This window comes from Variovorax sp. YR216 (assembly GCF_900107745.1).
In the GTDB taxonomy this organism is placed as follows: Bacteria; Pseudomonadota; Gammaproteobacteria; order Burkholderiales; family Burkholderiaceae_C; genus Variovorax.
Window position 1 is genome coordinate 1 of record NZ_FNRO01000022.1, and the last position, 90,613, is coordinate 90,613.

General features: G+C 65.8%; 78 protein-coding genes, 5 pseudogenes and 1 riboswitch. Of the genes and pseudogenes, 42 read left to right on the forward strand and 41 right to left on the reverse strand.

The genetic code is table 11. From position 1 onward, the window contains the following. Positions 1-35 precede the first annotated feature (35 nt). Entirely contained in the window at positions 36-431 is a 396-nt protein-coding gene (locus tag BLW05_RS36935) for a DDE-type integrase/transposase/recombinase (protein ID WP_177142885.1), read from the reverse strand. On the opposite strand from BLW05_RS36935, the gene BLW05_RS36185 reads away from it, so the two are divergent. Both BLW05_RS36185 and BLW05_RS31235 read left to right on the forward strand, forming a co-directional pair. Beyond that, on the forward strand, positions 417-701 hold the full coding sequence (locus BLW05_RS36185; protein ID WP_177142886.1) for a hypothetical protein: 285 nt from the start codon (positions 417-419) through the stop codon (positions 699-701). The two genes, BLW05_RS36935 and BLW05_RS36185, sit on opposite strands and share 15 nt — an antisense overlap. A gap of 249 nt (positions 702-950) precedes the next feature. Then, a complete protein-coding gene (locus BLW05_RS31235; RefSeq protein ID WP_093168033.1) occupies positions 951-1,862 on the forward strand; it encodes a hypothetical protein in 912 nt (303 codons plus the stop codon). 256 nt (positions 1,863-2,118) lie between these two features. On the opposite strand, the gene ampC is transcribed toward BLW05_RS31235, so the two are convergent. From ampC to BLW05_RS35700, 3 genes are all read right to left on the reverse strand, one after another. Next, the gene (ampC, locus tag BLW05_RS31240) at positions 2,119-3,264 is read right to left on the reverse strand and encodes a class C beta-lactamase (protein ID WP_371126997.1); all 1,146 of its coding nucleotides are present in this window, start codon (positions 3,262-3,264) and stop codon (positions 2,119-2,121) included. A 212-nt stretch (positions 3,265-3,476) separates the two neighbouring features. After that, entirely contained in the window at positions 3,477-3,758 is a 282-nt protein-coding gene (locus BLW05_RS36940; protein WP_093168035.1) for a CPCC family cysteine-rich protein, read from the reverse strand. A gap of 179 nt (positions 3,759-3,937) precedes the next feature. Further along, complete coding sequence (locus BLW05_RS35700; RefSeq protein WP_143044978.1) at positions 3,938-5,041, reverse strand: NHL repeat-containing protein; 1,104 nt, start codon at positions 5,039-5,041, stop codon at positions 3,938-3,940. Between the two features lie 401 nt (positions 5,042-5,442). On the opposite strand from BLW05_RS35700, the gene BLW05_RS31250 reads away from it, so the two are divergent. From BLW05_RS31250 to BLW05_RS31270, 5 genes and pseudogenes are all read left to right on the forward strand, one after another. Continuing rightward, positions 5,443-6,063, forward strand: a complete 621-nt coding sequence (locus BLW05_RS31250; protein ID WP_093168037.1) for a tyrosine-type recombinase/integrase — start codon at positions 5,443-5,445, stop codon at positions 6,061-6,063. A gap of 284 nt (positions 6,064-6,347) precedes the next feature. Next, complete coding sequence (locus BLW05_RS31255) at positions 6,348-6,899, forward strand: glycine zipper 2TM domain-containing protein (protein ID WP_093168039.1); 552 nt, start codon at positions 6,348-6,350, stop codon at positions 6,897-6,899. 140 nt (positions 6,900-7,039) lie between these two features. Beyond that, a pseudogene (locus BLW05_RS36945) lies at positions 7,040-7,240 on the forward strand (2'-5' RNA ligase family protein); the annotation flags it as partial. 294 nt (positions 7,241-7,534) lie between these two features. Beyond that, positions 7,535-7,819 (forward strand): annotated as a pseudogene (locus tag BLW05_RS31265) (hypothetical protein); the annotation flags it as partial. Next, complete coding sequence (locus tag BLW05_RS31270; protein WP_093168044.1) at positions 7,820-8,515, forward strand: phosphatase PAP2 family protein; 696 nt, start codon at positions 7,820-7,822, stop codon at positions 8,513-8,515. A gap of 927 nt (positions 8,516-9,442) precedes the next feature. On the opposite strand, the gene mntP is transcribed toward BLW05_RS31270, so the two are convergent. After that, entirely contained in the window at positions 9,443-10,018 is a 576-nt protein-coding gene (gene mntP, locus BLW05_RS31280; protein WP_093168050.1) for a manganese efflux pump MntP, read from the reverse strand. 54 nt (positions 10,019-10,072) lie between these two features. After that, a riboswitch (yybP-ykoY riboswitch) is annotated at positions 10,073-10,202 on the reverse strand. Between the two features lie 386 nt (positions 10,203-10,588). Between mntP and BLW05_RS31285 the strand changes: the two genes are divergently transcribed. Next, positions 10,589-12,514 (forward strand): cytochrome c/FTR1 family iron permease, encoded by a 1,926-nt coding sequence (locus tag BLW05_RS31285; protein ID WP_093168052.1) that lies wholly within the window; start codon positions 10,589-10,591, stop codon positions 12,512-12,514. A 490-nt stretch (positions 12,515-13,004) separates the two neighbouring features. Here BLW05_RS31285 and alr read toward each other — a convergent pair whose 3' ends face one another. From alr to BLW05_RS31300, 3 genes are all read right to left on the reverse strand, one after another. Continuing rightward, complete coding sequence (alr, locus tag BLW05_RS31290) at positions 13,005-14,108, reverse strand: alanine racemase (RefSeq protein WP_093168053.1); 1,104 nt, start codon at positions 14,106-14,108, stop codon at positions 13,005-13,007. 62 nt (positions 14,109-14,170) lie between these two features. Next, positions 14,171-15,601 (reverse strand): amino acid permease, encoded by a 1,431-nt coding sequence (locus tag BLW05_RS31295; RefSeq protein ID WP_093168055.1) that lies wholly within the window; start codon positions 15,599-15,601, stop codon positions 14,171-14,173. A 150-nt stretch (positions 15,602-15,751) separates the two neighbouring features. Then, positions 15,752-17,074: a D-amino acid dehydrogenase gene (locus tag BLW05_RS31300; RefSeq protein WP_093168057.1), complete on the reverse strand. Its 1,323-nt coding sequence runs from the start codon at positions 17,072-17,074 to the stop codon at positions 15,752-15,754. Between the two features lie 259 nt (positions 17,075-17,333). Between BLW05_RS31300 and BLW05_RS31305 the strand changes: the two genes are divergently transcribed. The 3 genes from BLW05_RS31305 to mgtA all read left to right on the forward strand — a co-directional run bounded on the left by BLW05_RS31305 (position 17,334) and on the right by mgtA (position 22,891). Further along, positions 17,334-18,869, forward strand: coding sequence for a sigma 54-interacting transcriptional regulator (locus BLW05_RS31305; RefSeq protein WP_093168059.1), 1,536 nt, complete (start codon positions 17,334-17,336; stop codon positions 18,867-18,869). Between the two features lie 924 nt (positions 18,870-19,793). Beyond that, on the forward strand, positions 19,794-20,048 hold the full coding sequence (locus tag BLW05_RS31310) for a hypothetical protein (RefSeq protein ID WP_093168061.1): 255 nt from the start codon (positions 19,794-19,796) through the stop codon (positions 20,046-20,048). Beyond that, positions 20,045-22,891 (forward strand): magnesium-translocating P-type ATPase, encoded by a 2,847-nt coding sequence (gene mgtA / locus BLW05_RS31315; protein ID WP_093168063.1) that lies wholly within the window; start codon positions 20,045-20,047, stop codon positions 22,889-22,891. Before BLW05_RS31310 ends, mgtA begins: the two co-directional genes overlap by 4 nt. A gap of 62 nt (positions 22,892-22,953) precedes the next feature. Here mgtA and BLW05_RS31320 read toward each other — a convergent pair whose 3' ends face one another. The 3 genes from BLW05_RS31320 to BLW05_RS31335 form a co-directional block, all read right to left on the reverse strand. Further along, the gene (locus BLW05_RS31320) at positions 22,954-24,822 is read right to left on the reverse strand and encodes a potassium transporter Kup (protein ID WP_093168065.1); all 1,869 of its coding nucleotides are present in this window, start codon (positions 24,820-24,822) and stop codon (positions 22,954-22,956) included. Between the two features lie 400 nt (positions 24,823-25,222). Beyond that, positions 25,223-25,612: a 4Fe-4S dicluster domain-containing protein gene (locus BLW05_RS36950; protein ID WP_371126995.1), complete on the reverse strand. Its 390-nt coding sequence runs from the start codon at positions 25,610-25,612 to the stop codon at positions 25,223-25,225. Between the two features lie 263 nt (positions 25,613-25,875). Continuing rightward, the gene (locus BLW05_RS31335) at positions 25,876-27,048 is read right to left on the reverse strand and encodes an ATP-binding protein (protein WP_256330576.1); all 1,173 of its coding nucleotides are present in this window, start codon (positions 27,046-27,048) and stop codon (positions 25,876-25,878) included. 567 nt (positions 27,049-27,615) lie between these two features. Here BLW05_RS31335 and BLW05_RS31340 point away from each other — a divergent pair. Next, entirely contained in the window at positions 27,616-28,602 is a 987-nt protein-coding gene (locus tag BLW05_RS31340; RefSeq protein WP_218135258.1) for a serine hydrolase domain-containing protein, read from the forward strand. 130 nt (positions 28,603-28,732) lie between these two features. Here BLW05_RS31340 and BLW05_RS31345 read toward each other — a convergent pair whose 3' ends face one another. Continuing rightward, positions 28,733-29,383, reverse strand: coding sequence for a Bug family tripartite tricarboxylate transporter substrate binding protein (locus BLW05_RS31345; RefSeq protein WP_177142888.1), 651 nt, complete (start codon positions 29,381-29,383; stop codon positions 28,733-28,735). A 91-nt stretch (positions 29,384-29,474) separates the two neighbouring features. On the opposite strand from BLW05_RS31345, the pseudogene BLW05_RS36955 reads away from it, so the two are divergent. Next, positions 29,475-29,624, forward strand: a pseudogene (locus tag BLW05_RS36955) (MarR family transcriptional regulator); the annotation flags it as partial. A gap of 50 nt (positions 29,625-29,674) precedes the next feature. Here BLW05_RS36955 and BLW05_RS36645 read toward each other — a convergent pair. Together BLW05_RS36645 and BLW05_RS36650 are read right to left on the reverse strand one after the other, a co-directional pair. Then, entirely contained in the window at positions 29,675-29,974 is a 300-nt protein-coding gene (locus BLW05_RS36645) for a transglutaminase-like domain-containing protein (protein WP_256330581.1), read from the reverse strand. Continuing rightward, positions 29,948-30,172, reverse strand: a pseudogene (locus BLW05_RS36650) (IS5/IS1182 family transposase); the annotation flags it as partial. The pseudogene BLW05_RS36650 and the gene BLW05_RS36645, both read right to left, overlap by 27 nt. A 261-nt stretch (positions 30,173-30,433) precedes the next feature. Between BLW05_RS36650 and BLW05_RS31365 the strand changes: the two are divergent. Continuing rightward, positions 30,434-31,414: an ABC transporter substrate-binding protein gene (locus BLW05_RS31365; RefSeq protein ID WP_177142890.1), complete on the forward strand. Its 981-nt coding sequence runs from the start codon at positions 30,434-30,436 to the stop codon at positions 31,412-31,414. A 221-nt stretch (positions 31,415-31,635) separates the two neighbouring features. Here BLW05_RS31365 and BLW05_RS31370 read toward each other — a convergent pair whose 3' ends face one another. From BLW05_RS31370 to BLW05_RS31415, 10 genes are all read right to left on the reverse strand, one after another. Further along, positions 31,636-32,352 (reverse strand): hypothetical protein, encoded by a 717-nt coding sequence (locus BLW05_RS31370; protein ID WP_143044979.1) that lies wholly within the window; start codon positions 32,350-32,352, stop codon positions 31,636-31,638. Between the two features lie 779 nt (positions 32,353-33,131). Beyond that, a complete protein-coding gene (locus BLW05_RS31375; RefSeq protein WP_093168082.1) occupies positions 33,132-34,469 on the reverse strand; it encodes a 3-hydroxyacyl-CoA dehydrogenase in 1,338 nt (445 codons plus the stop codon). A gap of 4 nt (positions 34,470-34,473) precedes the next feature. After that, positions 34,474-35,262: a crotonase/enoyl-CoA hydratase family protein gene (locus tag BLW05_RS31380; protein WP_093168084.1), complete on the reverse strand. Its 789-nt coding sequence runs from the start codon at positions 35,260-35,262 to the stop codon at positions 34,474-34,476. A 33-nt stretch (positions 35,263-35,295) separates the two neighbouring features. Then, entirely contained in the window at positions 35,296-36,267 is a 972-nt protein-coding gene (locus BLW05_RS31385) for a PDR/VanB family oxidoreductase (protein ID WP_093168086.1), read from the reverse strand. A 26-nt stretch (positions 36,268-36,293) separates the two neighbouring features. After that, a complete protein-coding gene (locus BLW05_RS31390; RefSeq protein WP_093168088.1) occupies positions 36,294-37,586 on the reverse strand; it encodes an aromatic ring-hydroxylating oxygenase subunit alpha in 1,293 nt (430 codons plus the stop codon). A gap of 19 nt (positions 37,587-37,605) precedes the next feature. Beyond that, on the reverse strand, positions 37,606-38,580 hold the full coding sequence (locus tag BLW05_RS31395; protein ID WP_093168090.1) for a tripartite tricarboxylate transporter substrate-binding protein: 975 nt from the start codon (positions 38,578-38,580) through the stop codon (positions 37,606-37,608). Between the two features lie 82 nt (positions 38,581-38,662). Beyond that, the gene (locus BLW05_RS31400; RefSeq protein ID WP_093168092.1) at positions 38,663-39,898 is read right to left on the reverse strand and encodes an aromatic ring-hydroxylating dioxygenase subunit alpha; all 1,236 of its coding nucleotides are present in this window, start codon (positions 39,896-39,898) and stop codon (positions 38,663-38,665) included. A gap of 43 nt (positions 39,899-39,941) precedes the next feature. Then, positions 39,942-40,946, reverse strand: a complete 1,005-nt coding sequence (locus tag BLW05_RS31405) for an amidohydrolase family protein (RefSeq protein ID WP_093168094.1) — start codon at positions 40,944-40,946, stop codon at positions 39,942-39,944. A gap of 30 nt (positions 40,947-40,976) precedes the next feature. Then, a complete protein-coding gene (locus BLW05_RS31410) occupies positions 40,977-41,363 on the reverse strand; it encodes a RidA family protein (RefSeq protein ID WP_093168096.1) in 387 nt (128 codons plus the stop codon). Between the two features lie 41 nt (positions 41,364-41,404). Further along, a complete protein-coding gene (locus BLW05_RS31415; RefSeq protein ID WP_256330577.1) occupies positions 41,405-42,157 on the reverse strand; it encodes a GntR family transcriptional regulator in 753 nt (250 codons plus the stop codon). Between the two features lie 224 nt (positions 42,158-42,381). Between BLW05_RS31415 and BLW05_RS31420 the strand changes: the two genes are divergently transcribed. The 15 genes from BLW05_RS31420 to BLW05_RS31490 all read left to right on the forward strand — a co-directional run bounded on the left by BLW05_RS31420 (position 42,382) and on the right by BLW05_RS31490 (position 56,695). Then, on the forward strand, positions 42,382-44,508 hold the full coding sequence (locus BLW05_RS31420; RefSeq protein ID WP_256330578.1) for an acetate--CoA ligase family protein: 2,127 nt from the start codon (positions 42,382-42,384) through the stop codon (positions 44,506-44,508). Between the two features lie 10 nt (positions 44,509-44,518). After that, a complete protein-coding gene (locus BLW05_RS31425) occupies positions 44,519-45,712 on the forward strand; it encodes an acyl-CoA dehydrogenase family protein (protein WP_093168177.1) in 1,194 nt (397 codons plus the stop codon). Between the two features lie 18 nt (positions 45,713-45,730). Continuing rightward, positions 45,731-46,849 carry an acyl-CoA dehydrogenase family protein gene (locus tag BLW05_RS31430; protein WP_093168100.1) on the forward strand — a complete coding sequence of 373 codons (1,119 nt, stop codon included), beginning with the start codon at positions 45,731-45,733 and terminating at the stop codon, positions 46,847-46,849. A gap of 40 nt (positions 46,850-46,889) precedes the next feature. Next, positions 46,890-47,867 (forward strand): Bug family tripartite tricarboxylate transporter substrate binding protein, encoded by a 978-nt coding sequence (locus tag BLW05_RS31435; protein WP_256330579.1) that lies wholly within the window; start codon positions 46,890-46,892, stop codon positions 47,865-47,867. Between the two features lie 24 nt (positions 47,868-47,891). Next, entirely contained in the window at positions 47,892-49,094 is a 1,203-nt protein-coding gene (locus tag BLW05_RS31440) for a thiolase domain-containing protein (RefSeq protein ID WP_093168102.1), read from the forward strand. Positions 49,095-49,099: 5 nt separating this feature from the next. Then, positions 49,100-49,510: a Zn-ribbon domain-containing OB-fold protein gene (locus tag BLW05_RS31445; RefSeq protein ID WP_093168104.1), complete on the forward strand. Its 411-nt coding sequence runs from the start codon at positions 49,100-49,102 to the stop codon at positions 49,508-49,510. An 11-nt stretch (positions 49,511-49,521) separates the two neighbouring features. Next, positions 49,522-50,748: a CaiB/BaiF CoA transferase family protein gene (locus tag BLW05_RS31450; RefSeq protein WP_093168106.1), complete on the forward strand. Its 1,227-nt coding sequence runs from the start codon at positions 49,522-49,524 to the stop codon at positions 50,746-50,748. Between the two features lie 30 nt (positions 50,749-50,778). Further along, positions 50,779-51,780, forward strand: coding sequence for a DODA-type extradiol aromatic ring-opening family dioxygenase (locus tag BLW05_RS31455; protein WP_093168108.1), 1,002 nt, complete (start codon positions 50,779-50,781; stop codon positions 51,778-51,780). A gap of 20 nt (positions 51,781-51,800) precedes the next feature. Beyond that, the gene (locus tag BLW05_RS31460; RefSeq protein WP_093168110.1) at positions 51,801-52,472 is read left to right on the forward strand and encodes an RraA family protein; all 672 of its coding nucleotides are present in this window, start codon (positions 51,801-51,803) and stop codon (positions 52,470-52,472) included. Positions 52,473-52,477: 5 nt separating this feature from the next. After that, positions 52,478-53,152 carry an RraA family protein gene (locus BLW05_RS31465; RefSeq protein WP_093168181.1) on the forward strand — a complete coding sequence of 225 codons (675 nt, stop codon included), beginning with the start codon at positions 52,478-52,480 and terminating at the stop codon, positions 53,150-53,152. A 5-nt stretch (positions 53,153-53,157) separates the two neighbouring features. After that, entirely contained in the window at positions 53,158-53,820 is a 663-nt protein-coding gene (locus BLW05_RS31470; protein WP_093168112.1) for a 4-carboxy-4-hydroxy-2-oxoadipate aldolase/oxaloacetate decarboxylase, read from the forward strand. Between the two features lie 11 nt (positions 53,821-53,831). Beyond that, positions 53,832-54,629: an enoyl-CoA hydratase/isomerase family protein gene (locus BLW05_RS31475; RefSeq protein ID WP_093168114.1), complete on the forward strand. Its 798-nt coding sequence runs from the start codon at positions 53,832-53,834 to the stop codon at positions 54,627-54,629. Between the two features lie 21 nt (positions 54,630-54,650). Further along, the gene (locus BLW05_RS31480) at positions 54,651-55,430 is read left to right on the forward strand and encodes an SDR family oxidoreductase (RefSeq protein ID WP_093168116.1); all 780 of its coding nucleotides are present in this window, start codon (positions 54,651-54,653) and stop codon (positions 55,428-55,430) included. Between the two features lie 433 nt (positions 55,431-55,863). Beyond that, positions 55,864-56,241 carry an ArsR/SmtB family transcription factor gene (locus tag BLW05_RS31485; protein ID WP_093168118.1) on the forward strand — a complete coding sequence of 126 codons (378 nt, stop codon included), beginning with the start codon at positions 55,864-55,866 and terminating at the stop codon, positions 56,239-56,241. Continuing rightward, positions 56,210-56,695, forward strand: a complete 486-nt coding sequence (locus BLW05_RS31490) for an SRPBCC family protein (protein ID WP_093168120.1) — start codon at positions 56,210-56,212, stop codon at positions 56,693-56,695. The genes BLW05_RS31485 and BLW05_RS31490 overlap by 32 nt, the downstream gene beginning before the upstream one ends. 41 nt (positions 56,696-56,736) lie before the next feature. On the opposite strand, the gene BLW05_RS31495 is transcribed toward BLW05_RS31490, so the two are convergent. Further along, positions 56,737-57,639 (reverse strand): LysR family transcriptional regulator, encoded by a 903-nt coding sequence (locus BLW05_RS31495; RefSeq protein ID WP_093168183.1) that lies wholly within the window; start codon positions 57,637-57,639, stop codon positions 56,737-56,739. Between the two features lie 188 nt (positions 57,640-57,827). Between BLW05_RS31495 and BLW05_RS31500 the strand changes: the two genes are divergently transcribed. The 3 genes from BLW05_RS31500 (at position 57,828) to BLW05_RS31510 (ending at position 62,594) form a co-directional block, all read left to right on the forward strand. Then, positions 57,828-59,138 carry a gallate dioxygenase gene (locus BLW05_RS31500; RefSeq protein ID WP_093168122.1) on the forward strand — a complete coding sequence of 437 codons (1,311 nt, stop codon included), beginning with the start codon at positions 57,828-57,830 and terminating at the stop codon, positions 59,136-59,138. 39 nt (positions 59,139-59,177) lie between these two features. Further along, positions 59,178-60,521 (forward strand): MFS transporter, encoded by a 1,344-nt coding sequence (locus BLW05_RS31505; RefSeq protein ID WP_093168124.1) that lies wholly within the window; start codon positions 59,178-59,180, stop codon positions 60,519-60,521. Between the two features lie 123 nt (positions 60,522-60,644). Continuing rightward, complete coding sequence (locus BLW05_RS31510) at positions 60,645-62,594, forward strand: subtype B tannase (protein ID WP_177142891.1); 1,950 nt, start codon at positions 60,645-60,647, stop codon at positions 62,592-62,594. 59 nt (positions 62,595-62,653) lie between these two features. On the opposite strand, the gene BLW05_RS31515 is transcribed toward BLW05_RS31510, so the two are convergent. Genes BLW05_RS31515 through BLW05_RS31525 form a run of 3 tightly spaced genes read right to left on the reverse strand, consistent with a single transcriptional unit; the run spans position 62,654 to position 65,661 of the window. Continuing rightward, positions 62,654-63,409: a fumarylacetoacetate hydrolase family protein gene (locus BLW05_RS31515; RefSeq protein WP_093168126.1), complete on the reverse strand. Its 756-nt coding sequence runs from the start codon at positions 63,407-63,409 to the stop codon at positions 62,654-62,656. After that, positions 63,406-64,383, reverse strand: a complete 978-nt coding sequence (locus BLW05_RS31520) for a Bug family tripartite tricarboxylate transporter substrate binding protein (protein WP_093168128.1) — start codon at positions 64,381-64,383, stop codon at positions 63,406-63,408. Before BLW05_RS31520 ends, BLW05_RS31515 begins: the two co-directional genes overlap by 4 nt. Positions 64,384-64,419: 36 nt before the next feature. After that, entirely contained in the window at positions 64,420-65,661 is a 1,242-nt protein-coding gene (locus tag BLW05_RS31525; RefSeq protein ID WP_093168130.1) for a pyridoxal-phosphate-dependent aminotransferase family protein, read from the reverse strand. Between the two features lie 125 nt (positions 65,662-65,786). Between BLW05_RS31525 and BLW05_RS31530 the strand changes: the two genes are divergently transcribed. Together BLW05_RS31530 and BLW05_RS31535 are read left to right on the forward strand one after the other, a co-directional pair. After that, positions 65,787-66,482 (forward strand): GntR family transcriptional regulator, encoded by a 696-nt coding sequence (locus BLW05_RS31530; protein WP_093168132.1) that lies wholly within the window; start codon positions 65,787-65,789, stop codon positions 66,480-66,482. Between the two features lie 11 nt (positions 66,483-66,493). After that, positions 66,494-69,535, forward strand: coding sequence for an FAD-binding and (Fe-S)-binding domain-containing protein (locus tag BLW05_RS31535; RefSeq protein WP_093168134.1), 3,042 nt, complete (start codon positions 66,494-66,496; stop codon positions 69,533-69,535). Here the strand turns inward: BLW05_RS31535 and BLW05_RS31540 are convergent. Next, entirely contained in the window at positions 69,532-70,119 is a 588-nt protein-coding gene (locus BLW05_RS31540; protein ID WP_093168136.1) for a DUF3237 domain-containing protein, read from the reverse strand. The two genes, BLW05_RS31535 and BLW05_RS31540, sit on opposite strands and share 4 nt — an antisense overlap. A gap of 317 nt (positions 70,120-70,436) precedes the next feature. Between BLW05_RS31540 and BLW05_RS31545 the strand changes: the two genes are divergently transcribed. Further along, positions 70,437-71,798, forward strand: a complete 1,362-nt coding sequence (locus BLW05_RS31545) for a homoserine dehydrogenase (RefSeq protein WP_093168138.1) — start codon at positions 70,437-70,439, stop codon at positions 71,796-71,798. On the opposite strand, the gene BLW05_RS31550 is transcribed toward BLW05_RS31545, so the two are convergent. From BLW05_RS31550 to BLW05_RS31565, 4 genes are all read right to left on the reverse strand, one after another. After that, positions 71,799-72,197 (reverse strand): RidA family protein, encoded by a 399-nt coding sequence (locus BLW05_RS31550; RefSeq protein WP_093168140.1) that lies wholly within the window; start codon positions 72,195-72,197, stop codon positions 71,799-71,801. Further along, the gene (locus BLW05_RS31555; RefSeq protein WP_093168142.1) at positions 72,197-73,195 is read right to left on the reverse strand and encodes a Bug family tripartite tricarboxylate transporter substrate binding protein; all 999 of its coding nucleotides are present in this window, start codon (positions 73,193-73,195) and stop codon (positions 72,197-72,199) included. Before BLW05_RS31555 ends, BLW05_RS31550 begins: the two co-directional genes overlap by 1 nt. 85 nt (positions 73,196-73,280) lie before the next feature. After that, entirely contained in the window at positions 73,281-75,290 is a 2,010-nt protein-coding gene (locus BLW05_RS31560; protein WP_093168144.1) for a hydantoinase B/oxoprolinase family protein, read from the reverse strand. Between the two features lie 5 nt (positions 75,291-75,295). Next, complete coding sequence (locus BLW05_RS31565) at positions 75,296-76,531, reverse strand: NAD(P)/FAD-dependent oxidoreductase (RefSeq protein ID WP_093168146.1); 1,236 nt, start codon at positions 76,529-76,531, stop codon at positions 75,296-75,298. 108 nt (positions 76,532-76,639) lie between these two features. On the opposite strand from BLW05_RS31565, the gene BLW05_RS31570 reads away from it, so the two are divergent. The 5 genes from BLW05_RS31570 to BLW05_RS31590 are packed head-to-tail and all read left to right on the forward strand — an operon-like array spanning position 76,640 to position 81,172. Continuing rightward, positions 76,640-77,554, forward strand: coding sequence for a LysR family transcriptional regulator (locus BLW05_RS31570; protein WP_093168185.1), 915 nt, complete (start codon positions 76,640-76,642; stop codon positions 77,552-77,554). Positions 77,555-77,571: 17 nt separating this feature from the next. After that, positions 77,572-78,042, forward strand: a complete 471-nt coding sequence (locus tag BLW05_RS31575) for a gamma-glutamylcyclotransferase family protein (protein WP_093168148.1) — start codon at positions 77,572-77,574, stop codon at positions 78,040-78,042. Between the two features lie 52 nt (positions 78,043-78,094). Next, entirely contained in the window at positions 78,095-78,946 is an 852-nt protein-coding gene (locus tag BLW05_RS31580) for a shikimate dehydrogenase family protein (protein ID WP_093168187.1), read from the forward strand. Between the two features lie 49 nt (positions 78,947-78,995). Next, the gene (locus BLW05_RS31585) at positions 78,996-80,141 is read left to right on the forward strand and encodes an ABC transporter substrate-binding protein (RefSeq protein ID WP_093168150.1); all 1,146 of its coding nucleotides are present in this window, start codon (positions 78,996-78,998) and stop codon (positions 80,139-80,141) included. Between the two features lie 29 nt (positions 80,142-80,170). Further along, the gene (locus BLW05_RS31590) at positions 80,171-81,172 is read left to right on the forward strand and encodes an ABC transporter substrate-binding protein (RefSeq protein WP_177142892.1); all 1,002 of its coding nucleotides are present in this window, start codon (positions 80,171-80,173) and stop codon (positions 81,170-81,172) included. On the opposite strand, the gene BLW05_RS31595 is transcribed toward BLW05_RS31590, so the two are convergent. Continuing rightward, complete coding sequence (locus BLW05_RS31595) at positions 81,169-82,095, reverse strand: LysR family transcriptional regulator (protein ID WP_371126996.1); 927 nt, start codon at positions 82,093-82,095, stop codon at positions 81,169-81,171. The genes BLW05_RS31590 and BLW05_RS31595 overlap by 4 nt on opposite strands. Positions 82,096-82,195: 100 nt before the next feature. On the opposite strand from BLW05_RS31595, the gene BLW05_RS31600 reads away from it, so the two are divergent. Continuing rightward, positions 82,196-83,176: a Bug family tripartite tricarboxylate transporter substrate binding protein gene (locus tag BLW05_RS31600; RefSeq protein ID WP_093168156.1), complete on the forward strand. Its 981-nt coding sequence runs from the start codon at positions 82,196-82,198 to the stop codon at positions 83,174-83,176. 3 nt (positions 83,177-83,179) lie between these two features. On the opposite strand, the gene hisC is transcribed toward BLW05_RS31600, so the two are convergent. Beyond that, a complete protein-coding gene (gene hisC / locus BLW05_RS31605; protein ID WP_093168189.1) occupies positions 83,180-84,262 on the reverse strand; it encodes a histidinol-phosphate transaminase in 1,083 nt (360 codons plus the stop codon). Positions 84,263-84,359: 97 nt separating this feature from the next. Between hisC and BLW05_RS31610 the strand changes: the two genes are divergently transcribed. After that, positions 84,360-85,298, forward strand: a complete 939-nt coding sequence (locus BLW05_RS31610) for a LysR family transcriptional regulator (RefSeq protein ID WP_093168158.1) — start codon at positions 84,360-84,362, stop codon at positions 85,296-85,298. On the opposite strand, the gene BLW05_RS31615 is transcribed toward BLW05_RS31610, so the two are convergent. The 6 genes and pseudogenes from BLW05_RS31615 to BLW05_RS31640 form a co-directional block, all read right to left on the reverse strand. Then, a complete protein-coding gene (locus BLW05_RS31615) occupies positions 85,285-86,259 on the reverse strand; it encodes a Bug family tripartite tricarboxylate transporter substrate binding protein (RefSeq protein WP_177142893.1) in 975 nt (324 codons plus the stop codon). The genes BLW05_RS31610 and BLW05_RS31615 overlap by 14 nt on opposite strands. A gap of 117 nt (positions 86,260-86,376) precedes the next feature. After that, the gene (locus BLW05_RS31620; protein ID WP_093168162.1) at positions 86,377-87,345 is read right to left on the reverse strand and encodes a Bug family tripartite tricarboxylate transporter substrate binding protein; all 969 of its coding nucleotides are present in this window, start codon (positions 87,343-87,345) and stop codon (positions 86,377-86,379) included. Positions 87,346-87,382: 37 nt separating this feature from the next. After that, complete coding sequence (locus BLW05_RS31625) at positions 87,383-88,102, reverse strand: class II aldolase/adducin family protein (protein WP_093168164.1); 720 nt, start codon at positions 88,100-88,102, stop codon at positions 87,383-87,385. Positions 88,103-88,120: 18 nt separating this feature from the next. Continuing rightward, positions 88,121-89,581 carry an NAD-dependent succinate-semialdehyde dehydrogenase gene (locus BLW05_RS31630; protein WP_093168166.1) on the reverse strand — a complete coding sequence of 487 codons (1,461 nt, stop codon included), beginning with the start codon at positions 89,579-89,581 and terminating at the stop codon, positions 88,121-88,123. Positions 89,582-89,593: 12 nt separating this feature from the next. Further along, positions 89,594-90,397: a 2-oxo-hept-4-ene-1,7-dioate hydratase gene (gene hpaH / locus BLW05_RS31635; protein ID WP_093168168.1), complete on the reverse strand. Its 804-nt coding sequence runs from the start codon at positions 90,395-90,397 to the stop codon at positions 89,594-89,596. 18 nt (positions 90,398-90,415) lie between these two features. Continuing rightward, positions 90,416-90,613: pseudogene (locus BLW05_RS31640) on the reverse strand (3,4-dihydroxyphenylacetate 2,3-dioxygenase); the annotation flags it as partial.

Consider the following 90,613-nt stretch of genomic DNA (forward strand, 5'->3'; position numbering starts at 1 on the left):
GATAGTGCGGGTTCCCGTGTGAAAGTAGGTCATCGTCAGGCTCTTACAGCCCCAAAAAGCCCAGCCCCACAAGGCTGGGCTTTTTGCTTTTTGCGCGATTGCGTTGGCTCAAAGAGTAAATCGCGGTCGCCTATCTGGACTGGGCGCTCGGGCGAGTTTTGCTCGCAAGCGGGCCATAACGCACAGAATTTCGAACTGGTGCTCCACGCCCATTCATGGAGCGCCTTGGAGGTGAACTCCGTGCCGTTGTCCACCGTAATCGCCTTGGGCCACCCACGCTCGATGGCAGCCTGGTCGAGGGCCTTCCCAACGCATCGCCCCGTGAGCCGGAAGTTGGCCTCTAGAGACACACTCTCGCGGCTCCACTGATCGATCACCGTGAGCACACGGAATGCCCGGTCATCGAGCATCTGGTCGTGTACGAAGTCCATGCTCCAGTGCTGGTTCGGCCCAGTGGCCGGCGCTGGTCGGCCGCGCTGGTGGGCGAGCGTCGCAAGGTGCAGGATCGGGAGATCCGCTGTTTGCGAGTGCTGTGCGAGCCGCGGCAAGGCTATCCGGATGAATCCGTGATGGTCGGGCCGGTGCTGTACGACGTGAGAATCGGTGACGTGATGCTCAGCGCGGACGGGCTCGAGCTGATCGGCTTTGAGGTGGTGGACGGTGCGATCCACCTGCAGGAGTGGGATGTGTTCTTGCTCTGAGACGTCGGACCGAGGGCGACGTACTCGACGCCGCCGCGGTGGGGCGCACGGATCGTGGCTCCGCGAGGCAGCGGACCGGCCTGACATGCATTGGCAATGACGCAGGCATCGACGATTTCTGGTCTGGGCCTCCTATTCAGCGTCGCCTAAGGATCGGCGCGGAGACTGCGCGGGACGGTCCATGGGCCCCGCTCGCGACCGAATGATGTCGAGCGAGCCCGCGGAGCAACTTCCAGAAGGGAATTCTTGATGTCAAAGTCACTTGCCACCGCACTCGCGCTGACGTTCGCGCTGGCCGCCCCGACACTTGCGTTCGCAGATGCCGAATCGAGCGCTGCCCACAGCCAGGGCGCCGGCGATCCTTCCATCCACCAGATCTACGAAGCCGCAAGCGCGGGCAGGCTGTCCGACGCTGACGCGATGATCGCGAAGGTGCTCCAGGATCACCCATCCAGCGCCAAGGCGCACTTCGTTCATGCCGAACTGCTGGCCAAGGAAGGAAAGCGGTCCGCTGCCGTGAGCGAGCTCGACAGGGCCCGGGAATTGGCGCCCGACCTCTCGTTCGCGAAGCCCGAAGCGGTTGCGGGCCTGATGCGTTCGTTGGAGGAGCCTGCCGTGCAGAGGCCTTCGAGCCGGGCGTTCGATTACAGCCAAGCGGCGCCCGCTTCGACGGCACCGAGCATCCTCCCGAAGGTGCTGCTTCTCTTGGTGTTCATGGGCGCGGGCGCCTTCCTGTTGCGCCATCTGATGCGTCGCAACATGTCGGCGGCCCCGGCCTGGAACAGTGGCGGCCCCATTGCACCGTCCTACGGTGGTGGGTATGCAGGCGGATACGGCAATGCGCAACCGATGCCGCCGCAACCCGCGCCGGCCGGCGGCATGGGCATCGGCGGCGCCTTGGCGACGGGCGCCGCGATGGGCCTCGGTGCGATGGCCGTGGAAGAAGCGGTGCGCCACTTTTCTCATCGCGACGAGATCAGCGACGGCTTCCGGAGCGCCGGTCGGGATGACAGCGATGACCGCCGCGGCCATTCACCCGCGTTTGCCAACGACCTGGGACCCGACCTGGACCCGAATATGGGCGGCAACGACTTTGGGATCTCGGACTCGTCTTCCTGGGACAGCGGCGGCAGCGATTCGAGCGGTGGGGACGACTGGTAAGGAGGCTCGACCACCGTCAGCCAAAGCGGAGCATAGGACGCGTGAGCATCGATGCCAACGTCGAACGATCCTGCCGGACAACGACCTGGGCTCCGCGTGGGTAAACCCACGAATGCTGAAAGTCGCGTCAAGACTGAACTCGGACCTTCGGCTTGATCGCCCGGAAGGCGGTTCAGGGCCCGAAGTCGCCATTCAACTCGGCGGATAGCAGCCGTTTCCGAAGGGTGACAGGAAGAGACCTTGTAGCCGATGTCTCCTAGCGAGATAGCGCCTCGAAGATTCTGTGGGCAATCTCCACGCGCTCCTCGTTCGGGTAATTTTTGTTGGCCAGCACGACGATGCCAAAGCGCTTGGCGGGCACGAAAGCGACGTAAGCACCAAAACCGTTGGTTGAGCCGGTTTTGTTCACCCAGACATTAGGCCTCGGGGCCGCAGGCGGAACCTGGGGAACGACGGGGGTGGGGTTGTAAATCAACGCGCTGGAGTTGCCTTTTTGCAGGGCTTGCAAATCGACGGGCAGAGCGTACTCCTCCCAAATCAGGTCTTGCGTCATATCGCCGACCTTGAAGTAGCCTTTGCGGGTGTTGTCCAGGGCAGTCTGCAGCGGGCTGCCAAGTTGGAGCATGCCCATATTCGCCTTCAGAAACCGGGTGAGGTCTCGGGCGGTGGTCTTTACACCGTATGCCTCATTTGAAAGCATGCCCGGATTCACTCGCACGGGCGCTTTGTCTTTCGTGTAGCCAAACGCGTAGCTGCTCATCTTCTCGGGAGGGACGCTGAGGTAGGTGCTCTTCATGCCAAGGGGCTGGAAGATTTCATGGCTCATGGCGGCGCTGAAATCCTGGCTCATGCTCTTCGCCGTAATCATGCCCAGGGCGCCGATGCTCGGGTTGGCATAGGTGCGCACCGCGCCATTCTTGTATGGCGGCTTCCAAGCCCGAAAGTAGCTCAGTAGTTGCGCCTCGTTCCGGACTTCGTCCGGTACTTGCAAGGGCAGTCCGCCGCTGGTGTGCGTACCGAGATGGTAGAGCTGCAGCCGTCCGAAGTCCGTGTCTGCGAGTTCGGGCAGGTAGCTCGCCACCGTGTCGGAAAGCTGCAGCTGTCCACGAGTCTCTGCGTAGGTGGCCAGGGTGGCGGTAAAGGTTTTGCTGACAGAGCCAATCTCGAAAATCGTGGCATCGGTGACACGGTGCTGACCTTTAGTGGATGCCATTCCGTAGTTAAAAACGTAGGTTTGGCCTTGGAAAACCAGTCCGACAGCCATGCCTGGAATTTGATTCTTCTCCATCACGGGCTGAACGGCTGAGGACGTTACTCGCAGCGCTTCAGCGTGGGAAATATCTGAGGCGTGGCATAAAGATATGAGGCAAAGCACCAACGAAGAAAAGGCCCCAGTCAACAATCTTTTTTTCAATATTTTCAAGCATTTAAAACGAGAGAAAAAGTTCCTCTCTTGAGCAGATTTTACCCGTCGGTCTGTCCGACCCGCGAGCCCTCAACTCGGAGGCCGTCTTCCCTGAGGTCGGCTTCAATAGACCTCGGGAGTGCCTAAGAAATCGGATTGACGCCGCGATTCTGAGATGAACGCGAATGTCTGGTAGTGGCCGCGCGCCGTCAGGGCAACTCGTGCGCATATGGGCGCCGTACATGCTGGCGGGCCCGAAGGTCACTGGCCCCAAGGGCTCGGTAGTTCGCCCGCCACTGTGACAGGCTCATGTTGCCGTTGGGGCCTCCTCGAACAACAGCGGCATCCTCCTCATCTTGCCCATCGTCTTCCCAGAAACAGACAGGGCATATCTCGAAGCCTCCCCGCTCCGAAAAGGTAAGGTGGTGGCAGCAGGGACAGGGCTGACCAGATTTGGTCTCCGAACTGACGTGGTTAGCCATTCTCTGCATCTGATTGGAGCGTCTCGGTGAACATCTGCTTGCGGCCGACTCAAGCCGATCGCTCGGTTGATGCGCGCGTTTCCTCGACCAGGCGAATCCTGAGGCCTCCAGTGGCGCGAAGCGACAACACAACCTCCTCAAGATTGTCGCCTTCTTGGCCTTGCCGTTTAGAAGATCGTAAACACGTTCTAAGGAGCAGGTACCAGTTTCACCACAACGTGATTCGCGCCATCCATCACGTAGACATTTCCGTTGGCGCCGACGGCAACAGCACTAGAGGCTCCGAAACTTCCCAATTGGGAAATGGTGCCATCCGGAGCGATTTTCTTCACGGTATTGGTTATGTCCGCCACAAAAACATTGCCGCTCGCATCGACTGCGACGCCCATAGCGTTGATAAGCCCAAATGTCGTGATGGTGCCATTCGGAGCGATTCTTATCACATTGAAGCTATTTGTTGCATACACGTTGCCGTTACTATCCACTGCCGTTCCCCAAGGGTGCCCAAATCCACTGCCTATTTGTGTCCCTGTGGCACTGCCGGATGGGAATTTCATGACGGTGCCCATATTGTTATCCGTCACAAAAACATTGCCCCCGCTATCGACTGCAATGCCGGTAAGGGCAACCGGTGTGGTGATGATTTGGGTCCCTGTGGCACTTCCAGAAGGAAATTTCACCACGTTACTGTCATCCGCCACATAGATATTGCCGCTGGCATCCACTGCGGTTGCGTGCGGATCAGTCAACCCACTGATGACTTGCGTCCCAGTGGTGCTGCCGGGAGGAAATCTCACCACGGCCTTGGCAGAGTTATCGACCACCAAGACATTGCCATTGCTATCCACCGCAATTGGGCTTGTTGGTGTGTAGCTGAAGCTGGTAGTGGCTGTGACGTTCGTGATCGCGGAACAAGTCACGCTCACCGTGACATTGGCCGATACGGTGCCACTGCCATTGGTCAAGGCACACGACGTCCAGTACGGGTCTTGGGTTGTGACGGCATAGGTATCTCCTGCTGCCGCTTGCGTCGGGAAACTGAATGAGCCATCCCCAGTCAACGTGACGCTATCGCCGCCATTCTTGAGAATCAGGCTCAGGCCGTGCAACCCGGTGACCGTGCCGCCGACAGAGTAGGTCGCATCGGGCGTCGGTGTGCTCGGCGTAGGCGTGCTTTGCGTGCTCTGGGTGCTCGTCGTGCTTGGCGTCCATGTACCGCCACCTCCCCCGCAACCGGACAGCAGCATGGCGGAAAGGATCGCGAGCGATGTCAAACGTCGAAAGTGCTTCATTTCTATCAAGTCTTCGGGTATTGCCCGGTGTTGTCAGGTCGCACCCCTCCGAGAACGACGACCGGCGCTTCGTGTCCGCGAACATCTCTGGAGCGTTGGCGACATACGCCATACGCCCGGTGTATCGGCACAAAGCGCTGAAACTTTAGGGGCGACAGGACGGCTCGGTCCATAGACGGCCGAGGCCGAGCGCAAGAGGTCGACGGGGTGTTATTGGCCGGTTGCCGAGATTCAGGCCCGCTTGTCGAACGACGGCCAACGCTGCCATGCCGCACAGGCGCACAGGCGCGCGCTCCCGCGTTCTACGATTGAGGATAGTCAAGGCTCCAACGTGCAGCCGTGGGTGGCCGCGGCCATGACGGAGGGACGGCCAACGCCGTCCGCCAAGGAAGGAGCGCATCATGGAAGCGCACGTCACTTCAATCCATTGCCCGTGGAACAAGGGAAGGCTGGTTGGGCAGAAGGCCCCGTTGAAAGCTAAGGAGATCTGGGCCATTCGAACTCATCTGCAAATGAGCAAGCGTGTGCGCGACCTAGCGCTGTTCAATCTGGGATTCGATAGCAGGCTGCGGGGATGCAACCTGGTAGGACTGCGAGTCCGGGACATCTGCCACGGTGACCGGGTTTCAAGTCGCGCTATGGTCACGCAGAGCAAGACGCAGCGTCCCGTGCGGTTCGAGATCACGCAGACGACTCGTGAAAGCGTCGAAGCCTGGATTCAGCGCAAGCATCTACGCTCCGACGACTTCCTCTTCCCAAGTCGGGTCACGGGGGCGGCACATCTCGGCACACGTCAGTACGCCAGGATCCTCCACGGGTGGGTGGAGGACATCGGATTGGATACTGTGGAGTACGGGACGCACTCCATGCGGCGCTCCAAAGCGTCGCTCATCTACAAGAAGACGAAGAATCTACGGGCGGTCCAGATTCTGCTGGGCCACAGCAAGTTGGAAAGCACCGTCAGATACCTCGGAATTGAGGTAGACGACGCCCTGGAAATTGCAGAGCAGATCGACGTCTGAGGCATTCTGGCGAGCAGGCGGCGTACGAAGCGCCGCTTGCGGGCGCTGACCAACCGCTCGGTCTGACTTGCAGCACACTCGGTTTTAGCTGCAAGCGGGGCAGGGCGGTGGTTGGCTGAGGTGTTGTAGACCTTCACCTGCGATGTCGGGTCTCGGCGACAGACTTGACACGCCTCGGACTTCGTTACATCTGGGTTGTCGTCCGCGTCACCCGGCAGATTGCGCCGCGCGTTGTAAGCGGCAGGTCGGCAACCCCGCAGACCACCAGGTGCCTCAAAATAGAAATGACACAACCCGCAAATCGCATTCACCCTTTGATGGCAGGCGCGGCCATCTCCGTCATCCTTGTGAGCCTGCTAGGCGCTGCCGCTTTGACCGGCGTCCTGCCGAACGTGCATGCCTCCGCGACGCCCGCGGCACCGGTTGCCGCGCAGGCGCCGGTGGTTGCGCCGCCACCCGCATCCGCACAGCAGGTCACGCCCCCGGTTGTGGTGGCTCCGCAAGACCACAGCGAAAACGCCGTGCACAGAACGGTCGTACGTCACTATCCGACCACGCACGCACAACCGCCATCGGTCTCCCCGTCGTACGCCCAGGCATCCACATATCCGCAGCAGCCGCCGACAACGCAGCCCGCATATTCGCAGGTCCCGCCAGCAGCCCCGCAGTCTGCGCCGGCGACGCAATACAGCCCCGTCGGCATCGGCGTCGGCGCAGTGGTCGGAGGGTTGCTGGGGAACCAGGTCGGCAACGGCAATGGCAAGACCCTGGCGACCATCGCCGGGGCCCTGGGTGGTGGCTATCTTGGAAACGAAATTGCCAAGCGAACGCCCTGAGTGGCGCCTTGAGTCTCCGGTGGTACGGCCCTCGGAGGTACGGATAGGTCAGGCAATAGTGCGCAGTCGATTCTTGAAGGTGTCTTAGGTCGCGTGAAGCCTTTTCGTTCGAGCTACGCTCGGTTGGCAGATTCCCGACGACAACCTACCTGGTGCCTGAACCTTCGGCGCCGTTCGTCGCGATGACGCGAGCGATGGCCGAAGCCTCCCCTGCCTCTCAGCCGAATGCAGGCGAACATCAGGGCGTCGTTCCACATCTCACCGTCGCGCATGGAAGTGCCGCAGAAGCCGACGAGGCAGCCAAGACACAATGGCAGCGCAATGCAGTTCTATCGCCCTGATTGAGAACTCATCTGGCCGACGGAGAGAGCTGCACGTGTTCCATCTGCCGCTGAGCGCTTCTGCGACGAAACACGCGCCGGCATGTTGACACCGCACGCGGCCAACAGCGGCCCTCCGGTGCCGAGGGGGCCTTTTTGAGGCCCCGGGGCGACGGCTACAGTCAGGCCAGAGCGAGTGTTCTGTCCAATGGCAAGGGTTTGGCCAAACCGACCTTGCCCGACACCTCTAACTCTGGGCGCAGCCATGAAAGAGCAAGTGTGGAACGAAATCGCATAGGCGCTCGACAGTCGAGCACCGGAGCCGACGCCGCAATGGAAAGTCCGGGCGCAACGCTGCTGGACGGCGACCTCATGGGAATCGTCAAGGCGCGCCAATTGTCGCAGGCGACGATGCGCAACATCCGCCTGAACCTCGCCTTCGGCCACAACATGCTCGGCGTCCCGGTTGCAGCGGGCGCGCTTTGTCCGTTCTTCGAAATCCTGCTCTCGCCGGTCGTGGCCGCAGCCGCAATGGAGGTGTCTTCGGTGAGCGTCATCGCCAACTCCCTGCGATTGCGCGCGAGCAAGCTGGAGGGCTGAATGAAACCTGCACGCAGCCACGACGTCGCGCCGGCCGCTCGTTCGCCCCGTGACGGATATCGGTCCTTGCTCAAGCCGCTGCTGGCGGGGCTTGTGGCGGTCCTACTCGCCTTCGCGTTCGCCAAGCTCGGAGGCGAGGTCGTCGAAGGCGACACCCGCAGCTTCGACTTGTACTTCTTGCATGGCGCGCAAGCTTTGCGGGCAGGCCATCCGTGGGTGGCCAGTGTCATGCGGGACCTGAGCGGTTTGGGCAGCACGACTGTTTTGACGCTCTTCACGGTCATCTGCATCGGCTACCTGATGCTGGTTTCTGACAGGACCGCGGCCTTTCTGGTCGCAGCCGCCGTTATCACGGGCTCGACTTCCGTCAGCATCTTCAAGACGGTATTCGGTCGTTTGCGTCCCGCCCCTGAATTCGCTGAACTTGTGGCTCCAGGCCTGAGTTTTCCAAGTGGTCACGCGAGCAATTCGGCCATCGTGTTCCTGACGCTCGGCGCACTCGTTGCGAGTTCGCGCGGCCCAATGCCAGAGCGCCTCTATATCCTGGCGACCGCGGCACTCATGACGGCGCTCGTCGGCGTGAGCCGCGTCGCCCTCGGTGTTCACTGGGCGACCGATGTCCTGGGAGGCTGGGCTTTTGGTGCTGCGTGGGCATTGGCTTGGCTGCTCGTGGCGCGCCGAGTGAGGGGCCGCTGAGCGCGAGTCTTCAAATCCCCAGCGCGCGAGCTCGATGTAGGTGACGGTCGCCTTTCACCATTTCGGCATCGAAGCGTACCTTGACTGCGTTCCTTGTCGACCCTCTCCACCATCCCCCTGGGCAGCACCATTGGCGAGGGCACGCCGAGCTTCCAACTTCTCTGGGGTGAAAAGTCAGAGCCGCCGGTTGACTGGGCGTGCGCCGCGGTCCCGCCGATGGCCGAAGAGGCCAGCAGAACACCGATGCGCCTCATCTGGAACAGCAGCCGCAGGTCGGGTTCTTGTAGACCTGCACTTGTTACAGGGCGTCAGACAGGTGCACCCCCTGGCATGTGAGGCGTTGATTGAAAGAACGGCATCTCGCCACCTCTTGGAAAGGCAACTGTGAGCCTCAATCGTTCTGCATTCAAATGGGCTGCGACTGCTGCCTTGGTCGCCGGCTCGTTCTTGGCTGCTGCTTCGGCCAACGCCGAGGTAAATTGGTCCATCGGCATCGGCGCGCCGCTGTATTACGAAGCACCGGCACCCGTCTACACGGCACCTCCGCCGGTCTACTACGAACCGCCCCCTCGCGTGTACTACGGTCCACCGCCGCCGGTGTATTACCGCCCCGCACCTGCGTACTACGGACCTCCACCGGTCTACTACGGACCAGAATACAGGGGCGGCTATCGCCATCGGCATCACGAGCATCGGGATTGGGACCGCCGCGACGACTGAGACTGACGCTCCTCATCCCGTCGCCCCGAACACGGATGACGATGGGTCAGCCCATGCCGGTGCGCATGAGTATCGCCGGTAGCAGTCTTTGGCTGACCGAGCGACGACGCCGAAGGTCAGCTACCAGGGACGTCCGCGAACTGGTGCTCGCAGCCAACAGCGGAAGTTCGCCGCAGCCTCGCAGTTGAACTCGCAGCGCAGTGGGCTCTATACAAGGGCCGCCGTGAGGTGTTCGTAGAGAATGGCCGTGCCGATGCCAATGAGCAGGATGCCGCCCATACCTTCAGCCCAGCGACCGACGACGCTTCCGAGCACTCGCCCGACCATGACGCCGATTGCGACCATGGCGAATGTGGTGAATCCAATCGCGGCTGCCACAGGCAGGATGTTCACATTCAAAAAGGCAAGCCCAACGCCGACAGCCATCGCATCGATGCTGGTCGCAAAGCCGGTGACCGCCAGCAGCCAGAAGCTATGACGACGAGGCTTTTCGACTTCGGCCTCCTCAGGCTTCAGCGCTGCAGCCCAAATCATTCGACCACCGAGCACGAAAAGCAAGGTGAAGGCAATCCAGTGGTCCCACGTCTTGACGTAGTCGGCTGCGGCAAAGCCGAGCGCCCAACCGACAACGGGGGTAATTGCTTCGATGACACCGAAGATGGCGCCGGTGCGAAGCGCTTCGGACCAGCGGGGTTTCTGAAGCGCCGTGCCCTTGCCAACGGCCGCGGCAAATGCATCGGTCGACATGGCCAAGGCCAGCAACGCAGTAGAAGCGAAATTCATGAGGGGTTCGTTCAACGGGTCGGGCGAGAGCGCAACGGCACGTCACCGCTACCCGACCGTCGTCGCGGAGACATGCCGATGGTCTCGCCAACCGCGTAAACGGTTGCCAGCGCCACAGCATGCAAGATGCCGAGTATGTTGACGCGGGCGCTTCCAAGAGCGGAAGCCGGCTACTCCCCAAGGGAGCGCTGATTGTAAATGGTCATGCGAATGTCTGGCTTCGCGAGAGATTCGTGTTTGCACTTCCATTGCTCGCCTCCGATGAGCGCCACCACACGGAGCCCGCCGGGGACTTCGACCAGCCGGTGATTTCCGAGTCGGTAGAGCACGCCGTTCATGCGCGGCGCGCTTGAATCCTTGAGGCAGACTACGGGGGGAGATCCGCCCGCTCCGAGACGACATGTCAAAGGCGCACGCCTGAGGCGCCCGTGGGACGCACATTTCAGAATTCGAAACCCTCTAGCCGCTGGAGGGTCACCCAGCGAATGTGAGTAGCCCTTCAGCCGACTCGGCAGGCCCCATGACCGAAACTCGCAACTAGAATCATTGCTATTTGCATTGTGATTGGTGATGCTCGGCTTCTCACAACTGCTCCCTCGAGCTGCCGTATGTGCCGCGCTGCTCCTGCTTGCGACAGTCGCGAGCGCCGCCGAATCTGATGTCCGACGCATCTGGCAAATCCTTGACTACTTGGCCGTGGACTATCGCGGAGCGGTCAAGGACGGTGCTGTGCTCAACGCTTCCGAGTTCGCGGAGATGCGCGAGTTTGCAAAGGCCAGCCAAACGAAGCTTGCTGCTCTAGACCCTCATCCTGAACAGCCTGCCTTGGTCACGGAAGCGGGAGCCCTTGCGGCTGCTATCGATGCACGGGAAGACCCAGCGCGGGTTGCAATGCTCGCCAAGTCCTTGGGCAATCACCTTCTCGCCGTCTATCCGGTCTCATCCTCACCGAGCGCTCCGCCGAACGTGGCTGCCGCAGCCGCTATCTACCAAGCCCAATGTGCGGCGTGTCATGGTGCCACCGGCAATGGAGACGGACCGCTCGGGGTTCGTCTGGAGCCGCGGCCGGTCGCCTTCACCGACCAAGCTCGCGCCCGTGAGCGCAGCGTTTTCGCCCTGTACCAGGTCATCAGCCAAGGCATCGAGGGCACGCCCATGGTGAGCTTTGCCTCCCTTCCCGAGGCGGACCGCTGGGCCCTGGCCTTCTACATTGGGCAGTTCGCTCACAAGCAAGAAGATGTCGCGGCCGGCGAAACGGCCTGGAAGGACAACGCAGCCGTACGGGCACAGCTCACGAACCTGGATGGTTTGGCCCGGACGACTGAGGCCGACCTCGCGAAGGAGGTTGGGCCTGGGCCTGCCGCTGTCGCGATGGCCTATCTTCATGCGCATCCTGAGGCCGTTGTTCAGAAGCGTCCCCTGACCTTCGACATTGCCCGCCAGCGGCTCGCTCAGAGCGAAGAGGCGTACGACAAGAATGATTTCAAGCGCGCAGCGGACCTGGCGCTCTCGGCATACCTGGATGGTGTGGAGCCGCTCGAACCCACGCTCGCCACGCGCGACAAGGCCTTGCTTGGCCGCATTGAAACTGCAATGAGCCAATTTCGCTCGCTTCTTGCGAGCAGGGCATCCTCGCAGGACGTCAAAGCGCAAACGCTGCGGATTGACGCCTTGTTCAAGGAGGCGGACAGCGTCTTGTCGACGGCCGCCGACGACTCCACTGCCGCGTTCTTGGGAAGCTTCACGATTCTTCTACGCGAAGGCCTTGAGGCGCTCCTGGTCGTGGTGGCAATGGTGGCGTTTCTTCGCAAGGCGGAGCGACCCGACATGCTGCAGTACGTGCATGCGGGCTGGGTGGGAGCATTGGCTCTTGGCGCTGTTACCTGGGCCGTCGCGACGTACATCGTCAACGTGAGCGGCGCGAGCCGTGAAGTCACCGAAGGCCTGTCGTCGCTTTTCGCGGCGGCCGTGCTCCTGAGCGTTGGCATGTGGATGCATCAAAAGAGCATGGCAGGCAAATGGCAGCATTACATCCACGAGAAGCTGTCAGCGGCGCTCAATCGCAAGTCGGCTTTCTTCATGTTCAGCCTTTCCTTCATCGCGGTGTACCGGGAAGTTTTCGAGACCATCCTCTTCTATGCGGCGCTTTGGGAGCAAGGTAACCACGCGGCCGTGCTGGGCGGTTTGGCAGCCGGCCTGGTGGTACTCGTTGCAGTGGCGTTCGCGCTCCTGAAATTCAGCGCTCGCCTTCCTATTGGCAAGTTCTTCTCTTGGAGTTCCATGCTGGTCGCTGTGCTGGCGGTCGTGCTGACCGGCAAGGGCGTCGCCGCGCTCCAAGAGGCAGGATGGATTGGTGCACTCGCCATCAACACGCCGCGCATCGATATCCTGGGCATCTTCCCGTCCGCGCAGTCTCTGGGCGCGCAGCTTGGGGTCGCCGCCCTCATCATTCTGGGCTTCGCCATGAACGCTCGGGCCGCCAGAGGAACTTCCTAGCACGTGCTGCCCGGGAGAGGTGCCGACGGCCGCCGCCATATGAGACCTACGGTCGGTGGCCGGGAGGTCCAGACATGGCCCGACATTGACTCTCATCAATTCCCGACGAAGGTTGCGGCGTATCTGTACACGACCCAGACGGCCAGTTGCCCCGCGACAACAAATCTTGGGGTCCACCAAAGGCGTGATCTCAAGTCGGGGTCGATTTGATTTCGGTGCAAAAAGTGACGCATCCACCGGAGAGCGGCTCAACTGGTGGGGTCATGCGCCGGGAAACCCGGATACCAACGGGCGAAGTCATCACGCAGCAGCCAGACGCAGGTCTGGCGGATTCTGGGCAGCCTGGGCTTCAGTGGCTGGCGTCTCACTGTCCGGCGACGCGTGATCGGGGGCGGGCCGGAGGTGCGGCACTTCCTCGGGCGGCCTGCTGTTGTGTCAGTCAGCGCACTGACCGCGCACCAGATCGCCGCGTGGCATCGGATTGCCCGCATCAATCGACGTAGGACCGCGCGTATCGGCCGCCCAGGCTCGTGAGGATCTCGTAGCCGATCGTGTCGCAGCGCGCGGCGACTGCGTCCACACCCTGGCGTTCGCCGATCAGTTCGACCATGCTGCCGGGTACCAGTGCGTGCTCGGGCAAGGCACTGGCGTCGAGCGTGATCGTGTCCATGGAGACCCGCCCGACCAGCGGCAGTTCGGTCCCGCCGAACCATGCCGAGGCTCGGTTGCCCATGCCGCGCAGCCAGCCGTCGGCGTAGCCGACCGACACCGTTGCGATGCGCGCCGGCCGGCCGCATTGCCACGCATGGCCGTAGCCGACCGGGGTGCCGGCCGCGATCTCGCGCGTCTGGATCACACGGCCCTCGAGCCGGACCACCGGGCGCATCGGGTTCGGCGCGCCAGTGACCGGCGCGACGCCGTACAGTGCGGCGCCCGGCCGCACCAGGTCGAAGTGGTGGTCCGGTCCGAGAAAGATGCCCGATGAGTTCGCGAGGGTCGCGGGTGCCATGGGCAGCATCCGTCGCGCTGCGATGAAGCGCTCGCGCTGCGCTGCGTTGGCCGAATGGCCCTGGTTCTCGGCGCAGGCCAGGTGGCTCATGACGTACGCGACGCGTACGCCGAGCAGCGACTGCCGATCGGCCGCGACGGCGCGCAGTTCATGCGCATCGAGGCCGAGTCGCGCCATGCCGCTGTCGACCTGCACGATCGCCGCGAGCGCCCGATCCAGTACGTGCGCCAGCCGGCGCCACGCGTCGATCTGGGGCCGGCTGTTCAGCACCGGCAGCACACCATGGGCAACGAACTCGGCTTCGCTGCCGGGCGTCGGTCCGTGCAGGACGAAGACCGACGCGTCGGCCGGAAGGTGGCGCTTCAGCGCGACGGCCTCCTCCAGGTGGGCCACGAAGAAGTGCCGGCATCCGGCGGCGGCGAGCGCCGGCCCGACGCGGGCTGCGCCGAGCCCGTAGGCGTCGGCCTTGACGACCGCCGCGCAATCGGCGCGGCCGACGCGCGCCTTCAGCAGCCGCCAGTTGCTGACGATCGCCGCGAGGTCGATCGTCAACACCGCGCTGGCGGTATCGGGGCGCCGGCTCACTGGAGCAACCTCCGCGCTCCGCACTGCGGTGCGAGCCCCCTGCGGAGCGGCCGAGCGGGGGCTCACGCCCCCTCCGGCACGGCGACGGGCGCCACGCTCTGAAGCGTGCCGCGGGCACGGGAGATGCGGTATCCGATGCCCAGCAGCGCGAACCAGATCGGCGCGACATATAGGGCGACCCGCGTCTCAGGGTCGAAGGCCAGGAGGCCCGACACGACCAGCATGAACGCGACGACCAACCAGTTGGCCACTGGCGCGCAGGGCATGCGGAACGCCACCGCCCTGGCCCGGCCCGCCGCCACGGCCTTGCGGTAACCCAGGTGCGCCACCATGATGATCGACCAGGTCCAGAGCGCGCTGACGAGCGAGATGCTGGTCACCCAGACGAAGGCATGTTCGGGTACGAAGTAGTTCAGCACGACGCCGATGCCCATCAGCGCGGCCGAGAAGGTGATCGCGGTGGACGGCACATGGCCTTTGTTGACACGGCCGAAGGCGCGCGGCGCCTGGCGGTACTGCGCCAGCGTGTACAGCATGCGGCCGGTGCTGAAGATGCCGCTGTTGCACGACGATGCGGCGGCCGTGATGACGACGAAGTTGACGAGGCTGGCGGCACCCGGAATGCCGATGCGCTCGAACAGGAACACGAAGGGGCTGACGCCGGGCTTGAGTTCGCTCCAGGGCACCAGCGCCATCATCACGACGAGGGCGCCGATGTAGAAGAGCAGGATGCGCCATACAACGCTGTTGGTCGCATGCGGCAGCACGCGTTCGGGGTTCTCCGCCTCGCCTGCGGTGACACCGATCAGCTCGACGCCCTGGAACGCGAACATCACGATCTGCAGCGTCATCGCGACGCCGAGAAATCCGAATGGCATGAAGCCCTGGCCGCTCCAGAGGTTGGTGAGACTTGCCGTGGCGCCGAGTGGTGTGATGCCGAAGGCGAGCACCGCGATGCCGATGCCGATCATCGCCAGGATCATCACCACCTTGACCAGCGCGAACCAGAATTCGAGTTCGCCGAACACGCTGACCGCGATGCGGTTGCTGAGGTAAAGCACCGTCAGCGTCACTAGCGCCGGCAGCCAGCGTGGCAAGTCGGGGAGCCAGTAGTGCACGTAGATCGAGACGGCCGTGATCTCGGCCATGCCGATCGTGACCCACATGAACCAGTAGGACCAGCCGGTCACGAAGCCCGCGAAGGGGCCGACGAATTCCTCGGCATACGACGCGAACGAGCCGGCGACGGGCCGGTAGGTCAGCAGTTCGCCGAGCGCCCGCATGATGAAGAAGACCGCGATACCGCCGATCGCGTAGCTGAGGATCAGGCTCGGGCCGGCCAGGCTGATCGCCCGGCCGGCGCCCAGGAAGAGGCCGACGCCGATCGCGCCGCCGAGGGCGATCATCTGGATGTGCCGGTCCTTCAGGCCGCGCTGCAGCCCCTGGGGTTCGGGTGTGCGCTGGCTGGCGCGCCCCGTCGTCATGCTTGACATAAGTGTTGTCTCCTTTTTGTGCGAACGCTCATGGTGGTCGCCGTTGTCGATGGACGAAGAAGCGGCTCCGGTACGGCGGATGGACCGGTGCCGTGGATTTGCGCCGGCCCCGCTCGGCGGCCGGCCGGAATTGGGGGCGCAGCCCTCTGCTCAGGCGCGCTGGGCGATCGCCTCGGTTCGTGCTCCCTGCATCGAGAAGGCGGTGGGGGCGCCGCGCCGGCGGCCATAGCGCGCCAGCGTCAGTCCGTCTAGGTCGATCTCGGGCGCGCGGTCCGAGAGGAGGTCGGCCATCAACCGGCCGGTGCCCGCGGCCATCGTCCAGCCGAGCGTGCCGTGGCCGGTGGACAGCGACAGGTTGTGAAAGGGCGTGCCGCCGACGATCGGCGTGCCGTCTGGCGTCATCGGCCGCAGGCCGGTCCAGAACTCGGCGCGCGAGACGTCACCGCCGCGCGGGAACAGGTCCGTCACGACGTGCTCGAGCGTGCGCCGGCGAGCGTCGGACAGGCTCAGGTCGAAGCCCGACAACTGCGCGGTGCCGCCGACGCGGATGCGGTCACCCAGGCGCGTCACCGCGACCTTGTGCGTCTCGTCCATGATGGTCGACTCGGGTGCCATCGACGGGTCGGAGATCGGCAGCGTGATCGAGAAGCCCTTGACCGGGTAGACTGGGATGTGGATGCCCAGCGGCGCGAGCATGGCCGTCGAGTGGCTGCCGAGCGCGAGCACGTAGTGGTCGGCCGACAGCAGGCCGGTGTCGGTGCACACGCCGGCGATGCGGTCGCCGTTGCGCTCCAGGCCCCGGATGCCGACGTCGAAGAGGAATCGCGCGCCCAGCGCCTGGGTCATCCGCGCCAGCTCCTGCGTGAACTTGAAGCAGTCGCCGGTCTCGTCGCCGGGCAGGCGCAACGCGCCGACAAACTTGTGCTTCGTCGCCTCGAGGCCCGGCTCGACCTTGACGAAGCCCTCCCGGTCGAGCAGCTCGAACGGCACGCCCGACTGCTTCAGGATCTCGATGTCCTTGGCGGCGCCTTCGAGCTGCTTGTGAGTCCGGAACAGTTGAAGCGTGCCCTGGCTGCGCTCGTCGTAGCGGATGCCGGTCTCGGCACGCAGTTCGCGCAGGCAGTCCCGGCTGTACTCGGCCAGCCGCACCATGCGGCTCTTGTTGACGCGATAGGCCTTCTCGGTACAGTTGGCCAGCATCTTCAGGCACCACCGCCACATTGCGGGATCGAGCGCCGGCTGGATCACCAGCGGGCGGTGCTGCATCAGCAGCCATTTGAGCGCTTTCAGCGGCACCCCGGGGCCGGCCCATGGCGCCGAATAGCCGGGCGAGACTTCGCCGGCGTTGGCGTAACTGGTTTCCAGTGCCGGACCGGACTGCCGGTCAATCACCGTCACTTCATGGCCGGAACGGGCGAGGTAATACGCCACCGAAGTTCCGATCACACCGCTGCCCAGCACCATCACACGCATGTCGACTCCATTCCCTGCAGTAAGCGCGCCGTGGCGCGGGATGAGTCCGCTATTGCAGACACCGTGCCAAGGTCAAGAACTTCAATGAAATCAATAACTTATGGCGCGATCTGCGAATTTGTAGATATTGTTTGTACTGATTTCAATACATCCTGTGCTGGAAATATTCGATGTACAAGCAAGAAAGTCCTTCAAGAACAATGGCTTAGACACATCGTAATGAATTCAATACACTGTCCATAAATCAATACATCCTCGCATGCGCATCGATGTCAGCATCGCCGACCGGGTCGGCATCGCACAGGAAATCCTGGCCACGCTGGCCCGGCGCTCGCTCAACGTGTCGGCGGTCGAGGTCGAGCCACCCCATGTCTACATCGAGGCACCGACACTCGACGGGGCCGGGCTCGACCAACTGCGCAGCGAGCTGCTGCAGTTGGCCGGCGTGCAGTCGGTCGACGTGCTCGGGATGCTGCCTGGTGCGCGAAGGCGCCTGTATCTCGATGCACTGCTCGCGTCCCAGGAAGACCCGGTGCTCGCGGTCGATGCCGACGGCGCGGTGGTCGTGGCCAACGCGGCCGCGGTCGCCGCCAGCCGGTTGCCCGAGGCGCAGCTGATCGGCGCGTCACTGCTGGCCCTGGTCGGCGACGCAGAACTGGTGGAGGCGCTGATCGGCCGCGGCGATCGACAACCGGCGCGCGAGGTCCAGATCGGCGGCGAGTCCTTTCTGTGCGAGGGTGTCGCGCTGCACGAGCCAGGGGGCGGCGTCGCCGGTGCGGTGCTCACGCTGCACGCGCCGCACCGCATCGGCGAACGCTTGAGCGCGCTTCAGAACTACAACGCCGGGGGCTTCGAGTCGATCCTCGGCGATTCGGCGCCGATGCGGCAACTCAAGCAGCGCGCCGCGCGCATGGCGCAGGTCGATGCACCGCTGCTGATCCGCGGCGAGACGGGCACCGGCAAGGAACTCGTCGCGCATGCCTGCCATGCCGGCAGCCGGCGGCGCGCGCAACCGTTCTTCACGCTGAATTGCGCGGCGCTGCCCGAGAACCTGGCCGAGAGCGAACTGTTCGGGTACGCACCCGGCGCCTTCACGGGGGCACTGCGCGGTGGCAAGCCGGGATTGCTCGAGCTGGCCGACGGCGGCACGGTGTTCCTCGACGAGGTCGGCGAGTTGTCGCCGTACCTGCAGGCCAAGCTGCTTCGTTTCCTGAACGACGGCAGCTTCCGGCGCGTCGGCGGCGATCGCGAGCTGAAGGCCGACGTGCGCGTCGTCAGTGCCACCCATCGTGCGCTCGAGCAGATGGTCACGGTCGGCGCGTTCCGGCAGGACCTGCTGTTCCGCCTCGACGTGCTGCAGCTCCAGGTGCCACCGCTGCGCGAACGCACGCACGACATCGTGCCGCTCGCCGAGTTCTTTCTCGTGCGCGCCTGTGCGCAGACCGGCCGGCAGAGGGCGCGCCTGTCGCAAGCAGCGCGTGCTGCACTGCTCGCGAACCCATGGGTCGGCAATGTTCGCCAGCTGCAAAACGTGATCTTTCGCGCCGCGACGATGAGCGATTCCGCCGTCATCGACGTCGACGACCTTGAACTCGCCGGCGCCGCGGCCGGCCCCGACCAGCTGTCGGCCGAGCACGTGGGCACGTTGGAGGAAGCCGTCGCGGCCTGCGAGAAGTCACTGCTGCAGCAGCTCTATCCGCAGTTCCCGTCGACACGCAAGCTCGCCGAACGCCTCGGTGCGTCGCATTCGGCGATCGCCCAGCGGCTGCGCAAGTACGGCATCGGCCCGGTCTGACGCCGTCTCGAGCGTGAATCGGCCGCCGCCTTCCAACAAACGCAAGAGTGATGCAGCGGCGGCCACGAGTCGGTGGTGAGCGTGGCCATCCGTGCGGGCCTACCGCGACGCCATCCCGGCGCAGCGCGGCTTCTTCTGGGACTCCGCGCTCGGACAACCGGCCCTGTTCGCGAGTCTGGGCATCGGCGCCAACGCGGCTCGGGACGGGCCTCATTCACAGGCAGGCTTTTGGTTGACGCAACGCTTGCTGCGCTGCGACAATCGCGGCATCTCAATTTCGGAGCCCGCTGCGTGGACAGTGCCCCTAGTCATAGCGACAAGAATCGCGCCCTGATCGGCGCGGTGCACCTGTTCTCGTAACGCGCCTCCTGCGCTGCGAGCCAAGTGCGCCGCAGCCGCAAAGCTCGCTGAAGCAGCGAGACCTATCAGCGCCGTTTTCGGTCGCCCCTCTTGCCCCTTTCGTCGCACCGGCCCTGCACCGGTTCGCCGTTCGGGAAAATGCCTGCACTGTGTTCCGGCGGGACTCCCTTACCTGAAGGAGAGTTCGATGATGTATCCCTCGAGCATGCGGGAGCCTGTCAAACAGGCTTCTCGTTCCACAACATTGCCTGGAGCCGCGCAAGCTACGTCTCAGGAGGCGCCCGCGGCGCGCGAATTGACTGAGTTGGCGACGACTTGGGGCCTTTGGTCCAGCCGCCGTATTCGTGCCGTCGTTCTAGCTCAGCAAGCGGCAAGGTCGCAACCTCGTTGAGCATCGCGGCTTCATCACACAACCTGGAGATTGCATGGACCCCGGCCCTAGTCCGCGCTTCGGCGCAACCGACTCTGCTCCCAAAACCATCGACCCGGCAGCACTCTGGAGGCCTCACATCGCGTGACTCGCCGAGGAGCCTGGCGCCGGGTGCAACTCACGCGAGGCTTCTCATGAATCAAAAGCATCTTTCCACCTGCCTGCGCTCGGCACTTGCCGAGCGCCGCCCCGCCGCCGTTCGCGAACTCCTGGATCACCACGGCCTGGTTCCCTTCGCATCGGCACTCGCAGCCTGGTCGCCGCGCGTCGTGGCTGACGCGCTGTCCCTGCTGCCCCCGGTGCGACGATCCGCCGTGCTGCGGCATCTGCCCTCCGCGCTGCGCGAAGACCGCCTCTGCGTCCAACCGGGAACGGGAGTGCGGGCATGAATTTCATCGACAACATCCTCAAGAACTGGTTCGGCGGATTTCTCTCGCGCCGCCACGCCACCCAGCTCTTCGCACGCCGGGCGCTGCTCGAAACAGTGGGCGGGCACGGCGCGGCCCAGGCGGCGCCCGAGCACGTCGCCCGCGACATGCTGAAGGCCGCCATCGACGACCTGCCGGGTGCGCTGGTCCGGGTGTCCTCGCACGAAGATGGACTGAGCGCGCCCGAGGCCGCCGAGCGGCTGGTCCGCTCCGGCCCCAACGAGGTCCAGCACGAAAAGCCGCTGGCCTGGTGGGTGCACCTGTGGCATTGCTACAAGAACCCGTTCAATCTGCTGTTGACCGTGCTTGCGGGGGTGTCCTTCCTGACCGAGGACCTCAAGGCCACGATCGTGATCGGCACGATGGTGGTGCTCAGCACATTGATCCGGTTCGTCCAGGAGGGCCGGTCCAATCGCGCGGCCGAGCGTCTGAAGGCGATGGTGACAAACACCGCGACCGTGATCCGGCGCGATGTCGGGACCGAAGCCGCCGAGGTGGCAGAGAAGTACTTCGGGGCTCACCTCCACACGCGGCGGCCGCCGGCGCGCGCCGAAGTGCCGATCCGGGACCTGGTGCCCGGCGACCACGTGCTGCTGTCTGCGGGGGACATGATCCCTGCGGACTGCCGGCTGATGTCGACCAAGGACCTGTTCGTCGCGCAGGCCGCGATGACGGGGGAATCGCTGCCGGTCGAGAAGTTCGCCGACGCACGCGGCCCGTTCAGTTCGATCCTGGAAGCCGGCAACCTCGTCTTCATGGGGACCAACGTCGTCTCGGGCTCCGCCCTCGCGCTGGTGGTCGCCACCGGCAACCGGACCTACTTCGGCACGCTCGCCACGCGCGTCACCGCCACCGACCGCGCGCCCACCGCCTTCCAGGCGGGCGTCAACAGCGTGAGCTGGCTGCTGATCCGCTTCGCCCTCGTCATGGTGCCGATCGTGCTGCTCGTCAACGGCTTCACCAAGGGCGACTGGACGGAGTCCTTCCTGTTTGCACTCGCGGTCGCCGTGGGGCTGACGCCCGAGATGCTGCCGATGATCGTGACTTCGACCCTCGCCAAGGGCGCAGTGCTGCTCTCGCGCAAGAAGGTGATCGTCAAGCGGCTGGATGCCATCCAGAACTTCGGCGCGATGGACGTGCTGTGCACCGACAAGACCGGCACGCTCACGCAGGACAAGATCGCCCTGGAGCGCCACACGGATGTGTTCGGCCACCCCTCGGACGAGGTGCTGAAGTTCGCCTTCCTCAACAGCTACTACCAGACTGGGCTGAAGAACCTGCTCGACCGGGCGGTGCTCGAGCACGTCGAACTGAAGACGGAGCTGAAGCTGGAGCAGGACTACCGCAAGGTCGACGAGATTCCCTTTGATTTCGAGCGCCGGCGAATGTCCGTCGTGGTGTCGGAACGCGATGACCACCACGAACTGATCTGCAAGGGCGCGGTCGAGGAAATGCTGGCGGTGTGCAGCCGTGTGCGGCTCGAGAACGGCCAGGGCCCGCGCGACGTGCCGCTCGACGGGGACATGCTCGCACGCGTCCAGGAAGTCACCCGAGAGTTCAACGAAGACGGACTGCGCGTCGTGGCGGTGGCGATGAGGGAGATGCCCTCCACCCAGACCGCCTACTCGCTCACCGACGAAGCGGGGCTCACGCTGGTCGGCTATGTCGCCTTTCTCGACCCGCCCAAGGAATCGGCGGCGCCCGCGCTGAAGGCGCTCGCGGACAACGGCGTGCAGGTCAAGGTGCTGACTGGCGACAACGAACTGGTCACCGCGCGCGTGTGCGGCCAGGTGGGCCTGTCCTCGGACGACGTGCTGCTCGGACCACAGATCGAGCACATGAGTGACCGGGCACTGGCGCATGCGGCGGAATCGCATCAGGTGTTTGCCAAGCTCACGCCGCTGCACAAGGAGCGCCTGGTCCGGGCGCTGCGCGCCAACGGCCATGTCGTCGGATTCATGGGCGACGGGATCAACGACGCACCGGCGCTGCGCGCGGCGGACATCGGCATCTCCGTCGATTCCGCGGTGGACATCGCCAAGGAGGCTGCCGACATCATCCTGCTCGAAAAGAGCCTGATGGTGCTGGAGGAAGGCGTGATCGAAGGCCGCAAGACCTTCTGCAACATGCTCAAGTACATCCGCATGACGGCCAGCTCCAATTTCGGCAACGTGTTCTCGGTGCTCGTGGCCAGCGCCTTCCTGCCATTCCTGCCGATGCTGCCGCTGCAACTGCTCGTGCAGAACCTGCTGTACGACGTCTCCCAGATCGCCATTCCGTTCGACAACGTCGACAAGGAACTGGTGGACAAGCCGTTGCGCTGGAATCCCGGCGACATCGGCCGCTTCATGATGTTCTTCGGCCCGATCAGCTCGGTCTTCGACATCGGCACCTTTGCCGTGATGTGGTGGGTCTTCGGTGCGAAGACGCCTGAGCAGCAAACGCTCTTCCAGTCGGGTTGGTTCGTGGTGGGCCTGCTCACGCAGACGCTGATCGTGCATATGATCCGCACGCCACGGCTGCCCTTCATCGAGAGCCGCGCCGCGCCGGCCTTGTTGGCGACGACCGTGGTGATCATGGCGATCGGCATCTTCCTTCCGATGGGACCACTGGCCGAGTACTTCAAGCTGCAGCCCTTGCCGCCGGCGTTCTTCCCCTGGCTGGTTGCCATCCTGGCCGGCTACGCCGGCCTCACCTCGGTCATGAAACGCTTCTACATTCGGCACTTCGGCTGGCAAGAAGCGCCGCAACGACGACTGAATGCATGGACTTTCTCGGCAAAGTGGATGTGGCTTCGCTCGTAAGGGCCGCGAGAAGAGCCTAGTCAAACGGTGGCATTCGCCCTAAATACGCCGTGCGCCAGGATTCAGATCTCGACCTTCGACCCGAGTTCGACGACCGAATTGTTGGGCAGGTAGAGGTACTCGGCGGCAGCGCTTGCGCTGCGATGCATGGTGGCAAAGATCTTCTCGCGCCAGTCGGCCATGCCGTCACCCACGGTCGGCACGACGATTTCGCGAGAAAGGAAATAGCTCGTAGTCATGGGGTCGAACGGAAGGCTGCCGCGCATGACATCAGCGAGCGCCTGGGGCACGTCGGGGCTTTGCATGAAGCCGAAGTCCAGCACCACGCGCCAGCAGTCCTGGCAGATCGGGGTCATCTCCCCCCGCTGGTCGGGCGGCAGCACCGGGATCTCGTGTGTGTGCACGGTCACGAACAGGTTGCGTTCGTGCAGGACCTTGTTGTGCTTCAGGTTGTGCAGCATTGCATTGGGGACGATGTCCGGTTGCGCCGTGAGGAATACCGCGGTGCCCGGAACGCGCGTGGGCGGATCGCTGGTGACGTTCTCGAGGAAAGGCTTCAGTTCCAGCGCCTCGGCACTTCGCTTGCCGGCAAGAATGGCCTGGCCATCGCTCCAGGTCGCAAGAATGACGAACAGCGCGGCGGCCATCAGCAGCGGGAACCAGCCGCCTTCGGCGATCTTGAGCAGATTCGATGCGAAGAAGACGGTGTCCACCACCATGAAGAATCCGGTGGCTGCGATGCACAGCGGCAATGGATAACCCCAGCCATAGCGGATCACGAAAAACGTCATGGCGGTAGTGATCACCATCACCAGGCTGACCGAGATGCCATAGGCCGCCGCGAGCGCCGACGAGGAATGGAACATCCCCACCGCCAGGGTCACCCCGACCAGCAGCGCCAGATTCACCGCAGGCACGTAGATCTGCCCCTTGTCATGCTCCGACGTGTGCAGGATCGTCATGCGCGGCAGATAGCCGAGCTGGATGGTCTGCTTGGTGGCCGAGAACGCACCCGAGATCAGCGCCTGCGAGGCGATGACTGTGGCGGCGGTGGCAAGACCGACCATCCCGATCAACGCCCAGGTCGGGGTCATGAGGAAGAATGGGTTCTCGATGGCCTTCGGATCGGCCAGTACCAAGGCCCCCTGGCCAAAGTAGTTCAGCACCAGCGCTGGCATCACCAGCCCGAACCAGGCCCACTGGATCGGCGCCTTGCCGAAGTGCCCCATGTCCGCGTAGAGAGCCTCGGCACCGGTGACGCACAGGAAGACCGCGCCCAGCAGCACGAATGCGAGCGGCAGGTTTGCAAGTCCGAATCGCAGGGCGTGGTGGGGAGACAGCGCCCACAGCACGGATGGATTGCGCAGCACGGGCATGAGGCCACACAGCGCGATGGCCAGAAACCAGAGCACCATGATCGGGCCGAAGTAGCGCCCGATCTGCGCGGTGCCATGCTTTTGGACGAGGAACAACGCGATCAGCACGGCAAACGAGATCGGCAGCACATAAGGCTTTGCCGCCGGCGTCACGATCTCCAGGCCTTCCACGGCTGAAAGCACCGAGATGGCTGGCGTGATCACCCCATCGCCGAAGAACAGGGCGAGCCCGAAGATGCCGCAGACCATCAGCACCTGCCGAACCCGCGGCCGGTCGCGGACCGAGTGGGACGCCAGCGCGAGCAGCGCCATCAGGCCCCCTTCGCCGTGGTTGTCCGCGCGCATGATCAGGCCGACATACTTGACCGAGACGACGACCGTCAGCGTCCAGAAGAACAGCGACAGGATGCCGAGAATGTTGTCGTGGGTGACTGGCACGCGCCCGCTGGCGAACACCTCCTTGAATGCGTAGAGCGGCGATGTTCCGATGTCGCCATACACCACACCGATGGCACCCAGACTGAGCGCAGCAAGGGAAGGGCGAGATCTATTCATCGCTGCACGCCTCAATCTCGCTAGGCTTGTTCACGATGCTTTCGCTCATCGCTGAACTCTTCCTGACTGGTCAATCATTGCGAACACCTCAAATCGGCCCCACGGAATATGAGCGTAGTCGCGTAAAAAAAGTATAAAAAGATCGGATGAATGGCGCGGTATGCAAAGCGCGTCAGCATGGGACATGACGGCGTGGCGCGGATCAGAGGCAGACCACGGCGTCGGCCGAACGCGACGTTCACCGTGCAGCTCACCGCGCTTATCGGTCACCAGCGTCGGATCGAATCGGCTTAGCGCGCCAGCACGCGATGCGCGAAGTCCACCGCATCAAGACGATGCCGGCATTGGCCGCGCGAGTGGCTGTAGTGTTCGCAGCCTCGGGGGCCGCCCGTGAACACCTTCAATCCACCCTCCGCATCCTGATCACGCGAAACGGGCATGTGACAGCGCAATCGCTGCAACCTGTGCAGCGACCCGGCTCGTGCAGCACTGAGGTCTTGCGCCACTTCACGACTTCAAGGCTGAGCAGATGGAGATCGCATGCGGCAACACACCATCCGCAACCTGTGCAGCGCGCAGTGTTGACCTCGGGTATCCAACCCGGGCGATGAGGCCGGGTTTGTTGACCGCTCATGGAGCGATACCTTCGGGCTTCAGCGAAGGCTCGCTGACTACCAAAACCGCCACCATGGCCGGCGGCGCATCCGCAGTTCCAGCGGCCGGAGGTCGAGTTGATCGAAAAGGCCGGCGGCTGCACCGAATCGGCTCGCTGGCGCGGCGCTGGATACATCGGGAGGATTGAGCTGTCTGTCGGTCGATTGGATGTAGACGGCACGCTCCTGGGCCGCGCCGCGAGGGTCCGAGGGATGCAGCCCGGCGAAGTCTGTCATGCGCTCCATTCTGGGGATATCGTATTTCCCCAGCAGTTTGACACGGTACGGGACGTCTCAGCCTGACAAGCAATCGCGAGCGACCAGTGGCAATTGCTGGAGCGGCTTCCCACGCGCCGCAGAGCCGCGCTGGGGCTGGGCTACATGCTCCAAGGCCGCCGCATCACCGCGCCGGCGGATGCTGCAGTCGTTGCCAGCCGATCACCGGCCAGTCGCTTCGTGCCTGGTCAACGTCGCCACCATAGACGACGCTACCGCCTTCCAGCGCATCAGGGAAGGCGCCAGAGAAACTGCGAAGGCCGCGAAAGTAGTCGGTGTTGACTGTGGCGCCAGCCTTGATCTCCACGGCACGGAGCTTGCGTCCTGAGGGAATCAGCAGATCGACTTCGTTGCCTGTCGCATCGCGGAAGAAGTACATCTCACCCGACTCGCCCTGGTTGAATCGGGTCTTGAGGGCTTCCATGATCACCAGGTTCTCGAACAAGCTGCCGAAGAGCGGGTCGCGCGCCACCTGATCGGCGCTGCGCAAGCCCAGCAGCCAGCAGGCCAGCCCTACGTCGTAAAAGTACATCTTGGGGCTTTTCACCAGCCGCTTCGACGTGTTGGTGAACCAGGGAGGCAGCACGTGCACGATGTAGCTCGTCTGGAGCAGGTCGAGCCACGCGCGGGCGGTAGCGTGCGAAACGCCGGCATCATTGCCCAGGCTCGAGAGGTTCACGAGCTGACCGACACGCCCGGCACACAGTCGCACGAAGCGTTCGAATCGCTGCAGGTCATGAACGGCGGCGAGTTGGCGCAGGTCACGCTCCACGTATGTCGCGAAATAGTCGCCGAGCGCCTGAGAGGGGTCGAGGCCTCGGTCGTGAATGCGCGGGTAAAAGCCGGTGAGCAGTGTTTGCGCCAGTGGCGGCACCGGATGCAGCCGGGCGACCTCGGCGAGGGAAAACGGCAGCAGTCGCAACACAGCAGTTCGGCCGGCCAACGACTGACTCACTTGGGACATGAGTTCGAACTGCTGGCTGCCCGTCAGGATGAAGCGCCCCGGGGCCGGATCGGCGTCGACCATCGCCTGAAGGTAAGAGGGGATCTGCGGCGCACGTTGGATCTCGTCGATGATGGCACCGCCTTCGATTCCCTTCAGGAAGCCGCGCGGATCTTCATCGGCGAAACGCCGCGTGTCCGGATCTTCCAGCGTGACATAGGGCTTGTCGGGAAAGAGGCTGCGGCACAGAGTCGTCTTGCCACTTTGGCGCGGTCCGGTCAGTGTCAGGACCGGATACTGGCGCGCCAATTCGGCGGCGAGCGGCGCGACGTCACGAGGAATCATGGCGGTCATTCTACGCACTTCGTGCAAATTGAAGATTTATTCTTGCATTTGCCAAAACGCGCATGGGCAGTGGACCCGGACCTCTCTCGACACCGTCTCGCGCCGCCGCAGCCGCGGTGCGGACTATCCGTACCGCCGAACTCTGCCCGGCAGCACGGCGTCGGCCCTTGCTGGCCGCCAGGCGCAGCGGTGCAAGAACCCGGTCGATGGTGGCTGGACTGACCGCGGCCAGTTGTGCATGCAAGTTCGGATCGTTGCTGATCCGGCCATGCCGAATCATGGCCGGCAGCAATACGCCACAATGCGGCCAGTAGCGGTCCTTCGTTGCTCCGGCAGACCACGTGTCGCTAGTGACCCTACGCTGCCCGCGTCGGCTTCACCTGGGCCAAAGGACGGAATATGAGACGTCGCCAGTTCTCTTCACTTGTTGGCGGGGCGGCGCTGGCATCGCTCCATGGGTTGCCCGCGTTCGCGGAGCCGTCCGATGGTTGCGGTCTCCCAAGTGCGCGAGACGATTGGTGGGCGCTATCAAACAGCAATGATGACAAGCTCATTGATGTTGGGGCGCTTTGTAGGATGGCCGATCAACTCGCGACCTCATCGAACATACATTCCGTGCTGGTCGCTCGTAGTGGCAACGTAGTCTTCGAGCGGTACTTCAGCGGTCCTGACGAGGTACCCGGCCTGTTTTTTGGCAGTCGGGTGAAGAATGTCGTCTTCAATGCCGACACCCTGCACGCAGTGAAGTCGGTTTCGAAAAGCGTTGCGTCGCTTGCCGTCGGGATCGCAATCGATCGGGGACTTATCCGTAGCGTCAACGAACCGATCTTCAATTTCTTCCCCGAGTGCGCGGACTTGCGTTCGCCTGAGAAGGATCGCCTCCAACTGGTGCATGCGCTCACCATGACACTGGGGCTGGAGTGGGTGGAGGCAACGCCAGCCACTGGTGAGAACAACGACGAGTCGCGCATGTACAGGGCGGGCGATCCGATTCGCTACGTTCTCGGCCTGACGTCGACTGGGCCGCCGGGCCAAGCCTTCTTCTACAACACCGGCGCGCTGGCCCTTGTGTCCGCCATCGTCCGCAAGGCGACCGGACGCCCCCTCGACGCATTTGCACGAGAAGTGCTGTTCGAGCCCCTGGGCATCACAGACGTGCAGTGGCGCCGAGTCAGAGGGGATACGGATGCCGGAGGCGGATTGCGCTTGCGGCCGCGCGACATGGCGAAGATCGGCCAGCTCGTCCTCGCGGGCGGTCGCTGGAACGACCGCCAAATCGTTTCCAGAGACTGGATCGAGACCTCGACGATGCCAAAGATCAAGGCGACGGACGACCAGCTTTATGGCTATCTCTGGTGGCTCGGTCGCGCCCGAACCAACGCGGGTGTGGTTAACTGGATTGGCGCGCTGGGACGAGGCGGTCAGTCAATTCGCATCGTCCCCGAGCGCAATCTCGTTGTCGCGGTGACGGCAGGTTACTACCAAGACTACAGCCCGCAAGCGTTCAAACTGCAGTTTGGCGTTTTCAGGGACGTTCTGCGTGCGATCCCGCCCCCAGGCTAGACGCAGACGAATTGACTTCTCGCCAACCAGGCCAAGGTTTCCCATTGAAGGCACTGCGCAAAGACATCGTCGCATCTTCTCAGGGCGCCGGCCGTCGGCCGCCGGCTGACGGTGTTCGCGGCAGACCAGCCTATTCCGGCACGATCCCTGCGTTTTTCACCAACTCGGCAAAGCGCCCGTACTCCCGCTGGTAAAACGTGCGCAGTTCCTCCGGCGTGCCGCCGATCACGTCGTACCCCAAGCTATCTAGTTTCGAGGCGATGGCGGGCTCTTGCAGCGTCTCGCGGAAAGTCGCGGCGATCTTGGCAATCACAGGCTTGGGTGTAGAAGCCGGCACGTATGCGGCGATCCAGCCAGCCAGACCGAAGTGCTTGTAGCCCTGTTCCTCGAATGTCGGCACATTGGGGAGCGCCTTCGTGCGTTCGGTACCCGACATGGCCAGCACCTTCAGCCGGCCGCCCGCGGACTGCGTCTTGGCATTGCCTTGCGAGATCAGCGTGAGGTCCAGCACGCCGCCCATGATGTCGTTCACCGCACCCAGTTCGCCACCCTTGTAGGGAACGTGGGTCATGTCGATGCCGGCCTGCTTGCGCAGGGCCTCGCCGTACAGGTGGGCGCTGGTACCCAGGCCGGGCGTGCCGTAGGTCAGGGGCTTGCCGCTTCTCTTGGCATAGTCCACCAATTCCTTCAGGTTGCTGTAGGGTGCGTTACCTGCGGCCACCAGGCCGACGTTGCCGGCCACCAGCAGCGAGACCGGCTCGAAGTCCGACTGTCGCTGCAAGACTTTCCCACCTTCCTGTTCGTGCGCCTGGCGGGCGCCATGCAACGGGAAGTGACGGCGAGCTACCCTCGCGGACTTTGACCTCAACGCGCCGCAATGGCGCGCGCTGGCGGCGCTGGCGGACTACGCGCCGATTCCGTTTAGTGAATTGGTGAAGCTCTCCATGTCCGACAAGGCCCTCGTCAGCCGATCGTTGCAGACGCTGGCCGAACGCGGACTGGCGCAGGTCGATGCGGATCCGGAACATGGCAAACGCCTGGTCTGCAAGATCACACCGAAGGGCCGGCGGCTCTACGTCAAGGTTCTCCCCCGGGCGAAGGCCGCACAAGCCGAGATCCTAGCCTTGCTGGATCCGGACGAACGAGTTGCGTTGTACAGCGCGTTGGGAAAACTCAAGAACTTCTTTGACAAGAAGTTGTTGGCTTGAGGAATGAACCGCCGCAGGCATGCCGTTGTGCAGAGGCAGCGGCATAGGGTGATCGCCAGGTGCGCATAGTCACGGCACACGCCTTGCCCTTCCTTGAAGGCGTCAAGTGCCGAACGGGTGCGCTGGGCGTGCTGGTAGCCCGTGGCGTAGCCGTAGATCAGCACCTTGACCATCATGGCCGGGTGGAATGACTGGTTGCGCGGACCGTCCTTGTCGTAGCGGGCATGAAAGGCACCCAAGTCCAGCAAGTCCACCGCGTCGCTGATGAAGTGCGCCAGATGCCCTTCGGGCAACCAGTCCTGCATCGCTCCGGGCAGCAGCAGCATGTGCTGCGGGTCGTAGGGCAAGTAGTTCGCGGCCATCGCTCATGAACGCGCCTCGCCCTTCGGGCGAGGACACGAAACCGGCTTCTGCCGCCCAGCCTCCTAGGCGGTGACTTCGAGCCGACGCCCGCGCCAGGCGCGCCGCTCGTGAGTTGGGCCGCGGCGCCGCGAGAAGATGGCCAGTGTTGTTCCATTTTTCCGCGGCTGGCTTTGGGCGTGAGACACTCTTCCCTACCGTGGTCGTCCGAAGCGTAGGCTGTCATGCCAAGCACAGCGGCCGTTGGAAGGCCGCAGATGTTCGTGAACCGTCGCATCGTCGTCTCGCTCGCTATGGCGCACATAGCCAGCCGCGCTTCGGCTTTCCGTGCGCAGCCTGCCGCAGTAGCCATGCCGCGGATCGGCGTGCTGTCTTTCCGCTCTCCGCCGTCGGGAGGGGACCCGGATCCTATCGCCGGGTTCCGCCGGGGCATGCGCGATCTCGGCTATATGGATGGCCGCAACATCGTGCTCGACTATCGCTACGCTGACGGGCGGCCCGACCTGCTGGCGACGTTGGTCGCCGAACTCGTCCAGTCGAAGGTTGACGTGATTCTTGCCGCCGGGCCGGTACCTTTGCAATTCGCACGCAAGGCGACTAGCACGATACCAATCGTGGCGATCAGCGGGAGTGATCCAGTCCGAGAAGGCTGGGCGCAGTCACTCGCCCGACCCGGCGGCAACGTCACTGGAGTTCAGGTGACTTTCCTCGAACTTGCAGCGAAGCAACTCGAAATCCTTAAGACCGCCGTGCCGGAGCTGGAACGAGTGGCCGTCTTGCTGGCGCCGGCGGAACTCAACGATCCTAGTGTGGAGGCCGGCGCGCGCGCGCTCGGGCTCCAATTGATTATGTTGGAGGTCAGAGGACCAGACGACTTCGAGCGGGCATTCAAGCATGCAGCATCGAGTCGCGCGCAAGGACTCTACGCCATTGCCACCAATACCATCGTTGCCCACCGGACGAAATTGGCAGAGCTCGCTGTCACATATCGACTGCCATCGATCAGCGAGTTGACACTGCTTGCCAACGCCGGATTCCTACTGAGCTATGGCGCCGATCTCGACGCCTTGGGTCTGCGCGCTGCTACCTACGTCGACAAGGTTCTCAAGGGTGAACGGCCTAGCGACATGGCGATTGAGCTGCCGGCGGTATTCGAACTTGTCGTCAACCGCAAGACTGCCAGAGCGCTCGGCATGACGATGCCTCAATCTATATTGATGCGCGTCACCCGGGTGATCGAATGACAGCCATTCGTTCGGGCCATGGCCTCTGCCTGAACGACGGCTTTGCGGCCGCAAGATCGGCTAGTTGGAAGTCTGCAGAGGGCCCCACGCGACTTCTGGCGGTGACAACGAAGCGGGGCGCTGCAACGTCCGCAGAGCGCCTGCGGAGCAACAAGCCGACCGAGCCGACGTCGAGATCGCAGTTCTATCCAAGGATCTGTCTGATGCTTCCGGCGATCCGCCTACGAGCGCTTGGCATGGCCAAGCAAGCCCTTTGCGGCTTCTATCCGCAAAGCCATAGGCACCGATTCGTCGTTCATGACGCGTCTCAGGAAGCGCTCCGCGTCGGCGCCCCCCTGTTCGGGGCTGGGCACTTCGGGCAAGCCGGACAGCTTCAAGTCAGCTGGCACTTCCTCTACGACGCCAAGTTGGCTTAACGCGGCTTCGAGGGCCACTTGCCGGATGGGCTCGAGCGCGTGCAGAAGCGATGCCTGGCCTTCGGCGTTGGGAGGAAGGTCCAGCCACGGCGTATCGGCAAACACCGAAGCCAGGTCAGGAGCGACGAACGCCGACCAGCGATCGGGGCTGGTCTCCAAGGGCGGCACGGACGGGAGTTGCGCCGCGTCGGCGATCAGACGTACGTGGGTCGATCCCACGTCCGGCAGATACCGCGCACGCAGGCCCTGCAGGAAAAGCTCGCCAGCACGCGGCGAAGTCGGCGATGCAAGGGAGAACCACAGCTGCAGTGCGTCGACGCCTGAGACCGCGATGGCCGGGGGAGGAAAGCCGAGGTCCACTTGGACGCCCGTCCAGACCGAGGAAAGCTGGGCCCACCCCGCGGGTGGCCTCAGCTCCAGCACCAAGGCTCGAACGCCTTGGGCGGCCGCTGGGGCAGCGCAGTCCGCGGGGTTCGCACCCAGTCCGTACAGGCGATCGAGTTCGAACTGCAATGGGTTCATGCTGACATGCTAGTCGACCAGCCTCGCCCGATGTTCGGGAGTGCCGGCTTCCTGACGTGCTGCGGAATACTTCACACCTGATTGAGGCTACGTAAAGTCGATGGGCTGCGGCACCGCGGTCATCAAGCACAGTGGTTGCCCATGCAAGATCGAAAGTTCAATGCCGCATGGTTGAACGAATCCCGCGCGACGACCTGGGAAGATGTGCTTCGCCGCCCCGCGGTCGACCAGGCGGGCGCTGTGGCCTCTGGTTGCCATAGCAGTTGCCTCGGCAACCTCTGACCGCTTTCCAGCAAGACCGCATCAGGGAGCAACGCCAACGAATTCGAGACCACCAGTTTCGCCTGAGATGCAGTTGACGCTGGGGAACGTCACCGACACCCTAAGACAGCACGTCCAAAGCTCGCCTGGAACACCGGGTCACACGGGGGTAGTAGCGGCCCAGAATTTGACACTCTATTCGCGCGCACCACACGGTGGCGGCGCGAAACAGAGTACCGAAGTTGGTGGAGCCGCGTTCCCTAACGTGGAAGCCTGATTCAGTGCTCGCCCTGAGGTGACGTCAGAGTATCGAAACGACCGATGGTCGCCAAACTTGTGCAGCCTGCGTGAGAAATAGAGTGAGAGTGCGCGAATTCCCCCGGCGTTCACGCGCGCTTGTAGCGGCCGCATTTACCGCCGCGCGATGCTTGAGGGTGGTCTATTTAGCGCTTTCTCGCCGACGCCACGGTCGCGGCGCACGCTCTAGTAGGTGTCTTGCCCAGCGGCTGGAAGTCCGCTCAGAGATCTGCGAAGCGCCTGTTTTCCTCAACGAGCCGCTCCAGCAGCGGCGCGGGTCTCCACCAGAAACCGTCGCGCGCGTTGTAGCGCTGGATGTCGGCCAGCACACTCGCAAGGCCGATGCGATCGGCGAGATACATGGGTCCGCCATGATGCGCAGGGAAGCCGTAGCCCGTGAGATAGACAATGTCGATGTCGCTGGGTCGGAGCGCGACGCGCTGTTCGAGCAGTTTGGCGCCCTCGTTGATCATTCCGTAGAGGCAGCGCTTGACGATTTCGTGTTCGCTTATCTGCTGACGCTGGATGCCCATGCGGCCGGATTCCTCTATGACGAACTGCTCGAGCTCGGGGTCGCGTTTGGGCGTGCGGTCGCCTTCCTCGTAGCGATACCACCCCTTTCCGCTCTTCTGCCCGAGGCGCCCTTGGTCGCACAGCTTGAGGATCAGGTCGTTCCACCGCCTGTCGTTGGGCCGCGTAGCCATTTGCGCCTTCCGCGTCTGGTAGCCGACGTCGTTGCCGGCCATGTCGTGCACTGCGAAGATGCCCATCGCATAGCCGAACTTCTTGAGTGCGGCATCGACCTCGTGCGGCAGCGCGCCGTCTTCCACCAGGAAGTGCGCCTCGCGCGTGTAGTTGCGGAACAGTGCATTGCCGATGAAGCCCGGGTAGATGCGCGCAAGCACGGCGATCTTGCCCATGCGGCGGCCCAAGTCCATCAGGGTGGCGATGACGTCGGGCGCGGTGACTGCGGCTCGAACCACCTCGAGCAGCTTCATCACGTGTGCGGGGCTGAAGAAATGGGCGCCGACCACGTCCTGCGGACGTGAAGTGACCGAGGCGATCTCGTCGACGTCGAGGCCCGAGGTGTTGGTGGCCAGAATGGCGCCCGGTTTCGCCAGCCGGTCGAGCTGCCGGAAGATGTCCTGCTTGAGGCCGATGTCCTCGAACACTGCCTCGATCACGAGGTCGGCGTCCTTCACGTCGGCCATCTGCAGCGAGCCGGTGATGAGCGCCAGCCGCCGGTCGCGTTCCGCGGCCTCGAGCTTTCCGCGCGAGACGCTGCCGTCGTAGTTGTCCCGTACGCGCTGGAGCCCGCGCTCCAGCCCCTGCGGGTTCGCATCGATCAGGGTGACGGGAATGCCGATGTTGGCCAGCGACATCGCGATGCCTCCGCCCATCGTGCCGGCGCCGATCACGGCCACACGGTGAACAGGCCGCAGCGCAGTTCCCTCGGGAATGTCGGGGACCCGGCCTGCTTCGGTGGCTGCGGATTTGGCGTGCAGGGCGGCGCGCTCGCGCTCGGTCTCGCTGACGGCGAAGAGGTCGGTGGTACTCATGAGGTCAGCCTTGGTTGTCCTGGATCTTCCGCGCCTTGCCGTCCACGAATTCGCGCAGGCGCTGCTCGGCTTCGGGCGGACGTGCGCGGGCCGAGTTGAGCTGCTCCATGAACAAGCCGTCGTCGTGCGACAGGTCCTGCACACGCGGCAGCACGTTGATGATCATCCAGTTGGTCTCGACGCTGTTCTTCGCGACGCGTGCGGCCAGTTCCCTGGCTTTTCCAAGCGCCTCGCCGGGCGGCGTGACATACCGGACGACGTGCTCCTGCAGCCCTTCCGAAGGCGAGAGCAACCGACCCGTGAGCATCATGTCCATCATCACCGTGGTGCCGACGACGCGCTGGATGCGCACTGTGCCGCCGCCGCCAACGAAGATGCCGCGCTGGCCTTCCGGCAATCCGAAGAGCGCCGATTCGTCGCACACGCGCAAATGGGTGGCCATCGCGAGTTCGAGTCCGCCGCCGACGACGGCGCCATGCAGAGCGGCCACGAACGGGATGGGACCGCGCGCGATCAGATCGAACACTTCGTGCCAGTTGTGGCGGCGGCGCTTGCGCAGCGGCTTGATCTGGCCCGTGGCGCGTGCCAGCGCTTCGGCCAGGTCGAGGCCCGCGCAGAAGTTGCTGCCGTGGCCGAAGAGGACAGCGACATCGGCTTCTTCGTGCGCGCGCAACACGGCGACCCGCAGTTCGTCGATCAGCGGGTCGTTGATCGCGTTGCGCTTGTCCGGGCGGTTCAGGCCGATCAGCGCGACGTTGCCGTCGAGCTCGTAGGTGATGAGTGGTTCGCTCATGGGTGGTCTTGGTTGAGGTGGTGGTGCGTCGAATCAGAGGTCCAGAACCAGCTTCGCCGTCTTGCAGCCCGAGCAACAGATCATCATTCGGTCGTTGGCGGCCTTCTCGGCATTGCTGAGGACCAGGTCGCGGTGGTCGGGGGTGCCTTCGAGCACCCGGACTTCGCAGGTGCCGCAGATCCCCTCTTGGCAGGAGAAGGGCGGCTCGATGCCGATGGCGAGAAGACTGTCGAGGATGGTCTGACCCGCGCGGACTTCCAGCTGTTTGCCGGAACGCGCCAGTTCGACGATGAAGCCGCCGTCCGTCGCGGCGGCTTCCTTCGCCGCGAAGTACTCCATGTGCACGCGATCGGGAGGCAGCCCGGCGGTTGCCTGTTCATACGCAGCCAGCATGGGCAGCGGGCCGCAGCAGTAGACGTGCGCGCCGGCGGGGAGTGACTGCACGATCGCCGAGAGGTCGAGCATCTGGCCTCCGGCTTCCTGATCGAAGTTCAAGCGCAGTTCGGCATTGGGCTGGTTGTGAAAGCCCTGCAGTACGTCGAGAAAGGCCGCGTTGCGGCGCGTGCGCGCCGCATAGTGAAGCCGCCACGGCGTGCCCAGCGCCTGGCTGCGCGCGATCATGCTCATCATCGGTGTGATGCCGATGCCGCCCGCGATGAAGACGTTCATCGGGGATGTTTCATCGAGCGGGAAGTTGTTGCGCGGCGCACCGATGGTGAGGGTCTCGCCGGAGCGCAGCACTTCGTGCATGTACCGCGAACCGCCCCGGCTCTTGGCATCCTTGTTGACGCCGATGAGGTAGCGGTGGCGCTCGCTGGGTGCGTTGAGCAGCGAGTAGCTGCGCAGCAGGCCATTGGGTAGATGCAGGTCGATGTGCGCACCCGCCGTGAAGGCAGGCAGTTCCTTTAGCGGGGGCATCGGTACGAGTTCGAACCCGAGGATTCCATCGGCTTCATAGGTCACAGCCCGCACGCGGACCTGCATCAGTGTTTCCTGGGTGCTCATGAGGGGTCTCCTGGATGCGACAAGGATCAGAGATCGAGGGCGGTCATCGGCTCGATCTCGACGCCCATCGCGGTGGCATGCTCGTGCTGGACCCACTCGGGCTGCCCTGCGTGAAAGATGAAGTGGGTGAGCAGACGGTTCCACTTTGGATGGCGCCGGTACTCCGCCAGCGGCAGTCCTGTCAGGAAGAAGTCGCGCGAATCGCTGGGTAGTAACAGCGGTTGGTTCGATGTTGAGCGCAGCACGCCCTTCGGGTCGCGGCCCGACTGCACTGCTTCGATGTCCTCGAAGAGCTGGCGCCGCAGCATCGCGATACCGCGGTCGCTTGCGCCGAGGTTTTCTCGCGTTCGGTCCGCGACCCGGCCCTGACCGACCCACGCGACGATGTCCTGGTTGATGATGTGGCTCGTGATCCAGCGTCCGGTGTCGGGCTCGCGAATGGGGCTGTACCAGGTGGGAATGGTCTTCTGCACGAAGGGCTCGGACTCGTGCGGCACGCGGATGAACGACCAGGTGACGTTGAGCGTGTTCCCGTCATCGATGGGCACGCGCCATTCGAAGTGGTCGCCGAGGAAGAAGCCGTTGGGCCAGAGGCAGACGCGGCCGATGGTCCAGAGCGGATGGTTCGCATCGGTGTCCTCGGTGATGCGCTTGTAGATCAGGCCGTGCTCGAAATCCTCGAACGCCAGTTGCACATGCGCGGGCGCATAGCCGCTCTCGTCCCCGGCGGGCGCGCCGCGAAGGCGGCGGCTCCAGTTGGCGTGCATCCATTCGAAGTGCACCGGGTCGATGGAGTTTTCCTGTGTCTGCAACCAGTTGCAGGGCACTTCGGAGAACACCGCTTGCACGAAGCCATTGGACCAGTGGAAGGGTTCCCAGTCGGGCAAATGCGGCGCAGGCAGCGGTCCCATGTAGGCCCACAACAGGCCGGCCATGGGCCGCACTTCGTAGGCCTTCAGGCGCACTTTGCAACGCATGCGCGCGTAAGGATCCACGTGCTCCTCGAACGGTTGCGCTACGCATGTGCCCTGCGCATCGAACTGCCAGCCGTGGTAGTTGCAGCGAATGCCATCCTGCTCGACGTAGCCGTAGGAGAGGTCGGCGCGTCGGTGCGCGCAGTGCCGGTCCACCAGCCCGTACCGGCCGCCGAGGTCCTTGAACAGCACAAGGTCTTCGCCCATCAGGCGCACCGGCTTGACCGGCTCGCGGTCGAGATCGTCGATGCCGGCAATGGGGTGCCAGTGGCGGCGCAGCACCTCGCCCATCGGCGTGCCTGGTCCGACTTCGGTGAGCTGGCGGTTCTTTTCTGCAGTCAGCATGAGACGAACGTCCTTCCGCTCATTCCGGCTTGAAGCCGGATTCCTTGATGATGGGTGCCCAGTGCGCGAGCTCGGCGCGCTGCAGCGCATCCATCTCGGCGCCCGGTCGGAAGTCCGGCTGCACCCACAGCCGTTGCGTGAGCAACTCCTTGACTTCCGATGATTGAAGCGCCAGCTGCAGGGCCTTCTGCATGCGCTGGACTTCCGCTGCAGGTGTGCCGGCGCGTGCCCACATGCCGGTCCATCCTTCGCCCGAAGTCACGTCGACGCCTTGTTCGGCGAAGGTCGGAATCTCGGGGATGAGCGGCGATCGTTCCTTGGTGAAGATGCCGATCACGCGGATGCGGCCGGAGCGGTGGTGCGGCATCATGCTGTCGATCAGGCTGATGGCCGAGGACAGGTGCCCGCCGACGAGGTCGGTCACCATGGGCGGCGTGCCCTTGTAGGGTGTCACCGGCAGATCGATGCCCGCCGTCTTCGCGAGCTGCACGCCGAGGAAGGCGTTCTGCCCACCCAGTCCAGGGGCGCCGAAGCTGGCCTTGCCGGGATTGCGGCGCACCCACTCGATGAACTCGCGCACGTTCGTCGCACCGGTGTTGAGCGCAACGCCCATGCCCAGCGGATACGACGCGAGCGTTGCCACGGGCGCGAAGTCCTTCAGGATGTTCCAGCGCAGTTCGTGGGCGAACACCAGCATCTGGAAGGTGGGCGTCGCATTCGGGGCCACCATGTAGGTGAGCCCATCCGCCGGAGCCGCAAGCACCGCGTCGGCGGCGATGCGCCCGCCCACGCCGGGCTTGTTATCGATGATCACCGGCTGTCCGAGCAGCGCAGGCAAGCGGTCGGCGACCGCGCGGATGATCGCGTCGGTGGCACCGCCGGGCGGAAAGCCCACGACGATGCGGATCACCGGCTTGCTCTGCGCATGAATGGCCCGAGGCACGGCAAGCATGGCCGCGCCATACGTCAGAAGGTCGCGACGGCTGAGTTTCATCGTTGTCTCCGAATGGTTGAGCTTTCGAGCTCGAGGCCGCGGGCGTCTTCTGCGCCCTGCGTGGCGTCGAATGGCTTTGGCGCTAGGCGTCGGCGAGGGCGCGCCAGTCGCTCGGGCTGGAGATGACCCCTCCGACCGAACGGATCTTTTGATAGTCGAGTTCCGGGTGATGCGCCATCGTCGGCTGCTTGCCCTCCATGAACTCGCGCGCCGCCTTCAGCAGCATCTGGCGAACGCGTAGCACAGCGCCGTCCGCGGAGCACAACTGCTCGTCGGTGCGGTCGACGATGGGGCCTTGGCTGAGGAACATCGCGAAGTCCTCGGTGCCCAGGTGCTGCGGAAAGCCCGTCTTGTGGCCACGCTTCATGAGGTCCCGGTTCTGTCCCCAGTTCTCATTGGGCCCGCCGGGGGGCAGCGGGGGAAAGTTCCACACGTCCGGCGAGGCCGACATCACCGTCATGCCGAGCGGCCGGTTCGGATTGAAGTGCACGAACCACGCGCGATGTGTCACGTCGTCCACCGGTGTCGAGAAGAACACGGTGGTGGGTCCGTTGGCGTCGGGCGGGCAGATGATCCCGTACCACGGCATCACGAAGTTGTTGACCCGTGCGTAGACTTTGCCATCTGGCAGCGTGCGCAACGCGGCATAGCGGTAGCCGTAGGGGCGTTCCTCGAACTCGAGCTTGGGTGCGAGCGCCTTGGTCATCAGCATGCGTTCGTTGCCACCGCCAGCGGTGATCTGCGTGGTGGATTCGTGCAGCACGCCGACGTGCGACGAATCCATCGATGCTTCCACACCCTGCACCCAATTGGTCGGCACCTCGGCGCTGGTCACCGAGCGCTGGCTCGCCGGCAGGTCGATGAAGGGCAGGTCGGGGAAGGGCGGCGGCGTGTCGCCTTTACCCAGCCAGACCCAGACGATGCCGCCGCGATCCGCAGCGCTGTAGCGGTTCACCCGCACATGCTTGCAGAACTGCGCCTGGTCGCCCGTGTGGTTGGGGGCTTCGACGACTTCGCCTTTGACGTTGAACTTCCAGCCGTGATAGATGCAGCGCAGGCCGTTGTCCTCGTTGCGCGCCAGCGCGAGCGACGCCTTGCGGTGCGGGCACTGCTCGTCGAGCACGCCGACCGAACCATCGGTGGCGCGGAACGCCACGTAGTTCTTGCCCAGCAGGCGGATGCGTATGGGCGCGCCGTCGGCTTCGAGCTTGATCGAGGGCACGGCGGGCAGCCAGTAGTGCTGGCGGATCATCTCCCCCATGGGGGCGCCGTTTTCGACGCGCGTCAGCAGCTCGTTGTCTTCCTTGCTCATTGGCATGAGAGGGTCTCCAGATGTTGTTCAGGCTTGCGCGTGCGCGCGGTCAGCGGCAGTCCTCGTCCTTGCGGAAGGCCCGCGGATAGACGCGGCGGCAGTTGCACTCGAAGATGTCGGTGCGCTGCTTGTCCGTGAGCCATTCGATGCTTTCGATGACGGGTTTCATGTCGTCGTAGTCGCGTCCGCTGATGGGGTCGCGCGAACTACCGGTGCCGGGCTTCTCGGTGCCGAAGAGCACGTTGTCGGTGCCCGCCACCTTCAGCAGCAGTTCGATGGCTTCCTTGCTGTAGTTGCAGGTGTCGAAGTAGAGCTTGCGCAGTTGCTCGTCGAAGGTTTCCTTCTCGCCCTTGCGCACGTTCCACGAGCGAAAGCGCCCCATCTGGTAGGGGATCGCGCCGCCGCCATGGGCCACCACGATCTTGAGATCGGGAAAAGTGTCGAAGGTCTTCGCGCCGAGCAGCGAGACGACCGCGATGCTTTCCTCGTTGATGAACTTCAGCGTGTACGACTCGCGCGCGCTGCAGCTTCCGGCGGAGTGGATCAGCCCGGGAACATCGAGCTCGGTCATCGCCTTGTACAGCGGATGCCAGAAGGGGTCGCCCAGCCCTGGCGGATCGCCCAACCCTTCGGTCGGGTCGGGGTTGATCAGGCAGCCGACGAACCCGAGTTGCGTCACGCAGCGGCGCAGCTCGGGGATGGCACGCAGTTCGAGAGCCTCGTCCATGTATTGCGGCAGGCCGGCGACGCCACGGAAGCGGTCGGGGAACATCTCGACGAAGCGCGCGATGAGATCGTTGCAATGCGTGGTCCACAGCTCCGTCACGCGGCCGGGCTTGACGGAGTGCATCTGCAGGTAGGGGCGCGGGGAGATGAACTGGATGTCGGTGCCCACGTTGTCCATGCTCTTCACCAGCTCCTCGGCCACCTTGCGCACGGAGGCGTCCGGGATCTTGGGCAGCGTATTGGGATTGGCGCGGCCGCCAACCAGCTCCGCCATGAAGCGGAAGCTTTCGGGCGGCATGACGATGTGGGCGTGGGAATCGATGATCATGAAAGAAGCGCTTTCCAGTGGCTTTCGGGTTTATCGGATGACGGCCATCACTTCGAGCTGCAGCCACATGCCGTGCTGCAGCGGAACGACTGTGATGTGGCGTGCCGGGCGGTCGTGCGGATCGGGAAATGCGGTCAGCCATTCGGCGTTGATCGCGTCGCGCACCGCGTTGTCGCGGATGGTGACGCAGAGCTTGACCACGTCGGACAGCGTGGCGCCGCCCGCTTCGAGCAGCGCGCGCAGGTTGGCGAAGGCATGGCGGACTTGCCTCGCCATGTCTTCGGGCAGTTGCCCCGTGACGGGGTCCTTGCCGGCGATGGCTGAAGAGCAAAGGATGTTGCCGACGCGCGCCCCGGCGGGGATCGGCGCGTTGTGCGAAGCGCCGGGCAAGTCGATGGAGCGACCGGAAGAAGTCATGCGGGTGTCCTGCGAAGTGGCGAAGGAGGAGCGTTGGCGGGTCAGTGATCCGCGCTGTCGCTCTCGAAGAAGCTCATCGGCATGCGGGCCAGGAATTCGGAGAAGCCGGTGGAGCCCGAGGGCACGTGCAGCAGCATGGCCTGGGCCGCGAGTGCTTCGTCGCCTTCCTGGATGGCCCGGGCCACGCGCAGGTGGTCCTGCAGCGACTTGCTGATCTGCGCCTTGGTCTGGAAGTCCTTCAAGCGATAGCGCTGGATCTGCCGGCGCGCGTTGCGAATGAGTTCGGCCAGGTAGGGATTGCGCGCGCCGTCGTACACGGTTTCATGGAAGAAGGTGTTGGCGATCGCGTATTCGGCGGCGCCGCCTTGCACGGCCGCGTCCTGACAGCGTTGGACGGCCTCGTCCAGCGTCTTGCGCAAGGGATCGTCCACGCGGCGCGCCGCGAGCTTGGCGGCCAGGGCTTCCAGCTCGCCGATGCTTTCCATGATTGCCCGCACCTGGTTGATGGACAGGCGCGCCACGGTCACGCCCTGGCGCGGCGCGATGCGCACGAGGTCGCGCGCGGCGAGTTGCTGCAAGGCCTCACGCACCGGTGTGCGTGACACCTGGAAGCGCGCGGCCAATGCGCGCTCGTCGAGCGGCGCGCCCGGCGGAAGGCTGCCGCTCTCGATTTCCTCCTGCAGCGCCGTGCGGATCTCGTTCGCGCGGCCACCGCGTCGACGTGATTCGTCGCCGGAAGTGTCTTCGTCGGAAAGGAGGGAGGGGTCGTGATCGGTATCCATGAGCTGGAACATACCACTCATATGAACTGGTATGCAATAGATATTTCTATGAATGCCAATGACAACGCTGGATGGACGATCTGGCTAACGCCGTCCTTCACTTGGATGGACGGGATTCTCTGGGGATTCCCCTAGTGATTTTGAGCGCCTGTCTTAGTCAGAAAAGCTTGATCAGTTCTGAGAAGTTTATTTATTGGTATGTTGACAAGCATTTTATGTATGCCAGAATCGCCAACATGAATGCCAACCACCTCAATCTACAGCGCGTGATGACGCCGCGCTCCATCGCCATCGTTGGCGCCTCGGCCGACTCGCGTTCCTTCGGTGGTTTCGTCCAAGGCAATCTGGAGCGCTTTGGCTACGACGGCGCGCTGCACCTCGTGAGCCGTGGCAGCGTGGAAATCAACGGGCGCGCCTGCGTGAAGTCGGTCGACGAACTGCCCGAGGGCATCGACCTGGCGGTGCTCGCCATACCCGAAGCCGGTGTGCTGGAAGCCGTGGAGGCCCTCGCCGCGCGCGGCTGCCACGCGGCGGTGCTGTTCGCATCGGGGTACGCCGAGGCCGGGGAAGAGGGGCAGGCGAAGCAGGAGGCGCTGGCGAGCGCCGCGCGAGCGGCCGGCATCTTGCTCGTCGGTCCGAACTGCATGGGGTTCACCAACCTGGCGGCCGGCGTGCCCGTCACCTTCGAGCCGCTGGCGGCACGCGAGCGCGAACAGCGCGCCGGCGTCGGCGTGGTGGCGCAAAGCGGCTTCATGGCCGCGACCTTGCGCGATGCATTCCTGGGCAACGGTGTACCCGTGACATCGGTGTTTTCGACGGGCAACGAGGTATCGGTGAGCGCCGAAGACGTGGTGGCGCACTACCTTGGCGATGCACAGACCCGCGTCATCACCGTGTACGCGGAACAGATCCGCCGTCCGCGCCTCTTCCTGCAACTGGCCGCCGAAGCGCGCGCCAAGGGCAAGCCGGTGGTGTTGCTGATGCCGGGGCGCAGCGACCGTGCGCGCGAGGCCGCGCAATCGCACACCGGCGCACTGGCCGGCGATCACGCGACCGCCACCGCGTTGCTGCGTCGCGAGGCCGTGGTGGTGGTCGAGTCGCTCGACGAACTGCTGGACACCACCGCCATCCTGCTGCGCTATCCGCAGCCGCCGGTGGGCGGTGCGGCCTTCATGACCGGCTCCGGTGCCATGAAGAACCTCGCACTCGATTTCGCGGACGACCTCGGCCTGGATCTGCCGGAACTGGAGGACACCACCGTCGACAAGCTCCGCGCCATGCTGCCCGCGTACGCGGTGGCGGAGAACCCGCTGGACTACACCACCATCGGCGTGCGCCAGCCGGGCCTGATCGGCGAGTTGCTCTTGACCATGCTGGACGACGCGCGCATCGGCAGCATCGTGCTGGCGATCCCGGTAGGCCCGGTGGTGGCGCAGAAGGACAAGGCCGAGCACATCGTTCCCGCCATCGCGAAGGCGCGCAAGCCCGCGGTGCTGGTGCTGACGGGCGATGCGAGTCCGATCGAGCCGTTCTTTACCGAGGCCATCCGCGCGAGCGGCGTGCCGCTGTTTCGCTCGGCCGATCGTGCGCTGCGTGCATTGCGCCGTGTTGCCGCTTATGGCGAGGCGCTGCAGCGTGCTGCTCGTGCCGCGCAAGCCCAGCCTCGTGCGCTGCCGCTTCCGGCCGCAGTACCCGCGAACGGTATCTTTCCCGAATACCAGGGCAAGGCCTGGCTCGCCCGCGCCGGCCTGACAGTGCCGCGGGGCGCGCTGGCGCGCAGCGCCGACGAGGCGGTGCGCATCGCCACGGACATCGGCTATCCGGTGGTGCTCAAGGCGCAGGCCAGCGAGCTACCCCACAAGAGCGACGTCGGCGGCGTGCTGGTCGGCCTGGCCGACGAGGCCTCGCTGCGGGAAGGCTGGCGGCGGCTTCACGACAACGTCGGCCGTCACCGTCCGGAATTGCAGCTCGACGGCGCGCTGGTCGAAGCTACGGGCCCACGCGGACTCGAACTGGTGGTGGGCGCGAAGCGCGATCCCGAATGGGGCCCTGTCGTGCTGGTGGGGCTCGGCGGGATCTGGATCGAGGCACTGAAGGACGTGCGGCTGATTCCGGCCGACATGGCGGAAGAAGACATCTTGGTGGAGCTCGGTCGCCTGAAGGCTGTGGCGGTGCTGCGCGGCACGCGTGGCGAGGCCGGGGTGGACCTGAAAGCGATCGCCCGTGTGGTCGCGCAGGTCGGCGAGCAGATGCGCGCCAACCCGCAGATCACCGAGATCGACATCAACCCGCTCGTCGCCTATCCGGCCGGCGCGACGCCGTCCGTGCTGGCGCTCGATGCGCTGGTGGTCGCCACTGCCTGAGGTCGCGCGCATGAAGCTGCAGTTCTCTTCCGCCGACGAAGCCTTCCGCCTGGAGGTGCGCGAATTCGTCAGGACGCATCTGCCGGCGGATATCCGCCGCAAGGTCGAGCTCGGCCTGCGCCTGGAACGCGCCGACTACATCACCTGGTTCCGCATCCTCGAAGCACGCGGCTGGTTGACGCCGGCGTGGCCGGTCGAGCACGGCGGACCCGGCTGGAACCATGTGCAGCGCTACATCTTCGACGAGGAGACGCTGCTCGGCGGCGCGCCGCGCATCATCGCCAGCGGCATCCAGATGCTCGGCCCGGTGCTGCACGCCTTTGGCACCGATGAGCAGAAGCGCAAGTACCTGCCCGACATCCGCCAGAGCAACACCTGGTGGGCCCAGGGATTCTCCGAGCCCGGCGCGGGCTCCGACCTCGCCGCGGTGCGGACCACCGCCGTGCTCGAAGCCGACGGCAAGCACTTCGTGGTCAACGGCCACAAGGTCTGGACCTCGTACGCGCAGTGGTGCTCGATGATGTTCGCACTCGTCAGGACAGACCCCGGAGCCGCGAAGCCGCAGGAGGGCATCTCGTTCCTGCTGATCGACATGGCAACGCCCGGCATCACGGTGCGGCCCATCCGCATGCTCGAGGGCGGCGAGGACCTCAATGAGTGCTACCTCGATAACGTGCGCGTCCCGGTCGAGAACCTGGTCGGTGAACTGAACAAGGGCTGGTCCTGCGGCAAGTACCTCCTGGGCCACGAGCGCACCGGCATCGCCGGCATCGGCTCGTGCAAGCAGCAACTCGCTCGCGCGCGCCGCCTCGCGACGCAGCAGGGGCTGGACGGCGATGCGGTGATGCAGTCGCGGCTCGTGCAGTTCGAGGTCGAGCTGATGGCCCTCGAATTCACCGCGCTGCGGCTGCTGAGCGCCAATCAGCAGAGCCCGGTCCCAGCGGTGGAGGCATCGATGCTCAAGGTGCGCGGCACCGAGCTGCGGCAGGCCATCTACGAAACGCTGGTCGACATCGCCGGGCCCGAGGCGGTGCCGTTCTCGCCGGAGGTGCAGTTCCTCGAACAGCTCGACCAAGCCGCGACCGACGAATCGATGGTCGCGCTCGCGGCCAACTGCCTGGATTCGCGCAAGGTCACGATCTACGGCGGCACCAATGAAGTCCAGCGCAATCTGATCGCGCGCGCCGCGCTGGAAGCGTTCTGAGGCATGACGAGGACGACGATGGACTTTTCCCTCAACGACGATCACCTGGCGCTGCGCGATGCGGTGCGCCGATTCTGCGACGGCGAATATCCCGCCGAGCACCGTGGCAACGCCGAGACGCTTGCGAAATCGGCCCAGCGCTGGCGCGCCATGGCTGAGCTTGGCTTGCTGGGCCTGCCTTTCGATGCCGATATGGGCGGCACGGCGCAGGGCGCCATCGAGGTGATGCTGGTCGCGCAGGAACTCGGCCGCGCACTGGGCGGCGGTGCGTTCGTGGCGAGCACGGTCATGGCGGGCGAGTTGCTGCGGCGGCTGGCATCCGAAGCGCAGCAGCGGCAATGGCTGCCCGCGATGGCCCAGAGCCGCATCCAGGCGGCGGTGGCGCTCTACGAAGAGGGCATGCGCTACGACTGGCAACGCGTTCGCACCCGTGCCACCGAAACGCCGGAGGGCTATGTGCTGGAGGGCCGCAAGACCTTGGTGTTGCATGGCGACACGGCGGATCTGCTGCTCGTGGCGGCGCGCTGCGGCGAGGACGGCGGGTCCACGGTATTCGCGGTCGACGCCCGCGCACCCGGCGTGCATGTGCAGGGCTTCGACACGCTCGATGGGCGCCGTGCGGCCCATGTGCGCTTCGACCGGGTGGTGGTCAGTGCAGATCGCATGCTCGGCGCGCGCGGTGCGGCCGACGCTGCGATCGACGTGGCGCTCGATGCGGCCATCGCGGCCCTGTGCGCCGAAGCCGCAGGGGCGGTCGAAGCGCTGCTCGCACACACCGCCGAGCACCTGCGCACACGCAAGCAGTTCGGTGCGCCGCTGGCGAAGTTCCAGGTGCTCCAGCATCGCGTGGCCGACATGGCGATCGGGCTGGAGCAACTCAAGTCCATGGCCTGTGCCGCCGCGATGGCGGTCGATGGCGGCGACACCGCGAAGCGCCGTCGACTTGTGTCGGCCGCCAAGGTGCTTGCGAGCCAGCAAGGTCGCCAGATCGCGCTCGCGGCCATCCAGATGCACGGCGCCATGGGCATGACGGACGAATGCCGGGTCGGCCACTACGCCAAGCGGCTGATGGTCATCGGCCAGCTCTTTGGCGATGCCGCATGGCATCTGAGACGCGTGTCGGCGGCCCGCGACTGAGCGGCGCATCCCTTCGAGATCAACAAAGGAGACAAGCAAGGTGAATCGCAAGACTTTCAATGCGGCGCTGCTCGCCGCGATGCTGGGCGTCTCGATGACGGCCGCCGCGCAATCCGATCAGCCGGTCAAGATCCTCGTGGGATTTCCGCCAGGCGGCTCGACCGACACGGTGGCCCGCGTGCTGGCCGAAAAGTTGTCGGTGGTGCTCAAGCAGCCCGTCATCATCGACAACAAGCCCGGCGCCGGTGGGCGGCTGGCCGCGCAGGCGCTCAAGACTGCCGCACCGGACGGCCTCACGTACATGATCGCGCCCAACGCGACGCCGGTGTTCCAGGCGCTGCTGTACCCGCCCTCGGTGCTGAGGTACGACATGCTGAAGGACTTCGCGCCGGTGGCGGTGATGGTGTCCTATCCGCTCGCACTGGCCGTCGGCCAGGACACCGGCGTCAAGACCGCCAAGGACTTCGCGGCCTGGGTCAAGGCGCATCCGCAGCAGGCGAGCTTCGGCACGGCGGGGGCCGGTGGGCAGACCCATTTCAGCGGCCTGCAACTGGGCAAGGCGATCGGCGTGAACCTGCAGGCGGTTCCCTATCGAGGCAACGGCCCGCTGGTCACGGACCTGCTTGGCGGGCAGGTAGCGGCCGGTGTGATGACGGCCGGCGACATCGTGCCGCACCAGGGCACGGGCAAGGTGCGCGTCGTTGCGGTCTTTGGTGCGAAGCGCTCGCCGCTCCTGCCGGACGTGCCGACCTTCAAGGAGCAGGGCATCGACATCGACGCCGGCGACGCATGGACCGGCATGTGGGCGCCCGCGAAGACGCCGCCAGGCCAGCTCGACCGCATGCAGAACGCGTTGAAGCAAGTGCTGGACTTGCCCGAGGTGCGCGACATCCTCATGAACAAGGCGACCCTGAACCCGGATTTCCACCCGGCGGACGAGATGGACAAGCTGCAGCGCAAGGAACTGGCGTACTGGGGCCCTGTCATCAAAGCCTCCGGCTTCACACCGGATCAGTAACCCACCGAGAGCAAGAGCCAGAAGATGAGCCTCAACGGATCCGCCTACATCGTCGGCGCCTACGAACACCCCACGCGCAAGGCCGATGACCTCTCGGTGGTGCGCTTGCACGCCGACGTGGCCAAGGGCGCGCTGGAAGACGCCGGCCTGTCGAAGCACGACATCGACGGTTACTTCTGCGCGGGCGACGCGCCCGGCCTGGGTACCACCACGATCGCCGAGTACCTCGGCCTCAAGCTGCGCCATGTCGATTCGACCGAGTGCGGCGGCTCGGCGCCCATCTTGCATGTGGCGCATGCGGCCGAAGCCATCGCGGCCGGGCGCTGCAACGTCGCGCTCATCACGCTGGCCGGTCGTCCGCGCGCGCAGATGGCGGCCGCGCAGGCCGCGGCGAAGAGCAACGGCGTGAAGGCGCCGCTTGCGTTGAAGCCGCCAGATCCGGATGCGCCGGAGCTCGCGTTCGAGCTGCCTTACGGCCCAGCCACGCAGAACCTCTACGCCGCCGTGGCCAAGCGCCACATGCACGAGTTCGGCACCACCAGTGAGCAGCTTGCCTGGATCAAGGTGGCCGCATCGCACCACGCGCAGCACAACCCGAACGCGATGCTGCGCGAAGTGGTGACCGTCGACGACGTGGTGAATTCGCCCATGGTGAGCGACCCGCTACACCGGCTCGACTGCTGCGTGATGAGCGATGGTGGCGGCGCGATCATCGTCGCTCGCCCGGAGATCGCGCGCGAGCTCAAGCGCCCGCTGGTCAAGGTGCGCGGCACCGGCGAGGCGCCCAAGCACGGCATGGGCGGCAAGCTCGACCTCACCTATTCGGCGGCCGCGTGGTCGGGCCCGCTGGCCTTCGCCGAAGCGGGAGTCACGCCGGCCGACGTCCAGTACGCATCGCTCTACGACAGCTTCACCATCACCGTGCTGATGCAGCTCGAAGACCTCGGCTTCTGCAAGAAAGGCGAGGGGGGCCGCTTTGTGGCCGACGGCAACCTGATCTCCGGCGTCGGCAAGCTGCCCTTCAACACCGATGGCGGCGGCCTGTGCAACAACCACCCGGCCAATCGCGGCGGCATCACCAAGATCATCGAGGCGGTGCGCCAGTTGCGCGGCGAGGCCCATCCCGCGGTGCAGGTGCCCAACTGCAGCCTCGCGCTCGCGAACGGCATCGGCGGCGCGCTGGCCTCGCGTCATACCGCCGGCACCCTGATTTTGGAAAGAGTCTGAAGACCATGAGTCCCTCTGCGCCCTCCACTGCGACCACGCGCCGTATTCCCGCGCCGCGCGTGCTGCCTGAATCGCTGCCTTACTGGACCGCCGCCGACGAAGGCCGCCTGCTCGTCAAGAAGTGCGGGGCTTGCGGCGAAGTGCACCACTACCCGCGCGACATCTGTCCGCATTGCCTGAGCGCCGACACCGAATGGCTGCAGGCCGCGGGCACCGGTACCGTGTATTCGTTCAGCACCATGGGCAAGGGCGACACTGCGTACACGCTGGCCTTCGTCACGCTGGACGAAGGCGTCACGCTGATGACCAACCTGGTGGACTGCGATCCAGCAGCGGTCTCGATCGGCCAGCCGGTGCGGGTCGTCTTCAAGCCGAGCGACGGCGGCCACGCCGTGCCCATGTTCACGCCTGCGTGATGGAGAGCCGCATGCCCAACGCCCTGAAGCCCACCACGGACACGGCGCGCAAAGGCCCGCTGTCGCGCTTCACCATCCTTGATGCCACGCGCGTGCGCGCCGGCCCGACCGCGATCCGCACCTTCGCCGATCTCGGCGCGCGCGTCATCAAGCTCGAGATCCCGCCCGGGGCGCCCGGCGGCGACGACATGATCGGCGGGCGCGACCACAACCGTGCCGACTACGAGAACCTGCATCGCAACAAGGAGAGCCTGACGCTCAACATGAAGGCGCCCGAGGGGCGCGAGATCCTGCACCGGCTCGTCGCGCAGGCCGATGTCTTCATCGAGAACTACCGGCCTGACGTGAAGTACCGCCTCGGCATCGGCCCGGACGAGCTGCGCGCCATCAACCCCCGCCTGGTCTACGCGAGCATCTCGGGCTTCGGCCAGGAAGGGCCTTATGCGAACTGGCCCGGTTTCGATTCCATCGCGCAAGGCATGGGCGGGCTGATGAGCGTGACCGGCAAGCCCGAAGACGGTCCGATGCGTGTGGGCATCCCGATCGCGGACCTGTGCGCGGGACACTTCTGCGCGCAGGCGATCATGGCGGCGCTGCTGGAACGCGATGCGACAGGCGAAGGGCAATGGGTGCAGACCTCGCTGCTCGAGGCGCAGATCGCGATGCTCGACTTCCAGGCCGCGCAGTGGCTCATCGACCGGAAGGTGCCCAAGTCCACCGGCAACGAGCACCCGCTCACGGTGCCCACCGGCGTGTTTCAGACCCGCGACGGCCACCTCAACCTCGCGGCCATCGGCCAGACCATGTGGCGGCGCCTGTGCGAAGCGCTCGAAGTGCCGCACTTGCTGGAGGAGCCGGGCTTCGGCTCCGATCCAGAGCGGGTGCAGAACCGCGCGCGCGTCAACGCCGCCGTTGGCGAAGTGTTCAGGACGCGCACCACTGCGGAATGGACCGAGCGTCTGCTCAAGGCCGGCGTGCCGTGCGGGCCGATCCACACCGTGGACCGTATGTTCGACGACCCGCAGGTCAAGCACCTGCACATGGCGCGCCCGATGCGGCACCCCGAGCTGGGCGATATCGCGGTGGTGGGCCTGCCGATGCAGTTCTCGCGCCATCCACGCAGCGAGGGCCCCATGACACCCGCGCCGAACCAGGGTGACCAGACCGATGCGATCCTGGGCGATCTCGGCTACGGTGCCGAACGGATCGCGCAATTGCGCGCCCGCTTCGTCGTCTAACGCCTTTCGGCAAATCTGAAGAGAAGACCCATGGCCCAACTCGCAGCCGCCTTCGGCTCATCCCACAGCATCATGCTGGTCTCGCAACGCGAGGACTGGCAGCACGGCTTTCGTGTCATCGACACGAAGAATCCGCACTACTACGACAAGCGCGGCGCCAAGACCGACTACGAAGCGCTCCTTGCCGCCGCGCCGCCGGATTCGGAGGCGATGGTCACGCCCGAGAAGATGGGCGAACGCTTCGACGCCTCGCAGGCCGCGATGGACGAGCTCGGCCGCCGCATCCGCGAGGCGCGCCTCGATGTCCTGTTGATCGTGGGCGACGACCAGACTGAACTCTTTCGCACCACCAACAACCCCGCCTTCGCCATCTACTTTGGCCCCACCATCCGCAATACCGCGCGGGAGCCCGCCGCGCCCGGCGACAACTGGGTGAAGTCCGCGCGCATGTGGCGGCACGAGCCCGAAGCCGATCGCGAATACCCGGTGAAGAGCGATCTTGCCGAGTGGCTGATCCGGCAGCTCTGCGATCGCGATTTCGACATTGCCGCCATGGATGGGCTCGAGCGCGGCCAGTTCGAAGGCCATGCCTTCCAGTTCATCCACCGACGCCTGCTCCAGGAATACGAACTGCCGGTGATCCCGGTGATTCTCAACACCTTCGACCCGCCGAACCAGCCGACGCCGCGCCGCTGTGTGGCACTCGGCAAGGCGCTGCGCGAGCTGATCGCCGAATGGCCGCAGGACATCCGCGTCGGCGTGATCGCCTCCGGCGGCCTGAGCCACTTCGTGGTCGACGAGGAACTGGACCACAAGATCATCGGCGCGATCCGCAACAAGGACAGCGCCACGCTCGCGTCGCTGGATCCGAAGCAGTTGCAGGCCGGAAGCTCCGAGATTCGCAACTGGCTGGTGGTCGGCGAGATGGCACGCGACCTCGACCTGGAGTGGATCGAGTACGTGCCCGGCTATCGCACCGCCGCGTTGACCGGCACCGGCCTGGCCTTCGCGGCGTGGAAAACGCTTCCCTGAACCTTACTCCCTGCCGACTCATGAGCGATCTCAACGTACAACGTCTGCGCCGGCTTGATGCCTGCGCGGTTTCCGATGCCCTCGACAAGCTCGCGCTGCCGGGCGTGGTCACGGGCCTGACGCAGCGCAGCGGCGTGGGGCGCATCGCCGGTCGTGCCGTGACCATGAAGGTCGGTCCCGGTAAGCCACCGCCGGGTCCACCTCGACACCTGGGCTGCACGGCCATCGAACAGTCGGGGCCCGACGATGTGATCGTCGTCGAACAGCGCTCGGGCATCGAGGCCGGTTGCTGGGGCGGCCTGCTCACGGTGGGCGCGAAGGTGCGTGGCGTAGCCGGCGTCGTGGCCGATGGGCCTCTGCGTGACGTCGATGAGGCCATGGCGTATGAATTCCCCGTCTTCAGCCGCAGCCTCACCTCGCGCACCGCGCGGGGTCGTGTTGTCGAACTCGGCGTGCAGGTGCCGGTGACCATCGGCGCCACGGCCGAAGCCGAAGTGGCAGTCTGGCCCGGCGACTACGTGCTGGCCGATCGCAGCGCGGTGATCTTCATCGCCGCGGCCCACATCGAGCGGGTGCTCGACGCAGCCGAGACGATCGTCGCCAAGGAGGCCGCCATGGCCAAGGCGATCCTCGGCGGGACGCCCATCGGCGAGGTCATGGGCGGCAACTACGAACACATGCTGGAGCAATGAACACCATGGATGCCAAGACCGACCACACCGACCCCAACGTCGCGCGCGCCGCGCGATTCGACACCGCCACCCTCAGCGATGCGCTGGACAAGCTCGGCATCGCCGGCCAGTGCTACCGGATCAAGCCGCGCGACAACGGCTTTCGGATGGCCGGCCGCGCATGGACGCTGCTCTACGGCCCCGCGGGCAATCCGGCGGGCACGGTGGGCGACTACATCGACGACGTGCCGCCGGGGAGCGTCATCGTGCTCGACAACGGCGGCCGTGACAACGCGACCGTCTGGGGCGACATCCTCACCGAGATCGCGCACCGCCGCGGCATCGCGGGCACCGTGATCGACGGTGTGTGCCGCGACACCTACCTCTGCCGCGAACTCGGCTACGCAGTGTTCAGCAAGGACCACTGGATGCGCACCGGCAAGGACCGCGTGCAGGTCGAGGCGACCGGCGTGCCGGTGAACATCGGCGATGCGCGCGTCGCGCCCGGCGACATCGTCGTGGGCGATGCGGATGGCGTCATCGTCATCCCGAAGGCCCATGAGGAGAAGGTGCTCGAAACGGCGGAGACCATCGAAGCGGCGGAGCAACGCATCCGCGAAGCGGTACGCGGCGGCATGCGCCTCGACGAAGCGCGCAGGCAGTTCAAGTACCACCAGCTCCAGACCCGCCAAGGCGCATGACTCGCATGAAGAAGCACGACCCGGCCCTCACCACCCGCCTGGACTTCCAGCGCCTGGATCCCGAGCTTGCGGCGGCCGCGGCCAGCCTGCCGACGGCGACGCTGCACGAAGCGGGCAAGAAGATAGGCGCGCTGCCTTCGGCCATCCGGCCGGTGGTGCCGCACTTCCGCTTCGCGGGCTCCGCGCTCACCGTGCATTCGCCGGGCGGCGACAACCTCTGGCTTCACCGCGCGCTCGATGTCGCGCAGCCCGGCGACGTGCTCGTAGTCTTCACGGGCGGCGTGCACGAGCATGGCTACTGGGGCGAGATCATGACCACCATGGCAAAGGTGCGCGGGCTGTCGGGCCTCGTCATCGACGGCTGCGTGCGCGACGGTGTGCTCCTGGGCGAGATCGGCTTTCCGGTCTTCGCGCGCGGCCTCTGCATTCGCGGGACCGGCAAGGACTTCGGCGCCACGGGCTGGATCAATCACCCGGTCACCATGGGCGATGTCATCGTTCATCCGGGCGATCTGGTGGTGGGCGACTTCGACGGCGTCGTCGTCATTCCGCGGGCGCGTGCCGCCGAGGTGGTCGCCGCGGGGCGGAAGCGCGAAGCCGACGAGGCTGCGATCCTGCGCCGGCTGGAGGCCGGGGAGAGCACGCTCGCCGTCTACGGCTGGCAATGAACGGCACTGGCATGACTTCCTTGGAATCGATCGTTCCGTCCGAACCCCAACTGTCGCTGCGGGACGGCGTCGCGACCATCACCTTCAACCGTCCGGTGCACCGGAACCGGCTGGAGGATGCTGACCTTCGCGCGCTGTTGCGGCACTTCGAGCGCGTCGATACCGACGCCAGCATTCGCGTGGTGAAGCTCACGGCCAACACGCAGGGGCAGCCCCGGCCGGTGTTCTGCGCGGGCTACCACATCGGCGGCTTCGACAGCGAAGCCGGCCTGGACGCATCCATCCCTTTCGAGCGCGTGGCCGATGCGCTGGCGGCGCTGCGGCCCGTGACGGTGTGCGCGCTCAATGGCAGCGTCTACGGAGGTGCCACCGACCTCGTGCTGGCCTGCGATCTTTGCGTGGGGCTGTCCGGCATCGAGTTCCGCATGCCCGCCACAGCCCTTGGGCTGCACTACTACCCAAGCGGCCTGCAGCGCTATGTGGCGCGCATGGGGATTTCGGGCGCCAAGCGTGCGTTTCTCACGGCAAGGCCCTTCACGGCAGAGATGCTCCTGCGCATGGGCTGCCTGGAAGAAGTGGCCGAAGTGCAAGCCTTCGATGGCGCCGTGGCGCGCCTGGTCGACGAGATCTCCAACCTCGCACCGCTGGCACTGCAGTCCACCAAGCGCTCGCTCGACGAGATCGCGATCGGGCGCATGGACGTGGAGGCCATCCGGCAGCGAGAGGCCCTCACCGCCGGAAGTCTCGATTTCGCCGAGGGGCGCGCCGCGTTCCAGGAGAAGCGAAAGCCCCGGTTCACGGGCAGTTGAACCATCCGGAAAGCAATCACCATGGACCTCGGTATCAAAGGCCGTCGCGCCCTCGTCATGGCCTCCTCTCAAGGACTGGGCAAGGCCTGCGCGACCGCGCTGGCTTCGGAAGGATGCGAAGTCTGGATCAACGGCCGTAACGAACCCCGCCTCGCCGCGGCCGCGGAGGAGATCGTGGCGGCCACGCGTGCCGAGGTGCATGCGGTCGCGGCCGACCTGAACACGGCCGCCGGCCGCGACCGGCTCGTCTCGGCGTGTCCCAATCCGGACATCCTGGTCACCAACAATGGCGGCCCCCCGCCCGGAAGCATCGACCAGTGGGACCACGCCGCCTGGCTTGCCGCGCTGGAGGCGAACCTGCTGGCGCCCGTTCTGGTGCTTCGTTCAGTGCTGCCGGGAATGGTGCAACGCAAGTTCGGCCGCATCGTGAATGTCACCTCGGCCATGGTGAAGGCGCCTGTTCCCGTCATGGGCCTGTCGACCGCGGCGCGCGCAGGGCTTGTTGCCTTGAGCAAGGCCGTCTCACATGACGTCGCCCGGCACAACGTCACGATCAACAATCTTCTTCCCGAGCGGATCGACACCGATCGCCAGCGTTACATGGCCGAGCGGGTGATGAAAGAGCAGGGATGCTCCTTCGAAGAGGCTCGCCGGCAGATTGCCGACACGATCTCGGCCAAGCGCTTCGGACGGCCGGAAGAGTTCGCTGCGGCGTGCGCGTTCCTGTGCAGCGCGCAGGCAGGATTCATCTCGGGGCAGAACCTGCAGCTCGACGGTGGGTCCTATGCCGGTCTCATATGAGGGGGTGGTGGTCACCGGGCAACTTGGGGTCTCGGCGAGAGTGACGCTTCGGGCCTGCGGTCCGTACGGAGACCCACCCGGTCGAGTGTGTCTCGCGGTCGTCGGGGCTACCTCTTTGGCCAAGACCATCGAAAACGGGGGGTCGACCGCACCACGAACATGGACATGGACATGTTCGCGCGGTACCGAGTGAACAACTCGCTTGCACCACGCAGCCGCCTATCTGGAAGACCGCCTTCGCTGCGGAGCACCTCTCCGCTGCCAGGTTGCCATCGCGCTTCGTGGCAACCAGAGCGTCGTTCGACACTCAATCTTCCGGTTCGCTCGAAGGTGCGGCCCAGAATTTGACACTCTATTTCGCGTTTCGACACTCTATTCGCGCGTACCACGGTGGGCCTTGCAGGACAACCGGGTCGTTCTTATACTTAGCCAAATGGCTAACCAATGTGTCGATGCCCCGGCTCTCACGGACATCTTCTATGCCCTGGCCGATCCGACGCGCCGGGACATCGTGAGCATGCTGGGCCGCGGGCCGGAAACGGTCTCGGTGCTTGCCGCGCCGTTCGACATGGCGCTGCCTTCGTTCATGAAGCACCTGTCGGTGCTGGAGCGAAGCGGCGTCATCCGTTCGGACAAGGTCGGCCGCGTGCGCACTTGCGAGCTCGTTCCCGCGTCGTTGAACGATGCGGAGCGCTGGCTGGCCGAGGAGCGTGCGACATGGGAAGCGCGCACCGATCGGATGGTCGCCTTCGTAGAGAAACTTCATCAGGAGAACACCCATGCCCAAGGAAAACGCAAACGCCGCCAGTGAGCAGGACCTCGTCATCTCGCGCATCGTCCGCGCGCCGCGCAAAGCCCTGTGGCAGGCGTGGTCCGATCCGCGACTGCTGAAGGAATGGTGGTGCCCACGGCCCTGGACCACGGAGGTCCGCGCCTTCGACATGCGCCCCGGCGGGAACTTCCACACCTTCATGCAGGGGCCGGACGGCGGCACCAGCGACAACCCCGGCTGCTTCCTCGAAGTGGTGCCCGAATCGCGCATCGCCTTCACCTCGATGCTCACCGGCGGATGGCGTCCGGCCACGCCGTGGATGGCCTTCTCGGCCGTCATCACCATGGCCGACGAGGCCGAAGGCACCCGCTATGTGGCCACGGTGATGCACCCCGACAAGGCGACGCGCGACCGGCATGACCAGATGGGCTTCTACGAAGGCTGGAACACCTGCATCACGCAGCTCGACGAGTTCGCGTTGACGCTGCGCTGAGACGACGCCGTTAGGTGGCGGTTCGGCCCGATGCCGCGCAGTCACCTCTGCACGTTCAGGTGATGTGCCGCGCGATGCAAATGCGTGAGGAAGTGACGCACGCTGGGCTTGAGGGCCGAGCCGCTGCGCGCCAGCGCGCCCAGGCTCAGTTGCAGCGGACCTTCGGCGATCTGCACCGTCTCGAGATGCTGCTGCGCGAACGGGTGGGCGGCGATCTGCTGTGGAAGCAGCCCGACGATGTTGCCGCTGGCGATGATCGACAGCAGTCCGAGCGTGGAGTTGACCAGTGCGCCGGCCGGTGGCGGCGCGAGGCCGTTGCGCTCGAACAGCACCCGCGCATAGCCCGACTCGGCCGACGCGCCGGTATAGACCCAGCGCGCCTCGGCCAGCTCGGCCAGATGCCGGGCCCGGGCCAGGGGATTGCCGCGGCGCACGACGACGACCATGGAGATGGGCATGAGAGGCTCCACCGTGAACTCCCCTGGCGGAATCCCCTCGGGTAGCGGGCCGAGCGCGATGTCCACCTCGCCCTTGCGCAACGGTGCCAGTTGCGCGATGTAGAGCTCCTCGATCACGCGCAGCTGGATCTGCGGGAACTCCCGGCCAAAGGTGCGCAGCGTCTCCGGCACCAGCAGCATCACCGCCAGCGGGACGGCGCCGATGGTGAGCGTGCCGGTCATGCCGCCGCCGAGCTGGCGGATCTGATCGGCAGCCTGGCTCAACTCGCGGTCGGCGGCGCGTGCCCTTTCGTACAGCACCATGCCGGCGGTGGTGCCCGTGACGCCGCCGCGTGAACGCACCAGCAGGGTGGCCGACAGCTCGCGCTCCAGCTCCCGCATCATCTTGCTCAGGGCGGGTTGGGAGAGACCGAGCCGCTTTGCGGCAGCACGCAGGCTGCCTTCTTCGAGGGCGGCCGTGAAGGCACGCAGATGACTGAGCTTCATGGAAACCATGATATCCGCCGGTTATCACGGACGCGATCCTGACATCTTCCTCGGGCAGGGCCTCATTTCTAGACTTGCTCTCGCCATTCGGTGCAATCTGCATTCGATGGCCCGCCGCTGTCACCGCATGTGATAACCGCGCGGGATCTACAGGGCCATGGCCCATCTGCACATCACAGGAGACTCACTTGGCCGTACTCGTCGGGGGCATTGCCGCATCCCACACGCCCACCATCGGTTTCGCCGTCGATCGCGACAAGGCCAGCGACCCGGTGTGGGCGCCGATCTTCGAATCCTTCCAGCCGCTGCGCGACTGGATCGACGAGCGCAAGCCCGACGTGCTGCTGTTCGTCTACAACGACCACGTCACCTCCTTCTTCTTCGACCACTACTCGGCCTTCACGCTCGGTGTCGGCGAGCAATGGGCGGTGGCCGACGAGGGCGCGGGTGCGCGCGATCTGCCGGCGATCCAGGGCGACCCGGCCTTCGCCGAGCACCTGGGCCGTTCGCTGATGGCGGACGAGTTCGACATGTCCTTCTTCCAGGACAAGGCGCTGGACCATGGCTGCTTCTCGCCGCTGTCGATCCTGTGTCCGCGCAGCGAGTCCGGATGGCCAGTGAGGCTGGTGCCGCTGCAGGTCGGCGTGCTGCAGTTCCCGATTCCCACCGCGCGCCGGTGCTATCGCCTGGGCCAGGCGTTGCGCCGTGCCATCGAGAGCTATCCGGAAGACCTGCGTGTGGCCATCGTCGCGACCGGCGGCCTTTCGCACCAGGTGCACGGCGAACGCGCCGGCTTCAACAACACCGAATGGGACCAGCGCTTCCTCGACCTGATCGAGCAGGACCCGGAACAACTGGCCGACATGACCCACGCCGAGTACGCCGAGCTGGGTGGCATCGAAGGTGCTGAGGTCATCATGTGGCTGATCATGCGCGGCGCCTTGTCGGCGCAGGTGAAGTGCACGCATCGCAGCTACTACCTGCCTTCGATGACGGGCATCGCGACTGCGATCTACGAGAACCAGTCGGCGCCGCCGGCACCGTCGGAACAGCGACGCCGCGCCGAGAAGGTTTCGGCCCAGTTGGCCGGCGCCGAGCGGCTGCAGGGCAGCTACCCCTTCACCATCGAACGCAGCGTGAGGGGCTATCGCATCAACCGCTTCCTGCACCAACTGGTAGTACCCGGGTTCCGGGCGCGCTTCCTGGCCGACCAGGAAGCGGAGTTCGAGCGCTCGCAACTCACGCCGATCGAGCGTGACCTGATCCGGCGACGCGACTGGCGCGGGCTGATCCAGTACGGGGCCATCTTCTTCATGCTCGAGAAGCTGGGCGCGGTGGTCGGCATGTCCAACCTGCACATCTACGCCGCCATGCGCGGGCAATCGCTGGAGGACTTCCAGCAGACCCGCAACGCGCCGGGCGCGCTCTATTCGGTGGCGGGCAAGGACGCTGGCGCGCTGCAGTGGGACTCGCCTGCGGTCACACCCGCTGCGGCCTGATCGATCCAGAGATTCACAACAAACAATGGAGACAAACGCATGTCAGTACCCGCGGCAATCGACGTCAAGGCATTCATCGACGACAGGCCTCCTTCCGCCTACCAGTGGCTTCTCGTCATCCTGTGCTTCCTGGTGGTGGCAGCGGACGGGATGGACGTGGCGATCATGGGATTCGTCGCGCCTCCGATCCTTCAGGAGTGGGGCCTCTCGCGACCTGCCTTCGGATTGGTGATGAGTGCCGCGCCCATCGGACTCGTGATCGGCGCGCTGGTGGCCGGTCCTTCATCGGACCGCGTCGGACGCAAGCTGGTGCTGATCGCATCCGTGCTGCTGTTCGGCGTGCTGACCATCGCAACGGCTTTCTCGCGTTCGCCAACCGAGATGGCGGCGCTGCGGCTGCTGACCGGCATCGGCCTCGGTGCGGCCATGCCCAACACGACGACGCTGCTGTCCGAATACGCCCCGTCCGGCAAGCGGGCGCTGATGATCACCATCATGTTCACCGGCTTCAACCTGGGGTCGGCGTTGATCGGATTTGTCGCCGGTGCGTTGATCCCGATGCATGGCTGGCGTTCCGTCCTCGTTTTCGGCGGCGTGCTGCCGTTGGTGCTGGTGCCGTTGCTGGTCTGTCTGCTGCCCGAGTCGGCTCGCCTGATGGCGGTGAAGGGGCGGCCCGCCGAGCGCATTGCAGCGACGTTGGGCCGGGTGTGCGGAGTGCGGTTCGAGCCCGGTACCCGCTTCTTCTCGCAGGAGCCGCAGGTGGCCGGTCGCACGTCCGTCGGCGTGCTGTTCTCGCCCGGATTCAGCGCGCTGACCATCGCCTTGTGGGTCACCTATTTCATGGGCCTGCTGGTGATCTACCTGCTCACCGGCTGGCTGCCCACGCTGATGAAGGATGCCGGGCTGTCGATCGCGACGGCGGCCAATGTGACCGCGATGTTCCAGATCGGCGGCACCATCGGCGCGGTGATCGTCGGCTGGTGCATGGACCGCACGCAGCCGGCGCGAGTGATCGCCGGTGCCTATTTCGCAGGGGCACTGTGCGTGTTGCTGGTCGGCGCCATCGGGGCTTTGTCGCCTGCGCTGACGCTGCTGGTCTTCAGCACGGGCTTCTTCATGAGCGGCGCACAGACCGGGCTGAATGCCTTTGCGCCGGGCTGCTACCCCACCGCCGCGCGCGCCACCGGCGTGAGCTGGATGCTGGGCATGGGGCGCTTCGGCAGCATCCTGGGTTCCGCATTCGGCGGCGCGTTGCTCGGCATGGGCCTGGGCTTCGGCAGCATCCTCGGCATGCTGGCCGTGCCTGCGGCGTTCGCGGCCGTGGCAATCCTCAGCACGCGTCGGCGTGACGCCGTCCGGGGCAGGGAAGCCGCAGCCGTGTGACGCGGCGCTCTCGAGAGCCCGCCTTCTTCCAACCGATTCGCCTTGCCTGGCCCCTGATCTTGGCGGCCAGCAAGGGTGCCTGCCTCTCAAAAAAAGATTCCCAACCCACGAAGGAGACAAACCATGAAATTCACCACCTCGCCCGCCGTCCCGGGGCGACTGACACGCACCGCGCTGGGTGCCAGTCTTCTGATATCGCTGGCCGCCTGCGGGGGCGGTTCGGGCAACTCCGCGGGCCTGGCTGCCTTGGCGGGCTCAGGCACCACTTCATCCACGAGCACCACCTCGACCCCTTCGCCGGCCGCCGCCGGGCCAGGCGTCTATGACAGCAAGCTCGCTTTCGACGCTTCGAAAGCCCCGTACACGACGATCACCGTCAAGCTCGACGGTGTCGACACGCCCGTGCGTTGGTACAGAGAGGTGTGCTACGTCGGCACGCCGATGAAACTGGCGCCTCAGCAGCCTGCCCTCGGGGCACCCTTTGCGGCCGACAACCAGGTGTGCGGTTATCAGAACCTGAACATCTTCGTGCGTGAAGCGGATGCGGCCCGGCAGGACAACCCCATCTTCTTCAACGTCAACAACGGCGGCTGGTTTGCCAGCTATCAAGGGGGCAAGGGCGGCTGGGATCCCGCGACACCGATCACCAGCGCCAACTATGCCGGCGCCGATGTCGTGGCCGGACGCGCCTATGTGAGCAACAGCGACACGGACAAGGTCGGCGCCGCGCTGAGCCGTGGCTTCGTGTACATCAACATGGCCTCGCGCAGCCGCGGTGCGACCGCCCCGGCGGGCGTCTACGACGACGGCGTCTACCAGGGCAAGGCCCCGGCCGCCATCGTCGACGCCAAGGCGGCCGTGCGCTTTCTGCGTCTGAACGATGCCACCATGCCGGGCGACGCCAGCCGTATCGTGGTGAACGGCACCAGCGGTGGTGGCGCTCAAAGCACCCAGCTCGGCGCCACCGGCAACAACGAAGACTATTTCCCCTACCTGAAGGCCATCGGCGCTGCCGGTATCGACAAGGACGGCAAGAGTTCGATCAAGGACGACGTCTTCGCCGTCGTGGCCTACTGCCCGATCCAGGACATGGGCAGCGCCGACCTGGCTTACGAGTGGATGTTCAATGTCCTGGACTCGCGCTCGCTGGTCGAGGCGGCCCAGAAAGCCGGCACGATCAAGGCCGCGGACGGCACGGTGCTCGTCAGGGCCTCCAACCCCGATCGCGACGGGAGCGCTGAACTGATGAACAGGTTCGTGGCTTACCAGGCCAGCCTCGGGCTGAAGAATGACGATGGCACGCAGCTGACGACCGACAACATGCTGGCCGCCATCCAGGCCGAAATCAAGAAGGCGGCCGAAAAGCAGATCAAGGATGGCAAGTCGTTCGTCGCCTACGGAGCCTACGGCGACCACGCGGGCAACGGCGTCGGGGGCGGGAGCGGATCGGTCCACTATCTGAACGACTACATCGGTGCGGATGCCAGCGGTACGGTCACGACCTTCAACATGCGCAATTACCTGAAGTTCGTTGCGACGCAGGCGCGGCTCAAGGCCGTGCCGGCTTTTGACCAGCGAGGCCAGAGCGCAGCCGCAGCGGGAACCGTGACCGATGACGGCGCCGGCACCGTGAACTACACCGGTGGCGAGTCCGACCTGTTCGGCACCCCCAGCCAGGTCTATTCCAACTTCACCGAGTACGGCTGGAATCACAACGACGGCGCCAACGGTGCCGACGCGCAAGCCGGGGTTGGCCTCGGAAACACCGGCTACACCTGGGCCGGCAACCCGCAGCGGTCGTTCGTGCTCAACCAGTACAAGTTGATCAATGCACTGGCCTATGTCGGCAAGAACGATGGCATCACGCCGCACTGGCGCATTCGTGTTGGTGCGCGCGACCGCGATACGTCCTTTACCGTCGCGTACAACCTCAGCCGCGCGTTGAAGGCCGACCCCAAGGTCCAGGACATCGACTACGCGCTGGCCTGGGACCAGGGGCACGCAGGCAACTACGACGTGCAGGAAGCGATGAAATGGGTCGACAGCATGATCGCGAAGGGCAAGGCGCAGTAGGGAAGAACCAAGGGCAGCGCTGAACCGCTGAACAATAGCCGCGGGGCTTTGTTCAGCGTTCAGAGCCGCGCTTCGGCCCGCCCGATGCCCGGGAACTCGACCATCACGGTGTCGCCCTTCTGCGCGGGCAGCACGCCCACCCACGAGCCCGTGGTGACCACGGTGCCGGCCGGCACGGCCCTGCCGTCGCGCGTCACGTGCCGCAGCCAGACCGGCAGCAGCCACGCGGGGTCGTACATCGGATGGGTGCCACGGCGCAGATCGGGTCCGCGGGCGCCGATGCGCGTCTCGCACACCTGGGTCGTCCAGTCACGCGCGGCATAGGGCACCCAGGCGCCCAGCACCAGTGCGCCGTGCGATTGCTGGTCCGCGAGCTTGAGCAGGGCGGTTGCCTGCGCGGGGTCTTTCCAGCGCGAATCGACGATCTCGATCGAGACGGTCATCGCGTCGATCAAGGCCGTGGCGTGCTCGGGCGTGAGCGTCGCCGCGCGTTCAGGCGTCACGTCCTCGCCGAGACGCAGTGCGATTTCTGATTCGATGCCCGGCGCATTGAAGTGCATGTCGCCGTAGTTCGCAGGGCTGGCGCGCACACCGGCGGGCGGCAAGGGCGCGTGTGTCAGCACCGCGTCGCGCGAAGGACCGCCCGATTTCCAATGGCCGGGCACGGCCGAACCGAACCAGCCCATCGCCTGCGCCACGCGGTCCTGCACGGCATAGGCTTTCGCTGCATCGGTGACGGCGCCCGTCCACGCTGAAGGATCCAGGGCACGGTGCTCGCGCCACGCCGATGCGAGGGATGCCGCGAGGTCCGTCATGCGTCCACCTTCACCTTGCCGTCCTTGACGACGCGCGCCCACTTGTCGATCTCGCTCGAGATGAACTTGGCAAACTTGTCGCGCGAGCCGCCGCCGTCTTCGGCGCCGTAGGTGTCCAGCCGCTCCTGCACGTCGGGCATGGCCAGCACGGTGTTGACGTCGCGGTTGATCTTGTCGGCGATGGCAGTCGGCAGCTTGCCCGGGCCGGCGAGCCCGTACCAGGTGGTGGCTTCGAAGCCGTCGAAGCCTTGTTCCTGCATGGTCGGGATGCTCGGATGGCCCTTGGCGCGCTTGGTCCGCGTCTGGGCCACGCCGATCACCTTGCCGCTCTTCACGTGCGGCGTGGCTGCCGTCATCGTCTCGAAGCTGTACTGGATCTGGCTGCCCATCAGGTCGGTCAGCAAGGGTCCGCTGCCCTTGTAGGGCACATGCATCGCATCGACCTTCGCCTGCAGCTTGAACATCTCCAGGGCCAGGTGCTGCGCAGAGCCGGAGCCGGCCGAGCCGAAGCTCACCTTGCCGGGCTCCGCGGCGCACAGGGAGACGATGTCCTTGACGGTCACCGCCTTCTGGGTGGGGCTCGCGATCAGCAGGTTGGGCGTCACGCCGACCAGCACGATCGGCACGAAGTCGCGCTCCACGCTGTAGCGCAGCTTGGGCTGCAGGCTCGGCGCGAGCGCGTGGCTGTTGATGTGCGCCATCAGCAGCGTGCTGCCGTCGCTCGGCTGCGTCGCCACGTACTCGGCCGCGAGCACGCCGGCCACGCCGCCCTTGTTCTCGACGATGACCGTCTGGTTCCACATCACGGACAGCTTCTGCGCGACCACGCGGGCCAGCGCATCGGTGCCGCCGCCCGGCGGAAAGCCGACGACGATGCGCACGGGGCCGGAGGGCCAGTCCTGCGCGAACACGCCGGGCACGCCGAGCGTGGCCACCGCCGCGCCTGCGGCCTGGATGAAGGAACGTCGTTGCATGGTGTCTCCGTTTTTCTTGAATGAACGCGTTCGCGCTCAGGCCGCCTTCTGCAGGGCGGCCGGCGCGGCATGGCCGGCGAAGTAGTCCATCGTGGCCTGCACGCCGCTGCCGGCGAGCTTCACGCCGGAGAGCTTCAGCCCCATCTCGACACCCGCGACCATGGCGACGAGCGTCAGGTCGTTGCTGTCGCCGAGATGGCCCATGCGGAACATGCGACCCTTGAGCTTGCCGAGGCCCGTGCCCAGCGACAGGTCGAACCGCTGGTGGATGAGACGGCGCACCGCATCTGCATCGACGCCCTCGGGCGTGATCACGCCGGTGAGCACCGGCGAGTACACGGCCGGGTCGGCGCACTGGATCGGCAGGCCCCATGCATTCACCGCGGCGCGCACGCCGGCAGCCCAGCGCTGGTGGCGCGCGAAGACGTTGTCCAGGCCCTCGCCGAGGATCATGTCCAGCGCCTCCGAGAGGCCGTAGAGCAGGTTGGTGTTGGGCGTGTACGGCCAGTAGCCGTCCTTGTTCATCTCGACGATCTCGTCCCAGGCCCAGAACGAGCGGGGCAGCTTGGCGCTCTTCATCGCTTCGAGGGCGCGCGGCGAGATGGCGTTGAAGCTGATGCCCGGCGGCAGCATCAGGCCTTTCTGCGAGCCGCTGATGGTGACGTCCACGCCCCATTCGTCATGGCGGAAGTCGGCGCTCGCGAGGCCGGAGATGCTGTCGACCATGAGCAGCGCGGGATGGCCCGCCGCATCGATGGCGCGGCGCACCGAGGCGATGTCGGAGGTGACGCCGGTCGAAGTCTCGTTGTGCACCACGCACACGGCCTTGATCTTCTTTTCCGTGTCTTTGCGCAGTCGCGCTTCGATCAGGTCCGCCTGCACGCCGCGGCGCCAGCCGGGTGCCTGCGGCAGATGTTCGTCCGTGCCGCCGTACGCGAGGAACTCGGTGGAGATGCCCAGCCGGGTCGCCATCTTGTTCCAGAGCGATGCGAAGTGGCCGGTCTCGTACATCAGCACGTGATCGCCGGGGCTTAGCGTGTTCGACAGCGCGGCCTCCCAGGCGCCGGTGCCGGAGGCCGGGTAAATGATGACGGGATGCTGCGTCTTGAAGATCTGCCGGATGCCCCCCAGCACCCGTCGGCCGAGCGCGCCGAACTCGGGCCCGCGATGGTCGATGGTGGGCAGGCTCATCGCGCGCAGGATGCGGTCGGGCACCGGGCTCGGGCCGGGGATCTGCAGGAAGTGCCTGCCGGTGGGATGGGAGTCGAGTTGAAGCATGTGGCCGTCCTTTCGCGGGGCAGTTTTGCATTCAAAACACAAAAACGCATGCTGGTTATCCACTAGGCGTAAGGATTGAGGCATCGAAAATTTGCATTCAAAATACAACCGAAGGAATTGAACCCATGGCGGAAGTGATCGAAATCTCGCGTCTCGCGCTGCATGACCAGGTGGCGTCGCGGCTGCGCACGATGCTCATCGAAGGCCAGATCGCGCCCGGCGCCAAGCTCAACGAGCGCGAGTTGTGCGAGCAGTTGCGCGTCTCGCGCACGCCGCTGCGCGAAGCCATCAAGCTGCTGGCAGCCGAAGGCCTCGTCGACCTGCTGCCCAACCGCGGCGCGGTGGCCGTCAAGCTGACCGAGGCCGACGTGCTCAACACCTTCGAGCTGCTGGCGACGCTCGAAGCCATGTCCGGCGAACTGGCGGCGCAGCGCATCACCGACGAAGAGTTGGCCGAACTGCGTGCCTTGCACTACGAGATGCTGGCGTGCTTCTCGCGGCGAGACCTCTCCGGCTACTACCGCATCAACGCGCGCATCCACGCCGCGATCAACGACGCGGCCAGGAACCCGGTGCTGACGAGCACTTACCGCTCCGTCAATGCGCGCGTGCAGTCGCTGCGCTTTCGTACCAACCAGAACGAAGCCAAGTGGGCCGACGCGGTCGCCGAGCACGCACGGATGATCGAAGCCCTCGATGCCCGCGACCCCATCGCGATGCGCCAGGTGCTGATCGAGCACCTGAACCGCAAGCGCGACACCGTGCTGGAGCTCCTGCGCGCCGGCGAAATCTATCCACGGTCCAACGCGACCAAGACCTGAAGCCTCATCCCATGCGCATCGAGCCCGCGAGCCATCTCCAGCCAGCCGGTACCGTCCTGCCACCCAACGAAACCTGCGAGGCGCTGGCGAGGCGCCTTTCGGCCGAGACGCAGGGCGAGGTGCTGTTCGACGACGCGTCGCGGGGCCGCTATGCGACCGACGCGTCGATCTACCAGATCATGCCGGTCGGCGTCCTGGTGCCGAAGACCGAGCGCGACATCGCGACCGCCATCGACGTGGCGCGCGACCTCAAGGTGCCGGTGCTGGCGCGCGGCGGCGGCACCAGCCAGTGCGGCCAGACCACGGGCGCGGCGCTGGTCATCGACAACAGCAAGCACTTCCGGCGCGTGCTGGACATGGACCTCGAACGCCGCACGGTCACGGTCGAGCCGGGCATCGTGCTCGATCACCTCAATGCGCAGCTCAAGTCGCACGGGCTCTGGTATCCGGTCGATGTGTCCACCAGCGCGCAGGCCACGCTCGGCGGCATGGCGGGCAACAACTCATGCGGCTCGCGCTCCATCGCGTACGGCAACATGGTGCACAACGTGGCCGGCGCAAGCGCGTGGCTGTCCGACGGCGAACTGGTCGACTTCGGACCGGTGTCGAATCTCGGCGCGCGGGCGAGCGACATCGCGCTGCACGTGCGGAACCTGGTGATGCAGCACCACAGCCAGATCCAGGCGAACTGGCCCAAGGTGCTGCGCCGCGTCGCGGGCTACAACCTCGACATCTTCGACAACCAGAGCGAGAAGCCGTACACGGCGGATGGCAGCGTGAACCTCGCGCACCTGCTGATCGGCGCGGAAGGCACGCTGGCCTACACCCGCAGCCTGACGCTCAAGCTCTCCGAACTGCCACGCGCGAAGGTGCTGGGCATCGTCAATTTCCCGACCTTCCATGCGGCCATGGATTCGGCGCAGCACATCGTGAAGCTCGGCCCCACCGCGGTGGAGCTGGTCGACCGCACGATGATCGAGCTGAGCCTCGCCAATCCGGCATTCAAGCCCACCGTCGAGACCGCGCTGATCGGCCGGCCTGCAGCGATCCTGCTGGTCGAGTTCTCGGGCAGCGACAAGGCATCGTTGCTGCCGAAGCTGAAGGATCTCGTCGACCTGATGGGCGAACTCGGCCTGCCGGGCAGCGTGGTCGAGATGCAGGGCGACGCACCGCAGAAGAACCTCTGGGAAGTGCGCAAGGCGGGCCTCAACATCATGATGAGCCTCAAGGGCGACGGCAAGCCGGTGAGCTTCATCGAGGACTGTGCGGTGCCGCTCGCGCATCTGGCGGAATACACCGACGGCCTTACCGAAGTGTTCGCCAGGCACGGCAGCCGCGGCACCTGGTACGCGCATGCGTCGGTGGGCACGCTGCATGTGCGGCCGATCCTGGACATGCGCACCGACGGCGCTGCCAAGATGCGGGCGATTGCCGAGGAGGCGAGCGCGCTGGTGCGCAAGTACAAGGGCGCCTTCAGCGGCGAGCATGGCGACGGCCTGTGCCGCGGCGAATGGATCGAGTGGCAGTTCGGGCCGGCGCTCAACGAAGCCTTCCGCTCCATCAAGCAGAAGCTCGACCCGATCAACCTCTTCAATCCCGGCAAGATCATCGATCCGCCGAAGATGGACGACAGCAGCCTGTTCCGCTTCGCGCCCGAGACCGCAACCAGGCCGTACAGGCGCATTCCGCTCACGCCCGTGCTCGACTGGTCCGCGTGGAACGTGCAGGCCGACCCGGTGACGGAAGTGACCACGGCGCCGGGCACCGGTGGCGACATCACCGGCGGCTTCGCCAAGGCCGTGGAGATGTGCAACAACAACGGCCACTGCCGCAAGTTCGACGCCGGCACCATGTGCCCGAGCTACCGCGTGACGCGCGACGAACAGCACCTGACGCGGGGCCGCGCCAACACGCTGCGCCTTGCGATCTCGGGTCAACTCGGCCCCGACGCTTTCACGAGCGAGGCCATGCACGAGACGATGGACCTGTGCGTCGGCTGCAAGGGCTGCAAGCGCGACTGCCCGACGGGCGTCGACATGGCGAAGATGAAGATCGAGTTCCTGTCGCACTACAAGAAGAAGCACGGGCACACGATCAAGGACAAGCTGATTGCCCGGCTGCCCGACTATGCGCATGCGGCCAGCCGTGTGCCGTGGCTGCTCAATCTGCGCAACACGGTGCCGGGTGCGCGCTGGCTCGGGGAGAAGATGCTGGGGCTTTCGGCGAAGCGCTCGCTGCCCGAGTGGCGCAGCGACACCTTCTGGCGCGCCGGCGATGCCTCGATGTTCGCGAGCCGCGAAGAGGCGATCACAGCGGCGCGAGAAGGGCGCAAGGTGGCGGTCCTCTTCGTCGACACCTTCAACGGCCACTTCGAGAGCGAGAACGCGCTGGCGGCCGCGCGCGTGCTCAAGGCAGCGGGCTACGTGCTGTACACGGTGCAGAAGGATGGCGGCCACCATTGCTGCGGCCGCACCTACCTCGCCAGTGGCATGGTGGACGAGGCCAAGGCCAAGGCGGGCGCTCTTATCGACGCGCTGCTGCCGCTGGCCGAGGCGGGCATCGCCGTCGTGGGGCTCGAGCCTTCATGCCTGCTGACGCTGCGCGACGAGACGCTGGTCATGGGATTCGGCGCAAAGGCGCAAACGGTTGCCGGCCAGGCGCTGTTGTTCGAGGAGTTCATCGCGCGCGAGGCGAAGGCCGGCCGCTTCCAGTTGGCGCTCAAGGCGGTCGACAAGCCGATCCTGCTGCACGGCCACTGCCACCAGAAGGCGTTCGGCGCGGTCAGTCCGATCCTCGATGTCCTGAAGCTGATCCCCGGCGCCAGGCCGGAACTGATTGAGAGCTCCTGTTGCGGCATGGCAGGCAGCTTCGGCTACGAGGCGTCTCACTACGAGGTCTCGATGCAGATGGCGGAAGCCAGCCTGCTGCCCGCGGTGCGCAAGAACCCCGAGGCCATCGTCGTGGCCGACGGCACGAGCTGCCGCCACCAGATCGCCGACGGCGCGCAGCGCGAGGCCATCCATGTCGCGCGGCTGCTCGCCGCGCAGCTCTAGAGAACCCGGAAGGCCCGGATGACCACCGCCGCGCGTTGCGGGCGCAGGCTGTTGAGGGTGCCGACATAGACGAAGTCGTTCAGCCACCCATAGCGGCCTTCGGGCGCGGTCAGTTCGATGTTCGAGAAGACGTACGCCGGCGCATCCTTGGGTCGACGCGAGAGCACGCGGTTGCGCACGGAAATGACCACGCCATCGTCCGTCTGCAGCTCGTAGATCGCATCGAGCGCGACCGAGCCGTCGCGGCGCACCAGCTGCCTGTCCGCGCCGCCGGGCACCACGATGCCGCGCAGGCCTGGTCCCTCGAAGGTCCCGCCGGTGATCGGGACCATGCGGCGTTCGCCAAATGGCGACATGCCCAGCTGCACCGTGGGTGCGAGATCGACGACCGACTCGTAGACGAACTCCGTCCTCGGCACGGTCATCGGGATGGTGCCGGTGGTGGCCGTTTCAGGAAGTGCAGGCGCGGGCGCATCCGCCGCGCGCGCTGCCGTGGCGCCAGCGGCTGCGGCCATACCCGCGAACAGAATGCGTCGACGCGAAGGGTTCCGGGCGGAAGAGGGCAGATCGATGGTGGGCGGCATGGTGGTTGTCTCCTTGAGGTTGTGGCGTCGATTATGGTTATAAAAAATAACCGAGCTCTCCTGTACACTGCTGCACCATGTCGTGTCATCCGCTTCAAACCGCCATCAGCGCCGCCCCCATGGGCCGCATGATGCCGTCCGCCTTCGCGCGGGCAGTGCGGGCAATGGATGCACCAATGATTACCACCATTACCACCGCGGCCACCTGAGCACGCGCAGGTGGCCGTTCCGGCAGCCACCTGGTGTCTCTCTTCTCCCCGAATGAATGAAACCCAGCTCTGGCAGCTGGGTTTTTTCGTTCATGTCCGGAGAAGTCCATGTATCGCGATCCCGTCCAGTCCCTCGAACCGCTGCACAGCAGCCACGCTTTCACCCGTCCCCTGCGCGTGGGCATGATCGGCATCGGCACCGTGGGCGCAGGCACGTTCCGCGTGCTCGCCCGCAACCAGGCCGACATCGCGGGCCGGGCGGGCCGGTCGATCGAGATGGTGATCGTGTCCGCCCGCAACCTTGCGCGGGCCGCCGGCATCGTGGGGGAGGGCATCGCGCTGACGGACGATCCACTGCGCGTGGCCACGCACCCCGACGTCGATGTGGTGGTGGAGGTGGCAGGGGGCACCGGACCGGCGCGCGACTGGGTGCTGGCCGCGATCGCCCACGGCAAGCACGTGGTCACGGCCAACAAGGCGCTGCTCGCGGTGCACGGCGCGGAAATCTTCGCTGCGGCACGGCATCACGGTGTGGCCGTGGCCTACGAAGGCGCGGTGGCGGTGAGCATCCCCATCATCAAGGCGCTGCGCGAAGGCCTCGCGGCCAACCGCATCGAGTGGGTGGCCGGCATCATCAACGGCACGACCAACTTCATCCTGAGCAAGATGCGTGACGAAGGCCTGGACTTCGCCGCCGCGCTCGCGCAGGCCCAGGCTCTCGGCTATGCGGAGGCTGACCCGACCTTCGACATCGAGGGCATCGACGCCGCGCACAAGCTCACGCTGCTGGCCGCGAATGCCTTCGGCATGCCCTTGCGCTTTGCCGATGCGCAGGTGACGGGCATCACCGAGCTGCAGGGGGTGGATGTGGCCTGCGCCGAAGAGCTGGGCTTTCGCATCAAGCTCCTGGGTGTGGCCCGCCGGAAGGAAGAGGGGGTCGAGCTGCGCGTGCAGCCCGCGCTGGTGCCCGCCGGGCACCTGATGGCCAACGTGAACGGATCGATGAACGCGGTGATGGTCAAGAGCGACGCCGCGGGGCTGACGATGTACTACGGGGCCGGCGCCGGCTCCGAGCAGACCGCCTCGGCGGTGATCGCCGATCTCGTGGACGTGGCGCGCCTCGATGGCACGCACGCGGCGCAACGCGTACCGCACCTGGGATTCCAGGCGCACGCGATGAACACCTTGCCGGTGCTGCCCGGCGCCGCCGTCGTCACGCCGCACTACATGCGGGTGCCCGTGCGATCCGCGGCGGATGTCGAAACGGTGGCGGCCTGGCTGGCCGTGCAGGAGCTGCCGGTGCGGCAGGTGGCGCTGGCGACCGAGCGGCCCGGCATCGGTGCCCAGGTCCTGGTGCTGACGGCGCCGCTCGCGCAGGGAACGCTCGATCTGGCGGCGCGCATGCTGCAGGCGCATTCCGTGGCGGCGGGCGCGGTGACGACGCTGCGGGTGGAGGAACTCGGCGGTTGATCAGGCGGCCGGGCGAACCGCCACCGCTTCGATTTCCACCTTCACCGGCGCGATCAGCCCGGCAATCACGGTCGATCGTGCCGGAGCGCTGTCCGGCGGAAAGCGCTCGGCGTAGGCCGCATTGAAGCCCGCGTAGTCCGATGCGTCGGTGAGCCACACGGTGGTCTTCACCACGTCGGCCAGCGTGCAGCCCGCGTCGGCGAGGATCGCGGCGATGCCATCCAGCGTGGCGTGCGTCTGGCCGGCGATGTCCGCGTGGCTCGGTCGGCCCGCGACCATGGGCACCTGGCCCGAGACGAACACCAGCCGGTCCCACGCCACGGCGGCCGAGATCGGCTGGCGCCGGCCGCTTCGCACCACGGCGCCGATCCGTTCGATGGGGGGTTGCACAGCGCCCATCAGTCCGCCTTGGCGCCGGAGCTCTTCACGATCGCCGACCACTTCTTCACCTCTGCGTCGAGGAAGCGCCGGAACGCGGCCGGCGTCGTGCCTTCGACGAGGAAACCGCGCGATGCGAAGTAGTCCTGGATGTCCGGCGCCTTGATGGCCTTGTTGACGTCGGAGCTGATCTTCTCGACCAGCTCCGGCGGCGTGGCTGCGGGCGCGAACAGGCCCTGCCAGGAGAGCGCCTCGAAGCCGGGGTAGCCGCTCTCGGCCACGGTCGGCACATGGGGCAGCAGGGGATGTCGCTGCCTGGACGTGACGGCCAGCGGCCGCAGCTTGCCGGCCTCCAGTTGCGGCATGACCACCAGCAGGTCGCCGAAGGTCGCATCGATCTGGCCGCCCATCAGGTCCGTCAGCATGCCGGCGCTCCCGCGGTAGGGGATGTGCACCATCGAGGTCTTCGTGGCCTGCTTGAACATCTCGCCGGTCAGGTGCATGGAGGTGCCGTTGCCCGCCGATCCATAGCTGATCGCGCCGGGCTTTGCTTTGGCGAGCGCGACGAATTCGGCCAGCGTGCTGGCCTTCACCGTCGGGTTCACTGTGACCACGAGCGGCGCACTGACGACCATGGAGACCGGCGAGAAATCCTTGATCACGTCATACGGCAGCTTGGGATACAGCGCCTGCGCAATCGCGTTGCTGCCGGTCACGCCCATCAGGAGCGTCGTGCCGTCGGGCGCGGATTTGGCGACGAAGTCCGCGCCGACCGTGCCACCTGCGCCCGCGCGGTTCTCTACGATCACGGGCTGGTTCCACGCGGCGGCGAGCTTCTCGCCGATGCGGCGCGCCAGCAGGTCGGTGCTGCCCCCGGGCGGAAACGACACCACGATGCGGACGGTCTTGGCGCCCTGGGCCCGCGCGGCCAGCGGAGCAAGCAGGGGCATGGCCATGACGGACGTGGCGCCGGCGGCGAGGCGGCGCAGCGACTGGCGCCGGGACAACAGGGACTTCATGGGGAACTCCAGGAAAAGATGGGAGGAACATCGCCGCCATGCACTGGATGTGCCGGGCTGGCCGTGATACGCGCACTGCGCGACGTCATGCGGATGTCTGCGTGGCCGCGGGCTGTCCCCAGCCGCCGCCACCCGCGGTCTCGATCACGAGCCGGTCGCCGGCGTGCCACTGCGCGCGCGCTTTCGCGGGCAGTGTCTCGACGCGGCCGTCGGCCCGTTCGATGCGTGCGGCGGCAGGGCTGCCCGGGAGGCCGCCTGCCGCGCCCTGGGGCACGACCCCATGGCGCTCGCCGCGATAGGAAATAGTGCCGCTGCCATGCAGAAGCCGGTAGATGCGTACCACGCCATCGCCGCCACGGTGACGGCCGGCGCCGCCCGAGCCGACACGCACGGCCACGCGCTCCATGCGCAGCGGCGCCTGGGCCTCGATGGATTCCGCGGGCGTGTTGCGCGCATTGCCCACATCCGTCGACACGCCCGAACCCCCGGGCCCCCAGGGCGCGCCGCCGGCGGCCGACGCGATGATCTCGGTCAGCAGCCAGGGCCGGCCGTCCATGCGGGTGCCGCCCAGCGAGAGCACCACCGTCTCGCCCGCGTTCGGTGCGGGCATCTGCTCGGGCAGCGCGCGCGACCAGGCACCCAGCAAGGCATTGGCTAGCAGCTTGACGAGGTTGGTGCGTGCGTTCACGGCGGCCGGAAAGGCGGGGTCCACGATGCTGCCATGCCGCGTATGCAGCGTCAGCGGCGCGAGGCTGCCGTCGTTGCACGCCGCTCGTGGCGCCAGCATGCGCGCGAAGTAGGCAACCGCCGCCTGCACGGCTCCACGCGAGGCATTGACCGGGCCCCGTGTCTGGTCGTCGCAGCCGGTCAGGTCCAGTTCCGCGCGATCGCCGCGCTTGCGGATGCAGACCGACACCCGCACCGGCGCGGCGCCGAGGCCATCGCCATCCAGCGCGTCTTCGAAGGCGTAGTCGCCGTCGGGCGCGGCGGCGAGGGCCGCGCGGGCGGCGGCCTCGGATGCCGCCAACGCGGCGACGCAGCGTCCGGCCACGTCATGCTCGGACTGCCACAGCGCGGCCAGCTCGGTGGCACCCTGCGCGAGCGATGCCCATTGCGCGGCCAGGTCGCCTTCCAGGTTGTCGGGCATGCGGCTGTTGGCGCGCAGCAGGCGCATCAGGGGCGCGTCGAGCACACCTGCGCGATACAGCGGAATGGGCGGAATGCGCAGCCCCTCCTGCTGGATGCTCGTCGCGTCGGTCGGCACCGAGCCCGGCGTGATGCCGCCGACGTCCTGATGGTGCAGGACACAGGCGACCAGCGCGACCACCATACCGCCCACGCAGACGGGCCGCACCAGCGTCAGATCCGGCAGGTGCGTGCCGCCGTGCCACGGGTCGTTCAGGAGATAGCCATCGCCATCGACCATGGTGCTGGCAGGAAACGCCCGCAGCAGGCCGGTGACCGCGGGCGACAGGCTGCCCAGGAGCAGTGGCAGCGTTCGCGCCTGCGCGACCAACCGGCCATCGGGCAGGAAGATCGCGGCGGCGCAATCCATCGCCTCGCGCACGACACTGGAGACGGCCTGCGCGACCAGGCACTGCTGCATGCGGTCGGCCAGTTGCTCGAGCTGCTGCGGAAGCGGGTCGGCTTGGGTGGGTGCATCGGCGATGTCCGGCGCGGGGACTCGCAGTCCCAGTGCCTCGACGGTCGCCAGCGTGCGCTCGTATTCGCCTTCCTGCGGCAGGACTTCGTGCGAGCACGCGATCCGCAAGCCGGGCCAGCGCTCGCGGATGCGCCGCGCCAGCGTCTGTTCGTGCAGCGGGTTCCGATGCGCGAACAGCAGGCTGATGGCCACCGCCTTCGGCGGATGCGGCAGCGCAGACAGCGCAGCCAGCACGCCGCCGATGTCCAACGCCTCGACCTCGACGCCCGCAGCGTCGATGCGCCCGCGTGCCTCGATGCGCCACGCGGGCGGCAGCCGCTCTGGCCAGGTCGAAGCCGGCACGTGCAGGGCGTACGGATCGGCGCGGTTCTGCCGCGCCAGCGTCAGCACGTCGGCGAAGCCTTGCGTGCAGATGAGGGCGATGTCGTGCATGGTGGTCAGAAACGATCGGGGCTGAAGGGCGCGAGGTCCACCTGCGTCGGCCGGCCCGCCACGAGATGCGCCACCTCGCGACCCGTGCTCGCACCCATGCACATGCCCATGTGGCCATGCCCGAAGGCCAGCCATGCGTTCTCCGTATTCCGCGCGCGGCCGATCACCGGGAGGCTGTCGGGCATGCAGGGCCGGTGGCCCATCCATTGCGTGGTCTCGCGCGTGTCGAGGTGCGGGAAGAGCTGCTGGCCCAGTCGCAGCAGGGCCTGTGCGCGTTCGAAGCGCGGCGGTGCCTTGAGGCCGGCGAACTCCACGGTGCCGGCCAGCCGCAGGCCCATCGCCATCGGATTGACCATCAGGTTGTTCTCGACCGCCATCACCGTGTGGCGCAGCTTCAGATTGGAGCTGTGCACTGTCACGTGGTACCCGCGTTGCGTTTCGAGCGGGACGCGCGAGCCCAGCTGCGCCGCCAGCCGGGCCGACCAGGCGCCGGCCGCCACCACCACGCCGTCCACCGGCGTGCACGCGCCGTCGCCGGTGCGCACGGCGGTGACCTGCCGGCCCTGGCGCTCGAAGCCGGTCGCGCTCTCGCGAACGAAGCGGGCGCCCTGCGCCATGCAATGCGCGTGCAGCGTCTTCACGAGCGCGGAGGGATCGAGCGTGGAGCCGTTTTCCGGCGCGAGGATGCCGAAGCGGAATCGCCCCTTGAGGTCGGGCTCGAGCGACTCCAGTTCCTCCTGCCCGACATCGACCATCTGCACCCCCAGCGAGCGGCGCAGGTTCATGCCCCACGCCCATTGCGACGCCTTTTCGCGCGACGAATAGACGTAGAGGCAGCCGGTGCGGCGCACCAGATGCTGCGCCTGGGCCGCCTGCAGCAACGGCGTGTAGCAGTCGAAGATGGGCTCGAGCAGCCGGCGCAGCGCCGTGGCGATCCGCGTCACCTCTTCGCGCGACGAATGGCGGAGCATGGCCAGCAGCCATGGCACCACCGCAGGCGCATAGCGCCAGCGAACGGTGAGCGGGCCCAGCGGATCCAGAAGCCAGTCGGGCACGCGCTTCCACATGCCCGGCATCCCCACCGGCAGGCAGGCACTGGGCGACAGGGAGCCGGCGTTGCCGAACGAACAGGCCTCGCCCGGCTCGCGGGGATCGATGAACGTGATCTGGTGACCGTCGCGCTGCAGCCAGGCGGCGGTGCAGGTGCCAACGATGCCAGTACCGATGACGGCGATGTGCATAGGGGACGCATTGTCTTGGTCGCCACCGCATCAAGCAAACGAATTCATTTGATGCCGGCATCAGATTTATTGATTCAGCCGCCGGTTGCGCGCGACAATGGTGCGCCCATGAGCATCACCCTTCGCCAGATGCGTGCGTTCTCGGTCGTCGCGCGCACCGCCAGCTTCACGATCGCCGCGCGCCAGCTCAACCTGACGCAGTCGGCCGTCAGCATGCTCGTGCAGCAGCTCGAGGACACCATGGGCCTGAAGCTGTTCGACCGCACGCGCAACGCCATCACGCTGACCGAGGCCGGTCGCCAGTTGCTGCCGCTCGCGCGGCGCATGCTCGACGACCTGCGGCAACTCGAGGAAGGCGCGAGCGACCTGAGGACCCTGCGCAGCGGCATGCTGCGCGTGGTGGCGCCGCAGCTGATGGCCTGCACCTGGGTGGCCGGCGTCGTGGGCCGGTTCGAGAAGGCCCACCCGACCGTCGGCCTGCGCCTGGTGGACGCCACGGCCGACGACATCGTGGGCAGCGTGCGGCGCGGCGATGCGGAGCTTGGCATCGGCCCCGAGCGCCCGACCGGCGATGACGTCACGCGCAGCTTTCTGATGAACGTGCCGATGCGGCTGGTGTGCGCCGCGTCGCATCCGCTGGCCGAGCGCCAGACCGTGTCATGGCAAGAGTTGCGCAACGAGCGCTGGGTGGTGTATTCGGGCGACTTCAGCCGCTATGTGGAGCAGCGGCTGCATGAGCACGACGCGTCGCTCTCGATGCAGACCGCGACCGAGGTCGGGTACCTGACGACCGCGCTGGCGTTGGTCGGCACCGGCATGGGCGTGGCGACGGTGCCCGACTATGCGCGCGGGTTCGCGGGCAATTTCGGCATCCGCTTCATCGCATTGCGTGCGCCGGCGCTGAACCGGGAGTTCTTCGTCTACCAGCGGCGTGGGCTGGCCTTGTCCCCGGCGGCCGAGGCGTTCGCGCAGATGCTACGGCGGGCCGGTACGCGACGCGGGGCGGCCGCGCAGGCTGCATAACCGATAGGAAGCGCAACATGCCTAGCTATTTCGCCTATGGGTCCAACATGTCGCATGACCAGATCAGCGCACGTTGTCCGTCCCAACGATTCATCTGCGTTGCCGAGTTGCCCGGCTACCAGTTGGCCTTCACCCGATACTCGCCAAAGCGCAGGTGCGGCGTCGCGGACATCGTCGTGGCGCCCGGGGAATCCGTGTGGGGCGCGCTGTTCGAAATGAGCGCGGAGGATCTGGCCGCGCTCGATCGGCACGAGGGCGCGCACTTGAGTCCGCCCGCCTACGTGCGAACCCAGGTGCGGGTTTCGACCCCCGATGGCGGCTCTCTTGAGGCAATCACCTATGAGGTTTTCGACAAGTCGCGTGTAGAACATGCGCCGAGCGCGCACTACCTGGGGCTCATCGTCGAAGGCGCTCGCAAATGGAACCTCCCGGATGACTATCAGGAGGCCCTGCGCAGGATCCATCCGACCCCAAAATTCGCGCCCTGAGGCCGGTCGCCTTTTCATCCGGATAAGAGCGCGGCCCTTGATCGGAGAAATCATGCCCATCACCGGTTCGACGCGTGTCTTCTACATCCTTGGCGATCCCGTGGCGCAAGTGCGCGCTCCGGAGGTCTACAACCAGCTCTTCCAGCAGCACGGCGTCGACGCCGTGCTGGTGCCGCTCAAGCTGCCGGCCGCGGCGCTCCCGGGCTTTCTCGCGCACGGCATGAGCGCCGAGAACGTCGGCGGCTTCTGGGCCACCATTCCGCACAAGCCCGCCCTGGCGGACATCCTCAAGCCCACCGACCCTGTCGCGGCGATTGCCGGCGCGGTCAATGCGGTGAAGCGGCATCCGGACGGGCGGCTGGAGGCGGCGCTTTTCGACGGCATCGGCTTCGTCAAGGGCCTCGACCATTTCGGCATCGACGTGAAGGGGCGGCGCGTGCTGGTGGTGGGCGCCGGCGGCGGCGGGCAAGCGGTGGCCGCCGCCGTTGCGCAGCGGGCGCCCGCGACGCTGGCCATCCACAACCGCTCGCCCGAGCGTGCGCAGAGCCTGGTGGAGCGCCTGCAGCCTTTGGCGGGCGGCGCAGCGGTCGTGGCCGGCAGCGCCGACCCGGCCGGCTTCGACCTTGTCGTCAACTGCACATCGCTGGGCCTCAAGCCGGACGATGCACTGCCTTTCGACCCGGCGCGGGTGGACGCGGACGCTGCGGTGCTCGACATCCTCATGACGCGCGAACCCACGCCTCTGCTGCGCGCGTGCCGTGCCCGCGGGCTGCGCGCCGAGGCCGGGTTCGAGATGCTGGTACAGCAGATTCCCGAATACCTGCGCTTCTTCGGCTTCGACATCATCAGCCAAAGCCTGCAATCGAATCTCGACGGCGTGCGCTCGATGCTCTATCCGAAGTGACGCGCGACCCCGGCCCTGACCCTTGCATGACAACAACCAGGAGACACCCATGCACAAGTACCTGCGCCTTCTGCTGGCCGCCGCCGGCCTGACCTTGACCACGGCTGCCGGCGCGCAGGCCCAGCCGATCAAGATCGCGGCCATCGTGGAGCTGTCCGGCGCGGGCGCCACCTCCGGCACCAACTTTAAGAACGGCATGGAGATGGCCGTGAAGGAGATCAATGCATCCGGCGGCATCCTGGGCCGCCAGCTGCAGACCACCGTGGCCGACACGCAAAGCAACCCGGGCGTTGCCAAGGGCCTGGCGACGAAGGTGGTGGATGACGGCGTGGTGGCGGTCTTCGGGCCCGTGTTCTCCGGCTCGATCCTGGTCAGCATGGCCGAGACCCGGCGCGCGGAGATTCCCAACTTCACGGGCGGAGAAGCCGCCGCCATCACCAAGCAGGGCAACCCGTACATCTTCCGCACCAGCTTCACGCAGGACACCGCGATGCCCAAGGTGGCGCGCTACATCGCCAACACGCTCAATGCCAGGAGCCTCGCCCTCATCTACGTCAACAACGACTTCGGCAAGGGCGGACGCGAGGCGCTGATGAAGGCGCTCGAGCCCCTGGGCGTGAAAGTGGTGGCGGACATCTCCACCGAGCAGAACCAGCTCGACTTCTCGGCGCCTGTGCTCAAGGCCAAGCAGAGCAATGCGGATGTGGTGTTCGTGTATTCCAACGAAGAGGAATCAGCGCGCGCGCTGCGCGAACTTCGCAAGCAGGGCGTTGCCAAGCCGATCGTTGGCGAGACGGTGCTCACCAGCCAGAAGGTGATCGAGCTGGCCGGCGAAGCAGCCAACGGCGCGGTGGCGCATGTGGGGCTGACGACCGATGCGCCCATCCCTGCCGTGCGCGCGTTCCGCGAGCGCTTCGAGCGCGAATACAAGTTCATCCCGGACCACAACGGCGTGAAGGGATACACGGCCGTGTTCATCTTCAAGGCGGCGGTGGAGAAAGCCGGCAAGGTGGACCCCAAGGCGATCGCGCAGACTCTGCACGGCCTGTCGATCAAGGCGGCGCAGAACCCGGGCGTGCTGATGGACGTGTCCTTCGATGCCAACGGCGACCTGGACCGCGAGAGCTTCATGACCGAAGTGCGCAACGGCAAGCAGGAAGTGAAGGAAGTCCTGCCGGCGCTGGGTACGAAGTAGATTCCAGAATGACCACAGGAAGCTCATCCATGGGGACCATTCTCGGAAGGCTCGCTGCAGCGGCTGTCAGCATCGTCATCAGTGCTTGTGCGGCGCCGACGCCGGCACCGCCGGAGCCCGCCACCTTGCGCCTCAGCGTGTTTCCGGGCGCGGTGAACATCCCGCTCATCATGGGCGTCGAGCAGGGCCTGTTCGCCAAACAGGGCCTGACCCTCGACATCAAGGCCACGCCGGACTCCGATTCGCTGCGCAACGGCCTGGCAAACGGCACGTTCGACATCGTGCATGCCACCGCCGACAACGCCATCGCCATGGTCGAGGCCGAGGGCCGGAACGCCGTGATCATCATGGGTGGCGACTACGGCCTGGTCGAGTTCATGGTGCGCAGTGACATCGCCAGCTTTTCGGACATCCGCGGCAAGGTGCTCGCCGTGGATGCACCCCACACCGCTTATGCATTGGTTGCAAAGAAGATCCTCAAGATCAACGGCCTCGTCGAAGGTCGCGACTACAAGGTGCAACTTGCCGGAGGCACGATGCAGCGAGCTCAGGCGATGATCGGCGATCCCCGGCTGGCGGCCGGCATGCTCAACGCGCCGTTCTCCATCAACGTCAAGCAGCAGGGCCTGAAGTCCATGGGCGAGGCGCGCAATTTCATCGGGCCCTATCAGGCCACCAGCGGCTTTGCCATGCGCGAATGGGCCAAGGCGCATCCTGAATTGGTGGAGCGCTATATCACCGCCTACATCGAATCCGTGCGCTGGGTGATGGACCCGGCGCACAAGGATGCGGTCACGGCGGCGCTCGCCAAGAACTTCAATCTCGATCCCGCGGTATCGCAGCAAACGTATGCCATGCTGATGACGCCCGGGTTTGGCCTTGCGCCAGACGCCAGGGTCGATGTGCAGGGCCTGCAGACGGTGCTGGCGCTGCGTGCCGAAATGGAAGGGCAGTGGGGCGGCAGGCCGCCCGCGGCTGAAAGGTACCTGGACCCGGCGTACTACGAACGTGCCATCCGTGGAGTTCGTTAGCCCGCGGCAGCGAGCTGCTTGAGCACCTGAAGGAATGCGTCGGCCGCTGGCGAAAGCGATCGCTCTCGCCGGAAATGCACACCGATCACCCGTTCGATGGTCGGCCGGATGAGCCGCTGCGTCACCAGCTTGATCTCGTGCGCCACGATCGATGGCGGCACCACGACCACGCCGAGGCCGTTCGCGGCCAGCGCGACGGCGGTCGCGAGCAGGGAGACCTCATGCGCGACCTTGAGCTCGACCCCGGCGTCCCGCGCGGCGGCCTCGATGCGGCCCCGGATGCCGTAGCCCGAACGCACGGTCACCAAGGGAAGCGCGCTCAGCTGCTTCCATGTCATCGGGACACCGCCGGGGAACGCGGGCGAGGGGAGGGCCGCCGCCACCAGAGTCTCGCGGATCAGAACCTCCTCGCGCAGACCGGGTTCGGCGCCCTCGAGCGTGCCGACGCCGAAGTCCGCCTGGTTGGCTTCGATCGCGCCGACGAATTCGGCTGGCCCGACCTCCTCGATCTCGAGGCTCACGCCGGGGTGCTTGTCCAAAAACTTGCGCATCGCCGGCGGCAGCATGGCCTGCGCGACCGCTGCAGTGGCCACCACGCGAACTCTGCCGGCGTGCAGGCCGGCCAGTTCGCTCATCGACGTCGACAGGCCTTCCATTTCCGCGAGGGCCCTCTGCGCATACCCGATCGCGCGTGTCGCGGCATCCGTGCGATGGATCGCCCGGGTGTGGCGATCGAACAGGCTGACGCCGAGCTTGGTCTCCAGCTCGCGCAGCAGCATGGTGACCGCGGGTTGCGTGAGGGAGAGCTCCTGCGCGGCGGCAGAAACGCTTCCGGTGTGATAGACGGCCACGAAGGCGCGAAGCTGTCGGACGGAGGGGAGGGAGGATAAGGGTTGCTTATGAATCGCCATGCAAGGATTCATTTCTCAAACGTACACCCTTGAACTCTAATCAAAGACATTCCCTCTGAACACCAACCTGCAGACTCAGGCGCCGAGCGCCGGACTGCACCGGAGACATTCGATGAACAGACGCAAAGCGATCATTCGGCTCGCAGGCACCGCGGCCGCCGCCACGGCTGCGGCCAACGTATGGGCACAGGGCGACAAGCCCATCACGCTCGTGGTGCCCTATGCACCGGGCGGCACGACCGACCTGCTCGGACGCATCCTGGCCAAGGAGATGGCGCCCCTGCTGGGCACCAACATCATCGTGGACAACAAACCGGGCGCGGGCAGCGGCCTGGGTGCGGCCTATGCCGCACACGCGCCGGCCGATGGCCGCACGCTGCTGGTGGCGACGAGCACCACGCTGGCGATCAATCCATGGCTCTACAAGCGCCTCGGCTACGACCCGATCAAGGATTTCGCGCCCATCGGCATGATCGGCTCGGTGCCGCTGGTCGCCGTCGTGAATGCGTCGGTACCGGCGAAATCGATCGGGGAACTCATCGCCTTGTCGAAGGCCAAGGCGGGCAAGCTCAGCTACGGCTCGGCCGGCAGCGGCAGTCCGCAGCATCTCGCCGTCGAGATGTTCAAGGCGGCCACCGGCGCCGACCTGACCCACGTTCCCTATCGCGGCAGCGCGCTCGCGATGACCGACCTGCTCGGCGGCCAGATCCAGTTGATGTTCAGCGACATCCCGCCGGCGCTTGCCCATGTGCGCGGTGGGCGCCTGCGGGCGTTGGGCGTCACGTCGTCCAAGCGGCAGGTCGCCATGCCCGAGGTTCCGACGATTGCCGAATCCGGCGCGCCCGGCACCAAGGACTTCCAGGCCGTCGCATGGCAAAGCCTCGTCGCACCGGCGGGGACACCGCCGGAGCTGATCGCAAAGTACGCGGCCGCCCTCGAGAAGGTCATGAAGCAGCCGGAGATCCAGGAGCGGCTGGCCGCCGATGGTGTCGAGGCTGCAACGATGCCACCGCAGCAACTCGCGGCCTACATCAAGTCGGAAACCGCGCGCTGGGGCGCGGTCGTGAAGGCATCCGGCGCGACGATGGACTGAGCCTTACAGCGCGGCGAGAAACCTGTCGATCTCCGCCGGCGTGCCGATGCTGACGCGAACCCAGTCCGCCAGGCCGTAGGACGTCACCGGGCGCACGATGAGGCCGTGCTTCTCCAGCTTGCTGGCGAACGCGGCCCCGCCGTCCACAGCGGCCAACACGAAGTTGGTGTGCGACTCGACGCATCGATAGCCCTTCTCACTCAGGCCGCTAGTGAGCGCCTTCCGGCCCTCGTTGGTCATCGCGACCGTCCGTTCGATGAATTCGACGTCCTCGAGCGCCGCGATCGCAGCGACCTGCGCGGCGTCGGAGATCGTGAACGGAGAGCGAACCCTGCGCATCACGTCCGCGAGGCCCGATTGAGCGATCCCATATCCGATGCGCAATCCCGCAAGGCCATACGCCTTGGAAAACGTCCGCGTGACCACGAGATTGGGATGCTCGCGCACCCAGGCGATCGAATCGCCGCGCAGCGCCGCCGGCATGAATTCGAAGTACGCCTCGTCGAGCAGCACGACGACATGCGCGGGCACGCGCTCCAGGAATGCCTTCAGTGCACCAGGCTCGACGACCGTACCGGTCGGGTTCCCGGGGTTGGCGATGTAGACGAGCGCGGTCGACGGCTGGATCGCGTCGGCGAGACCGTCCAGGTCGACGCTGAAATCGGGCGACGGCACGACCATCGAACTCGCACCGAGCTTCTGTGCGGCATTCACAAAGGCCTGAAAGGAGTACTGCGAGTAGACCGTCGAGCGGCCCGGCTGCAGCAGCGTGGAGACTAGGTTGCCGAGGACGCTTTCGGAACCCGCGCCCACCACGATCCAGTCACGCGGGACACCATGGAATTCAGCAATCGCGTCGGAAAGCGCGGCGCAGTCGCTGTCCGGATAGCGCGAGAGATCGATGGCCGCGCGCGACAGCGCATCCAGCGCCTTGGGGCTGGCGCCAAGCGGGTTTTCGTTCGAGGCGAGCTTGACGATGCGATCCTGGGCGATGCCCGAGCGGGCGGCGACCGCGGAAATCGGAAGACCCGGGACATAAGGCTTGAGCGCGGCAACGTGCGCGGGATAGGAGATCAGTGAATTCATCGTCCAATGGTCTTTCAGATCGGCACGCGTGGCCAGCGCATCTCGCGCTTCGCGATCACCTTTGGTGATCAGGCACCAACACACCTACCATTGCGTCATGCGACTGCAGCAACTTCGAGATCTTCTGGCCGTGGTGTCCCACGGCGGCTACCGAGCCGCAGCGCGCGCGCTCGACGTTTCGCAGGCAGGGCTGACCAAGAGCCTCGCGAAACTGGAGGAGGAGCACGACATCGTGCTGATCGAGCGCACCTCGCAAGGCATTGCGCTGACTGCGGCGGGCGAGGAGTTCGTCTCCTACGCCCGCGCCGTGCTCCAGGAAGCGGATCGGGCCGAGGCGTGGCTCAACCGCGCGCGGCGGCCGGCGCCCAAGCAGGTCAAGGTGGGTGCTTCCGTCGAGCCGTCGCTCAGGCTCGTGCCTTCGGTGCTGAAGGATTTCCGCAATGCGTACCCGAAGACGACGATCCACCTGACGCAGCGCTCGTCGAACGAGCTTGTGGCAGCCGTGCTCGACAACCGGCTGGATTTCGCGGTGATGAGGCTCCCGCAGGACATGGTGTCGGATGACCTGAATGTCCAGCCGCTTTACTCGACCAGCGCGGCCATCATGGCGCGTCGCGGGCATCCCTTGAGCGGCGCGACGAGCGTCAGCGAACTGGTGGATTCGCACTGGATCGTCGTGGGCGATCCATCGCGGCCCGGGCATCAGGACGAGAGCATCCAGGAACTCTTCCTGCAGCATCGGCTGGGCCGGCCCCGATTCGCCGCGGTCTCCGATTCCGTGTTCGGCGCGATTTCGATGCTGCTCGAATCAGACTGCGTCGCACGCTTGCCCGCGCAGTTGCTGCGGCATCCGCTCACGGTGGGCAACCTGATCGAGATCGCGGTGCGCGAGCAGGCAGATCTCGCGTACCAGGTCGGCATCGTGTCGAAGGCCGCCCGTCGGCTCAGCCCGGAAGCCGCGCAGCTCGTCGCGATGCTGCGTTCCTACGCTCGCCTGACGGGTGTCCTCAATCTGGATGGTGTCAGTCGGGCTTGAAGCCCGAGTCCCTCACCACAGGCGCCCACTGCTGAAGCTCAGCGGCCTGCAGGCGGGTGAAGTCGGCCGAGTTGAGGTAGGCGGTCTGAAGAACCAGCTTGTTCAGCTTTTCCTTCACCTCGGGGTTGGCAATGGCCTTCGCCATCGCCTGGTCGATCTGGTCGACCACGGCGGCAGGCGTCTTCGCAGGCAGGAATGCGCCGAACCAGCCTTCGACCGGTGCCATCTTGATGCCCTGCTCGGCAAGCGTCGGAATATCAGGTGCCAGCGAATAGCGCTTGTCGCTGAAGATCCCGACCACGCGGATCTTGCCGCCGCGCTGGTGTTCGATCTGGTCGACGAGTGCGTCGATCGCCACCGGCAGATGGCCGCCGATCAGATCGGTGACCAGAGGTGCACCGCCCTTGTAAGCGATGTGAGTCCACTCGATGCCCGTCGTCTTGCCGAATTCCAGCCCGGCGAAGTGCGCGAGGCCGCCGGCGCCCGAGGTCCCGTAGTTCGCGTCCTTCGAGCCCTTCATCCCTGCGACGAGTTCGGGCACTGTCTTGAACTTGCTCGTGGCAGGCACTGCGAGGCCCATCGGAAAGCTCGCGAGGCGCGACAAGGGAATGAAGTCTTCCGTCACCTTGTAGTCGAGTTGCCCCGCATACACGAGCGACTGGATGGTGGTCAGCGCATTGGGCGCGATGAGGATCACGCTGCCGTCGGCGGGCGAGCGCTTGAGTTGCGAGGCGGCGATGCGTCCGCCGGCGCCCGGCCTGTTGTCGACGACCACGGTGGTCTTGAGCTGTTCCTGCATTGGCTGTGCGATCAGTCGCGCCAGCGTGTCGGCGCTCCCGCCCGGCGGGTATGGAACGACGAGCTTGATCACCGGCGGAAGCGTCTGGGCATGCGACGCGCCAGCCAGGGCGACGAGGGACAGACCACAAGCAAGCAGAGTGCGCCGAGCGAAGTTGGACATGAGAAATTTCTGTGAGTTGAACCAACGCGATGCTGTCGGCAAGCGGCGCAATCGCCTAGCCGATATCTCGAATCGCGATTCCCTTTGGTGATCGGATTTGCGCTTCACTGGCATCGCCTACTTCTGCGGCTGCTTGGGCAGGCTCGCGATCACGGTCGCCCAGCGCTTGGACTCCGCGCTGATGAACGTCGCGAACGGCTTGGGGCCGAGGTAAGCCGGCTCCGCCGAGAGATTGAGGATCTGCGCCTGCACGTCGGGCTTCTCCAGCACGGTCTGGATGCCGTTGGCGAGCTTCTCGCTGACGTCGGCCTGCACGCCCTTCGGCGCGAACATCCCCATCCAGGCTGGCGCTGCGTAGCCGGGAACGGCGTCGGCAATGCTCGGGATGTCCGGTGCAAGCTTCGAACGGTTCAGTGTCGTGACGCCCAGTGCCTTCACGGTGCCCGCCTTCAGATGCCCGGCGACGGAGGTGAGGTCCACCATGGCGACAGGCACCTGTCCGCCAATGACATCGGTCACCGCCGGCGCGCTGCCGCGGTAGGGAATCGCCGGCAACCGGGTCTTCGTGGTGCTCGCGAGCAGTTCGGCGGAAAGGTGATGCGCGGTGTACTGGCCCGCGTTGCCCGTGGGCACTTCGGTCGTCTTCGCCGCCTTCAGCAATGACTGCAGGCTGTCGTAGCCCGAATTGGCGCCCGAGACGAGCACCAGTGGGATGTCGGCCAGCTTCGCCAGCGGCTGGAGCTGCTTGTCCGGATTCAGCGGCGGTGCATCGGGCAGGTGAGGACCGATGGCGATCGCGCCCGTCGCACCCATGCCGATGGTGTAGCCGTCCGGCTTGGCGTTTGCCACCAGGATGAGACCGGTCGCACCGCCGCCGCCGGGCCTGTTGTCGACGATGACCGTTTGGCCCAGCACCTGCCCGAGCTCGCGTGCCACGACCCGCGCGATGCCGTCGGCCGATCCGCCGGCCGCGAAGGGCGCGATGATCGTGACCGGCCTGGAAGGGAAGGCCTGCGCATGCGCGCCGAGGGCCGTTGTGGCCAGGCCGATCGCACACAGGAGTTTTCGGGCAAGGGAAGGGGGCACGGTTGTCTCCGTTGATTTTTGGAAGTGGGTCGAGCGGTCAGAACGTGATGCCGGCGCGCCTGAGCATCGTGTCGAAGATGACGCGGTGGACGTCGCCTTTGCCTGCGACGCGGGTCTCGGGCACGGTGCGCAGGATCGATTCCGGGATGGCGCGGTTCGGCCCGCTGCCGGCATCGGATGCCAACTGGATCTCGCAGGCGCGCTGCAGGACCCACAGCCGGTTGAAGGTGGTCGGGATGTCCGGGCCAACCACCAGCAGGCCGTGGTTGCGCAGGATCAGGTGGTTGCGCTTGCCCAGCGACTTCACGAGGCGGGGTTGCTCATCGAGATTGGTCGTCACGCCTTCGTAGTCGTGGTAGGCGACATCGTCGTACAGCATGGCGCTGTAGAAGTTGTCGTGTCGCAGCCCCGATTCCTTGGAAGCGACCGCGCAGCCCGCCGTGGTGTGCACATGCATGATGCAGTGCGCATCGTCGCGCGCCGCGTGGATAGCGCTGTGGATGACGAAGCCCGCGCGATTCACCTGGCCGGTGCTTCCTCCGCGCGGCGCGCCGTCGATGTCGATGCGCACGAGGTTGTCGGGCGTGACTTCGGCATAGTGCAGGCCGAAGGGATTGATCAGGTACTCGGGCTTCTCGCCTTCCGGCGTGGGCACGCGCACCGTGATGTGGTTGAAGATCAATTCCGTCCAGCCGAGCCAGTCGAACAACCGGTAGCAGGCGGCGAGGTCTTTGCGGATCTTTGCTTCTGGTTCCATCGTGATCTTTCGTGGTGACTACGGCTTGAGTCCGCCGAGGCAGACGTACTTGGTGTCCATGTATTCGTCGAGCCCGTACTTCGAGCCCTCGCGACCCATGCCCGATTGCTTCACGCCGCCGAAGGGCGCCACGGCGGTGCTGATCAGGCCGGTGTTCACGCCGACCATGCCGGCCTCGATCGCATCCGCCACACGCCAGACGCGCGCGAGGTCGCGCGAGAAGAAATACGAAGCGAGGCCGAACTCGCTGCTGTTGGCGATCGCGATTGCATCTTCTTCCGTCTCGAAGCGGACCAGCGGCGCGACCGGGCCGAAGATTTCCTCGTTGACGACGCGGGCGCCTGGGGGCACGTTCGTGAGCACCGTCGGTTCGTAGAAGGTGCCGCCGAGCGCATGGCGCCGTCCGCCGATCGCCACCTTGGCGCCCGACTGCACTGCGTCTGCCACGAGTTCTTCCACCTTCGCAAGCGATGGTGGATCGATGAGCGGCCCCTGTTGCACGCCGGCTTCGACGCCATTGCCGACGCGAAGCCTGGAGACAGCGGCGGCGAGCATGTCCGCGAAGCGGTCATAGATGCCCGATTGCACGAGGAAGCGGTTCGCGCACACGCAGGTCTGGCCGCTGTTGCGGTACTTGGAGGCGATCGCGCCTTCGACCGCCGCTTCGAGGTCCGCGTCGTCGAAGACGATGAAAGGCGCGTTGCCGCCGAGTTCGAGCGACAGGCGCTTGAGCGTCGGTGCGCATTGCGCAGCCAGCGTGCGGCCGACTTCGGTGGAGCCGGTGAAGCTGAGCTTGCGAACGAGCGGGCTGCTCGACAGCGCGCCACCGATCTCGCCTGCGCTGCCCGTCACGACGCTCAGCACGCCTGCCGGCACGCCGGCCCGCGAGGCCAGTTCTGCCAGCGCGAGCGCTGACAGCGGCGTCTGCGAAGCGGGCTTGACGATGATCGTGCAGCCCGCCGCGAGGGCCGGTGCAACCTTTCGCGTGATCATCGCGGCCGGGAAGTTCCACGGCGTGACGGCAGCGCACACGCCAACGGGTTCCTTCCTGACCACGATGTCGCGGTCCGACCAGGGCGACGGAATCAGGTCGCCGTAGCTGCGGCGGGCTTCCTCCGCGAACCACTCGACGTAGGCGGCGGCGTAGGCGATCTCTCCCTTGGCTTCTGCAAGTGGCTTGCCCTGTTCGAGCGTCATGATGAGCGCGAGGTCGTCCTGGTGCTCGTTCATCAGGTCGAACCAGCGGCGCAGGATGCGCGCGCGGTGCTCGGCCGTCGTCGCGCGCCAGGGCTTGAAGGCGCGGTCGGCGGCCTCGATGGCGCGCTGGGTTTCGGCTGCGCCCGCCTTGGGCACCGTGCCGACTTCATCGCCGGTGGCCGGGTTGCGCACGCTGATGGTGAGGCCGCTGTATGCGTTGCACCACTCGCCGTCGATATACATCGCGGAGCGCAGGAGGGAAGGGTCCTTGAGTTGAATCATCGATAGGGTTCCTCAGACAAAGCGAAACTGGAAGCGGCCGAGTTGCCCGTAGTCCGCGTCGAACACGTCGCCTTTCTTCGCCGCCACCGGACGGGTGAACGAGCCGGCGAGCACGATCTCGCCGGCCTCCAGGCATTCACCCCACGGGGCGAGCTTCATCGCGAGCCATGCAACGCCAACGGCGGGATCGCCCTGTACGCCGGCTGCGAGGCCGGTCTCCTCGACCGCGCCGTTCTGCCGGAGGATCGCGCCGCACCAGGGCAGGTCGAGCTCGCGCGGATGCATCCTGCGACCGCCAAGGACGATGCCGGCGTTGGCCGCGTTGTCGCTGATGGTGTCGAAGACCTTTCGCATCACCTTCGTGTGGCGGTCGAACTGCTCGATGCGCGAGTCGATGATCTCGATGGCCGGCGTGACGTACTCGGTTGCGTCGATCACATCCTGCGTCGAGATCTGCGCTCCCTCCAGCTTCCTCTTGAGCACGAAGGCGAGCTCGACCTCGACACGGGGCGCGATGAAGCGCGAAACGGGAATGTCGCCCGGCTCGAACAGCATGTCGTCGAGCAGCGTGCCGTAGTCGGGCTCGTCGATCTGGCTCGCCATCTGCATGGCGCGGGAGGTGAGTCCGATCTTGTGGCCGATGGTCTGGCGGCCCTCGGCCAGCTTCATCTGCGCCCAAGCGCGAGAGACGGCATAACCGTCCTCGATCGTCATGCCCGGGAAGCGCTTGGAGAAGTGCTCGATCTGCACCCGGCTCTTCTCGCTCTCGTGGAGTTCGCGCGCAAGCTGCGCGATCTGTTCTGTCGTGAAAGTCATTGGATTCGCGGTGAAGCCTCAGAGACGTGAAACAGCCTGGAAGCCCTCGGCGCTGGACGCCTGGGCCTTCGGGATGGCGCGGCCATCCTGCGGCGTGACCGGGAAGATCGCGTTGATCTGGCCGGTGCCCGAGGAGCCGAAGTAGGGCGTCACCACTTCCGCCTTGCCGTCGTAGGCCGACCAGCCCAGCGCGCCGAGGATCATCGCGGTGTCGTG

What these genes read in the sequence shown, in the direction of transcription:
- BLW05_RS31490 (WP_093168120.1), top strand. Translation starts at nt 56,210, where the DNA reads ATGCCCAAGGAAAACGCAAACGCCGCCAGTGAGCAGGACCTCGTCATC.
- BLW05_RS31585 (WP_093168150.1), top strand. Translation starts at nt 78,996, where the DNA reads ATGCACAAGTACCTGCGCCTTCTGCTGGCCGCCGCCGGCCTGACCTTG.
- BLW05_RS31570 (WP_093168185.1), top strand. Translation starts at nt 76,640, where the DNA reads ATGAGCATCACCCTTCGCCAGATGCGTGCGTTCTCGGTCGTCGCGCGC.
- BLW05_RS31390 (WP_093168088.1), bottom strand. Translation starts at nt 37,586, where the DNA reads ATGCTGACTGCAGAAAAGAACCGCCAGCTCACCGAAGTCGGACCAGGC.
- BLW05_RS36935 (WP_177142885.1), bottom strand. Translation starts at nt 431, where the DNA reads ATGGACTTCGTACACGACCAGATGCTCGATGACCGGGCATTCCGTGTG.
- BLW05_RS31530 (WP_093168132.1), top strand. Translation starts at nt 65,787, where the DNA reads ATGGCGGAAGTGATCGAAATCTCGCGTCTCGCGCTGCATGACCAGGTG.
- BLW05_RS31420 (WP_256330578.1), top strand. Translation starts at nt 42,382, where the DNA reads ATGAATGCCAACCACCTCAATCTACAGCGCGTGATGACGCCGCGCTCC.
- BLW05_RS31510 (WP_177142891.1), top strand. Translation starts at nt 60,645, where the DNA reads ATGAAATTCACCACCTCGCCCGCCGTCCCGGGGCGACTGACACGCACC.
- BLW05_RS31630 (WP_093168166.1), bottom strand. Translation starts at nt 89,581, where the DNA reads ATGATTCAACTCAAGGACCCTTCCCTCCTGCGCTCCGCGATGTATATC.
- BLW05_RS31250 (WP_093168037.1), top strand. Translation starts at nt 5,443, where the DNA reads ATGGAAGCGCACGTCACTTCAATCCATTGCCCGTGGAACAAGGGAAGG.
- BLW05_RS31425 (WP_093168177.1), top strand. Translation starts at nt 44,519, where the DNA reads ATGAAGCTGCAGTTCTCTTCCGCCGACGAAGCCTTCCGCCTGGAGGTG.
- BLW05_RS31495 (WP_093168183.1), bottom strand. Translation starts at nt 57,639, where the DNA reads ATGAAGCTCAGTCATCTGCGTGCCTTCACGGCCGCCCTCGAAGAAGGC.
- BLW05_RS31460 (WP_093168110.1), top strand. Translation starts at nt 51,801, where the DNA reads ATGAGCGATCTCAACGTACAACGTCTGCGCCGGCTTGATGCCTGCGCG.
- BLW05_RS31475 (WP_093168114.1), top strand. Translation starts at nt 53,832, where the DNA reads ATGACTTCCTTGGAATCGATCGTTCCGTCCGAACCCCAACTGTCGCTG.
- BLW05_RS31545 (WP_093168138.1), top strand. Translation starts at nt 70,437, where the DNA reads ATGTATCGCGATCCCGTCCAGTCCCTCGAACCGCTGCACAGCAGCCAC.
- BLW05_RS31505 (WP_093168124.1), top strand. Translation starts at nt 59,178, where the DNA reads ATGTCAGTACCCGCGGCAATCGACGTCAAGGCATTCATCGACGACAGG.
- BLW05_RS31555 (WP_093168142.1), bottom strand. Translation starts at nt 73,195, where the DNA reads ATGAAGTCCCTGTTGTCCCGGCGCCAGTCGCTGCGCCGCCTCGCCGCC.
- BLW05_RS31550 (WP_093168140.1), bottom strand. Translation starts at nt 72,197, where the DNA reads ATGGGCGCTGTGCAACCCCCCATCGAACGGATCGGCGCCGTGGTGCGA.
- BLW05_RS31450 (WP_093168106.1), top strand. Translation starts at nt 49,522, where the DNA reads ATGCCCAACGCCCTGAAGCCCACCACGGACACGGCGCGCAAAGGCCCG.
- BLW05_RS31375 (WP_093168082.1), bottom strand. Translation starts at nt 34,469, where the DNA reads ATGAGTACCACCGACCTCTTCGCCGTCAGCGAGACCGAGCGCGAGCGC.
- BLW05_RS31470 (WP_093168112.1), top strand. Translation starts at nt 53,158, where the DNA reads ATGAAGAAGCACGACCCGGCCCTCACCACCCGCCTGGACTTCCAGCGC.
- BLW05_RS31285 (WP_093168052.1), top strand. Translation starts at nt 10,589, where the DNA reads ATGCTCGGCTTCTCACAACTGCTCCCTCGAGCTGCCGTATGTGCCGCG.
- BLW05_RS31235 (WP_093168033.1), top strand. Translation starts at nt 951, where the DNA reads ATGTCAAAGTCACTTGCCACCGCACTCGCGCTGACGTTCGCGCTGGCC.
- BLW05_RS31310 (WP_093168061.1), top strand. Translation starts at nt 19,794, where the DNA reads ATGAATCAAAAGCATCTTTCCACCTGCCTGCGCTCGGCACTTGCCGAG.
- BLW05_RS31255 (WP_093168039.1), top strand. Translation starts at nt 6,348, where the DNA reads ATGACACAACCCGCAAATCGCATTCACCCTTTGATGGCAGGCGCGGCC.
- BLW05_RS31515 (WP_093168126.1), bottom strand. Translation starts at nt 63,409, where the DNA reads ATGACGGACCTCGCGGCATCCCTCGCATCGGCGTGGCGCGAGCACCGT.
- BLW05_RS31440 (WP_093168102.1), top strand. Translation starts at nt 47,892, where the DNA reads ATGAGCCTCAACGGATCCGCCTACATCGTCGGCGCCTACGAACACCCC.
- BLW05_RS31485 (WP_093168118.1), top strand. Translation starts at nt 55,864, where the DNA reads ATGGCTAACCAATGTGTCGATGCCCCGGCTCTCACGGACATCTTCTAT.
- BLW05_RS31575 (WP_093168148.1), top strand. Translation starts at nt 77,572, where the DNA reads ATGCCTAGCTATTTCGCCTATGGGTCCAACATGTCGCATGACCAGATC.
- BLW05_RS31370 (WP_143044979.1), bottom strand. Translation starts at nt 32,352, where the DNA reads ATGAACCCATTGCAGTTCGAACTCGATCGCCTGTACGGACTGGGTGCG.
- BLW05_RS31335 (WP_256330576.1), bottom strand. Translation starts at nt 27,048, where the DNA reads ATGACCGCCATGATTCCTCGTGACGTCGCGCCGCTCGCCGCCGAATTG.
- BLW05_RS31480 (WP_093168116.1), top strand. Translation starts at nt 54,651, where the DNA reads ATGGACCTCGGTATCAAAGGCCGTCGCGCCCTCGTCATGGCCTCCTCT.
- BLW05_RS31320 (WP_093168065.1), bottom strand. Translation starts at nt 24,822, where the DNA reads ATGAATAGATCTCGCCCTTCCCTTGCTGCGCTCAGTCTGGGTGCCATC.
- BLW05_RS31405 (WP_093168094.1), bottom strand. Translation starts at nt 40,946, where the DNA reads ATGATCATCGATTCCCACGCCCACATCGTCATGCCGCCCGAAAGCTTC.
- BLW05_RS31520 (WP_093168128.1), bottom strand. Translation starts at nt 64,383, where the DNA reads ATGCAACGACGTTCCTTCATCCAGGCCGCAGGCGCGGCGGTGGCCACG.
- BLW05_RS31300 (WP_093168057.1), bottom strand. Translation starts at nt 17,074, where the DNA reads ATGCGTGTGATGGTGCTGGGCAGCGGTGTGATCGGAACTTCGGTGGCG.
- BLW05_RS31445 (WP_093168104.1), top strand. Translation starts at nt 49,100, where the DNA reads ATGAGTCCCTCTGCGCCCTCCACTGCGACCACGCGCCGTATTCCCGCG.
- BLW05_RS31565 (WP_093168146.1), bottom strand. Translation starts at nt 76,531, where the DNA reads ATGCACATCGCCGTCATCGGTACTGGCATCGTTGGCACCTGCACCGCC.
- BLW05_RS31400 (WP_093168092.1), bottom strand. Translation starts at nt 39,898, where the DNA reads ATGCCAATGAGCAAGGAAGACAACGAGCTGCTGACGCGCGTCGAAAAC.
- BLW05_RS31385 (WP_093168086.1), bottom strand. Translation starts at nt 36,267, where the DNA reads ATGAGCACCCAGGAAACACTGATGCAGGTCCGCGTGCGGGCTGTGACC.
- BLW05_RS31270 (WP_093168044.1), top strand. Translation starts at nt 7,820, where the DNA reads ATGAAACCTGCACGCAGCCACGACGTCGCGCCGGCCGCTCGTTCGCCC.
- BLW05_RS31395 (WP_093168090.1), bottom strand. Translation starts at nt 38,580, where the DNA reads ATGAAACTCAGCCGTCGCGACCTTCTGACGTATGGCGCGGCCATGCTT.
- BLW05_RS36940 (WP_093168035.1), bottom strand. Translation starts at nt 3,758, where the DNA reads ATGCAGAGAATGGCTAACCACGTCAGTTCGGAGACCAAATCTGGTCAG.
- BLW05_RS31430 (WP_093168100.1), top strand. Translation starts at nt 45,731, where the DNA reads ATGGACTTTTCCCTCAACGACGATCACCTGGCGCTGCGCGATGCGGTG.
- BLW05_RS31340 (WP_218135258.1), top strand. Translation starts at nt 27,616, where the DNA reads ATGGCCGATCAACTCGCGACCTCATCGAACATACATTCCGTGCTGGTC.
- BLW05_RS31600 (WP_093168156.1), top strand. Translation starts at nt 82,196, where the DNA reads ATGAACAGACGCAAAGCGATCATTCGGCTCGCAGGCACCGCGGCCGCC.
- BLW05_RS31625 (WP_093168164.1), bottom strand. Translation starts at nt 88,102, where the DNA reads ATGGAACCAGAAGCAAAGATCCGCAAAGACCTCGCCGCCTGCTACCGG.
- BLW05_RS31610 (WP_093168158.1), top strand. Translation starts at nt 84,360, where the DNA reads ATGCGACTGCAGCAACTTCGAGATCTTCTGGCCGTGGTGTCCCACGGC.
- mntP (WP_093168050.1), bottom strand. Translation starts at nt 10,018, where the DNA reads ATGAATTTCGCTTCTACTGCGTTGCTGGCCTTGGCCATGTCGACCGAT.
- BLW05_RS36950 (WP_371126995.1), bottom strand. Translation starts at nt 25,612, where the DNA reads ATGTATCCAGCGCCGCGCCAGCGAGCCGATTCGGTGCAGCCGCCGGCC.
- BLW05_RS31465 (WP_093168181.1), top strand. Translation starts at nt 52,478, where the DNA reads ATGGATGCCAAGACCGACCACACCGACCCCAACGTCGCGCGCGCCGCG.
- BLW05_RS31380 (WP_093168084.1), bottom strand. Translation starts at nt 35,262, where the DNA reads ATGAGCGAACCACTCATCACCTACGAGCTCGACGGCAACGTCGCGCTG.
- BLW05_RS31410 (WP_093168096.1), bottom strand. Translation starts at nt 41,363, where the DNA reads ATGACTTCTTCCGGTCGCTCCATCGACTTGCCCGGCGCTTCGCACAAC.
- BLW05_RS31560 (WP_093168144.1), bottom strand. Translation starts at nt 75,290, where the DNA reads ATGCACGACATCGCCCTCATCTGCACGCAAGGCTTCGCCGACGTGCTG.
- mgtA (WP_093168063.1), top strand. Translation starts at nt 20,045, where the DNA reads ATGAATTTCATCGACAACATCCTCAAGAACTGGTTCGGCGGATTTCTC.
- BLW05_RS31580 (WP_093168187.1), top strand. Translation starts at nt 78,095, where the DNA reads ATGCCCATCACCGGTTCGACGCGTGTCTTCTACATCCTTGGCGATCCC.
- BLW05_RS31540 (WP_093168136.1), bottom strand. Translation starts at nt 70,119, where the DNA reads ATGCCGCCCACCATCGATCTGCCCTCTTCCGCCCGGAACCCTTCGCGT.
- hisC (WP_093168189.1), bottom strand. Translation starts at nt 84,262, where the DNA reads ATGAATTCACTGATCTCCTATCCCGCGCACGTTGCCGCGCTCAAGCCT.
- BLW05_RS31595 (WP_371126996.1), bottom strand. Translation starts at nt 82,095, where the DNA reads ATGAATCCTTGCATGGCGATTCATAAGCAACCCTTATCCTCCCTCCCC.
- BLW05_RS31415 (WP_256330577.1), bottom strand. Translation starts at nt 42,157, where the DNA reads ATGTTCCAGCTCATGGATACCGATCACGACCCCTCCCTCCTTTCCGAC.
- BLW05_RS31525 (WP_093168130.1), bottom strand. Translation starts at nt 65,661, where the DNA reads ATGCTTCAACTCGACTCCCATCCCACCGGCAGGCACTTCCTGCAGATC.
- hpaH (WP_093168168.1), bottom strand. Translation starts at nt 90,397, where the DNA reads ATGACTTTCACGACAGAACAGATCGCGCAGCTTGCGCGCGAACTCCAC.
- BLW05_RS31305 (WP_093168059.1), top strand. Translation starts at nt 17,334, where the DNA reads ATGCGCATCGATGTCAGCATCGCCGACCGGGTCGGCATCGCACAGGAA.
- BLW05_RS31535 (WP_093168134.1), top strand. Translation starts at nt 66,494, where the DNA reads ATGCGCATCGAGCCCGCGAGCCATCTCCAGCCAGCCGGTACCGTCCTG.
- BLW05_RS31590 (WP_177142892.1), top strand. Translation starts at nt 80,171, where the DNA reads ATGGGGACCATTCTCGGAAGGCTCGCTGCAGCGGCTGTCAGCATCGTC.
- BLW05_RS31615 (WP_177142893.1), bottom strand. Translation starts at nt 86,259, where the DNA reads ATGTCCAACTTCGCTCGGCGCACTCTGCTTGCTTGTGGTCTGTCCCTC.
- BLW05_RS35700 (WP_143044978.1), bottom strand. Translation starts at nt 5,041, where the DNA reads ATGAAGCACTTTCGACGTTTGACATCGCTCGCGATCCTTTCCGCCATG.
- BLW05_RS31455 (WP_093168108.1), top strand. Translation starts at nt 50,779, where the DNA reads ATGGCCCAACTCGCAGCCGCCTTCGGCTCATCCCACAGCATCATGCTG.
- BLW05_RS31295 (WP_093168055.1), bottom strand. Translation starts at nt 15,601, where the DNA reads ATGTCAAGCATGACGACGGGGCGCGCCAGCCAGCGCACACCCGAACCC.